Consider the following 112461-nt stretch of genomic DNA (forward strand, 5'->3'; position numbering starts at 1 on the left):
CACGGGGGTGGGCCTGGTCATGACCGAACTGGTCGAGGCGATCTCGGGCGGCAACCTCATGGTCATGCTGGTGCTGGTGGCCTTCATCAGCCTCATCCTGGGCATGGGCCTGCCCACCACGGCCAACTACATCGTCGTGTCCACGCTGATGGCGCCGGTGGTGGTGGAGCTTGGCGCACAGAGCGGCCTGATCGTGCCGCTGATCGCCGTGCACCTTTTCGTCTTCTACTTCGGCCTCATGGCCGATGTGACGCCGCCGGTGGGCCTGGCGTCCTTCGCGGCGGCTGCAGTGGCGCGCACCGATCCGATCAAGACGGGGGTGACGGCCTTCTACTACAGCATGCGCACGGCCATCCTGCCCTTCCTGTTCATCTTCAACACTCAGTTGCTGCTGATCGGCGTGGACACCACCTGGCACCTCGTGCTGACGTTTGCCAGTGCCACGGTGGCCATGCTGGTGTTTGCTGCCGCCACCCAGGGCTGGTTCCTGGTGCGCACCCGCTGGTACGAAACCCTGGCCTTGCTGCTGGTCACCTTCACGCTGTTCCGCCCGGGCTTCTGGTGGGACATGGTCTATCCGCCCTACAAGGAGGCGCCGGCTGCGGAGTTGCTGACGTTTGCCGAGACTGCACCTCGCAATGCGAACAAGCGCATCTGGATCGAAGGCGAGACGCTGGAGGGCCGCGAGGTGCGCAAGGGGGTGCTGCTGCCGCTGGGCGAGCCCGGACCCGCGCGCGAACGCCTGGCCAAGGCCGGCCTGCGTGTGGTGCCCATGGGCGATGAACTGCAGATCATCGCCGTGCAGTTCGGCAGCCAGGCCGCGCGGCTGGGCGTGGAGCAGGGCTGGCGCATCACCGGCATCGAGATGCCGGCCGACCGACCGGCCAAGGAGTGGATGTACCTCCCGGCCCTGGCGTTGCTGGGCCTGGTGGTCGTGCTGCAACGTCGCCGCGCCCGTCAGGAGCCTCCCCCGGCGCCGAAGGCGGCGTCTGCCGCAGCCTGATCGCTCAGGTCTTCCAGACCCGCGGCGGGCAGGCGGGCAGTCCCCAGCCCACCTCCCGCCAGGCGGCCCACACGGCAGCCAGCAGGGCCTGGGCCGGCTCGGTGCGTTCGGCCAGGGTGCGCAGCACCACCAGGCGTTCGTCCGCAGCGGTGACGCCGGCCTGGTCGCGCAGCGGCGAGGCTTCAATGCACTGCCGTGCCGCATCGAGCAGCGCTTCGCGCTGCGCCGGCGCCAGCGCCTCGCCGCTGCCCCACCACATCGTCGCCAGTACCCGACGACCGTTCCAACCCAGGGGGCTGTCGAGCAGACGGGCGGTGTGCGGGTCTTGCGCATCGAGGACACCCCGCTCCAGCCACACCCCCGGCAGCTCGATCTGCTGCTCGAAGCTACCCTGCACGAAGGGTTCGTTCGAGGCCGGCAGGCCCAGGGCGAGCAGGTCCCAGCCGATCATTTCGGCGCCGGGCGCGAGTTCGAAGCGCAGATGGTTGACCGAACGCGTACCGCTGTAGGCAATGGTTTCCAGTGGCAGCCACTCCAGGCGAGCCTGCGGCGACAGCCGGGCCACCAGGTGCTGCTCGGCGGTGTCGCCTGCGCTGCGGTAGAAGCGCGTGGCACCCGGCGTGGTGATCAGTGCGTGGGCCTGAGGCCCCACATGGACGGCGATGTCCAGCCGGTCGCCGCCGACGATGCCGCCCGGCGGGTGCACGAGCACGTGATGACAGACGCCAGGGCCTTCCGGGTGAAGGCTGGCCAGCACCCGCAGCGGGCCGTCGTGCCGGTCATGCACGACGGTGCGGGGAGCCTCATGGCGGTAGTTCAGGGTCAGATGGCCGTGCCAGCCCATGCTTCAGACACTCTGCGAGCCGCGGTGGGCCCATCCGGTGGTGCGCTTTTCGATCCACGAGAAGAACTCGTACATCAGCATCGCCATGATGCCCACGGCCACGAGGCCCGCGAAGGCCAGGCCCATCTGCATGGCCGAGCCGGCCGACACCAGCAGGTAGCCGATGCCTTCGTTCGAGGCCTGCATCTCCGACACCGTGGTGCCGACAAAGGCCAGTGTGATGGCCACCTTCAATGAAGCGAAGAAGTAGGGCATCGAGCGGGGCAGGCCGACCTTGATGAGCACGTCCCAGCGCCTGGCACCCAGCACGCGCAGCACGTCTTCCAGCTCGGGTTCCAGCGTGGCCAGGCCGGTAGCGATGTTCACTGTGATGGGGAAGAAGGAGATCAGGAAGGCGGTCAGGATGGCCGGGCCAATCCCAATGCCGAACCACACCACCAGGATGGGCACGAAGGCCGCCTTGGGCAGGGCGTTGAAGGCCGTCATGAGCGGGTACATCGCCGCGTAGGCCAGGCGCGAGCTGCCCACGATGAAACCCAGCAGCACTCCCACGGCGATGGCAATGCCGAAGCCGGCCAGCGTCACCCAGAAGGTGCGCCAGGAATGCTGCAGGATCACGCTGCGGAATTCCACCATCTGCTCCCAGATGCGCAAGGGGCTGGGGAAGATGAACTCCGAGATGGCAAAGCCCGTGCAGATGGCCTGCCACAGCACCAGGATGGCCACCAGCAGCAGCCAGGGCGCGAGGCGTTCGAGTTGCTTGCTCTTGTTCATGGGGCGCTCTTCAGCTGCGGCGGATGGCGCCGATGTGGGCGCGCAGTTCGTGGACGATGTGGGAGAAGGCCGGCGTGTAGGTGATCTCCAGGTCACGCGGGCGCGGGAGATCGATCTCGCGCCTGGCCAGGATGCGGCCCGGGCTCTTGCTCATCACATAGACGGTGTCGGCCAGATAGACGGCCTCGCGCAGGTCGTGGGTGACGAGGATGACGTTGAAGCGCTGCTCGGTCCACAGGTCGCGCAGGGTGTTCCACAGCTCCTCGCGGGTGAAGGCGTCGAGCGCGCCGAAGGGCTCGTCGAGCAGCAGCATGCGCGGCTCATGGATGAGCGCGCGGCAGATCGAGGCGCGCTGCTGCATGCCGCCAGAGAGCTGCCAGGGGTACTTGTCTTCATAGCCGCCGAGCCCCACGCTTTGGAGCAGGCGGCGCGCCTTGTCTTCGTATTCGCGACGCTTGGCCTTGAAGTTCGAGCGGTAGGGTTCGACGATCTCCAGCGGCAGCAGCACGTTGCTCACCGTGGTGCGCCAGGGCAGCAGCGAGGGGGCCTGGAAGGCCATGCCGGTGATCTTGAGCGGGCCGGTGACAGGCTCGCCGCCGATGAGGATGCTGCCCTTGGACGGGCGCTTGAGCCCTGTGGCCAGCTTCATGAACGTGGACTTGCCACAGCCCGAGGGGCCGACGATGGCGATGAACTCACCCTCGCGCACCTTGAGCGTGATGTCCTCGACGGCAAACTGGTTCTGGGCAAGCAGCTCGTCGTTGTAGGCGAGCCAGACGTTCTTGAAATCGACAAAAGCTTCCATGCGCGGGGCCCTGCCCGCACGCGGGAAGGGAATTCAGGAGGACAGGGAATGGAAGCCGGGGCGGTTCGCTGCGGCCGCCCCGGCCCGTGCATCACTTCTTGGCCGGGAAGATCGCGCGTTCGGCAGCGGCAGGCAGGAAGCTGCCGTTCCAGATGGCGTCCGGGTCCACCCGGGTCTTGGTGTTGAAAGCATCCCCCACCTGGCTGGCCATCAGCGCCAGGCGCGGCTTGCTCACGTCGCCGAAGCCTTCCGCGCGGGCGTCGTCGGTCACGATCGATGAAGCGATGGCCAGGCGCAATCGGCGCTCTTCCAGCGCGGTGTTGATGATGCCGTCACGCTCCTTGACCACGTCGATGGCGGTCTTGGGGTTGGCCAGGACTTCCTTGGCTGCCTTGGTGAAAGCGCGCAGGAAGGCCTTCACGGCTTCCGGGTTCTTCTTCAGGAACTCTTCGGAGGCGATGATGGCGTTGCCGTAGAGCTTCACGCCGTACTGAGGGTAGGGCATGACCGCGATGTCCTCGGCCTTCACTCCCCGGGCCTCCAGGTTGAGCAGCGAGGTGAAGTAGAAGCCGGTGATGGCGTCCACATCGCCGCGTGCCAGCATGGTTTCGCGCAGGGGCGGGTCCATGCTGATCCAGTTCACCTCACCGACCTGGTTGGCCTTCTGGAAGATCGGGAAGGCGCGGCGACCGGCATCGAACACGGGGGCGCCGAGCTTCTTCCCGGTGAGGTCGGCCGGGGTCTTGATGCCCGTCTTCTTCAGCGAGAACACGGCGGCTGGCGTGTTGTTGTAGACCATCATCACCGCCACCGGCTTGTTGGGCGCGGTGGGGTTGTTGGCATGGAACTCCATCAGGGCGGCAATGTCGGCGAAGCCCATGTCATAGGTGCCCGAGGCCACGCGATTGACCGCGTTGCCCGAACCGTTGCCGGCATCCACCGTCACGTTGAGCTTCTCGGCCTTGAAGTGCCCCTTGGCCACGGGCAGCAGGAAGAAGGCCGAGGGACCCTCGAAGCGCCAGTCGAGCTGGAACTTGATGTTGGTGTCCTGGGCCTGGGCCAGCGGAGCCGACAGGGCCAGGGTGAGCGCGGCGGCAACGCCGAGAAAGCGGCGCTTGGCGCGGGAGGGCAGGGCGTGTGTCATGGACAGGATCTCCGTCAGTCAGGGTTGCACGGTAGTAGCAATTTTCATGCACAGCTTAAGGATTGCGGCCTGCCGATGCATCGGGGCATCACCCGCTTGCGCAATGCAGACCTCGGGTTGCCTCATGACAACAGGTCCAGCAGACTTCGGGCCACCACCCGGGTCGCGCGGCGCAGGTCGTCGAGCACGAGGTGCTCATCGGCCCGTTTGGCGTTGGATTCGAGCACGGTGCGTGGGCCGGCACCGTAGATGACCGCTGGAATGCCCTGCTCGCAATAGAGCCTCACGTCGGTGTAGAGCGGCGTGCCCATCACCGGCGGGGTTTCGCCGAAGACGGCCTGTCCATGGCGCTGCAGGGCGGTCACCAGGGGCACATTCCCAGGCAGCGGCTTGAGCGGATGGGCCAGCAACAGGCGCTTCATTTCCACCTGGATGCCGGGCACGGTGGTCGCCGCGGATTCGATGACCTGTCGGATCTCGGCTTCCACCGTGGCGGGGTTCTCCTCGGGGATCATGCGACGGTCGAGCTTGAAGACCACCTTGCCGGGCACCACGTTGGTGTTGGTGCCGCCCTCGATGCGGCCCACGTTCAGGTAGGGGTGGCGGATGCCGGGCACCTCAGAGCTCACCCGGCGATAGCGTTCGTTGCAGGCATACAGCGCGTTGAGCAGGGTCACGGCCCCTTGCAGCGCATCGATGCCCGTGTGCGGGATGGCGGCATGGGCCATCTTGCCGTGGACCGTCACTTCCATCTGCAGGCAACCATTGTGGGCGGTCACCACCTCGTAGCTGAAGCCGGCAGCGATCAGGAGGTCGGGCTTCGTGAGGCCGTGCCTGAGCAGCCAGCCAGGGCCCAGCTCGCCGCCGAATTCTTCGTCATAGGTGAAGTGCAGTTCCACGCTGCCCTTGAGCGGTCGGCCCAGCGATTCGAGCGCACGCACGGCAAAGGTGTAGGTGGCGAAGTCGCTCTTGCTCACCGCGGCCGCGCGGCCGTAGAGGCGTCCGTCGACCACCTCGCCGCCGTAGGGGTCGTGGGTCCAGCCTTCTCCGGGCGGGACGACATCCCCGTGGGCGTTGAGGGCCACCGTGGGCCCGTCACCGTAGCGGCGGCGCACGATGAGGTTGATGATGGAAGCCATCCCGGCGGCCTGTACCTCGGCCTCGGGCACAGTGTGACGCTCTGCCTCGAAGCCGAAGCCCTGGAGCAGTTCGGCCGTGCGCAGCGCGTGGGGTGCGTTGTCCCCCGGCGGGGTGTCGGTGGGCACGCGCACGAGTTCCTGGAGGAAGCGCACCTCCTCGTCAAAGTGAGCCTCGATCCAGGCGTCGAGTCGTTCGTGGTCGGTCATGCGTGGTCCTTGGCGAGGTCTTCGAGCAGGTGCATGAAGGCCTCGACGCACAGCTGGGCGTCGTCGTTCGTGATGGTTTCCAGCGGGTTGTGGCTGATGCCGCCATTGCCGCCGCGCAGGAAGAGCATGGCCTGGGGCAGGAGCTCATGCAGCTTCATCGCGTCGTGGCCCGCCCCGCTGGGCATGCGGAAGATCGGCAGTCCCAGGCGGTCGACGGCGGCTTCCCAGCGGGCCTGCCACTGCGGGTGGCTGGGCGCCGCCGAGGCGCGCATGGTTTCCTCCAGCGTGTAGCCCAGGCCCCGGCGTTCGCACAGGGCGGCCAGCTCCGCTAGGACGTCGGCCACCAGCCGGTCGCGCTGTTCATTCGTGGGGGCACGCAGGTCCAGGCTGAAGCGGCATCGCCCCGGCACCACGTTGATCGAGCCATTGGGCACCTGGAGCTGCCCGATGGTGCCCACCGAATCGCCGTCGGCGGCAGCGCGGCGCTCCACGTAAAGCGCCAGCTCGGCAACGGCCACGGCCGCGTCGCGGCGGCGGTTCATCGGGGTGGTGCCCGCGTGGCTCGCCAGGCCGATCACCTCGCCCACGAAGCGCACGCCGCCGTTGATGGAGGTGACCACGCCCAGCGGCAGGTCCAGTTCGTGCAGCACCGGGCCTTGTTCGATGTGCACTTCGACGAAACCGAGGTAATCATCGGCCTTGCGGCGCACGGACGGGATGTTCTCGGGCCTGAGGCCGGCACGGGCCATGGCCTCGCGCATGGGAACCCCGTCGGCATCGCGCTGGTCGAGCCAGGCTGGATCGAACTGGCCGATCAGCGCGCCCGAGCCGAGGAAGGTGGCCTTGTAGCGTTGACCCTCCTCTTCCGAGAAGCCGACGACCTCGATCCCGTAAGGCAAGCGTCGGCCCTGGGCATGCAGCGCCTGCACGCAGGCCATGGGCACGAAGATGCCCAGGCGGCCGTCGTACTTGCCCCCGTTGCGCACGGTGTCGAAGTGGCTGCCGGTGAGCAAGGACCGCGCGCCGGGCACGGCCGCGTGGTAGCGGCCCACGACATTGCCCACCGCATCGACCTCCACCTTGTCGAAGCCGCACTCGCGCATCCAGGCCACCAGCTCTCGGCTGCAGGCTTGATGGGCCTCGGTGAGGTAGGTGACGGTCAGCTCACCCCTTTGTGCATACTCAGGCTCGGAATGACGGGCCAGCTGCTCGGCCCAGTCCCACACCTGATTGCCCAGTGTCGGCACGAACCCGAACTTGTCGTTCAACCGGATCTCGGCGATGCGGTCGATCTGGCGCAGGCACTCGGCGCGTTCGACATCGGGGGGGTGCTGCAGGCGACGCTCGAAGGTCGCAATGATCTCCTGCCGGGTCAGCCCCAGGCCGCGCGGGCCGCGCACGGCCAGGATGAAAGGCCAGCTGAAACGGGTTTTGTAGTCGGCGTTGAGCTGCTGCAGCTTGGCGAACTCTTCGGGCGTGCAGTGGGTGAGGCCGGCCCTGGACTGCTCGTTCGTCGATTCCGCCGTCAGCGTGCCGGCCATCGCCGCCTTGCCCGCCAGTTCGGGGTGGGCGCGGATCAGGCCGAGCTGGGCCTCGAGGCCGGCCTCACGCACGGCTTCGGTCAAGGCCCGCTTGAGGTGGGCCAGACTGCGGAAGGGGCGCTTCGTCCAGGCCGCTTCGGCGACCCAGGGCGAATGCTCGTAGATGCCGTCCAGCAGGGCCGTGAAGTCGGCACGGTTGGCCTGGTTCAGCTGATCGAGGCTCAGGCTCATGTGCGCTCCCAGATGAAGGCTGTGCGCGCATCGAAGGGGTGCACCTGTTTCCAGTGGCGCGCGATGTCGATGCGCCGCGTCACCCAGACGCGGTCGTGCTTCTCGAGGTGGTCGAGGAAGCGCTGCAAGGCCCTGAAGCGGCCGGGGCGGCCGAGCAGGCGGCAGTGCATGCCGATGCTCATCATGCGCGGCGTCTCGGCGCCTTCGGCATACAGCACGTCGAAGCTGTCGCGCAGGTAGCTGAAGAAGTCCTCCCCCTGGGCAAAACCCTGGGGCAGGGCGAAGCGCATGTCGTTGACATCGAGCGTGTAGGGCACGACGAGGTGGGGGGCGAGCGAGCCGTCGCTCTTGCGCACCTGCAGCCAGAAGGGCAGGTCGTCGCCGTAGTAGTCGCTGTCGTACTCGAAGCCGCCGAAGTCCGCCACCAGGCGGCGCGTGTTCGGGCTGTCGCGCCCGGTGTACCAGCCCAGTGGGCGCTCGCCAGTCAGGCGTTCGATGATCTGCATGCCGCGCGTCATGTGCTCGCGCTCGGTGGCCTCGTCCAGGCTCTGGTAGTGGATCCAGCGCCAGCCGTGGCAGGCGATCTCGTGGCCCAGCTCGACGAAGGCCTGGGTCAGCTCGGGATGGCGCTCCAGCGCCATCGACACACCGAAGACGGTCATCGGCAGACCGCGACGCTCGAACTCCTTCAGGAAGCGCCACACGCCCACGCGGGAGCCGTATTCGTAGATGCTTTCCATGCTGAGGTGCCGCGCCGGGTAAGCCGCCGGGTTGAACATCTCCGAGAGGAACTGCTCGCTGCCGGCATCGCCATGCAGCACCGAGTTTTCGCCGCCTTCCTCATAGTTGAGGACGAACTGAACGGCCACACGGGCCTGCCCCGGCCATTGGGCCTGCGGCGGATTGCGGCCATAGCCGACGAGGTCACGAGGGTAGGGGGGCGTGTTCATTTGGTGTCGATCGGGCGCAGCACGTCGGCCAGGTCGGCCACGCGCGGGTTCAGGCGAAGGTTGCGTTCCACGCTTTGCAGGTGGTCCATCAGCAGCCGGGTGGCGGCTCGGGCGTCGCGGCGTTCCAGGGCATCGACGATGGCCACGTGCTCGGCCTGCGACTGCTCGGCCGACAGGGAGGACTGGTACATCAGCGAGATCAGCGAGCTGCGCGAGACCAGGTCGCGCAGCATCTCGGCCAGCACCTCGTTGTCGAGCATGCGGGCCAACACCACGTGAAAGTCGGCCAGCAGGTGGGTGCGGCCGGGGACGTCGGTGCGCTGCACGGCCGCCTGTTCGGCGCGCAGGTGCTCGCGCAGCTCGGCCACCTGGGCCGGCGTGATGCTGGCGGCCAGGCGTTTGACCATGGCCGACTCCAGCATCTGTCGCACCTCGAAGACCTGGCGGGCTTCTTCCACGCTCGGCTGCGCGACAAAGGCACCGCGAGCAGGTTCCAGCGTGACGAGCTTGTCCCGGCTGAGCTGGTTCAGGGCCTGACGCACCACGGTGCGCGAGACCTTGAAGATGTCGGCAATCTTCTGTTCGGCCAGCTTGGTGCCAGGCATCAGCCGGCGCTCGACGATGGCGGTGGTGATGGCCGCCACGATGCGTTCGGTGGTGTTGCCGGGGCCGGCCGAGGCCTGCGCAGCCATGGTCGCCTTCACGCCGGCAGGGCGTGAGCGCCGGACGGGAGCGGCGGCGGGGGTGGGTAGGCGGCTCATGGTGTTTGCACTGTGCACGAAACTGTATACACTTTTTGGAACAACGCAAGCCGACCCCACGCTTCCACTTCCAGAGGACTCGCCCATGGGCAAGCTCACCACCCACGTCCTGGACACCATGCACGGTGGCCCGGCGGCCGGCATGGCCGTGCGCCTGTACCGTCGCCATGGCGAGGCCCTCGAGCCGATGCGCAGCCTGCAGCTCAATGACGACGGCCGGGCCGACGCTCCTTTGCTGGAAGGCGACACCCTGTCGCCCGGCACCTACCGACTGGTCTTCGGCGTGGCGGCCTATTTCCGGGCGCGCGGGGTGACCTTGCCGCAACCGGCCTTCCTCGACGAGGTGGTGCTCGACTTCGGCATTGCCGACGCGACCCAGCACTATCACGTGCCCTTGCTGGCCAGCCCCTGGGCCTATTCGACCTACCGCGGCAGCTGAAGCCCGCTCCCTCCGACCTCTTGCATCGACCGCATGGACGCCTACCTGCTCGACTGGGCCAACCTCCTGCTGCGCTGGGCGCATGTGATCACCGCGATCGCCTGGATCGGCTCCTCCTTCTACTTCGTCTTCCTTGACAGCAGCCTCACCCGGCCCACCGACCCGGACCTTCAGGCCAAGGGCGTCGACGGTGAGTTGTGGGCCGTGCATGGCGGCGGCTTCTACCATCCGCAGAAGTACCTGGTGGCGCCCCGGCAACTGCCCCAGAACCTGCACTGGTTCTACTGGGAGAGCTATTCGACCTGGCTCACGGGCTTTGCGCTCTTCACGGTGCTCTACCTCGTCAATGCCGGCACCTTCCTGATCGACAAGAGCGTGTTCGACTGGTCGCCGGCCGCGGCCATCAGCACGGCACTGGCCTTCCTCGTCGTGTTCTGGTTCGTCTACGACGCCATCTGCCGCGTCTTCGGCTTGCGCGAGAAGGGGGACCTCATCGTCGGCGTGCTGGTGTTCGTTGTCGTGGTCTTTGCCTCGTGGCTGGCCTGCCAGCTCTTCGCCGGGCGCGCCGCTTTCCTGCTGGTGGGGGCGATGATGGCCACGGCGATGAGCGCCAACGTCTTCGTCTGGATCATTCCCGGCCAGCGCAAGGTGATCGCGCAGATGAAGGCGGGCGAGCCGGTGGATCCGATCCATGGCAAGCGAGGCAAGCAGCGCAGCGTGCACAACACCTATTTCACGCTGCCGGTGCTGTTCACGATGATCAGCAACCACTATGCCTTTGCCTACACGCACGAGTACAACTGGCTGGTGCTGGTCGTGTTCATGCTGGCCGGCGCCTTGATCCGTCACAGCTTCGTGGCCCGTCACCGGGCCGCGGTGCTCGGCCAGCGCGCGCCCTGGGGCTATGCCGTGGCCGGCACGGTGATGCTGGCGGCGCTGGCGGCGGCGATCATGCCGGCGCGGGTGGTGCCCGATCCCGCGGCGGCCGCCCAGCCGGTGCGGTTCGAACAGGTACGCGCGGTGGTCGAGCAGCGCTGCGTCATGTGCCACAACGCCGCGCTGCAGAGCAAGAACGTGGCCTTGCACACCCCTGAACTGGTGAAGCAGCACGCCCAGGCGGTGTACCAGCAGACGGTGGTGCTCAGGCTCATGCCGATGAACAATGCCACACAGATCACCGAGACCGAGCGGGCCCTGATCGGTCGCTGGTTCCAGGCGGGCGCGCCGCTGGAGTAGTCAGTGAAGCAGGTGAGTTCAATCGTTATCGACAAGGACTACTTGCAGGGGGCGAGCGAGCAGAGCATCCGGGCGCTTCGGGCCAAATACAAGCTTGTTATGCCGGCTGCGCTCTTCTATGAACTCATCACCACAGACATCATCGCCAGGAGAAGGTGCTTCGCAAAACTGATCCCCGAAGAGAACCCAGTCGAGCTGGTCGATCATATCGGCGTGCTGCTGCGTGCAGAAGCTAGCACCGGTAGTCCCTCAGGACCGCCATCCGATCACGTCTACCAGATGCGATACCAGTTCAATCGCAGGTTGCTCGCAGAAGACTACGTCCTTCCTCACGAGGCACGCGAAGCCATTTCAGACATGGCTCAGTCCGTACGGGAAGACCTGAATCAATTGATCGAGTTGTCTGAGCAGACACCAAGCCTGTTTGCGGACCTTCTGAGCGGAAGCACCGAGGAACGAAAAACAGCATTGGAGAGAGCAAGGAACACCATTGCTAATACGTCTGAGGTTGCAGAGTTCTACAAGCAGCTGAGCGCACCCGAAGCGGCAGCGCACATGCCGGCGGTTTTGACGGATCCGGGGAGGTGGGCGCACGTTCGCTGGCTGCAAGTGTTGATGCTTTTTTCAACGGACTTGTTCGTGCGCTACCAAGGGCGCTTGCGTTCGACGCTGTCTCCGCGCGTCATGGAAACGCTGGAGCACGACGTTCATGATGCGCAGATGCTCGTCTTGGGAGTACTTGAAGGCGGGCTCGCGACCAAAGATAGAAAGCTCCGCACGTGGTTCAAGTTACTAAACCCTTCCGGGCACCTGGAGCCGCCTCAAACGCCGCATGAACTTATTGTGCCGCCTCAAGGATCTGGATGACTTCACTCAGCTCGCTGGACTGGTGTCTCGATTGAACGTCGAGGGCGTGCTCAAGGGGAGTCTTGCCGAGATAGTTCCTGATCGAGGGGTTTGCTCCAGCTTCGAGGAGCAGCCGGACCTCCTGAGGCCGGTTGCTGGTTACTGATATGTGCAGCGCCGTAGGCCCCGAGGCGCTGCGCTGATCCACGGCATTGATATCCAGCCCCGCATCGACGTAGTGCCTAAGTACGAGGCGCGCAAGCTCTTCACTCTCCATCGACGCAATGAAGTAAGCGCCGGCTTGCTGGTTTAAGCGGCGGAGTTCTTCAGGCCGGGGATGGACCCAAAAGAGGGCCTTGTAGCAGATCCACGACCGAAGAGGCAGCTCGGCCTCGACACAGGACACGAGCGATTCAGTAGATGCTTTGCTGCTGTACCAGAAGCCCCAGAGAACGAAGCCGGCGCTCAAGGCGAACAAGACGATGATCGTCGCAGCAATTCGTCGAACCACCTTCATACCCAGCATTGCATGGAATCGATGCCGACAACCAAGAGAGGGGACGGTTGCCGCATCGACTGCAGGCCGGCCAGCAAATCATCAAGCGACGTACGATATGAACGGGCTACTGTCCTCCGTACGGTTTCGTATACCTTTGCGTCCTGAAGATCCTTCTCGGTGGCGTGTCGCCACCACTGCTTCAGGAACCGGCCCGCCAGTTTCCTGCCCAGCGACCTGATGTCCAGTGAACCTCGACTGGCTACTGCTCGACCGAGTGCGTCGATGTATCCCATTGCATAGCTGGCATCTATCGCCGCAATCAAGCACTGCTGCGCGAAGCGCCGAACACCATTCGTGACCGTCAAGTCTTGGATGCGCCCAGAAAATTGCGGCCAAAAGAAGATCAGGATCTGGCGCGTTTCGATTTCATCAAAGAGAAGATCCCCATCCGATAGGGGGACCACATCAATCGCACTGCCACTCATGTCATTCACCTCCCTGGTGACTTGATTCACTGAATGCTTTTCGTCTTAGCAGCGCATCACGCGGTTGTGCGCACCATTCTGGGCGGGCACTGTAAGGCGCGCCGGTCGCGCAAACAAGACAGATCTTGTGTCTGAACGTAAGGCGACGACGCTCTGGCGCAAGGCAAGCGGACTTCAGCGCCGCATCAGCGTGGACTTGCCGAACAGGCTGGCGATCAGGTCCACCGCCACCTCGGCCGTCTGGTTGCGCACGTCCAGTGCGGGGTTGAGTTCCACCACGTCGAGCGACCCCAGCCGGCCGGTGTCGGCGATCATTTCCATGCACAGCTGCGCTTCGCGGTAGGTGGGGCCGCCGCGCACCGTGGTGCCCACGCCGGGGGCCACTTCGGCGTCCAGGAAGTCCACATCGAAGCTCACATGCAGGTGGGTCTGCGCGTCGAGCAGGGCCAGGGCCATTTCCATGGTGTGGCGCATGCCCATCTCGTCGATGTAGCGCATGTCGAAGACTTCGAGGTTCTCGGCATGCACGAGGCGCTTCTCGCCGGCATCCACGCTGCGGATGCCGATCTGACGCACCATCTGGGGCTTGATCGCCGGGTGATGGCCGCCCAGATGCGTGAGGGCCTGCGGGCCATGGCCGCACAGCACCGCCACCGGCATGCCGTGCACGTTGCCGGTGGGGGTGAGGGTGTTGGTGTTGAAGTCGGCATGAGCATCGAGCCACAGCACGCGCAGCTTCTTGCCCGTCTCGCGGCAATATCTGGCTACCGCGCTGATCGAGCCGATGCCCAGGCAGTGATCGCCGCCGAGCAGCAGCGGCAGGCGGCCTTGCTGCAGTTCAGCATGAACGGCCTCGTGGACGACCTGATTCCAGGCCACGACTTCGTCGAGGTGACGATAGCCATTGACGGGAGGCTGCCAGGGATTGGGCGGGCCCGACAGGTTGCCGCGATCGATCACGTCGCAGCCCTGGGCTTCCAGCGCCGGTTGCAGCTGGGCCACGCGCAGGGCTTCTGGGCCCATCGAGGCGCCGCGAACGCCGGCGCCGACATCGGTCGGGGCGCCGATCAGGCTGACACGGGGGGCAGAGCTCATCACGGTGATCTCAGATGTCATCGGCAAAAGCGCCGCTGGTGCTGGCCGGAGCGTCGAGGGCGTAGGCGTCGGCAATGACGGCCCAGGCTTCCTCGGCGGTCTCCACGTACTGGAAGAGATGCACGTCCTCGGGCGAGATCATGCCCTCTTCCACCAGCACGTCGAAGTTGATCAGGCGGGTCCAGAAGTCCTTGCCGAACAGCAGCACCGGGCGCTTGCGGCTCTTGCGCGTCTGCACGAGCGTCAGCACTTCGAAGAGCTCATCCATGGTGCCGAAGCCGCCGGGGAAGCACACCAGTGCGATCGAACGCATCAGGAAGTGCATCTTGCGCAGCCCGAAATAGTGGAACAGGAAGCACAGCTCGGGCGTGATGTAGGGGTTGGGCTCCTGTTCGTGCGGCAGCACGATGTTCAGGCCGATGCTCTTGCCACCGACCTCATGGGCCCCTCGGTTGCCCGCTTCCATGATGCCGGGCCCACCGCCCGTGACCACGTAGATCGGTGGGTCCAGGCGTCTGGAGGCCTCGGTGACCAGGGCGGCAAAGCGGCGTGCCTCTTCGTAGTAGCGCGACATGCGCACCTGAGTCTGGGCACGTGCCAGGGCCAGGGCATCACCGCTGCGTTGCGCGCGGTCCAAGGCTTGCTGCGCCACGTCGGCGGGCGGAATGCGGGCGCTGCCGAAGATCACGATGGTGGATTCGATGCCATGCTGGGCCTGCACCATCTCGGGTTTGAGCAGCTCCAGCTGCATGCGCACCGGGCGCAGTTCCTCGCGCAGCAGGAAGTCCTCGTCGGTGAAGGCCAGGCGGTAGGCGCTGTTGGGGCCGCCATAGCGGGGCAGGGCGGCCGCGGCGGCGGCGTCGTCCTGGGCGGTAGGGAAGTTGCGGGCCGTGAGTTCCTGACGCTTGTCGTCCATGCCGGGCTTTTCTTGTGGGAGAAGAAGGGCATCCAGCTTAGCGGATGCCGGGTGTGGCGGCCGGCAATGACCCCTGGGGCCGCGTGCGGCACACCGGGCAGTCGGGGCGGCGGGCAATGCGGATCTCGGTCCACTCCATGTGGCGTGCATCGAGCATCTGCAGCCGGCCGGCCAGCGAGCTGCCCACACCTGCCAGGAGCTTCAGCGCTTCAGCCGCCTGCATGCTGCCGATGATGCCCACCAGCGGCGCGAACACACCCATCGTGGCGCAGCGGACTTCCTCGAAGGCCTGGTCGGGCGGGAAGACACAGGCATAGCAGGGCGAGGCGGCATTGCGCGGGTCGTACACCGAGATCTGCCCATCGAAACGGATGGCGGCCCCGGCCACGAGCGGGCGGCCATGGGTCACGCACGCACGGTTCAGCGCCTGGCGGGTGGCGAAGTTGTCGGAGCAGTCGAGCACCACGTCGGCGGTGGCGACCAGTTCCAGAAGGCGCGCCTCGTCGGCACGTTCGCACAGGGCCTGCACCTGCACCTCGGGGTTGATGGCCGCGATGCTGCGCGCTGCGGATGCGGCCTTGGGCTGCCCCACGCGCGAGAGGTCGTGGATGATCTGGCGTTGCAGGTTGGTGAGGTCCACGCTGTCGTGATCCACGATGGTCAGGCGACCCACCCCGGCGGTGCCGAGGTAGTAGGCCACGGGAGAGCCCAGACCGCCCGCACCGATGATCAGGGCGTGGGCGTCGAGCAGGCGCTGCTGACCGTCCACGCCCAGTTCATCGAGCAGGATGTGGCGGCTGTAGCGCAGGAGCTGATCGTCGTTCATGCGCCCAGCATAAAACGAAAACGCCCGCACGATGCGGGCGTGGTGCAGGCCGGACCGAGAGGCGTCAGTTCGTCTTCGACTCGTCGGGCTTGCGCTCGGTGAGGGTCTTGGAGATCACCACCGGTTGGCCTTTCAGGCGGTTGAGCGCCTGCTGGAGCTGGAAGTCCTCGGCGCTGCCGAACTCGGGCAGGCTGCGGATCGGGGCCTGGCCCTGCTGCTGCCTGGCGGCTTCTTCCTCGAGCCGCTTGAGCGCCTCCTCGCGCGCCTTCACGCGAGCCGGATCCTTGTCGGCGTTGCCGTTCTCGAGGTGGCGCGTCAGGTCAGCCTCGCGGGTGCGCAAGGCGCCGAACACATTGCCCTCGGCGGTTTCGTCGAGCATGAGGTCGGGCACGATGCCGGTGGCCTGGATGGAGCGACCAGACGGCGTGTAGTAGCGCGCTGTCGTGAGCTTGAGGGCGGTGTCGGCGGTGAGCTGGCGAACGGTCTGCACCGATCCCTTGCCGAAGGTCTGAGAACCCATGATCACGGCGCGCTTGTGGTCCTGCAAGGCACCGGCCACGATTTCGCTGGCCGAGGCCGAGCCTTCGTTGACGAGCACCACCAGCGGCACCGTCTTCACCGCCTCGGGCAGGCGCCGCAGCGGGTCATTGCCGCCACGACGGATGTAGTACTCCGGGCTGGCCTTGAAGGTGGCCTTGGACTCGGGGATCTGCCCGTTGGTGGTGACCACGATGGCGTCACGCGGCAGGAAAGCCGCCGACACCGCCACGGCGCCCTCCAGCAGGCCGCCCGGGTCGTTGCGCAGATCGAGCACGAGGCCTTTCATGTTGGGCTCGGCCTTGAACAGCTCCTCGAGCTTGCGCGCGAAGTCGTCGATGGTGCGGTCCTGGAACTGGCTGATGCGCAGCCAGGCGTAGCCGGGCTCGACCACCCGCCCGCGCACACTCTGCACGCGGATCTCCTCACGTGTGATCGTCACCGGGAAGGTGCGGCTTTCGCTCTTGCGGAAGATGGTGAGGATGATCTTGGTGTTGGGCTCGCCACGGATGCGCTTGACGGCCTGGTCGATGCTCATGCCCTTGACGGGTGTGTCGTCGATGCGTGTGATCAGGTCGCCGGTCTTGACGCCGGCACGGAACGCCGGGGAGCCTTCGATGGGCGAGACGACGCGCACCAGGCCGTCCTCCATGCCGATCTCGATGCCCACCCCCACGAAGCGGCCGCTGGTGCCCTCGCGGAATTCACGGAAGCTCTTCCGGTCGAAGTACTGCGAATGCGGATCCAGCCCGGACACCATGCCACTGATGGCATCGGTGATCAGCTTCTTCTCGTCCACCGGCTCGACGTAGTCGGACTTGATCATGCCGAAGACGGCTGCCAGCTGCTGCATCTCCTCGAGGGGCAGCGGCGCAAGCGTGTTGCGGGCAGTGGCCTGCAATTGCAGGGTGGTGAGGGCACCGGCCAGGGCCCCGATGGCCACCCAGCCTGCGATCTTGAAATTGGCACCCATGACGTGCGTGATCCTTTCCGGCGAAACGGCGCCGACTGCAAGCAGACGTCACCAAAGCTCAGTATAGGGTGAGCTTGCTGGCTTCGATGCCGTCCGGGGCAGGAAAGTTGCAGGTGCGAAACCCTAGAGGAACCCTAGGATTCCCGGGGAAAAGTCACGACGTGGTCGACTTCGGGGCGGATGCCCACCCAGTCACCCACGGCGTGGTCGTGGTGGGAGGGCACGTGCGCCAGCACCTGTTCGCCGCTGGCCAGCCGGAGGGTGTAGAGGAATTCCGACCCCCGGAAGGCCTTGCGTTCGATGCGGGCCTTCACCGGCGCGTCGTCGTCGTGGACGATGTCATCGGCGCGCAGCAGCACGTCGCACTCGCCACCCGGATAGGCGCTGGGCAGCGGGCATTCCTCGACGTCGATGAGGTCTCCCAGGGCGGTGCGTACCACGGGCCCGCCGGGCTGCTCGACGATGCGCGCCGGGGTGAAGACGCCATGGCCGATGAAGTCGGCCACGAAGCGGGTGGCCGGCCGGTGGTAGAGCTGGTAGGCCGTGTCCCACTGGGCCAGCCGGCCCTGGTGCATCACGCCGATCAGGTCGGCCAGCGCGAAGGCCTCCATCTGGTCGTGTGTCACGAGCAGGGCCGTCGTGCCCGAGCGCTTCAGGATGCCCCGGACCTCCTGGGCCAGACGCTCGCGCAGGTCGATGTCCAGGTTGGAAAATGGCTCGTCCAGCAGCAGCAGGCGCGGCGCTGGCGCCAGCGCGCGGGCCAGGGCGATGCGCTGCTGCTGTCCACCCGACAGCTGGTGCGGGTAGCGCGCGGCCACCGCTGCGAGACCCACGAGGTCCAGCATCTCGGCCACGCGGGCCTCGCGCTCGCGGCGCGGCAGGCGTGCAATGCCGAAAGCGACGTTCTCGCCCACGCTCAGGTGGGGGAAAAGGGCGTAGTCCTGGAAGACCATGCCGATGCGACGGTGCTCGGGCGGCTGGTGCACCGCCGGGCGGCCCGGCTCGGCTGCACCCAGCACCTCGTCGCCGATGGCGATGCGCCCACCTGCCGCCCGCTCCAGGCCGGCGATGGCCCGCAGCAGCGAGGTCTTGCCACAGCCCGACGGGCCGATCAGGGCCCCGATCTCGCCTTGCCGCAAGGCCAGGCTGACGTCGCTGACGGCGGGAGGGGGCGTCGGAGTGCCCGGATAGCGCACGGACAGCTGCTGGATCTCGAGAAACATCGGGTCGGACGGGGGCGAAAGAGCGAAGCTCCTATCATAGAGGCTGCAACAACAAATGATTTCCTTTCGCATTCCGGCCTGGCGCAGCTCAGGACTTCCCGCCGCCTCGGAGCCGGGGGGGCGAGGTGCCGGCCTGCGTTGATTTGCCATGCGACTGCTGACTCTCGTGACCCTGGTGCTGGCCTTGCCGGTGCTGGCCATCTTCGCGTCCTGGTTCAGCTTCGATGCGGCGAGCCTGGCGGTGCTGCAGCATCAGGCGTCCACGGTGCTGCCCGGCTATGCCTGGACCTCGCTGTGGCTGTCGCTGGCCGTGGCCCTGGGGGTGGCCGTCGTGGGGGGGCTCACGGCGGCGGCGGTCACCCTGTTCGATTTCCCGGGGCGGCGGGTGTTCGAGTGGGCGCTCCTTTTGCCCCTGGCCATGCCGGCCTATGTGCTGGCCTATGCTTACACCGATTTCCTGCAATACAGCGGGCCGCTGGAAACCGCCTGGCGTTCATGGAGCGGCGCCACCACCCGCCTGTTGCCGGACGTGCGCAGTCTCTGGGGGGCCGTGGCCTTGTTCGTCGTCTGCCTCTACCCCTACGTCTATCTGCTCACCCGTGCGGCCCTGGCTGAGCGGGGTGTGCAGCTGATGGAAGCCGCCCGCCTGCTGGGCGCCGGCGTGGGCCGGCGCATCCGCACCGTGGCCCTGCCGCTGGCGCGCCCGGCCCTGGCCGCCGGCGTGGCCCTCGCCTTGATGGAGACCCTCGCGGATTTTGGTGTCGGCTCGTATTTCGGATTGAACACCTTCACCACCGGCATCTACCGGGCGTGGCTGTCGATGGACGACCGCATTGCGGCCGCGCAACTGGCCACGCTGCTGCTGCTGGCCGTGGGTGCCCTGCTCTGGATGGAACATCGCGCCCAGCGCAGGTTGCGCTTTGCCATCACGCGGCCTGGGGCGGCGCAGGGGCAGGAGGCGCGGCCGATCCTGCTGACCGGCGTCCAGGCGGTCGGCATGTGGATGCTGTGCGCGCTTCCCGTGGTGTTGGGCTTCTTTCTGCCCGTGGCTGTGCTGGGGCATCTGCTGTGGCAGGAAGCGCAGCATGCCGAGTTCGGTATTCCCTGGGCGCGTTTCGGCCAGTGGGCCTGGACGAGCTTCAAGCTGGCCGGCGTGGCGGCAGCGCTTGCGGTGGCCCTGGCCTTGAGCCTGGCCTTTGCGCTGCGGTCCCAGCCGCGCCCCGGATTGAAGCTGGCCGCGCGGGTGGTGTCGCTGGGCTATGCCGTCCCCGGGGCTGTGATCGCCGTGGGCATCCTGCTGCCCACGGGGTGGGTGCAGGCGCAGTGGCCCGGCACGGGGGCGACGGCGCTGATGACGGGCACCCTGCTGGGTCTGATCTATGCCTACCTGGTGCGCTTCTCGGCCGTGGCCCTTCAGTCGGTCGAGGCCGGCTATGCGCGCATTCCCGGCAGCTTTGACGAGTCGGCCCGCCTGCTGGGCGTGTCGCGCTGGCGGCTGCTCGGGCGGGTGCACCTGCCCCTGCTGCAGCGCTCGACGCTGGCGGCAGCGCTGCTGGTCTTCGTGGATGTGATGAAGGAACTGCCGGCCACCTATGTGTTGCGCCCATTCAACAGCGACACATTGGCCGTGGTGGCCTACCAGATGGCCAAGGACGAGCGTCTGGGCGAGGCCGCCTTGCCCTCGCTGGCCATTGTGCTGGTGGGCCTGGTCCCAGTGATCCTCCTGTCGCGCGCGATGCGCGGGCGCCACTGAGCGAAGGACATGTCGAGGGCCCACGGGGCGGCCCCGAGGCGCGCGAACACCGGCGCCACGGTAGCATGGGCGACCCGCCACGCCGCCACCCCCCATGGACCTTGCCTTGCCCCACCCACCCGACCGCCCGGTCTTCTACCGGCGACTGGCCGACGTGGTGCTGGTGCTGGGTCTGGCGGCGAGCGTGTACGGCTGGCATGTGAGTGCCGAGGCCTGGCGGCTGGAGCAGGACCGGCGCTTCGACGCCGTGGCCAACGAGAAGGTCGGCCGCATCGTTGAGTCCCTGGAACGGTATATGGACCTGGCGGGCAGCCTGGCGGCCTTGTTCGAAGCCAGCCGCGAGGTGAGCCGTCGCGAGTTTCACGAGCACTTCCGGTCACTGCGGGCGCTGGACCGCTACCCGGCCTTGCAGGCCGCACAGTACGCGCCCAGGGTGCCGGGGGGGCAGCGGGAACGTTTCGAGGCCTCGGTGCGATCCGACACCAGCCTGAGACCCCAGGGCTATCCGAACTTCCGCATCCATCCGCCGGGCGAGCGGGACGAGTACTACCCGGTGCTCTACAACGAGCCGATGGAAGGCAACGAGATGGCCTTCGGGCACGACCAGGCGGCCGATCCGATCCGGCGCCTGGCACTGGAGCGTGCGCGCGATACGGGGCGCCCTGCGCTGTCGCCGCCGCTGGTGTTGCTGCAGGGGGCCACGCCGACCCGGGGCTTTCTGATCCGTGCCGCACTGTTTGACAACGTCGAGCCCGGGGCCGAGCGTCCAAGCCCGGGCAACCACATCGGGCAGGTGAGCATCGTGCTGCGTGCGGCCGATCTGCTGCGCTATGCGCTGGCTGAGCACGATGCCAGCCGCTACCACGTGCGCATCACCGACATCGGCGACGATGCCTACCGAGCAGGGCAACCGCTGGAAGAACGCAGCGTGGTGCTGGAAGGCAACGAGGTGTGGTCCTACCCCTATCAGCTGCCTCCGGATGTGCGGTCTGAAGACCAGCGCACCAACGTCAAGGCGGTGGGCGGTCGCATGTGGGAGGTGGTGGTCACGCGCCGCCCCATCGATCATCGCAGCCAGGCCTATCCGCTGTCGGTGCTGCTGGGCGGGATGGCCGGCAGCATCGTCCTGTGGATGGCGCTGCGCGTCTTTGCAGGTCGCTACACCCGGGCGACCGCACTGGCCCGGCAACTCAGCCGGCAGGCACAGGAAAGCGAAGCGAGGCTGCGCAGCGTGATCGATGGCACGGTGGACGGCATCATCACGTTCGACCCGGCCAGTCGCATCGTGGATGTGAATGCGGCGGCCGCCCGCATGTTCGGTGCCAGCGAGGCCGAACTGCGTGGCACGAGCGTGAACGATTTGCTGCCTCCCTCCGATACGGCGCGTGACGGGGCGGGCACAGCCCTGGCCTGGACGCCGGGGCCTGGGCGGGAAGTGACAGGGCTGCGTCGTGACGGCCTGCTGTTCCCGCTCGAGCTGGCGGTGAGCGAGGTGATGCTGGACGGACAGCCGCATTGCGTGGCCATGCTGCGCGACGTCAGCGAGCGCCGCGCCACCGAGCTGGCCATCGAAGAATCGCAGCGTCAGCTGCGACGGGCCGACGCGCTGCGGCGCACGATCTATGACAGCGCGCCCTTTGCCATCGTCGCACTGGACCGGCGCGGCGTGATCCAGGCCATGAACCCTGCCGCCGAGATGCTGCTGGGCTACAGCGCCGACGAACTCGTGGGCCGCGCGACGCCGGCGGTCTATCACGATGCGCAGGAGATCGCGCTGCGTGCGTCGCAGCTCACCGCGGAGCTGGGCGAACCGGTGCCGGCCGGCGTGGAGGTCTTCATGGCCCGGGCCCGCCGGGGGCGGCCCGACGAGCGGGAGTGGACCTGCATCCGCAAGGATGGTCGGCGCACCCCGGTGATCCTGGTGATGACCACGCTGAGCACCGAGACCGGCGAGCCGGCCGGCTACCTGGGCATCTCCTACGACGTGACCGAGCGCAAGCGTGCCGAAGAGCACATCCGTCACATGGCGCATCACGACGCGCTGACCGGCCTGCCCAACCGGGTGCTGCTGCAGGAGCGCCTGAGCGCAGCCCTCACACGGGCCCGGCGAGAGAATGACTGTGTGGCGCTGATGTTCATCGACCTGGACCGCTTCAAGAACATCAACGACTCGCTGGGCCACCACGTGGGCGACGGCATCCTCAAGATCGTCTCCGAGCGGCTGCACGCCACGGTGCGCGCCTCGGACACGGTGGCACGCATGGGCGGTGACGAGTTCGTCGTGCTGCTGCCCAAGGTTTCGCACGTGGGCGACTGCGAACTGGTGGCGCGCAAGATGATCGCCGCCCTGGGCGATCCGATGCAGGTGGGGCCGCACATGCTGCGCGTGACACCGTCGATCGGCGTGGCCACCTTCCCCGAGGCGGGCAGCGATCCGGCCACGCTGATGCGTGCGGCCGATGCGGCGATGTACCACGCCAAGGCGGCGGGGCGGAACAACTTCAAGCTCTACGACGAGAGCATGACGCGCGATTCGGCCGACCGCCTGCGCATGGAAAACGACCTGCACGAGGCCATCGATCGTGGCGAGATGCGGGTGTACTACCAGCCCCAGTTCGACTGCGCCAGCGGCGTGCTGGTGGGCGCCGAGGCCCTGCTGCGCTGGCAGCGTCCGGGCCAGGGCCTGGTGCCGCCGGGCGAATTCGTGCTGCTGGCCGAAGACACCGGCCTGATCGTGCCCATCGGCGCGTGGGTGCTGCGCGAGGCCTGCATGCAGCTGCGCCGCTGGGAAGATGCCACCGGCGAGCGGCTGCGGGTGGCGGTGAACCTCTCGCCGCGCCAGCTCGAGGCCGATGACCTGCTGAGCACGGTCTCGCGGGCGCTGGAGGCTGCGGCACTGCCGGCGTCCCGCCTGGAACTGGAGATCACCGAAAACGCGATCGTGCGCGACACCCTGTCCACCGCGACCGTGCTGGCCCAGCTGCGGGCGCTGGGCATCGCGATCGCCATCGACGATTTCGGCGTGGGTTACTCCAGCCTGGCCTACCTGCGCGACCTGCCGGTGGACAAGTTCAAGATCGACCGTTCCTTCCTGAACGCGGTGCCGGGCTCGCCGAGTGACACGCGCCTGACGGCTGCACTCATCGCGATGGCACACACGCTGCAGGTGGGCCTGGTGGCCGAGGGCGTGGAGAGCCGTGAGCAGTTCGACTTCCTGCGCGAGCACGGTTGTCACGAAGCTCAGGGCTACTACCTGGGCCGACCCATGACGGCAGAAGAGTTCGAGGCGCTGATCCGGCAGGCGCGGCGGCCGCTCGTGCAACAGGCCTGATGGATCGATCGATGGCGCCTGGCCCCCCCGGCGGGAATCGAACCCACATCTAGCGCTTAGGAGGCGCTCGTTCTATCCATTGAACTACGGCGGGAAACCGGGGCGCATTGTCCCATGAACGCGGCAGGACTTCACCAGCGCCAGATCCAGATGAAGTCCAGGGCGTTCTCGTCGGCGCCGGCCTGTGCGCGCACGGTGAAGCGCTGGGCGACGCGGTAGATCAGCTGCCACTTGCCGCTGGTGGCATTGAGGGAACGCTCGTAGCCCACGTACCAGCGCTGCGAGATCTGCTTGCCCAGGCTCACGATGGTCTCGGCCACGCCGGCACTGTCTTCCTGGCGCACCGACAGCTCGTCCAGGCCGATCAGTCCGGTGAACTCACCGCCGGGCGTATCGCCTTCCCCCGCCACCAGGGCGAGCACGGCACGCTGCAGCAAGGCGGCTTCGGCGCGGGCCAGTTGCCCGCTGCCGCGGCCCAGCACCAGCCAGGACAGCTTGTCCGTCTCGCTCATCTCGGGCTCGGAGAACAGGCGTATGCGCGGGTTCTCGGCGGTGCCGGTGATGGCCACGCCCACGCGGATGTCGGTGTTCGGCCGGGTGGCCTCGATGTCCAGACGGGGGTTGCCCGGGTCGCCCACGAAGCTGATCACGCCCTTTTCGATGGTGAGCTTCTGGCCGTAGGCGGCGTAGAGGCCGTCCACGGCGCGGATGTCGCCATTCAGCGTGGGGCGCCCACCGGGTGTGGTCAGGCGCAGCGTGCCAGCCAGACGTGTGTCGAGTCCGCGCCCGCGCAGGCGCAACCGGTCGCCGGCATCGAGCTGCAGGTTGATGGCCACTGCCCGGCGCTGGGCCGTGGCGCGTGGGGGAGGCTCGTCCGTGGGCACGGCCGTGCGCCGCACCACGACGTCGTCCGACAGCGAGGGGGCATCGGCGCGGGAGATGTCGATCAGGCCTTCGTCGATGCGGAAGGCGCCGTTGGCCTGCAGGCGCTCGGTTTCCAGGACGAGGTTGGCATTTCCGCTGAGGATGATGCGCCGGTCGATGCGGGTGAGCAGCGCAAAGCGCTCGGCCTGCAGGCGCAGTTCGGCCCGAGGGGCTGCACCGAAGGTGGCACCACCGCTCAGGCGCACCTCACCGTCGCCGCCCCGGGCGCGCAGGGTTTCGATGCGGGCCGTCTTGCCCTGCAGCACCAGGTAGGCTTGCCCGTCCTGCAGGTGGACGCCCTGCAGCAGGTTGCGCGCGACCACATCGCGAGCGCGCACCTCGCCGGTGTATTCGGGCGCGCCGAGCCGGCCGCCCAGTTCGGCCTGCACCTGCATCTGCCCGCCCAGGCGCCAGCCGGCGGGCACCCATGCGGCCCAGGCGCCGAGGTTGTCGACGTCGGCTTGCAGGCGGCCACGCAGCGGGGCCATGGGCCCGGGCATCCAGTCCTGCGGCGAGGCCTGGGCGGTCTGCTCACCCCGCAGTCGGCCCAGGTTGGCACCCGCCATGTCCTGGGTGAAGCGCCACAGCCCGTCGCGGGCCTGCAGCGCGAGCCGCAGCTCGGTGAGCTGCAGGCGCTCCACCTGCCCCGCCTCCTCGACCTCGAGGTCACCGCGCACGCGGGCGATCTCCAGGTCGGCCTCGAACCGGGGCGCGGAGCGCACGCGCAGGCTGGCGCCGACTTCCAGGTCGCCCTTCCAGCCGAAGTCGGGCTGGAACTCACGCAGCAAGGGGGCCACGGGCACCGGGTCGAGTCGGGCCTGGGCCTGCAGGACCGCCGCCTGGTTGCCGCGGGCTGTCTGGTAGAGCACCTCGTCCCAGCGCAAGGTGGCTGTCTGACGGCCTGCGCGCAGTCGGGCCTGACCGGCGCCCAGCGAAAGCCGCTGAAGGGCACCGTCACCCCGATCCCAGCGCAAGGGCACGTTCGCCACCTGCACCCAGGGCTGCAACCCGCCGCTTGCAGGGCCCAGCACGAACTGATGCAGTTCGGCACGCCAGCCGGTCCAGGTGTCCGGTCGAACGACCCCGCTGCGCGGCAGTTCGGCCTGACCGTCGAGTTCCAGCTGCAATTGCACGGCCCGGGCCGTGCCCTCCGGTGTTGGCGTGCCCGCTTGCGCAGTAGGCGCAGCCCACGGAAGGACCACGTCGGAGCGGCCTTCCACGCGCAGCCGATGGGTGCGCACACTGCCATCGAGGCGAACGGTCGTGGTGTCGATGCGGCGGTCGCGCAGCTGCAGTCCCCGCAGATCAAGACTCAGGTCCTGGGCGGCGTCGGCCTCGGGGCTCAGGACCCAGCGACCCTGGGCCTCGTCGAGACGCCAGTCCCCCCAGCGCAGGCCTTGCCCGCTCACACGCCCCTCGACCCGCCGGGGCCAGGGGGTGTCCGTGCTCGCCCAGAAGAGGGTGCCGTCCAGCGCCAGCCGGCCTTCCAGGGCCGTGTCGATGCGCAGCGACTGCAGCACCGGGGCCAGACGGTCCAGGTGCCCGGCCTGCACGGTCAGCGCCAGGTCGGTGTCGGCGGTGGCCGCGCCGGGGGCAGGGAGCCTGCCCTGCCACGTCAGCCGGTTGTCGGCCAAGGCCAGCTCACCTTCGGTGGCGGGGGCCGTGGTGGCGTTGCGGCCTTGCCAGCGGGCCTGGGCCTGCAGAGGCTGGCCGGCGAGCAGGCTGTCCGTCAGGGCGAGACGGGCCTGGCCTTGCCAGCGTCCTGCCCAGGCCAGCACCGTCTCGCGCGGCGAACGTGGCGGCAGGGTCAGCTGCGCCGCGGCCTGCCCATTCAGGCGATGTCCACGGCCGGCCGCGGGTGCCGGCCCCAGTCCGGGCCACCACACCTGGGGATCGATGCCTTCCCACTGGCTTTCCAGGGTGGCCTGCACCGCCTGCCCGGACGGGTGGACCACCTCACCTTGCAGGCGCAGCTGGCCGTTGCCGGCGCGTGCAATGAAGGACCGGACCTGGCTGCGCACGCTCGAAAACTCGCCGGCGAGTTCCAGTCCCACGGTGCGTGGGCCGGGGCCCGCGGCCGTCTGCTGGCCGCCCAGACGGGCCTGCACCTGCACGGACGCCGGATCCCGTCCCGGCACGGAGGCCAGGGACACGGGCCCACTCAGGCGCATCGCCGGCGCGCGGGCGTCCAGGCCGGAGGGGTCGAGTGAGCCCAGTTCGAGGGTGGCGCGCCACTCGCCGGGCGCCCAGTGGCCTTCACCGCGCAGGCGTCCGGCGTCACGCTGGCTGCTGCCCAGCGACAGCTCGAAGGCCTCCAGCACGATCCCATCGTCGGGGTCGAGGCTCACGCTGCGGGCACGCAGTTCGGCTTGCCGCACGGGCAGTCGGCCGGCGTCCCATCGATCGGCCTGCGTGTTGGTCATCTGCAGGCTCAGCTCCACCGGCTGTGCACCGGCCGCCCCCCCACCCGCACCGCCACCCGCACCGCCACCCACACTCGTACCACGCAGCGCGGCCCGCGCGCTGCCGGTCAAGGCCGTGGAGGGGGCCGCGGATGCCAGCGCTGCAAGGTCCAGCGCTTCGAAGCGGGCGTCCAGCGTGTCCAGCGGCCAGGCCGCGAAGGGGGTCAAGGTGGCGCTGGCTTCCAGCGACTGGCCGGACGCCCGGAGCGTGGCCTGCACCGGCAGCTGCGCCAACGGTCCCTCGGCCTGCACCTGGGCCGACCAAACCGCACCGTCCACAGCACCCTCGGGAATCCTTTGGCCCAGGTCCACGGTAGCCTGCAGTGGCAGGTCACCCTGGGTGCCCAGCGTGGCGGCGCCGCTGAGGCGCAGCCGATCCCAGGCCAGCGACAGCGATTCGACGCGATGCATGCGGCCAGCGTCGGCGCCCAGGGCCACGGAAGCCTGCAGGTCCAGCACGGGGCTCGCGAGCCCGCCCACGTGCAACTCGCCCACCCGCAAGGCCGCCAGGTTGAGTTGCACGGGCAGCGACAGGCTCTTCGGGGGGCGGCGGGGCGATGCCGAGGTGGGTCCGGGGGGCATCTGCAGCACCAGCCGGTCGACCTCCAGCGCGTCCAGCTGCACGGCCAGCCAGGCCCCCGGGTCATCGGGGCGCGACCACCGCAGCCCTCGCCAGGCCAGACCCTCCAGCGTGATGCCGTCGTCCGCCCGGCCTGGGCTGGAGAGGTCCAGGTGGACCCGGCGAGCCGAGAAGTCTCCCAGCAGCGGCCCGCGGGGCTCGAGCACGGTCAGCCCGGGCACCCAGCGCAGCACCTGGGCCGTCCCCCGCTCGGTGGTCAGCGCCGACACGACGGCCGCCACCAGCGCGACCACCACGAGCAAGGGCAGGGCGAACACCAGCAGCCAGGACAGTGCGCCCCACCACGCGCGGCGCGGGCGCGGTGCCTCAGAGGCGGGCGGGCCTTGTGTGGCAGGTGGGGGGGTATCGGACGGGTCCATGGCTCAGTAGGCGATGCCCACGCTCAGATGCAGGCGCCAGCGGTTCGTTTCCTCGCCATAGGCGGCGTCGATCTTCAGCGGACCCACGGGGCTGCGCCAGCGGATGCCTGCCCCCGCGCCGACCTTGACTGCATAGTCCTGCCAGGAGTTGGTGGCGTCGCCGGCATCCATGAAAACGGCCCACCACCATTGCCGCAGGTCGCGGGTGTTGAAGGGCCGGGCCAGTTCCACACTGGCCGTGGCCAGCACCTTGCCGCCCACGGTGGTGCCGCCCTGCTGCGGGCCGATCGAGCGGTAGGGGTAGCCCCGCACCGACTCGTCACCCCCGGCGCGGAACAGCAGGGTGTCCGGCACGGAGACGTTGTTGCGGGTGAAGACCTCGGCGGCCTCCAGCCGGGCACTGCCATACCAGCCGCCGAGAGGCTGGTAGCCGCTCAGGCGACCGTAGAGGCGGGTGAACGGGCCGTTGCCGGTGTCGCTGCGGGCGTGACCGGCACCCACCTGTGCCGAAGCGGCGATGCCCCGGGTGGGCAGCAGGATGTTGTCCACATTGCGCCACACCCACTCGTAGTTGGCGGTGATGGCGCTGGCCCGCTGGCGCCCGAGGTCCGTGGTGACGATGGCGGTGGTGTATTCACCGTAGTAGAGCCGGTCGATCCTTTCGGTGTCCTGGGTGCGGCCGGCACGCACGCGGTAGCTGTCGGTGGGGGCACTGCTGGCGCTGCTGAACCGCTCGCCTGCGAATGCGAGCAGGTTGCGGTACTGGTCGGCCTTGGGGTGTGAGATCAGTTCGGACTTCAGCGCCTTCTGATCGCGACCGAGTTCCAGCTTGTTCTTGGACACCCAGTTCAGTCCGAAGGGGCGACGGTGCAGGTGCTCGATCGTGCCGCGCAGGCGGGCAACATCGCTGTAGCCCACACCCAGCGTGAGATCCTGCAAGGGCAGTTCACGCACAGTGATGGCCACCGGAGCCGCCTCGGCGGTGGCCGGGTCCGTATCGACGATCACCGAGGCCGACTCGAACAGCCCGCTGCGCTGCAGGCGCTCCTGCAGATCGAGCACCTGCTTTTCGGTGTAGCGCTGGCCCGGCCGGAAGGTCAGGAGATTGCTGACGGCCTCTTCGCGGTGCAATGACAGCCCCTCGATGCTTGTCGGGCCGAAGCGGTAGAGGGGACCGCTGTCGGCCACGGCGAACAGGCGCACCGTGTTGCGGGGCGCATCCACCTCGGCGGCCGTCCCGCTCCAGGCGGCGGCCGGGTAACCATCGGTGCGCAGCCGGCCGAGCAGTTCGGACTTCTCGCTGTTCCACCATCCCTGCGAAAAGGGCCGCCCCTCTCGCAGGCGCCAGCCCGCCTGGATCTCGGCAAGCAACTGGCGGTCCCGGACGTCGCCTTGCTCGGCGCGTTCCACGATGTCGCCCTGCACCTCCACCGTGGCGCGGCTCACGCGCGTGCGCTCCCCCGGTTCCACCTGCAGCGTGATCGTCGGGGGCGAGCCCTCGTCGGTGGTGATGCGGATCGAAGGGTTGAAGTAGCCCCGGGTTTCCAGCAGCGACTGGGCCTGGGCGGGCGTGGCCGCCACCAGGCGCCGGATCTCTGCTTCCGTCACGTCGGCCAGGGCCGGGTCGGTACGAAAGCGTGCCAGGTCCAGGTAGGTGCTCAGCAGGTCGTCGAGATCATCTGGCGCGGTGATGCGCAGCAGATAGGGGGTGCGAGGTGCAGGGGCTTCGGCGACCGACGGGGGGGGCACATCGTCGGCGCGTGCCCTGTCGGGCGTGAACGCCGCCAGCGCGACCAGCAGCGCTCCCAGGCAAGACCGGTGTGGCGCGCAGCGACGATCCGTCATTTGCTCAGCAGGCGCATGGCCCCTTCCAGCCCAGACAGCGTGAGCGGGAACATGCGCTGGTTCATGATCTGCTGGATGATGGCGATCGACTGCCGATACCCCCACACGCCCTGGGGCTCGGGGTTGATCCAGGCGTACTTGGGGAAGGCGTGCGTGAGGCGCTGCAGCCATTCGGCGCCAGGCTCCTCGTTGTTGTATTCCACACTGCCGCCCGGCTGAAGGATTTCGTAGGGGCTCATCGTGGCGTCACCCACGAAGATGAGCTTGTAGTCCTTGTTGTACTTGCGGATCACGTCCCAGGTCGGAAACTTCTCGCTGTAGCGGCGACGGTTGTTCTTCCACATGTAGTCATAGACGCAGTTGTGGAAGTAATAGAACTCCAGGTGCTTGAATTCAGACTTCGCTGCGCTGAAAAGTTCCTCGACGCGATGGATGTGCTCGTCCATCGTGCCGCCCACGTCCATCAGCAGCAGCACCTTCACCTGGTTGTGGCGCTCGGGCACCATCTTGAGGTCCAGCCAGCCCGCATTGGCCGCGGTGGAGCGGATGGTGTCGTCCAGGTCGAGTTCCAGCTCCGATCCCTCGCGCGCGAAGCGGCGCAGCCGGCGCAGGGCGACCTTGATGTTGCGCGTGCCCAGCTCCAGCGTGTCGTCGTAGTCCTTGTACTGGCGCTGGTCCCACACCTTCACCGCGCTCTTGTTGCGTCCCTTCTCCTGGCCGATGCGGATGCCTTCGGGGTTGTAGCCATAGGCGCCGTAGGGTGACGTGCCGCCGGTGCCGATGAAGCGGTTGCCGCCCTCGTGGCGTTCCTTCTGCTTCTCGAAGAGCTCCTGCAGGCGCTTCATCAGCTCGTCCCAGCCGAGCTTCTCGATCTGGGCCTTCTCTTCCGGTGACAGCTCCAGCTCCAGGCGCTTTTGCAGCCATTCGAGCGGGATCTCCTTGGAAAAATCAGTGAGCAGCTCCACGCCCTTGAAATAGGCGCCGAAGGCCCGGTCGAACTTGTCGAAATGGGCCTCGTCCTTCACCAGGGCCGTGCGTGCCAGGTAGTAGAACTTGTCCACGGTGGGGCCGGCATCGTCGTCGATGACGCCGCTCCTGATGGCTTCAAGCAGCATCAGGAATTCCTTGATCGACACCGGCAGCTTGGCGGCGCGCAGGGTGAAGAAGAAGTCGATCAGCATGAAATGCCTCGCAGGCGTGGCAGGGTCAGCGCGGTCGTTCGAGTTGCCACTGCAGATGCGTGCGCACCGTCGGCCATTCGGGGGCCGTGATGCTGTAGACGCAGGTGTCGCGCAAGCTGCCGTCCGGGGTGCGCTGGTGATGGCGCAGGATGCCGTCGAGCCTGGCGCCCAGGCGCTCGATGCCGCGACGGCTGGCCTGGTTGAGGGCGTGCGTGCGGAACTCGACCGCGATGCACTGCAGCGTCTCGAAGGCGTGGGTGAGCAGCAGCAGCTTGGCCTCGGTGTTCAAGGCCGTGCGCTGCACGCGCCGCGCATACCAGGTGGCACCGATCTCCACCCGGCGGTGCACGTTGTCGATGTGGAGGTAGTTGGTCATGCCCGCCAGTCGTCCGGTCGCGCGCTCGCGCACGGCAAAGGGGAGCCAGGCACCCGACTCGCGCAGCGTCAGGCGGCGTTCGATCTCGCCCGGCATCTGCTCGGGAGACGGGATGCTCGTGTACCAGAGCTTCCACAGTTCGCCGTCACGCACGGCGTCGGCCAGGCCGCCGGCATGCTCGGGCGCCAGCGGCTCCAGCACCACGTGGGTGCCGGTGAGCGTGACGGGCTGGGCGAGGGAGGTCATGGTCTCAGCGGTTGTGCCGCTGCATGAAGACCAGCTTCTCGAAGAGCGAAAGGTCCTGCTCGTTCTTCAGCAGGGCTCCCACCAGCGGCGGGATGGCGACCTTGTCGTCCTTGCTCTGCAGGGCTTCGGCCGGCATGTCCTCGGCCACCAGCAGCTTGAGCCAGTCCAGCAGCTCGGAGGTGCTCGGTTTCTTCTTCAGCCCCGGCAGGTTGCGCACGTCGTAGAAGTTCTTCAGCGCAGCCGACAGCAGTTCCTTCTTCAGGCCCGGGAAGTGCACCTCCACGATGCTCTTCATCGTCTCGGCATCGGGGAACTTGATGTAGTGGAAGAAGCAGCGGCGCAGGAAGGCGTCGGGCAGTTCCTTCTCGTTGTTCGAGGTGATGAACACCAGCGGACGATGCTTGGCGCGGATCATCTGCCGCGTCTCATACACGTAGAACTCCATGCGGTCGAGTTCGCGCAACAGGTCGTTGGGGAATTCGATGTCGGCTTTGTCGATCTCGTCGATCAGCAGGGCCACGGGCTGTTCGGCTTCGAAGGCCTGCCAGAGCACGCCCTTGACGATGTAGTTGTGGATGTCCTTCACGCGTGCGTCGCCCAGCTGGCTGTCGCGCAGGCGGCTCACTGCGTCGTACTCGTACAGGCCCTGCTGGGCCTTGGTGGTGGACTTCACATGCCATTGCAGCAGGGGCATGCCCAGCGAGCTTGCCACCTCCTCGGCCAGCATGGTCTTGCCGGTGCCCGGCTCACCTTTCACCAGCAGCGGCCGCTTCAGGGTGATGGCAGCATTCACCGCCAGGCGCAGGTCGTCGGTGGCGACGTAGTTCTCGGAGCCCAGAAACTTCATGGAAGGGTGTGCCAGATCAAGCGTGGATGGGTGTCAGGGCAGTATAAGCGGGCCCGCTATAATCGTCGGTTGATCCCAAACACTGACCCGAGATCTCAACACTCGACGCGCCCATGAAGAAAGTCAAATCCACGATGACCGCGCTGGCCGCAGTGGCCGGTTTGAGCGCCTTCTTTGCGGGCGCGGCCGTTGCCCAGGACGTGAAGGCCGGTGAAGGCAAGGTGGCCATGTGCATCGGCTGTCATGGCATTCCCGGCTACCAGGCGAGTTTTCCCGAGATCCACAAGGTTCCGATGATCTCCGGCCAGAACGCGAAGTTCATCGTGGCCTCACTGGAAGCCTACAAGAAGGGTGACCGCAAGCACCCGACCATGCGCGGCATTGCCGAGTCGCTGTCCGAGCAGGACATGGCTGACATCGCCGCCTTCTACGAACAGCAGGTGCCGCCGGCCAACGTGCCGGAAACCCCGGCCCGCCAGCCGCGAGCCGAAGTGGCCTCGCTGCTGGAAAAAGGCGGCTGCGTGGCCTGCCACGGTGCCAACTTCAACAAGCCCATCGACGGCAGCTACCCCAAGATTGCCGGCCAGCATGCCGATTACCTCTACGTCGCGCTGAAGTCCTACAAGACCGAAGGCAACCCGATCATCGGTCGCAACAACGCCATCATGGCTGGTCAGGTCAAGCAGTTCACTGATGCGGAGCTGCGGGCCATGTCCAACTACATCGCCTCGCTGCCCGGCGACCTGCGCGTGGTGCCGCAATCGCGCTTTCGCACCAGTGCTGCGCGCTGATCGCGCAAGGCGCATGGAAAGGCCGCTGGTTCCAGCGGCCTTTTTCTTTGGGGTCAGCGAAAACGTGTGTCGGGCACGTGGCAGTGCGCGGGGGCTGACTCGGCGGCGAGGTCGTCCAGGATGGGGCAGTCGGGCCGATCGTCGCCATGGCAGTGGGTGGCCAGCTGCTCCAGGGTGCGCTTCATGGCCCGCATCTCCTCGATGCGCCGCTGCAGGTCGGCCGCGTGCTCCAGTGCAACGCGCTTGACCTCGCTGCTGGCACGCTGGCGGTTGCGCCACAGCTGCAGCAGCGTGCGGATTTCCTCGATGCCAAAGCCCAGGTCGCGTGACCGGCGGATGAAGCGCAGGGTGTGCACGGCCGTGTCGTCATACTGCCGGTAGCCCGATTCGGTGCGGGCGATCGGCGGCAGCAGCCCCAGGCTTTCGTAGTGGCGGATCATCTTGGCGCTCACCCCCGAGGCATGCGCGGCCTGACCGATGTTCATGACGAGCTCCTCGCCGAGGGCTTCCAGCGCTTGAGCAGCAGCGCGTTGCTGATCACGCTCACGCTGGACAGCGCCATGGCTGCACCGGCGATCACCGGGCTCAGCAATCCGAGGGCCGCCAGCGGGAGGCCCACCACGTTGTAGATGAAGGCCCAGAAGAGGTTCTGGCGGATCTTGCGGGTGGTGCGACGCGACACCTCGATGGCATCGGCCACCAGGCGCGGGTCGCCGCGCATCAGCGTGATGCCGGCGGCATGCATGGCCACATCGGTGCCCGTGCCCATGGCCAGGCCCACGTCGGCCGCGGCCAGGGCCGGGGCGTCGTTCAGCCCATCACCCACCATGGCCACGCGGCGCGCCCGCGCGCCCTCGCCGGGTGTCTTGAGTTCAGCGATGACCCGCGCCTTGTCCTCGGGCAGCACCTCGGCACGCACGTCACTCATGCCCAGCGCGGCCGCGGCGGCCAGCGCACTGCCACGGTTGTCCCCGCTGACCAGCACGGTGCGGATGCCCTGGGCGTGCAGCCGGCCGATGGCCTCGCGCGCCTGGGGCTTGAGGTGGTCGCCAAAGGCCAGCAGGCCCAGCAGGCGTGGCGCCGGGGCGGTTTCGGCCAGCCAGGACACGGTGCGGCCCTGGGTCTGCAAGGCCTGGGCGGGGCCCGCCAGGGGCGCGGGGTCCAGGCCCATCTCCTGCAGGCCGCGGGCGTTGGCCAGCACCAGATCGCGTCCGTCCACGCGCCCTGCCACGCCCCGGCCGGGCAGGGCGCGCACGCCTTCTGCGGCCGGTGCGGCGAGCGCACGCTGTGTGGCCGCCTCGAGCACGGCATGGGCCAGCGGATGTTCGCTGCCGGACTGCAGCGCCGCGGCCCAGGCCAGCAGCGTGTCGTCGCTGAGGCCAGGTGTGGCCTGCATCGCCACGAGCGCCGGCCGGCCCTCGGTGAGCGTGCCTGTCTTGTCGAAGGCCACCGTGTCGATGCCGTGCGCCACCTCCAGGGCCTGCGCGTCCTTGATGAGGATGCCGTGGCGCGCGGCGATGCCCGTGCCCACCATCAGCGCCGCCGGCGTGGCCAGCCCCAGGGCGCAAGGGCAGGCGATCACCAGCACCGACACGGCGTTGATCGTGGCGGTGGACCAGTCCCCCGTGGCGAGGCCCCAGCCCAGCACGGTGACGAGCGCGAGGCCCACCACCGCCGGGACGAAGACCGCGCTGACCTGATCGACCAGGCGCTGGATCGGCGCCTTGTGGCCCTGGGCCGATTCCACCAGGCGCACGATGCGCGCCAGCGCGGTTTCGGCCCCCACGGCCACGGTGCGCAGCACCACGCGGCCCTCGGCATTGATCGACCCGCCGGTGACGCGCTCGCCCGGCCCCTTGCTGACGGGCAGGCTCTCGCCGGTCAGCAAGGATTCATCGAAATGGCTGTGGCCTTCGAGCACTTCGCCGTCCACGGGCACCCGCTCGCCGGGGCGCACCACCACGATATCGCCCACCACCACCTCGGCCAGGGGCAACTCCACTTCCTCGTCTCCACGGCGCACGCGGGCGGTTTCCGGGGCCAGGGCCTGCAGGGCGCGGATGGCTTCGGTGGTCTGGCGCTTGGCGCGCGCTTCCAGCCACTTGCCCAGCAGCACGAGCGTGATCACCACGGCAGCCGACTCGAAATAGAGGTGCGGCATGCCGCTGTCATCGGAGAGCATCCGGTAAACGCTCAGCCCGTAGGCCGCGCTGGTGCCCAGGGCCACCAGCAGGTCCATGTTGCCGGTGCCGGCGCGCAGGGCCTTCCAGGCCGCGCGATAGAAGCGCGCCCCGAGCCAGAACTGCACCGGTGTGGCCAGCGCCCATTGCAGCCAGCCGTTGAGCATCCAGTGCTGCCCGAAGAGGTCGCCCACCATCGGCCCGGCCAGCGGCAGCGACAGCAGGGCCGCCAGCACCACCGCCTGGCCTTCGCTCACGCCGCGCCGTGCCGGGGCGGCGGGCGCGGCGGTGGTGCCGGGCAGGTGGGCGGTGTAGCCGGCGTCGCGCACGGCACCCAGCAGGGCGGCGTCGCTGACGCCCTGCAAGGCCGTGACGGTGGCTGTTTCCGTGGCCAGGTTGACGCTGGCCTCCATCACGCCCGGCACCCGCTTGAGGGCTTTCTCGACCCGGCTCACGCAACTGGCGCAGGTCATGCCTTCAATGCGCAGTTGCTGTTCGCGCCGCGGCACATCGTAGCCGGCGGCCTGGACCGTGCTCACGAGCTCAGGCAGCGGGCACTGCGCCTGCACGGTGGCCGATTCGGTGGCCAGATTGACGCAGGCACTTTCCACACCGGGCAGGCGCTTCAGGGCCCGCTCGACCCGACTCACGCAGGAGGCGCAGGTCATGCCGTCGATCGGCAAGGTATAGGTGGTCATGGCAAGGCTTGGAGAAGTGAACAATGACGTCAGCGTAGACCTTTACCTGATGGCAAGGTCAAGCGCGAACTTCGGGCTTGACCTTGCCATGATGGCAAAGTCTAAAGTGAAGGCATTTCCACCACCGACAAGGCCTTGCCATGATCGAACTGACCCTGAAGGACATGACCTGCGGCCATTGCGTGCGCACCGTCACGCAGACCGTTCAGAAGCTGGACCCGCAGGCACGCATCGAGATCGACCTGCCCGCTCAGCGGGTGAAGATCGAGACGCAGCAGCCGCCCGAGGCCGTGCGCCAGGCACTGGCCGAGGAAGGCTACCCGGCGAGCTGAACCGGCACGGTCCGGAGACTCAGCGCGTGGCGCGCCGGCGCACGCAGTCGATGTAGGCCTCGCCATCGGGCGGCAGGCCGCTGCGCTGCGAGGTCCACAGCATCTGGCCCAGGCATTCCATCACCTCGTGATGGGCCTCGTGCAGCGAGCCCAGTCGGCGCGACAGCAGATCGGTGGCCTGGCGGATGCCACGCGGCTGGTCCACGCCGGTCTGCTCGCTGATCGACAGGTGCATGGCCAGGTGCAGGAAGGGGTTGGTGCGGCCCTCCTCCACCTCGAAGCTGGCCGCCACGGCCGCCTCGGCATCGGCCAGGTCGCCGTGGTATTCGGGGTGCTGGCTGATCCAGTCCGAAGCGATGGCTTCCAGGGGCGTCAGCGGTTCGCCGGCACGTTCCTTGCGGAAGGTCTCGCAGAAGAATCGCCGCACATCGTGTTGGGTTGGGGCAAACATCCGACAATTCTGCTCCTTTGCCGTTGACTGGAAAAGAACACCATGCAGATCACCACTGAACAGCTGTTCGACCACGCCCGCACCCACAACGTCTGGCTCGATAGGCCGGTGTCCGAGGACACCCTGCGCCAGCTCTACGACATGATGAAGTTCGGCCCCACCTCCGCCAACTGCAGCCCGCTGCGCATCCAGTTCGTCACCAGCGTGCAGGGCAAGGCGCGCCTCGTGCCGCTGATGGACGCCGGCAACCAGGCCAAGACGGCCAAGGCGCCGGTCACCGCCATCCTGGGCATGGACCTGGCCTTCTACGAGCACATGGGGGAGCTGTTCCCGCACAACCCCGGCGCGAGGGGGTGGTTCGAAGGCCAGCCGGCCAAGATCGAGGCCACGGCCTTCCGCAACTCCAGCCTGCAAGGCGGCTATTTCATCCTGGCGGCACGGGCCCTGGGCCTGGACTGCGGGCCGATGAGCGGCTTCGATGCGGCCAAGGTGGACGCAGAGTTCTGGGCCGGCACCCAGGTGAAGACCAACTTCATCTGCAACCTGGGCCACGGCGACGCCAGCCAGCTCTTTCCCCGCAGCCCCCGGCTGAGCTTCGAGCAGGCCTGCCGCATTGTCTGAGGCCGCGTCAGACGCGCCAGCGCGGCAGCGTCCACTGCCGCGCCAGGGCCAGCAGGCGCACCGCGGCGATGGCCACCACGGTGATCACCAGGGCCCAGTCTGCGCCCACAGCCAGGCGCTCCAGGCCCACGTACAGCCAGCCGCCGATGAAGGCCACCACGGCATAGGGTCGGTGGTCTCGGAAGGCATTGGGGATTTCATTGCAGACGACGTCGCGCAGCACGCCGCCGAACACCCCGGTCACCACCCCCATGAGCACCGCAATGAGCGGGGGGTGTCCAAGGCCCAGGGCCATGTCGGTCCCGGCGGCGGCGAACAGACCCAGGCCCAGCGCGTCGGGGATGAGGATCGCGCGCTCGGTGAGGGCCAGATGGCGGGCGCGCAGCACGATCATCGCCAGCACACTGAGCACCAGCACCGCCCACACGTACTCGACATGACGCACCCAGAAGAAGGGGCGCTGGTCGAGCAGCAGGTCGCGCAGCGTGCCACCGCCGAAGGCGGCCAGAAAGGCCACCACGCAGGCGCCCACGGCATCGAGCTTGCGGCGCGCCGCTTCAAGCAGGCCCGACAGGGCAAAGGCCAGCGTGGCGGCCACTTCGATGACAAGGCGCAGGCCTTCGATGCGGGACGGATCCATGGGCCGCATGTTACCCAGGGGGCCGCATGGCCGAGCTGACCCGCTGGCTCATCACCGACCCCTGGTTCTATGCCGCAGCCATTCCGGCCGTGCTGCTGATGGGGCTGTCCAAGAGCGGCTTCGGCTCGGGCTTCGGCTCGCTGGCCGTGCCCATCATGGCGCTCACGATCTCGGTGCCCCAGGCCGCGGCCATCATGCTGCCCCTGCTGGCGGTGATGGACGTGCTGGGCGTGACGGCCTACCGACGCCACGTCGATCTGAAGCTCATCCGCCTGCTCCTGCCGGCGGGTCTGGTCGGGACCGTGGTGGGCATGCTGCTGTTCGGGGTCCTCTCTCCCACGACGGTGGCTGCCGTGGTGGGGGGGCTCACGCTTGCCTTCCTGGCGCAGCGGCTCTTTTTCCCGCCGCGCGCCGATGCGCCTCCACCGCCGTTGTGGCTGGGCCGCCTGCTCGCCGTGGCCTCGGGCTTCACGAGCTTCGTCGCCCACGCGGGTGGGCCGCCCATCAACGCCTACGTGCTGCCGCTGCGCCTGTCGCCCGTGGTGTTCTCGGCCACGATGGCGGTGTTCTTCGCGGCGGTGAATGCCTCGAAGTGGATCCCCTACGCCTGGCTGGGCCTGATCGACTGGCGCAACATGATCACGGCCCTGGCCCTGATGCCCTTTGCACCGATGGGCGTGTGGCTGGGCGTGCGCCTGGTGCACCGTGTACGCCAGGACTGGTTCTACCGGCTCGTGTACGCCGGCATGTTCCTCACCGGCTGCAAGCTGCTCTGGGACGGCTTGCGCTGATCACTCCCCCCAGCCCTCGCGGCGGCGCTCTTCCGGGCTCTGGCGTTCCTGCGCGAACAGGGTTTCGAGCTGCTGGCGGCCTTGCTTGGCGATCGCGATCAGGCGGGCCTGGTCCTTGTAGTGGGGCAGCTGCTGCTCGAGCTGGTCGATGGTGTGGCGCCGGAAGCGCAAGGCCAGCTCGCGCGCGTGGTGCGGTTCCCAGCCCATCTTCTCCAGCACGGTGCGCGCGCTCATCAGGGCCGAATCCAGGGTCTCGCGTTCGATGTGGGTGACGCCGCGCTGGCGCAGCTCATACCAGTGCGTCACGTTGCGGGCGCGCGCCACCACCTGCAGGTGGGGGAAGTGGTCCCGGGCCAGGTCGGCGATGGCCAGGCTCTGCTCGATGTCATCCACCGCGATCACCAGCACCCGGGCCGTTCCGGCGCCGGCCGTGCGCAGCAGGTCGAGCCGGGTGGCGTCGCCATAGTGCACCCGCCAGCCGAAGCGGCGCACGACCTCCACCTGTTCGGGGTCGTGGTCGAGCACGGTGGCGTTCACGCCGTTGGCGAACAGCAGCCGGCCGATGATCTGCCCGTAGCGGCCGAAGCCGGCGAGGATGACCGGCGCCTCCTGGGGGTCGCTCAGTTCGGGCAGGTCGGGGCGTGTCGTACCTTGCGTGGGCATCCAGCGTTCGGCCAGGCGCAACAGCAGCGGCGTGAGCAGCATGGACAGCGCCACCGTGGCCACGAGCACCGAGTGCGCCGCCGCGTCGAGCACGCCCACCTGGGCGCCGGCCTGGAAGACCACGAAGCCGAATTCGCCGCCCTGCGCCAGCAACAGCATGAAGACGGCGCGCTCGGGCTTGGGGATGGGCATCCAGCGCGCGATGGCCCACATCACCACCAGCTTGATGAGCAGGAAGCCCGCCAGCAGCAGGGCGATCCACCCGGGCCGCGCGGCCACCACCCCGAAGTCGATGCCCAGGCCCACGGCAATGAAGAACAGGCCCATCAGCAGGCCGCGGAAGGGTTCGAGGTCGGTTTGCAGTTCGCGCCGGTATTCGCTGTCGGCCAGCAGCACACCGGCCAGGAAGGCGCCCAGCGCCATCGACAGCCCGATGGACTGCATCAGCGCCGCGATGGCCACCACCAGCAGCAGCGAGGCGGCGGTGAAGATCTCGCGCGAATCGCTGCGCGCGATCCAGCGCAGCACGGGGCGCAGCAGCAGCCGCCCCCCGAAGATCACGCCGGCCACGGCCACCACGGCCTTCAGGGCCGTGCTGCCCCCGCCGGGATCGGCGCCGGTGACCGCCACCGCCCCCAGCAGCGGCACCAGGGCCAGGAAGGGGATGGACGCCACGTCCTGGAAGAGCGACACCGACAGCACCGCCCGGCCGGATTCGCGTGCCAGCAGGTGGCGTTCGCCCAGCACGCCCAGCGCGATGGCGGTGGACGACATGGCCAGGCCGAAGGCGGCCACCAGGCTGAGCTGCCACGACGTCCCGGCCAGCAGACCGGCACCCATCATGAGCAGGGTGCATCCCACGAGTTGCACGCTGCCCCAGCCGAAGATGGGCACGCGCAGGGCCCACAGGCGGCGCGGTTCCAGGTCCAGCCCCACGAGGAAGAGCATCAGCACCACGCCGAACTCCGAGAAGCTCAGGATCTGTGCACCATCGCGCACCAGCCCCAGCCCCCAGGGGCCGATGGCCATGCCGGCCACGAGATAGCCCATCACCGAGCCCAGGCCCAGGGCCTTGGCGATGGGCACGGCCAGCACGGCCGCGGCGAGGAAGATCAGCGAGCCGGTGAGCCAGGTGGAGGCATCCATGGGTCAGGGGGTGTGAGAGGAGGAGAGGGAGGGGCGGTCGCCGGCCGGCACGTCGCAGCCGGGGCACGCCGACAGCTCGGCCAGTTCGGGCCAGTCGGGGTACTGGCGCAGCCGCTGCGCGTAGGTGTGCGCGTGGGCGTCGAGGGCGGCAGGCTCGACACGGTGGGCGCCATGCAACACCAGCGGCGGCAGGAAGCGCATGCCGCACAGCGTGGCCGTCTGCTCGTAGGGTGGCAGGAAAGCGTCGAAGAAGTAGCGGTTGTAGCCGCTCGGGTGGTAGGCGGCCTCGCCGCCGCCGGTGGACGTGACCAGCCACAGGTCCTTGCCCCGCAGGGCCTGGCCGCCGCGACCATAGGCCCAGCCCAGGGTCAGCACCTCGTCCACCCATAGCTTCATCAGCGGCGGCATGCTGTACCAGCGGATGGGGTGGAGCCACACCACCAGGCGCGCGGCGGCCAGGGCCTGTTGTTCTTGCGCGACATCGATGAGGTAGTCGGGGTAGAGCGCATAGAGGTCGCGCACCGCCACCGAGGACCCCGCTTGCGAGCGGGAGGCGTCGATCAGGCGACGCGTCACCTGCGAGAGCTGCAGCCGCGGATGCGCAGCCAGGACGAGGATCGAGGACATGGCCGCTAACATAGCCGAATAGCAACCCGAAGACGGAGAGCGCGATGCCGGTGATCGTGGTGGCCAATCCCAAGGGCGGCGTGGGCAAGTCCACGATCGCCACCAACCTTGCCGGCTGCATCGCCTCGCGCGGGCATGCGGTGATGCTCGGCGACGTCGACCGGCAGCAGTCGGCGCGCACCTGGCTCTCCCTGCGGCCCGCATCGGCCTGGCCCATCGCCGGCTGGGACGTGGCCCACGACAACATCGTCAAGCCGCCCAAGGGCACCACCCACGTGGTGCTCGACACCCCGGCGGGCCTGCACGGCAGGCGCTTCGACGAGGTGATGAAGCTGGCCGACCAGATCATCGTGCCGCTGCAGCCCAGCATCTTCGACATCTACGCCACACGCGACTTCCTCAACCAGGTGCTGGCGCACCGCAAGTCGGCCCAGGTGCAGGTGGGCGTGGTGGGCATGCGCGTGCGCGAGCACACCATCGCGGCCGACCAGCTCAAGGCCTTCGTGGCCCAGCTCGAGGTGCCGGTGGTGGGCTACCTGCGCGACACGCAGAACTACATCCAGCTGGCCGCTCGCGGCCTGACGCTGTGGGACGTGGCCCCCGGCCGGGTCGAGCGCGACCTGCAGCAGTGGGAGCCGCTGATCGAATGGCTGCAACTCTGAACATCAACCCCTGAGCACCCCCGCATGAGAAGTTTCGAGACCCTGGAAGAACTGCGCCCCCTGGTGGGCCAGGCCATCGGCACCAGCGACTGGGTCCACATCGACCAGGAACGCATCAACCTCTTTGCCGAGGCCACCGGCGACCACCAATGGATCCATGTCGATCCCGAGCGTGCCGCGGCCGGCCCCTTTGGCGCCCCGATCGCGCATGGCTTCCTCACCCTCAGCCTGCTGCCGCTTTTCTTTGCCACGGGTTTCGAGGTGCGCCAGACCCGCATGGGCGTGAACTACGGGCTCAACAAGGTGCGCTTCCCGGCGCCGGTGCCGGTCGGCAGCCGCCTGCGGGCCCACTTCAAGTTGCTGGCCTTCGAGCCCATCGACAACGGCGGAGTGCAGCTCACGGTGGAGGCCACCATCGAGCGAGAGGGCTCGTCCAAGCCGGTGTGTGTGGCTGAATCGATCAGTCGGCGCTATCCCTGAGCGCGCGGGGTGCGCACCACACCCCCCTTTGGGGGTGCCAGCAGATGGCGAGCGTCCACTAGCATTGCGGCCTGACGCGGATCAATAATCAAGAACCGCTGCGGCTTGTCGGGGCGGCCAGGGCGCCGTTGAGAGGGAATATGGGCATGCGAGTACTGCTGGTCGACGACCATCCGCTGATCCTGTCGGCGCTGCAAACGGTCATCCAGGGCCTGGGCGACGATGTCGAGGTGCAGGGCGTCGGCAGTGGCCGGGCTGCACGCGAAGCCCTGAAGCAGGACGCCAACTACGACCTGGTCATGCTCGACCTGGCCCTCGGTGATGCCAGCGGCTTCGACCTGCTGACCGAGTTCCGCAATGCCTACCCCGCGCTGCCGGTGGTGGTGGTCTCCGCGTCCGATCGCACCTCCGACGTCATCCGGGCCATCGACCTGGGCGCCATGGGCTTCGTGCCCAAGCGGGCCTCCAACGACACCCTTTTCGAGGCCCTGCGCGTCGTGATGTCTGGCGGCATCTACGTGCCCCCCATGACCATGGGCCGCAACGCGGAAGCGGCGCCTGTCGCCGATGCCGACACCGAACCCGGTGGCTACCTGCGCACCGTCAGTGGCGAGGCCGAACGCAGCGGCTACCAGACGGCGCCCTCGCTGGCCTCGCTCGGGCTCACGCCGCGCCAGACCGATGTGCTGGCCCTGTTGTTGCAAGGCCAGCCCAACAAGCTCATCGCCCGCGAACTGGGCCTGTCGGTCGAAACGGTGAAGGATCACGTGGCGGCCGTGTTGCGGGCGCTGGGCGTGAGCTCACGCACGCAGGCCGTGCTGGCCGTCAGCCAGATGACCCAGCAGCACGGCAGCTTCCAGGCTTGGCGCGCCTCGCAGCATTGAACGCACCCCTGTAGCAGGCAGGTGCGTTCCATGCGGGTCGCCATCATCTCCGTCTTCACCGACTACCACCGGAAGGGGCAGCACCACCGCGGGGGACTGCAGCCCCAGATCGGCCCGCTGATCGCCGGCCTGTTGCCCGACTGGTGTGATGTCGAGATCGTCAACGACACCTGGGACGATCCGGACTGGTCCAAGTCCTACGACCTGGTGTTCCTTTCCTGCGTGCACGCTGACTGGGACCGGGCGCGGCAGATCAGTCACTACTACCGCCGACGCGGGGCCCGTACGGTGTTAGGCGGGGGCATGGCGGGCACCTATGCGCACCTGTGCGCCCCCTACTTCGATGCCGTCGTGATCGGTGATCCCGAGGACACCGTGCAGCGGGTGGTGGAGGATGCCCGTGACAACCGGCTGCAGCCGGTGTATCGCTCTGCGGGGTACTTTGCCGACCTGGTGCCGGTGCCGCGCATTGCGCCGGTGGCGCGCAAGCAGGTCTTCCCGCTGTCGGTGGAGGCCACGCGCGGCTGCCCCTATGCCTGCGACTTCTGCGCGCTGACCGCGGTGGGCACCCGCCATGCGCTGCGCCCCGTACACACCGTCGTGCGCGACATCCTGGCGGGTCAGGCTGCTCTGCGAGACGCCAAGGTCGCGGGCTGGAAGCAGCGCCTCATTGTTTTCTACGACAACAACCTGGCGGGCAACCTGAAGTGGTTTCGGGAGCTGTGCCTGGCACTCAAGCCCCTGGGGGTGCTGTGGGGGGCCTGCCTCACTTTCAACGTCATCGCCAACCGCGAACTGCTCAAGCTGATGTACGACTGCGGCTGCCGGGCCGTGTTCGTCGGTCTGGAGACTTTCAATCCGGCCACGCTGGCGGACATCACCAAGCCCCAGAACAACATCGGCAAGATCGCCCAGGCCATCGCCCAGAGCCGCGACGAGGGCATTCTGGTGATCGCCGGCCTCATTGTCAGCCCGATCCACGACGACGAGGCCTATATCCGCTCGTTGCCCGATCACCTCGACGCATGCGGCCTGCACGTGCCGAGCTTCGTGTCTTTCGAGACCCCCATCCCGGGCACACCGTTCTTCGACCGCATGGCTGGGAGCGAGCGGCCCATGTTCCTGCCCAACGCAAACCTCTACGACTTCAGTGCCTACACCCTGGTGCTGCAGCCCCAGAAGGCGCCGCTCGATCGTTTCCTGAAGGCCTATGACGAGACGATGCGCCACATCTACGCACCCTCGCATCGGCTGGCCAAGCTCGCGGACGACCTGCCGCGCCTGCTGCGCCGCGGGTCCTGGACCGCCGCCGCCCTGGATGTGGGCGACATGTGGGCAACGCGCTTCGATCCGGTGCCGGGCCGCACCTTCATGGCCGGCACCGACACGCCTCCTCCAGAGACGGTGCCGTTTTCCCGCGACGACTTCGATTGCGAAGCACAGCAGCTTGATCTGTGCAGCCCCACCCTGGTCACCGACGAGGACGGACGAGTGCTACCCGGCTGGCGCCACCACGACAAGGTGTTCAACGTGAACACGCTGCGCAAGACGACCGTGATTGCCTGACATGAGCACCACCACGATGCAAACGCCCCCCGGAACATCACCTCATGCGATGACCTCGCACGATCCGGACCTGCCCGATCACGTTCGAAATCTCTACACCTACACACCATCCAGTCTGGCCGGCAATCTGATCGGCGCTGTGGTGATCGTGTTGCTCTATGCGGGCTTTGCTTCGCTGCTTTCGTTGTCGCTGTGGTGCGTGGCCTTCACGGTCGTGTGGGTGTACCGGGCGTGGATCGCGGCCCGGTTCAAGCGCATCGAACTGAATCCCGACACCGACTTTCCTCGCTGGCGCAGGCTGTGGAATGCGGGCGTGCTTGCATCGGGTGCCCTGTGGGGGGCTGCGGTCTGGATGTTCTATGGGGCTGGCGACAGCATCCAGCAGATCGGGCTGATCATCACGGTTTACAGCTATTGCGTGGCCTCGGTCCCGGTGTTGGCTGACCAACGCCGGGCGTTTCTCGCCTTCCTCGGCTTTTGCTTCGTCCCCACGATCACTCGGATCGCCTTGGAGGGCTCGCTCTACAGCTACGAACTCGCGGGGGTGCTGCTGCTGGCGATGGCCATGACAGCGCTGCTCGGGCGCAACTACCGACAGGCCATGGAACGCGTGATCGAGCTCAAGCTGCGAACCGAGCATCTGCTGGAGCAGCTTCGCAAGGAGAAGGCAGCGGCTGACCTTGCGCGACAGGAAGCGGAAGTGGCCAACCGCGCAAAGACGCAGTTCTTTGCTGCGGCCAGCCATGATCTGCGCCAACCTCTGCACGCGGTGGGCCTGTTCGCCGAAGCCTTGCGCAACAAGAGCCGCGATGAGGAGGTCATCCAGCTGGTCAACAGCATCAACAGCTCCGTTGACGCGCTGGAGGGGCTCTTCTCCGAGCTGCTGGACATCACCAAGATCGACACCGGCGCGGTCGAGGTGAATCCTCAGCATTTCAAGCTCAAGGATCTGTTTGCCCGCCTTCGCCTGCATTACGAGCCCACCGCCTTCGAAAAGGGGCTGATGCTGAAGTTCCGGGGTGAACAGCACCACGCCTACGCGGACCCCGTGCTGGTCGACCGCATCCTGCGCAACCTCATCTCCAATGCCATCCGCTATACCGAAGACGGTGGCATCCTCGTGACATGCCGCCCGCGCGGCGACCGGCTGCTGATCCAGGTCTGGGACACGGGCATCGGCATCCGAGCATCGGAGCAGGACCGGATCTTCGAAGAGTTCTACCAGGTCGAGGCCGACCGTCCCTTGCCCGCGCATCATCGCAAGGGCCTGGGCCTGGGCCTGTCGATCGTCAGGCGCCTTGCCAACCTCATGGGAGCGTCGCTGACGCTGAAGTCCCGACCTGGCCATGGGACGGTCTTCTCGCTGGTCATTCCGCTGGGGAAGGCTCAGCGCTCGCTCGAGCCGCTGCCGGGGCGCGCACCGCTGGGCCTCACCCTGGAGCGTAAGCTGATCGCTGTGGTGGAGGATGAACCCTCGGTTCGTGACGGGCTCGAGGTGTTGCTCAAGGGCTGGGGCGCCACCGTGGCGGCCTTCGACACCGTCGAAGGCTGCCGCCAATGGGCCGAACAGGCTCACCATCAGGGCCAGCGGCCAGACCTCGCCATCGTCGACTACCGCATTGACCATCAGCACACCGGGATCGACGCGATCCAGGTCCTGCGCAAGGTGTTCGGGCCCGAGTTGCCTGCCATCGTCGTGACCGGCAGCACCACCGCGGGGCTGGAGGAAGAAGCTCAGCGCCATGACTTCCATCTGCTGATCAAACCCGTCGTGCCCAACAAGCTGCGGGCCATGATTGCCTTCAAGCTGGGCGTCCGCTCGCACTGAGGAGAACCTCATGTCCGAGGTGCATCTGCAGCTCTCGATCGACGACCAGGACGATCGTCCGACGCGGCGCCGCAAGCCACTGATCGAACGGGTCGAAGGCCGTATCACGGCCATCGACGTGCTGGACCGGTTCCGCACCCTGCGACAGGTGTGGTACTCCGATGAGCTGGCCCCTTTCGTGGAGGGCATCGAACGTCAGCTTGTGGAAGAGGCACGCTTGAGCGAGGCGTGCGACGGCCTGCCGGGCTGCGATCACCCCGACCTCTGTTCCAGCTCCGCCTGTGTGAAACCCAGTGCCGACCCGACCACACGTCGTCTGCATCTGTGGCATCCAGAGGTCTGGTGGCTTTCGCCCCTGGTGCGTCGGCGTGACACACCGCTCAACATGCGCGTGCCCCTGGCAGACTGCGAGCAGGCGCTGGCGCAGGCGTTTGCCGAGCATCTGCCCGAGGCCTGGCGCAAGCAGCACGTGAAGGTGCAGCTCGAGGTCGAGACGCACATCTACTGGGGTGGGTGCGGGTTGCTCGACCCCGATGGTGATGGACCGCAGATCTGGTCACCTTGCAGCTTCCGCGGCGATGGTGTGGGGGCCTCGGACAATCTCCTGGAGTTCAAGCGCGGACGACCCCGCTGGCTGGTGCCGACCAACGAGGCGCAGGCGCCGTTGATCCGCCGCACCTTGCGTCCCGGGGTCGGCCTGCTGGTGGCCGTACCGGTGGTGAGTTTCGAGTTGCAGGAAGGCGCCACGGGCTGGCTGATGCGCCAGGCCCGACGTGCCTTGCGGTGGTTCGGCTGGAAGCAGCCGATGGTCGACCGCGACCCGACCTTCGAAGGACGCCTGCGCACGGACGAGGCGTGGTGGTCCCAGGCGCTGGGCCTGCCGCCACTGGCGGATGCCGATCTGGCACGACACGTCAAGCAGGGTGCCCGGCTGGCGCCGGCCTCCCGTCCTGCGGCCGTCCACCAGCCAGGGGCCGATGCCGACGCCGTCCTGTCGCATGTGCTGCTGCTCCACGGGGGGCTGACCTCCGCGCGCAGCGGCTGGTCGGCCTGGCTGGCCCGCGATGCCGCCGAGGCCTCGACACGGCCCGGTCCGTGGGAGGGGTTGCCCCTGCTCGATGCACAGCGGGTCTGGCGGTTCGAGCACGACACCTTCCTGCGCGTGGACCGCAATATCAACCAGCTCATCGACCAGCTGGAACGCCAGGTCATCGGCCGCGCAGAGCGGGGCACGCTCGTGCTGCTGGCCCATTCGCGGGGAGGGAACGTGGCGCGTTTCGCCTTGCCGAGGCTGCGCAAGCGCTGGCCTCACTGGGATTTCCACGCGTTGACGGCGGGCAGCCCGCACCTGGGGACCAAGGTCTTCCGACAGATCGGTCGCCGCTGGGCAGGCCTGAGCATGCTGGTGGGGGCCTTCCGCGACGTGGCTTCCGGCGTGCTGGACAAGCAGCAGATGACCGAGCTGCTGATTCTGGAGCGGGCGCTGGCGTACGACATTCCGCCGGGCTTTCAGGACGTGGAGCCTGCCGGCGTGGCCCGTATGGCCAAGGGGCAGCCGCTGCCCGAAGAGCTCACGGCCTGGGGATCTGAATGGGCTCCGCCACGCGGGCGCCCCGTGGAGGACCGTGTGTGGCACCGCGTGATCGAGGATTTTGCCGGTCTGGAAGCCGACGGCGACGGCATCGTGCCACTGCACTCGTCCAAGCCCGAGGGACTGCCTCGGGCACACGACGCCTCACCGGTGTTCCACACCGGCTACTTCGCGCACCCTCCGACGGTTGCGCAGATCCGGCAGGCGCTGGAGCAACATCTGCTCCGGGTGGCTTAGACCTCCAGGTTGTCGATCAACCGCGTCGTACCGAGTCGGGCGGCGGCCAGCACCACCAGGGGGTCGCCTGCGGCCAGCTGCTCGGCGGTGGGTGGCCGCAGATCGGTGCGACGGCGCACGCTCACGTAGTCGGGCTGCCAGTTGCGCCCGCGCAGGTGGGCCATCGCGGCACCTTCGATCGCCGGCAGGTCGCGTTCACCGCGGCGCAGCTTCAGCTGCACGTCCTTGAGCGTCATCGACAGCTGCACGGCTTCGGCGCGCTCGGCCTCGCTCAGGTAGCCGTTGCGCGAGGACAGCGCCAGCCCGTCTTCGGCGCGGGCGGTTTCGGCACCGATCACATCGATGGGCAGGGCGAGCTGCTGCACCATGCGGCGCACCACCATGAGCTGCTGGTAGTCCTTCTTGCCGAAGACCGCCACGCGGGGCTGCACGCAGTTGAAGAGCTTGAGCACCACCGTGCACACGCCGGTGAAGAAGCCGGGGCGGAACTCGCCTTCGAGCAGGCCGGCCAATTCGGCGGGCGGCTGCACGGTGTAGGCCTGGGGTTCGGGGTAAAGCTCGGCTTCGCTGGGTGCAAAGACCAGGTTGCAGCCCACGCTGCGCAGCAGTTCGCAGTCGCGCTCCAGGGTGCGGGGGTAGGTGTCGAAGTCTTCGTGCGGCGCGAATTGCAGGCGGTTGACGAAGATGCTGGCCACGACCGGCCCGCCATGCTCCTTGGCCAGGCGCACCAGCGAGAGATGCCCCTCGTGCAGATTGCCCATGGTGGGCACGAAGGCGGTGCGGGTGCTGCCGGCCAGGGCCTGCCGCAGCTCGGCGATGGTGTGGACGATGCGCATGGCGTTGGGCCCTTCGGTGGGGCTCAGTAGCTGTGATGTTCGGGGTGGGGGAAGCGGCCGGCCTTGACCTCGGACACGTACAGCCGCACGGCGGCCTCCACGTCATGGGCCTCGGCCATGAAGTTGCGCACGAAGCGCGGCAGCTTGCCGCGCGTGATGCCCAGCATGTCGTGCAGCACCAGCACCTGGCCGGCGCAGGCCGTGCCCGCGCCGATGCCGATGGTGAGGAGCTGGGGGTTCTCGGTACTCACCCTTGCGGCGAGGGGGGCGGGCACCAGTTCGAGCACCAGCATCGCGGCGCCGGCATCGGCCAGTTCCCGGGCCTGGGCCCGCAGCTTGGCGGCCCCTTCATCGCTGCGACCCTGCACGCGGTAGCCGCCCAGGGCGAACACGCTTTGCGGCGTGAGCCCCAGGTGGGCACACACGGGGATGCCCCGCTCGGTGAGGAAGCGTACCGTCTCGGCCGTCCAGCCGCCGCCTTCGAGCTTGACCATCTGGGCACCGGCCTGCATGAGCGCCACGCTGGACGCCAGGGCCTGCTCGCGGTTGGCCTGGTAGCTGCCGAAGGGCAGGTCGGCGATCAGCCAGGCTGTGCGGTTGCCACGGGCCACACAACGGGTGTGATAGGCCACCTCGTCCAGCGTGACCGGCACGGTGCTGGCCTGGCCCTGCAGCACCATGCCCAGGGAATCTCCCACCAGCAGGCAGTCCACACCGGCCTCATCGAGCACGCGCGCAAAGCTCGCGTCATAGCAGGTGAGCATGGCGATCTTCTCGCCCGAGGCCTGCATCTCGCGCAGGCGGAACAGGCTCAGCGGCTTGCGCGCGCGGGTGGAAGAATCGTCGGCAGGGGACGCATGGCTGCTCATCGCGGACACCGGCTCCGTGAGAAAGTGCGCGGATTCTAGCGAGGCGTGTGCGATCTTCGCTGCAGCGCACCAAATGGTGTCGCTATGGCATCAGGCTGGCTGATAGGCGAGCCGGACGTAGATGGGCGCAAAGGCCTCGGCCTGGGTGATTTCGAGCAGGCGTTCCCGGGCCAGTTCCAGCATGGCGATGAAAGTCACCACCAGCACCTGGGGGCCACGGCTGGGCTCGAACAGTTCATGAAATTCCATGAACCGGCGGCCCTGGAGGGTGCGCAGCACGATGCTCATGTGCTCGCGCACCGACAGCTGCTCGCGGCTGATCTTGTGGTGCTGCACGAGCCTGGCGCGCTTGAGGATGTCGAGCCAGGCCTCGCGCAATTCGTTGACGCTGACGTCGGGGAAGCGGGGCTGCAGCGACTGCTCGATGTAGACCTGGGCGCGCAGGAAGTCGCGGCCTAGCACGGGCAACTGGTCGAGCTTGGCTGCCGCCAGCTTGATCTGCTCGTACTCGAGCAGGCGGCGCACCAGTTCGGCGCGCGGATCCTCGGGTTCCTGGCCTTCCTCGGTCTTCTTCGGCGGCAGCAGCATGCGCGACTTGATCTCGATCAGCATGGCCGCCATCAGCAGGTATTCGGAGGCCAGCTCGAGGTTGCGGTTGCGGATCTGCTCGACGTAGCTGAGGTACTGGCGTGTGACGTCGGCCAGCGGGATGTCGAGGATGTTGAAGTTCTGCTTGCGGATCAGGTAGAGCAGCAGGTCCAGCGGGCCTTCGAAGGCCTCGAGGAAGACCTCCAGCGCATCGGGCGGGATGTAGAGGTCCTGAGGCAGCTGGAAGAGCGGGGCACCATAGAGCTTGGCCACCGCGGCCACGCTGTCGACGACCTCGGGCAGGCCGTCGTCGCCCGGCGCCAGCGTCGGGTGCTGTGGATCGGCCTCGGGGGCCAAAACCTGGTCGCTCACCGGGGCCGTTCAGAGAGATGGTGAGCGTGGGCTCACTCGCCCAGTCCCTTGGTCTGATACACGTAGGGCTGTTGGGGCACCCGGGCCTTCTGGTAGTCGCTCTGTGCCTGGCGATCGATGTCGCGGTCCCACAGCAGGGCGCGGCCGCGGCGCTGCTCGTCCTCGAGGCTGGGCTTCCTCGCCTTGAGTTCCTCGATGAAGTTCGTGACGTCGGACTTGTAGGGCTTCCAGAAGAGCGGCATGGTTCACAGGCGGCACGAGCCGCTAAAGTCAGGCTTGGCATTTTACCGGGGTGGCGAGATGGCTCGATGGTGGGCGGCGGTGACGGGCGCCATGGCGGCGCTGGGGCTGCTGGTGGGCTGCGATTCGCAGCGCATCGCCCAGCTGGAAGTGGGTGTGTCCACCGAGGCCGACGTGCGTGCCCAGTTCGGCGAGCCGGCGGCGGTGCACCCGGAGCCCGATGGCAGCAAGACGCTGGAGTACCCGCGCCAGCCCGAGGGCCAGGTCAACTACATGATCACCCTGGGCCCGGACGGGCGGCTGCGTCGGATCGACCAGGTGCTGCGCGAGGAGGTGTTTGCCCAGCTCACGCCCGGCCTGGACAAGGCCCAGGTGCGCCGCCTGCTCGGACGGCCCGCCACGACCCAGTTCTACGTGCTCAAGAACGAGGAATTGTGGGAATGGCGCTACCTGAACGGACCGGAGAGCCGGGTCTTCCATGCCAGCTTCGACCCCGAAGGCCGCCTGCTGCACACGGCGTCGCAGCTCGACCCGCGCGAGGCGATGCCGGGCGGGAAATGAGCACCGACCTTCCTGGGACCCCCATGCAGGAATTCGAGATCAAGTACCAGGTGCCACCGCAGCGGCGTGCGGCCCTGGAGACGGCCTTGCAGCAGCGCGCCACCACCCAGCGCATCCACCTGCAGGCGGCGTATTTCGATACGCCGGGACGCGATCTCGCGCGGGCGGGCATGGCGCTGAGGCTGCGCAAGGAAGGGCGGCGCTGGGTGCAGACGCTCAAGGCCGGGGGCGCTGATGCGCTGACGCGCTTCGAGCACAACGTCGCGCTGGGCGCGGGCCGGCCGCAGGTCGATCCGGTGCGCCACGCCGGGACGGCGCCGGGGGACCGGCTGCTGGCCCTGGTGCAAGCCGGTGGGGGCCTGGTCGAGACTTACCGCACCGATGTGTGGCGCCGCCTGCGTCGCCTCAGGCATCGGCTGGGCACGGTGGAGATGGCACTCGATGTGGGGGAGATCCTCAGTGGCGATCGGCGCCTGCCTGTGTGCGAGTTCGAAGTGGAACTGGTCGAGGGCCAAGCGCAGGCGGTGCTGGCGGTGGCCGAGCGCTGGATGAATCGCTTCGGCCTGTGGCTGGACGTGCGGTCCAAGGCCGAGCGGGGCGATCGCCTGGCACAGGGCGTGACCAGCGTGCCCGCCACGCGGGCCTCGGCCATCGAGCTGCCGGCAGGCGTGGGCACGGGGGCGGCATGGCGGCAGGTGCTGGCGGCCGCCATGGCTCACCTGCTGCCCAATGTCTGCGAGCTGTGCGAGGCGGGGGTGCAGGCCCCGGAGGCAGACGTTCACCGCGTGGAGCAGGTGCATCAGGCGCGTGTGGCCCTGCGCCGCCTGCGTACGGCCCTGCGCTTCTTCCGGGGGTGGCCGGGGGTGCCTGATGCCACCGAGGCCGAGGTGGGGATCCGGGAGGTCTTTGCCCACCTGGGCCAGGCCCGGGACAGAGATGTCGTGGCGGCCCTGCTGGACCCGGTCTGGCAGGCCCACGGCCTGCCGCCCGTGGCGTGGAAGACCGGGGAGGGGCGCGACGAGGTCGATCCGGCGGCGATGCTGCGAGGGCCTGTGGCCCAGACCTTGCTGCTGCGGCTGCTGCGCTGGCAGATCGAGGCCCTGGAGCCCGGGTGCCAGGACCCCGCCTTCGCTGCCCGCGCCCGAAAGCGGATCAAGGCCTGGCATCGCGCGGTGGCGCGACATGCCGAGGACTTTCTCGCCATGGAAGATCCGCAGCGCCACGATCTGCGCAAGCGCATCAAGCGGCTGCGCTATGCGGTCGATTTTGCCGGCGGGCTGTTCGAGCGGCGACGCGTGAAGGCGTATCTGCGCGCCCTGGCTGCGGCGCAGGAGCGCTTTGGCGAATTCAACGATCTGGCCGTGGCCCAGGCCCTGCTGCAGGGGTACGAGGGGCCGTCGGCCTGGTTTGCGCAAGGCTGGCTCAGGGGCCGTCGCGACATGGCCCTGCCGGCCTGCCAGGGCGCACTTCAGGCCCTGGCCCAGGCGCCGCGTTTCTGGAAGAAGGCGGGGCGTGCATGAGCGACCACCTGGACTGGTGGGGTGCCCCGCGGCTGCGGCCTGTTAGGCTCCCGCCCTGATCCCGATCTTGTCGCCCCTGCATGCCAGACCACCCCCTGTCCGACAGCCCGTCCACCGGCGAGCCCCCGCGTGCCAGCACCCGTGCGCTGGCGGCCGGTATGCGCTGGGCCGAGTTCGAGATCGAGCGCGTGCTGTGCGAGACGGCCACCAGCGTGGTGTATCTCGCCACCGACCATGCGCTGGAGGTGCAGGTCGCGGTGAAGGAGTACATGCCGCTGCAACTCGCCTGGCGTGATGCCGCCGGGCAGGTGCGTCCCGCTGCGGGGCGCCCGACGGATGCCTGGGATGCGGGGCTGCGAGCCTTTGTCGGGGAGGCCCGCCTGCTGGCGCGCATGGACCATCCCGCGTTGGTGCGTGTGCTCAGGCTGTGGGAGGCCCACGGGACGGCGTGTTGCGCCATGCCCTACCTCCCGGGCAAGCGACTGTCCGAAGCGCGCGAGTCGCCGGAATGGCTACCTACGGAATCCCAGGTGCTGCAGATGCTCGATGCCCTGCTGGGGGCTCTGGCCAACTTCCACGCGGTGGCCGGGACCGCGCACGGGGGCGTGCGTCCGTCCAACATCCTCCTGCGCCCAGGGGGCATGCCCATGCTGCTGGGACCGGGTCGGGCGAGCCGGGCCACGGCCAGCGACCTGGTCGAATCACTGATGGCCCGGCTCGAGCCTTCGTTCGCGCCGCCCGAGCTGAGCGTGTCGATTGGCGATCACGCACCGGGGCCCTGGAGTGATCTCTATGCGCTGGCGGCCGTGCTGCGTTGGTGGATGACCGGTGCCGCCCCGCCGTCGGCGGCCCAGGTGGCCTCCGGCCGGCGCCTGGAGCCCATGGGGGAGTTGATGCGCCGCCTCTATGGCGCCTGGCCGCAGCGGCCCTACGCCTCGGCCCTGCTGGAGGCCCTGGATGCGGCCTTGCTGCCGCTGCCACGCGAACGGCCTCGCAGCGTGGCCGAGTTCCGCGAGCGCCTGGGGCCCTTGTTGCCGGAGCGGTGGCTGTGGTTCGATGCTGCACCGGTACCGGCGGCGTCACCGGCGCGGCCCGTCGAACGGGCTGAGACGCTGACGGCCATGGCGCAGCAGGCCCTCGATGCCCCGGCAGCGTCCCAGTCCGCTCCCGAGCGTTCGCCGCAGCCCAGGACGTCCAAGCCGATGCCGCTGGATCCTCTGGCGCATCGCAGCGGGCCGGTGCCGCTGGATGAAGCCGCCGCGACGCCAGCGTCGATGGATGCGGCCCTGGAGCGTCTGCGTGCCGCTCGCCAGGCGCAGCCCGAGCCCGGGTGGCGAGGGTGGTGGGCCCGTTGGCAGCAGCCTGTGGTGGGTGCAGGTCTCCTGGCCTTGTTCGCGAGCGTGTGGTTCATGGAGCCTCCCGCGCCGTCGGTCACGCTGCCGCCGCCCACGCTGTCGCGCGAGTCGCCGGCCGACGACGCCGGGCAGGCGCAGACCGGCGCGCAGCCAGCCACCGCTGCGCCGTCCGAGTCGGCTGCCTCGGCGCCTGCCGCGCGGGTGCCCGGCCCCGCTGCGGCGGCGTCACGCTGACCCGCAGGCCTCGACGAAGGTTGGCGCCCGGGGCGTGCGGCCGTCGAGTTCGCCGAACAGGTCGATCACCGTCTCGCGCAGCCAGCGGTTGCCCGGGTCATTGTGGAAGCGGTGGCTCCAGTGCAGGGCCACGGTGAAGACCGGCAGACCCATCTCGGGTTCGACCACGCCCAGCGTGCCGTCGCGCGCGAAGGTGAGCGCCGTGCGGCGCGGCAGGATCACGGCCAGGTCCGTCTCGCGCACGATGGACGGGATCACCATGAAGTGCGGAATGCTCAGGCGGATGTTGTCCTGCAACGCCAGGGTGTGCAGCACGCGTGCAGTTTCGGTGTGCTGGCGCACGACGATGTAGTCCAGCCGCGCGAGCCAGTCGCGCGTGGGGGGCTCGCGCAGCAACGGATGATCGGCCCGGGCCAGCACCACGTACTTCTCGTGGAGCAGCGCGCAGCGTTCGGTGGCATCCACCCCCGGCAGGTAGCCGAAGGCCAGGTCGATCTTGCCGGTGTCCAGCGCGTCCTGGATCTGACCATGTTCGAGCTGATGGGTCTCGATGCGCACGCCCGGCGCAACCCGCCGCACGGCATGCATGAGCGCCGGCAGGAAGACGCCCTCGCCGATGTCGCTCATGTGGATGCGGAAGGTCTTGCGCGCCCGTGCCGGATCGAAGCCCCCGGTGGCGTGCAGGGCCTCTTCGATGAGGTGCAGCGCCTGTGCGACGGCATCGGCCAGGGCATCGGCCTTGGCCGTGGGGGCCACGCCGCCGGCCATGCGCACGAACAGGGCGTCACCCAGCAGCAGGCGCAAGCGCGTGAGACCGTGGCTCACGGCCGGCTGTGACAGGCCCAGCACCTCGGCCGCACGGCTCACACTGCGCTGCTGGTGAACGGCATCGAAGATGCGCAGCAGGTTGAGGTCGAGGTCGCGCAGGTCCATGCCGTCAGCCTGCCACGGGCCGGCCTCAGTTGAGCGAGGCGCCGCTGGCCTTCACCACCTTCTCGTACTTTGCGAGCTCGGCCTTCACGAAGTCGCCGAACTGGGCCGGCGTGGTGGGCGAGGGCTCGGCCATCAGCTGCGCGAAGCGCGCCTTCACGTCGGGCTCCTGCAGCGCCTTCACGAACACGTCGTTGAGACGCTGCACCACATCGGCCGGGGTGCCGCCCGGCGCGAAGAGGCCGAACCACGTGTCGATCGCAAAGCCGGGCAGGCCCGATTCGGCGATGGTGGGCAGCTCGGGCATCACGCTCGAACGCTGGGCCGTGGTGACGGCCAGCGCCTTCAGTCGGCCGGTGCGGATGTTGCCGGAGGCCGCGGCGAGGTTGTCGAAGTTCAGGTCCACCTGGCCGGCCAGCAGGCCGAGCTGGGCCGGCGCCGCGCCCGCATAGGGGATGTGCACCATGCTCACCTTGGCCTGGCCCTTGAACATCTCGCCGGCCAGGTGCCCGGCGCTGCCATTGCCGCCCGAGCCGTAGTTCAGGCGGCCCGGGTTGGCGCGCGCATAGGCGATCAGGTCGGCGACCGAGCTGATCTTCAGGCGCTGGGTGGTCTCGACGTTCATCACCAGCACGTTGGGTACGCGCGCCACCAGCGTGATGGGCGCGAAGTCGCGGATGGGGTCGTAGGGGATGCGTGCGTACAGCCAGGGGTTGATGGCGTGCGTGGCCACCGCACCCATCACGATGGTGTTGCCATCCGGCGCGGCCTTGGCCACATGGTCGGCGCCGAGGTTGCCGCCCGCGCCGGCACGGTTCTCGACGATGACGGTGCCCAGACTGTCCTTGGCCTTCTCGGCCAGCAGCCGCGCAATGGTGTCGAGCGGGCCACCGGCCGGGTAGGGCACCACCAGGCGCACCGTGCGGGCCTGCGCGCTGGCCAGGCCGGGCAGGGCGAGGGAGGTGGCCAGGGCGGTGTGGGCCAGCAGCCAGTCGCGGCGTTTCATGGGCGTCTCCTTGTGCTCGTGCGGGGGGTCAGTGCTTGTCGGCCTCGGAGGTGAACGAGTCCGCGTAGAAGGCCTCGGCCGGCAGGCCGCAGCGTTCGACGAAGTCGCGCTGGGCCGATTCCACCATGACCGGCGCGCCGCACGCATAGACCTCGTGACCGGACAGATCGGGCAGGTCGGCCATCACGGCCTGGTGCACGAAGCCGGTGCGGCCGCTCCAGGCGTCCTCGGCCTTGGGCTCGGACAGCACGGGCACATAGGTGAGCCACGGCAGCCGGTCGGCGGCCGCCTGGGCCCAGTCGTGCAGGTAGAGGTCGGCGCGGCTGCGGCAGCCCCAGTAGAGCACCGCGGGGCGGGTGATGCCCTTGTACTCCAGGTGCTCGATCAGGGCCTTGATGGGCGCAAAGCCGGTGCCCGAGGCCAGCAGCACCATGGGCTTGTCGGTGCCGTCGCGCAGGAAGAAGCTGCCGAAGGGACCTTCCATGCGCAGGATTTCCTTCTCCTTCATCGCGCCGAAGACGTGGTCGGTGAACTTGCCGCCGGGCATGTGGCGGATGTGCAGTTCGATGCCGGGCTGGGCCTCCTGCGTGTGCGGCGCATTGGCCATCGAGTAGCTGCGGCGCGAACCGTCGCGCAGGATGAACTCGACGTACTGGCCCGCGTGGTACTGCAGGCGGTCGTTGGCGGGCAGCTGCAGCTTGAGCACGGCCACGTCGGGCGCGGGCTTGTCGATGCTGCTCACGCGGCAGGGCATCTTCTTGATCGGGAACTGGCCGGCGCCCACCACCTCGCGCGATTCGATCACGAGGTCGGTCTGTGGCGTTGCACAGCAAGTGAGCACGAAGCCGGCTTCTTCCTCGGCCGGGCTCAGGGCCTTGAGCTGGTGGGCCCCATGGATGACGCGGCCGTCGAGCAGGCGGCTCTTGCACGAGCCGCAGGCCCCGTCCTTGCAGCCGTAGGGCAGGCCGACGCCCTGGCGGATGGCCGCGGGCAGCACGGCTTCGTCGCGCTCGACGGTGAAGGTGTGGCCGCTGGGCTGCACGGTCACGGTGAAGGTCATGGCGGGGCCTCTTAAACTGCGAAACCTCGTATTTTGCCCGCTGGAGCAAAACCCTCCTGCTGCCCGCCGTGTACCAGCCTGCCCCTGCTCCCACCCGCCTGCCACGCCGTCCCCGATTGCTCATCGTGGGTTGCGGTGATGTGGGCCTGCGCGTGGCCCGCCTGCTGGTGCCGCGCTGGCGGGTGCTGGCGCTCACCTCGCAGCCTGCGCGCGTGGCGGAGTTGCGTGCCGCCGGCATCGTGCCGCTCGTGGGCAACCTCGACGAGCCGGCCACGCTGGCGCGCCTGGCGGGTCTGGCCGATGCGGTGCTGCATCTGGCACCGCCGCCGGGCCAGGGCGACACCGATCTGCGCACCGCAGCTCTGCTGCACGCGCTGTCACGCAAGCCGGCGATCCGTTGCCTGGTGTATGGCAGCACCACTGGGGTCTATGGCGATGCCGGCGGCGCGCGCTTCGACGAGACCCGCCCGGTCGCACCGCGGTCCGACCGCGCGCGGCGGCGTGTGGACGCCGAAGCGCGCGTGCGCTGGTTCGGCCGTGCCTTCGGCGTGCGTGTGACCGTCCTGCGCATTCCCGGCATCTATGCGGGCGACCGCCCTGGCGGACACCCGCGCGAACGCCTGGCGCGCGGCACGCCGGTGCTGCGCGACGAGGACGACGTCTACACCAACCACATCCATGCCGACGACCTCGCTCGTGCCTGTGTGGCCGCCCTGCTGCGCGGCAAGCCCCAGCGCGTGGTGCATGCCAGCGACGACACCGAGCTGAAGATGGGCGAGTACTTCGACCTGGCGGCCGACCTGTGCGGCCTGCCGCGCCCGCCGCGCATCAGCCGGGCGCAGGCGCGCGAGCAGTTGTCGCCCCTGCTGCTGTCCTTCATGAGCGAATCGCGCCGGCTGAAGAACGACCGGCTGGTGCGCGAGCTGCGGCTGCGGCTGCGCTACCCCACGGTGCGTGAGGGGCTGCTGGCGTCGTCGTGAGAGGTCAGATCCCCTGTGCCCCGCGCAGGTGCTTCATGCGGTCCATGGACTGGACCTTGACCGTGCGCACCACGGGGCCACGGGCCACCTCCAGGGTCACTTCGCGCTCGGGCGGGCCGCCTTCCCACAGGCGCTTGTAGAGGCCTTCGAGGTTCTGCACCGCGGTGCCGTCGATGCTGAGGATGCGGTCGCCGGGTGCCAGGCCGGCTTCCTCGGCGGGGCTCTCCTCGGTGACGCGCATCACCTGCACCGCGCCGCCGGCTTCCACGCAGTTCAGGCCCAGCCAGGCCCGTGTGCTCTGGCGCGAGGCACCGCGTTCGCGCAGCTCGGCCATCACGGGCTTGAGCAGGTCCACCGGCACGAACATGTTGCCCGGCCGGCGGGTGCCGGCACCGGTGTCGGACAGGAGGAGAGAACCGATGCCGACCAGCTCGCCGCGGGCATTGAACAGGGCGGCGCCGCTGTGGTCGGTGCGTGGTGGCGAGGTGAAGAGGGCGCCTTCGATGTGATATTCCCAATAGCCGGAGAAGGCGCGTTGCGAGACGAGTTGTGCCAGGCTGATGCCGCCGTCATCGCCGCCGCTGACGATCATGTAGGGCTCATCCGCAGGCGTGCCGGTCGATCGTCCCAGCGGCGCGGCCGTCACGCCCAGGGGGACCAGCGGCTGCACCAGGCCGAAGCCGGTGGCGAGGTCATAGGCCAGGACACGGGCCGGCAGTGTGCGCCCGGCACCAGTGCGCACATCCACGCGTTCGGCTTCCAGCACCAGGTAGCCGATGGTCAGCACGAGGTCGTCATTGCCGATGACCACGCCCGAGCCTTCACGTACCGTGCCCAGGCTTGCGGCCGAGCGTGCGTCGCGCGCCACGCGGATGCGCAGGCCGACCACGGCATCACGCGCCCGCTCCAGTGCCGCAATCTGTGCGGGGCTTCCGGCCACGCTGGCAGCTTCTGCGTTGGGGGGCGTCTGAGCACGGGTTGCCGTGGCCAGTGCCAGCAGGGTTGCAGCAGCAAGTGTCAGCCCCCAAAGGCTGGGACGGGGCAGGGCACGCATGGCAGACCTCCACGCCGAGGCGGTGTCGAGGGCCACAGCATCGCGCTTTCGCGCGACCCTGCTGAGCCCAGGGGCTTTGGCCCCGGGCTGGTGCGCATCAGAAGCGGCGGCGCCCCTGGAAGGGCGGCTTGCCGCGCCAGTACTGGATCATCAGGAAGCCGCCCAGCATGCCGCCCAGGTGGGCGAAGTGGGCGATGCCCGAGGCCGTGCCCGACATGCCGAAGAAGAGCTCCAGCGCCCCAAAGACGGCCACGAAGTACTTGGCCTTCATCGGGATGGGCGGGAAGAGCGGCACGATGATGCGGTTGGGAAACAGCATGCCGAAGGCCAGCAGCAGGCCGAAGAGGCCGCCCGAGGCACCGACGGTGGGGTAGCGTGCCCCGGTGAGGTAGGTGACGAGGAGCTGCAACGCGGCTGCCGCCAGGATGCTCGCGGCCAGGAATTGCAGGTAGCGGCGCTGGCCCCACAGGCGCTCCAGCTCGCTGCCGAACATCCACAGGCCCAGCATGTTGAAGAACAGGTGGCCGATGCCACCGTGCAGGAAGGCATAGCTCACCACCTGCCAGGGCATGAAAAGATCGCTGGTGACGGGCCACAGCGCGAAGTAGCGCGTCAGCGCCAGGCCCAGCAGCATGTCGATCGAGAAGGCGGCCACGTTGATCAGCAACAGGGCCTTGGTGACGGGTGGCAGTGGCGGCATGAGGCTCGGGCGGTTGGAATGCAGTGCCCGGGATCATAGCGGCCACGCCCACGAGGCCCGCAGGTGCGGGCTTTCAGCCATCCTCAGTCGATGCGAAAGCCCGTGGCCTTGGCCACCGCGGACCAGCGTTGCGCTTCGGCTTCCAGCATGCGCTGGGTGTCGGCGCGCGAGGTGCCCCGCACGGTGAAGCCGGTGTCTTCGAGCTGCTTCTTCACGTTCGGGGACTGCAAGGCAGCCACCACTTCCCGGTTGAGCACATCGAGGGCGGACACCGGCGTGCCGGCCGGTGCAAACACCGCAAACCAGGCCGAGAAGTTCACGTTCGGGTGGCCCGCTTCGGTGAAGGTGGGCACCTCGGGCAGCAGGGCCGAACGTTGCGCTGCCGTGGTGGCCAGGGCGCGCAGCTTGCCGCCCTTCACCTGCGGGGCAGCCAGCGCGGTGCTGACGAAGGCTGCCTGCACGCTGCCGTTGATGAGCGCGGTCATCGCGTCACCGGTGGCGCGGAAGTGCACGGGTTCGATCTTGAAGCCGGCCTCCGTGGCGAACATCTCGGCGCCGAAGTGGCCGGGCGTGCCCGCACCGAAGGTGCCGAAGTTGAACTTGTCCTTGTCGGCGCGCGCAGCGGCCACGAGGGCCTTCACGTCGGTGTGCGCGGAGGTGGCGGGCACCACCAGTACGAAGTCGGCGCGCACCACTTCCGACACCGGCACCAGCTCGCGCGCCGGGTTGTAGGGCAGCTTGGCGTGGGTGGCCGGCGCGATGCTGATCGAGCCCACCTCGCCCAGCAGCAGGGTGTGGCCGTCCGGGGTGCCCTTGGCCACCTGCTGCGCGGCGATCTGGCCGCCGGCGCCGGCCACGTTGTCCACGATCAGGGTCTGCTTGAGGCGTTCCCCGAGCTGCTGACCGAGCGTGCGGGCGACCACGTCGGGGCCGGTGCCGGGCGGGAAGCCGACCACCAGGCGCAGGTTGCGCTGGGGGAAGTCCTGGGCGGCCGCCATCTGGGGAGCCAGGAGAAGGGGGGGCACGAGAAGAGGGGCCAGCATCGAGGCCCGGAGCAGGGTGCGGCGCAGCATGACGGTCGTCTCCGTTGGGGTTCTTCGGTGCCGCCAGTCTGGAGTGGGCCTGTGGTCGGCCCTGTCATCCCAGAGGACGACAGCGACGGCGCCGCTCAGGGCAGGAAGGCCGCAAAGAGTTCGCTCTTGAAATGCAGTCCCAGGCGCGCGAAGGCCCGCGCGCGGTAGGTCTTGACGCTGGCCACCGACAGGCCGAGGTCAGCGGCGATACCGTCGTAGCTCAGCCCTTGCAGCAATCGCTCCAGCACGTCGAGCTCGCGCGTGGTGAGCGCGGCACAGCGTGCGAGCAGGCGCTCGCGCACCGCGGTGGCGGGCGCCTGCGCCTGCCACTGCAGCTGGCGCGTCACACAGGCCAGCAGCAAAGGTGCCAGCGCGGCAAAGCGCTCCACCTCGGCCGGGTCGAAGCAGCCCTGGTGCTGGTGGTGGTAGAGGTTCACCGCCATCAGCGAGCCGTCGGCTTCCAGGCGCGCCACCGACAGGCGCTCCAGCATGCCGTGGCGCAGGTAGATGGCCTCACGGTGGTCGGCGCTGGGCGCATCGTTGGCGTGCATGCGCAGCACCATGGCGTGGCCGGGCCGCTTCGACGCGCGCACAGCCTCGAAGCTGCGGTCGCGGCGGTACAGGCCCTGGTCACGGTAGATCGCGAAGCAGTCGTGGGTGACGTCCGGGCCCAGCCGGCAGGCCGAGAGGTGCATCACCGGTGCGCGATCGGGCCAGACCTGGTACACGGCCCAGGAGCCGGCGGCCACGCTGTGGTTGACGGCTTCCAGCGCCTCGCCCGCAAAACCGGGCCGGCCCAGGGCGGCCACCATCCTTGCGGTGGTGTCGGGCGAGGGCGCCGTGGCGGGCAGGGACCACGCGTTCATGGGCATCCTTTCGTCATCCTCAGGGATGACCGCAGTGGGCGGGCTCGCGCCGTATGGTCCATGCACCGTCCTTGGCTGCCTGCACCATGAACCGATCCGAATTCGACCTTGCACCCGCCCCCGTCCTGCAACCCATGGCCCGCATCCACTGCGAGGTCGGCCCGCTGGTGAGCCTGGGGCCAGCCCCGCTGGGCGAACGCCGCTACGTGCCCCTGGGGGGCGGCACGGTGAGCGGGCCCGAGCTGAACGGCACCCTGGTGGAAGGCGGCGTGGACTGGCAGGTTGCGCGCACCGATGGCGTGCTCGAGATTGCGGCCCACTACGTGCTGCGCCTGGACGATGGTGCGCTCGTGGAGGTGCGCAGTGAAGGCCTGCGGCACGGGCCGGCCGCGGTGATGGCGCGACTGGCGCGTGGCGAGGCGGTCGACCCGGGCGAATACTTTTTCCGCACGATGATGCGTTTCACCACTGGCGCGCCCGCCTGGGCGTACCTGAACCGGGTGATGGCCGTGGCCAGTGGGCGTCGTGAAGCGCATCGGGTGGTGCTGGAGGTGTACCGGCTGACCTGAGCCGCGGGCGGCCTTCTGGATCCTGGATAGTTATGTTATTGAACTAATTGCTGCCATTCATCCATGGAATCCCCGACCGCCGCCGTTGCGCGCGGCCGTGATCAGGGTTTGTGCTGGCACACATCTCGCTTGGGCACTGCAGAGTTGACCAATTGGTCAAGTTTGGCTCCTGGAGTGCACCATGTCGGCCCACATCGTCCTGACCTCCCATCCCCGCCGTGATGCGACGGTGCCCGAGGTGCGTTGGGGTGCGCCCACCCCGGAGGAACGCGGGCCGCTCGTGGCCAGCCTCACCAACCCGGCCGCCCGCAACGTCATCGGCTCGCACTCTGGAGCCTATGCGGTCTACCGTGCCCTGGCGGTGGCCTCCGGCGCCCTGCAGCGCGACCACCGTCCCGACCTCACCAACACCGCGCCGGCCGAGGCCATCGGCCCCCATCCGCAATGGGCCGATCCCGACAAGATCGTCTCGCTCGATCCCTGGGGGCACCTGGTGTCCACGGCCTTTGCGGACCGCATCGCCGCCGGCCTGGACGTGCGACCGACCATCGCCATCACCAAGGCCCACATCAACATGCCCGAGCTGCAGGCAGCCGTCACGGCCGGCCGCCTGCAGCCCGATGGGGCGATCCTTTCGCCCAATGGCGACGTGCGCGTCACCAAGGCGGCCATCGACCCGGTGTGGTACCTGCCGGGCCTGGCCAAGCGCTTCGGCATCAAGGAAAGCACGCTGCGCCGCAACCTCTTCGAGCAGACGGCGGGCATGTTCCCGGAGCTCGTCACGCGCAACGACCTCAAGGTCTTCCTGCCGCCCATCGGGGGCATGACGCTCTACTTCTTCGGCGACGTGGCCAAGCTCGGCCGGCCCGAGACGAAGGTGGCCTGCCGGCTGCATGACGAATGCAATGGCTCGGACGTGTTCGGCTCCGACATCTGCACCTGCCGCCCCTATCTGGCGCATGGCATCGAGGTGTGCATCGAGATGGCGCAACAAGGCGGCGTGGGCCTGGTGGTCTACAACCGCAAAGAGGGCCGCGCGCTCGGTGAAGTCACCAAGTTCCTCGTCTACAACGCCCGCAAGCGCCAGACCGGCGGCGACCGGGCCGAGACCTATTTCGAGCGCACCGAATGTGTGGCCGGGGTGCAGGACATGCGCTTCCAGGAACTGACACCCGACGTCTTCCACTGGCTGGGCATCACCCGCATCGACCGCTGGGCCTCGATGAGCAACATGAAGCACGGCGCGCTGACGGCCGCGGGCATCGAGGTGGTCGAGCGTGTGCCCATCCCCGACGAACTCATCCCCGCCGATGCGCGGGTCGAGATGGATGCGAAGAAGGCCGCGGGCTATTTTTCGCACTACACGCCGGATGCCAACGAACTGGCCGTGCCCAAGGGTCGCGGCCTGCAGGAGTGAGGCCATGAGCCTTGCGCCTTTCACCCTGTCGCACGGCCCGGGCTGGCACACGCCCGTGCCCGAGGACCACCCGGCCGCCAGGCTGCTCACGGCCGAGGCCGTTCGCAGCCATTGCGCCGCGGTGATGCAGCCCGTGGAGGAGGGTGCCTCGCCTCACTTCACCTGGCATGCCGACCGCCTGGAGGTGGTGGCGGCCTACGTGGCCGAGACCATCCGCCAGCGCTACCCCGACCTGGCCGTGCCGTATCACAGCCGCTGGCGCCATTTCGAGGCCGGCGGCATCGACCGCTGGGCCGACCTGGCCCGACGGGCCCGCCTGGACGACCCGCTGGAGCGCGCCCGGGTGCGCATCGACCTCGTCATCCCCAGCGTGCTGCTCGACGCCGGCGCCGGGCCCGACTGGCGCTACGTGGACGAAGCGCGTGGGCAGACGCTGTCACGCTCTGAAGGCCTGGGCGTGGCGAGCTTCGACCTGTTCGAATCGGGCGCGTTTTCGTCACGCGGCGACGATCACCCGCTGCACAGCGATGCCACGGCTTTGGCGCATCTGACGCCCGAGCGCCTGGCCGAGGGCTTCCAGGTGCGCGCCGACAACCCGCTGGTGGGGCTGGACGGCCGCGCCGCGCTGCTGCGCCGCCTGGGCGAGGTGATGCATGCCACGCCGGCGGTGTTCGGCCACCCGGCCCGCCTGGGGCATCTGCTCGATTTCCTGCTGGCGCATGCGCGCGACGGGCGCATCGCCGCCAGCTTCGTGCTCGCCACGCTGCTGCGCGCGCTCGGCCCCGTGTGGCCCGGGCGCATCGCGCTGGACGGCGTTTCGCTGGGTGACTGCTGGCGCCACCCCGCGCCGGCCGATGGTCTGGTGCCCTTTCACAAGCTCACGCAGTGGCTCACCTATTCGCTGCTGGAGCCGCTGGAAGACGCCGGCCTGTCCGTGACCGGCCTGGACGAACTCACCGGCCTGCCTGAATACCGCAACGGCGGCTTGCTGCTCGACCACGGCCTGCTGCGCCCGCGCGACCCGGCCTTCTTCGAGCGCGAGCTGACGGTGGACGAGCCGGCCGTCGTCGAGTGGCGAGCCGTCACCGTGATGGCGCTGGACCGCATTGCCGAGGCCGTGCGTGCCCAACTGGGCCTGACGGCGGCGCAGTTCCCGCTGGCCCGCGTGCTGGAAGGCGGCACCTGGGCGGCCGGGCGGCGCATCGCCAACGCACGCCGGGGCGGGCTGCCGCCGGTGCACCTCGCCAGCGATGGCACCGTCTTCTGAACAGCCAACACCCACGAGGGAGCACCCACCATGAGCGTCATTGTCGTCAACCATCCGCTGCTGCAGCACAAGCTCACCTATGTGCGCAGCGAAGACACCACCACCGACAACTTCCGCCGCCTGGTGCGCGAGATCGCCTCCATGCTGGCCTATGAAGTCACGCGCGACCTGCCCACCGAGCTCATCGACATCAAGACGCCGGTGGCCTCGTGCAAGTCGCCCGTGATCAGCGGCAAGAAGCTGTGCCTGGTGTCCATCCTGCGCGCGGGCAACGGCATGCTCGACGGCATGATCGACCTGCTGCCCGGCGCGCGCGTGGGCCACATCGGCCTGTACCGCGACCCCGAGACGCTGGAGCCGGTGGAGTACTACTTCAAGGTGCCTGAGGACATCCGCGACCGCCTGGTGATCGTGGTCGATCCGATGCTGGCCACCGGCAACTCGGCCATCGCCGCGCTCAGCCGGCTCAAGGAGGTGGGGGTGAGCAGCCTCAAGCTCGTGAACCTGCTGGCCTCACCCGAGGGCATCCGCGCCGTGCAGGCTGCCCACCCCGACGTGCCCATCACCCTGGCGGCCATCGACGAGCGGCTCAACGAGCACGGCTACATCGTGCCCGGCCTGGGCGACGCCGGCGACCGCATCTTCGGCACCAAGTGAACACGCTGGCGGCCGATCGGGCAGGGTCGCGCTCGCGCGTGGGGCGCGAGCATGCCGCCACCATCGTGCGCGCGGCCGAGGCCGTGTTCGCACGCCATGGCTTCCAGGGCGCCACGATGGCCGAGATCGCCGAGCGCGCCGGCCTGCCCAAGGCCAACCTGCACTACTACTTCCGCACCAAGCAGGCCGTGTATCGCGCCGTGCTGGACGACATCCTCGCCACCTGGCTGGTGGGCACCGAGGCCCTGGTGCCCGAGGCCGACCCGGCGCAGGCGCTGTCGGCCTACATCCGCCACAAGATGCGCCTGAGCGCCGAACGGCCCGATGCCTCGCGCGTGTTCGCCAACGAACTCATCCACGGCGCGGCCCAGCTGCGCGAGGTGCTGCGCAGCGACCTGCGTGCCCTGGTGCGCGAGAAGGCGGCGGTCATCGACGGCTGGATCGCTGCCGGCCGCATGGCGCCGGTGGACAGCACCCATCTCTTCTTCACGATCTGGGCCGCCACCCAGACCTATGCCGACTTCGAGCCCCAGGTGTGCGCGGTGCTGGGCGTCGAGCGCCTGCGCGCGCGCGACCTCGACCGTGCCACCGAGCACGTGCTGAACCTGGTGCTGCGCGGCTGCGGCCTCGTGGCCCACGGACCCTGACTGCCTGATCAAGCTTCTTCCCGCCCCCTGATCCCTGCACCGAAAGGAACTGCCATGACCCTGTCCCGTCGTCTCCTGCTCGGCACCAGCCTCGCGCTGTCGGCCGGCCTGTTGCACCTGCCAGCCTTGGCCCAGGCCAAGCTCAAGGTGGCCGGCATCTATACCGTGCCGGTCGAGCAGCAATGGGTGTCGCGCATCCACAAGGCGCTCAATGCCGCCAAGGACCGTGGCGAGATCGAGTATGTGTTTTCAGAGAACGTCGCCAATGCCGATTACGAGCGCGTGATGCGCCAGTACTCCGAAGCCGGCCACCAGCTCATCATCGGCGAGGTCTTCGGCGTCGAGGCCGCCGCCCGCCGCGTGGCGCGGGACTACCCCAAGACCGCCTACCTGATGGGCTCGTCGGGCAAGCCGCAGGCGCCCAACTTCTCGGTCTTCGACAACTACATCCAGGAGCCCGCCTACCTCACCGGCATGATCGCCGGCGGCATGACCAAGACGAACCAGATCGGCATGGTGGGTGGCTACCCCATCCCCGAGGTGAACCGCCTGATGCACGCCTTCATGGACGGCGCGCGCGAGATCAACCCCAAGGTGCAGTTCACCGTCACCTTCATCGGCTCGTGGTTCGACCCGCCCAAGGCCAAGGAAGCGGCCTTCGCGATGATCGACAAGGGCGCCGACATCCTCTATGCCGAACGCTTCGGCGTGAGCGATGCGGCCAAGGAACGCGGCAAGCTCGCCATCGGCAACGTGATCGACACCCAGCCGCAGTACCCCGACACCGTCATCGCCTCGGCGCTGTGGAACATGGAGCCCACGGTGGATCGCGCCATCGCCCAGGTCAAGGCCGGCAAGTTCACTGCGGAAGACTATGGCCAATACTCGATGATGAAGTACAAGGGCTCCGAGCTGTCCAAGCTCGGCACCTTTGAATCCAAGGTGCCGGCCGACCTGATGGCCAAGGTGCGCGCCAAGGAGAAAGCCATCCTCGACGGCAAGTTCACGGTGAAGGTGAACGACTCCGAGCCGAAATCCACGCGTTGATCGATGGCTGACACAGTCCTGCGCCTGTCGGGCATCACCAAGCGCTTCGGCGCGCTGGTGGCCAACGACAACATCTCGCTCGAGCTGGCACGCGGCGAGGTGCTCGCCCTGCTGGGCGAAAACGGGGCCGGCAAGAGCACGCTGGTGTCCATCCTCTTCGGGCACTACCTGGCCGATGCCGGCCACATCGAGGCCTTCGGCCAGCCGCTGCCGCCGGGGGCGCCCAAGGCGGCGCTGGCGGCCGGCATCGGCATGGTGCACCAGCACTTCACGCTGGCCGACAACCTCAGCGTGCTCGACAACGTGCTGCTGGGCACCGAGCCGCTGTGGCAGCCCTGGTCGCGCGCGCGGGCCATGCGGGAGCGGCTGCTGGCCACGGCGCAGCGCTTCGGCCTGAAGGTGGACCCGGACGCCCGCGTGGGCGATCTTTCGGTGGGCGAGCGCCAGCGTGTCGAGATCCTCAAGGCCCTGGTGCGCGGCGCCCGCATCCTCATCCTGGACGAGCCCACCGCCGTGCTCACGCCGCAGGAAAGCGAGTCGCTGTTCGCCACCCTGCGCCAGCTCGTGGCCGAGGGCCTGTCCATCGTCTTCATCAGCCACAAGCTCGACGAGGTACTGCGGGTGTCCGACCGCATCGCCGTGCTGCGTGGCGGCCGCCTCGTGGCCACGCGCGAGGCGGCACAGGCCACGCGCGCCGAGCTGGCCGAGCTGATGGTGGGCCGGGTGGTGACCCTGCCCGAGCGGGCGCGGCGTAACGTGGGCCCCGAGGTGCTGCGCCTCGATGCCGTGGAGGTGCGCGATGCCCGCGGCCGCACGCTGCTGAGAGAACTCGACCTCACCGTGCACAGCGGCGAGGTGGTGGGCATCGCGGGCGTGTCGGGCAACGGCCAGGCGGCCCTGGCCGACCTGCTGTGCGGCCTGCTCAGTGCCCATCGCGGCCAGGTGGCCTTGTCGGGCCGCGTGATGCGCGCCCGGGCGCGCGACTGGGTCGATGCCGGCGTGGCCCGCGTGCCCGAAGACCGCCATGCCGTGGGTGCGGTGGGCGACCTGCCCTTGTGGGAAAACGCCGTGGCCGAACGCCTGCACCAGCCCGGCTTCTCGCGCCACGGCCTCGTGCGCGAGCAGGCCGCGCGGGCCTACACCACCGAGTTGCTGCGCCGCTTCGACGTGCGCGGCGGCGGCCCCGAGGTGCCGGCGCGCCGGCTCTCGGGCGGCAACCTGCAAAAGCTCATCCTCGGCCGGGCCCTGGGCGTGCGCGGCCAGGCGGCGCCCGTGCTGGTGGTGGCCAACCAGCCCACCTGGGGCCTCGACGTTGGAGCCGTGGCCTATGTGCACCAATGCCTGCTCGATGCCGCGGCGCAGGGCGCGGCCGTGCTGCTCATCTCCGAAGACCTGGACGAACTCTTTGCGCTGGCCGACCGCATCGGCGTGATGACCCACGGTCGTTTGGTTGCACCTCGCCCCACCGAGGATTGGGACCTGCGTGCCATCGGCCTGGCGATGGCGGGGACGACGGAAGCAGGCACGACCGACGAGGGCGCCCATGCGGCTTGAAGCGCGCGTCGAGCTGTCGCGCGCCTGGCTCATCGGCGCCCCCTTTGCGGCCATCGCGTTCACGCTGCTGGCCTGTGCGGGCCTCGTGGCCTGGGCGGGCGCGCCCGTGGGGCTGGCCTATGTGCGCCTCTTCGAAGGCGCCTGGGGCTCGCGCTTTGCGCTCACCGAAACCCTCACCCGCGCCACGCCGCTCATCCTCACCGGCCTGGCCGTGGCGGTGGCCTTCCGTGCGCGGCTGTTCAACATCGGCGCCGAAGGCCAGCTCTACCTGGGTGCCCTGGCGGCCGTGGCCATCGGTGGCGACCATGCCGGGGGCGCGCTGGGCCTGCCGCTGCCGCTGCTCTTTGCCACGATGATGCTGGCCGGCGCCGTGGCGGGGGCCTTGCTGCTGCTGGGCCCCGCCTGGCTGAAGATGCGCCTGGGCGTGGACGAGGTGGTCACCACGCTGCTGCTCAACTTCATCGCGCTGCTCTTCGTGTCGATGATGCTCGACGGCCCCATGAAAGACCCGCTGGCCCTGGGCTGGCCGCAAAGCGTGGCCCTGCTGCCCGAGCTGGAATTCTCCCGCCTGATCGAACGCACCCGCGTGCACTCCGGCCTGCTGCTGGCGCTGGGCCTGGCCGTGGCGGTGTGGGCGCTGCAGCGCTACACACGCTTTGGCCTGTCGATGCGGGCGGTGGGCGCCAACGCCCGCGCGGCGGCCTTTGCGGGCCTGCCTGTCACGCGCGTGGTGCTGGGCACGGCGCTGCTGTCGGGGGCGCTGGCGGGCCTGGCCGGCGTGGGCGAGGTGGCAGGGCGTGCGGGCTACCTCACGCTCGACATGTCGCCCGGCTACGGCTACTCGGGCATCGTGATCGCCATGCTCGCCGGGCTGCACCCGCTGGGCGTGGTGCTCTCGGCGTTTTTCGTGGCCAGCGTGCTCGTGGGCGCCGACAGCATGAGCCGCGCGATGGCCGTGCCCACCTACCTGGCCGACGTCATCGTCGCCGTGTCGCTGGTGTCCATGCTGGTGGCCGCGCTCTTTGCACGCTACCGCATCCGGTGGGGAAGGGCATGAGCGACCTCCTCGACATCCTCACCTCGGCGCCGTTCTGGATCGCCACCCTGCGCGTGGCCACGCCGCTCATCCTCGGCACCATGGGCGTGCTGCTGTGCGAACGCGCGGGCGTGCTCAACCTGGGCATCGAAGGCATCATGGTGGCCGGCGCCTTCGTGGGCTGGCTGGCGGTGTACCAGGGGGCCTCGCTGTGGGGCGGCGTGGCCGCGGCGGGCCTGGCCGGCATGGTGTTCGGCGCGCTGCATGCCTTCCTCACGGTGAACCTGGCACTGTCGCAGCACGTGTCGGGCCTGGGCGTGACGATGCTGGCCACCAGCCTGGCCTACTACGCCTACCGCGTGAGCTTCCCCACCGTGTCCACCCCGCCCACCATCACGCCCTTTGCGCCGCTGGCGGGGCTGCAGGGGGTGCCGATCCTCGGCCCCGTGCTGGCCGCGCAGACCGCCTTCACGCTGCTGGCCCTGGGGCTGGTGCCGCTGGTGGCCTATGCGCTGTACCGCACGCCCCTGGGCCTGGCCGTGCGCATGGTGGGCGAAAACCCGCAGGCCGCCGAAGGGCAGGGCATCCGCGTGGGGGCGGTGCGCTTTGGGGCGGTGGTGGTGGGCTCGGGCCTGATGGGGCTGGCGGGGGCCTTCCTCACGCTGTCGGCCTTCAATTCCTTCTTCCTCAACATGATCAACGGCCGCGGCTGGATCTGCGTGGCGCTGGTGGTGTTTGCCTCCTGGCGTCCGGGCAAGGCCCTGCTGGGCGCCGTGCTCTTTGCCGCCTTCGATGCGCTGCAACTGCGTCTGCAGCAAGGGGGCGGGGGCGGCCTGCCGTATCAGCTGTACCTGATGCTGCCCTACGCGCTGTCCATCCTGGCCCTGGTGATCATGGCGCGGCGCGCGGCCTATCCTCAGGCCCTGATGAAGCCCTACCGCAAGGGAGAACGCTGACCATGCTCGACCTCGTCATCCGCCACTGCAGCCTGCCCGACGGCCGCCGCGGGCAGGACATCGGCATCCAGGCCGGCCACATCGTGGCCGTGCAGCCCGCGCTGGCGGCCAGCGCCCCACAAGAAATCGATGCTGCCGGCCAGCTCGTCTCGCCGCCCTTCGTCGATGCCCATTTCCACATGGACTCCACGCTCAGCTACGGCCTGCCACGCGTGAACCAGTCGGGCACCTTGCTCGAAGGCATCGCGCTGTGGGGCGAGCTCAAGCCCCAGCTCACGCAGGAGGCCATCGTCGAACGCGCGCTGGCCTACTGCGACTGGGCCGTGGCCCGCGGGCTGCTGGCCATCCGCTCGCACGTGGACGTGTGCGACCCCCGCCTGCTGGCCGTGGAAGCCCTGCTGCACGTGAAGCAGCGCGTGAAGCCCTACCTCGACCTGCAGCTCGTCGCCTTCCCGCAAGACGGCGTGCTGCGCTCACCCGGCGCGCTGGCCCAGCTCGAACGGGCGCTCGACATGGGCGTGGACGTGGTGGGCGGCATCCCCCACTTCGAGCGCACCATGGCCGACGGGGCTGAATCCGTGCGCCTGCTGTGCGAGATCGCGGCCAAGCGTGGCCTGCGTGTGGACATGCACTGCGACGAAACCGACGACCCGATGAGCCGCCACATCGAGACCCTGGCCTACCACGCCCAGCGCCTGGGCCTGCACGGCCGTGTCACCGGCTCGCACCTCACGTCCATGCATTCCATGGACAACTACTACGTCTCCAAGCTCATCCCGCTCATTGCCGAAGCGGGCGTGTCCGCCGTGGCCAACCCGCTCATCAACATCACCCTGCAAGGCCGCCACGACACCTACCCCAAGCGCCGCGGCATGACCCGCGTGCCCGAGCTGCTCGCCGCCGGCGTGCCCGTGGCCTTCGGCCACGACTGCGTGATGGACCCCTGGTACGGCCTGGGCAGCGCCGACATGCTCGACGTGGCCCACATGGGCCTGCACGTGGCGCAGATGACCAGCCAGGCGGCCATGCGCCAATGCTTCGAGGCCATCACCACCACCCCAGCCCAGATCCTCGGCCTCGACGCCTACGGCCTCGCCCCCGGCTGCCGCGCCGACCTCGTGCTGCTCCAAGCCCACGACCCCGTCGAAGCCATCCGCCTGCGCGCCACACGGCTGGCGGTCATCCGCCACGGCGAGGTGATCGCGCGCACCCCGGCGGCCACGGCGAGCCTGAACCTGCCGGGGCGGCCGGCGGGGGTGGATTTCAGGCGGGGGTAGTGGAGGCCAGGGCACCTGCCGTAGCCTAAGCAGCAGCTTTCGCGAGGCCCTCGTCGGTGAAGGCGACACTCTTCGTCCGACTCACGGGGTCAGAGATGAGTCTCTTCTCGTGAAGGCGCGCCATCGCGTTCCAGTCGAAACACTCCAGGCGCGTTGGCCGTCATGCAGGCCGAGGTACAGCAGCGCGAGGGTCGCGTCGTCGATTCGGTCGGTGTCCAGCGTAGAAGTGAGCGGACTGGGCGGCTTTTCGCGCAGGTCCGGTGGAACGATGGGTTGGGACTATGCTGAACGTAGCCACCGAACGGCCCCGATGGATTTGAACTTGGAGATACCCAAAGCTCCCCGTTCGTTTCGTGACTTGGAACCCGGCGCCATGAGAGCAGCAATTACGGCCTGACGCGGTGCCTCGTAAATGGCGGTGGCCTCCAAGTTCCCGTCGAGAAGAACAAGCAGGACAGCATCGAATTCCTTTCGTATGTCGATGGAGCCCATGCGCTGGCCGGGCTTGCTGCCTTCGAGCACACACCTACCTTTGATTTGAAGTCGAACGGTTTGACCATCACGAGTTTCGATTGCGTCATAGCCAGCTTGTCTCGCGGGAGTGAGTTCAACGCCAAGAATGCGAGCAGCTTCATACTCCGCAACCTCTCCGGTGATGCCCAATGGCTTGCCAGTATGGGCACGGTATCGCCGTGCGAGAGTCTTCGCCTCAGCCAATATTTCGAGTACCGTATCAGCGCTCATTGATAGGCCCAGACAAGATGGCTTCGCGAACTCGGGTAGCCCGCCCCCTGTGACGCCGTAGGTTGCGAGCACGAGGCCTGTAGAGCGACACCAATGCACCCGGCGGACGGGCTGCCGGGGCGTTGCAAGTTTGCGAGGAGTCGGGCCATGGAGAGCAAATCTAGCATCTTGGTTGTCGCAAATTGGCGCAGCGTTCGCAAGGTGCACTTTGCCTGATCCGCGGGTGGCCCGGCACCCGCCCCTAAGATCACGAGCCCCCAATCCTCACCCCACCTGCATCGGTTGCTTATGGTCCTTCCATGCTTCGAAAAGGAACCGTTTTGGTTATCACGTGGGCTTCGCCATGCCGGTCTCCCTCACCCTGAAGAACATCCCCGACGCCGTGTACGAGCGGCTGAAGGCGGCGGCCGAACTGCACCGCCGCAGCTTGAACAGCGAGGCCATCGTGTGTCTGGAGTCGGTGCTGCTTCCCAGCCGGGTGACGCCGAGCGACCGCCTGGCGCGCGCCCGTGAACTCAGGGCCGGCTTGCCGCCAGGGCAGTTCACGGCCAAGGACATTGATGCGGCCAAGCGGGCGGGGCGCAAGTGATTGTTGTGGACACCAACATCCTGGCCTACCTGTACCTGCCTGGCGAGTTCACGGCCGCCGCTGAGGCCTTGCTCGAGCGAGAACCGGCGTGGGCTGCGCCACCGCTGTGGCGCAGCGAGTTGCGGAACATCCTCTTGGGCTACGTGCGCCGCAGCATGCTGAGTTTCGAACAGGCCTGCAGCCTTCAGGCCGAGGCTGAATCCCTGATGGAGGGATTCGAGTTCGACGTGCATTCGCGCGACGTGATGGCGTTGGCGCGTGAGAGTGATTGTTCTGCCCACGATTGCGAATTCGTCGCGCTGGCGGAACGCTTGGACGCAAGACTGGTGACCATGGACAAGAAGGTGCTCAAGGCCTTTCCGAAGCGCGCTGTTGCCCTGGTGTCATAGCGAAGATTCACCTGTCGCGCGCAGACGGTGCAGTCCCACCTGCCGTTCGGTGGTCTGGCACATGGTCAGGCCTGCGTCAGATGCCTTGCGGCCGCGGCCCATGGCGCAGCGTGACCAGGGTGCCCAGCGCCACGGCCACCATGGCAAAGGCCGGGCCGCCCAGGGCGCCGATGTGGTCCACCAGCAGGCCACCACCGATGGCGCCGCTGGCAATGGCGATCTGGAAGGCGGCCACCAGCAGGCCGCTGGCGCCTTCGGTGTGGTCGGGCGCGGCGCGCACGATCCAGGTCTGGAAGCCCACCGGGAAGGCGCCGAAGGCAAAGCCCCACAGCGCCACGGCCACGGCGGTGGCGGCGGGCGACTGGCCGGCCAGCAGCAAGGTGGCGGCCAGCAGGGCGATGAGCGTGCCGCCGCTGACGATGGCCAGGCGCTCGCTGCGCTCGGCCAGGAAGCCGCCGGCGAAGTTGCCGAAGAAGCCGCCCACGCCGTAGCCCAGCAGCACGGCCGTGATGGCGCCCACCGACAACTGCGTGACCTGCTCCATCAGCGGGCGGATGTAGGTGAAACCTGCAAAGTGGCCCGAGATCACCAGCAGCACCGCCAGCAGGGCCACGCGCACCGCGGGGCGGGTGAGCAGCCGGCCCAGCACGCGCAGGTCGGGGTTGTCGCGCGGCGGCAGGGCGGGCACGGTGAGCAGTTGCGCGGCCAGCGTGAGGAGGCTCACCACGCCGGCGGCCACGAAGGCGCTGCGCCAGCCCCACAGGTCGCCCATCCAGGCGCCGATGGGGGCGGCGCACACGGTGGCCACCGACACGCCGGTGAGGATCACCGCCATCGCCCGTGCAAACAAGCGCTCGGGCACCAGCCGCATCGCCAGCGCCGCGGCCATGGCCCAGAAGCCGCCCAGGGCCACGCCCAGCATCACGCGGGCCACCAGCAACAGCGACAGGCTGTCGGCAGTGGCCGCCATCACGTTTGACGCCACCAGCAACGCGGTGAGCACCAGCAGCACCGTGCGGCGGTCGAAGCGGCGGGTGAGCAGCGGCAGCGTGGGCGCGGCCACGGCCCCCACCAGCGCCGTGGCCGTCACGGCCTGGCCCGCGGCGCCGTCCGAGACACCCAGGTCCGCCGCCATGGGCGTGAGCAGGCTCGCGGGCAGGAATTCGGCCGTCACCAGCCCGAAGACGCCCAGGGCCAGCGAGGCAATGGCGGGCCAGCGGGCGCGGTCGGAAGAGGCAGGAGGGGGAAGGCAAGGGGCGCCGGAGGCAGAGCCCAGGCAGCCGGCAGAGGAGGGAGTGGCAGACACGATGGCAGGGGCAAAGTGGTGGAACGAGCTGGCAGCTTAGGGATAAGATGCCGGCGTTTCCATGCCAAAAAAGCCGAAATGCTTGACGATTCCTCCGAAGAGCTGGCCGCCCCCGACAGCCCCGATCTGCTGACCCAGATCCTCGTGGGCCTGCGCCTGGATGGCCTGGAATACGGCCGCTGCGAACTGCACGCCCCCTGGGCCGTGGCCTTCCCGGCGCAGCGTTTTGCGCGCTTTCACTTCGTGGCCCGCGGTGGCGCCTGGCTGCGCACTGCCACCACCGACTGGAAACGCCTGAACCCCGGCGACGCCGTGCTGCTGCCGCGCGGCAGCTTCCATGTGCTGGCCAGTGCGCCCGAGGTGCCGGCCGTCGACATCCACACCCTGTCGCGCGTGGCCGTGTCCGACAACATCTACCTCGTGGGCGGCCCGCCGAACGCCGCGGCTGCGGCCCCAAGCGATGACGGCCCCTTGCCCGACGTGATGTTCTGCGGCACCCTGCGCTTCAACCTCGACCCGCTGCACCCCCTCGTGGCCATGATGCCCGAGGTGATGCACGCCGGCGACCTGGCCCAGCGCGACCCCACCGTGCCGGCCCTGCTGGAAGCCATGGAGCGCGAAGTGAGCCTGCAGCGCATAGGCGCCTGCGGCATCATGGCCCGCATGGCCGACGTGCTGGCCGCCAGCATCATCCGCGCCTGGGTCGAATGCGGCTGCAACGACCCCACCGGCTGGATCGCCGCCGTGCGCTGCCCCCGCATCGGCAAGGTCATCGCCGCCATCCACGCGAACCCCGAACACGACTGGACCGTGCCCGAACTCGCCCGCCTGATGGGCGCCTCACGCTCCAGCTTTGCCGAGGCCTTCACCCGCACGCTGGGCGAAACCCCGGCCAAGTACGTGGCCAAGGTGAAGATGTTCCAGGCCCGTCGCTGGATCACCCACGACGGCATGCGCATCGCCGTGGCCGCCCACCGCCTGGGCTACGACTCCGAAGCCTCCTTCAGCCGCGCCTTCAAGCGCATCGTGGGGCATGCACCGAGCGTGGGGCGGGGTGGTGCAGGCGGCATCCCGACCAGTCAGCGACCGTCCCTTCCGGAGGGGCGTGAATTGCGCTGACTGACACAGCGACCAACGAGAGCGACCCACGCCAAGACCCTGCGAGCGACGGCCGCGATCCAGGTTGATGAATCTATATCGACGATATACTATAGGTATATCAACGATATAGGGCTGAGCATGGACGCAAGAATGGTTCTCATCACCGGCGGTTCCGGATTCGTCGGGGGACGCCTGATTCAACACATGAAGGCGCTCGGATGGCATGTGCGCGCGCTGGCACGCTCACCGCAGGCAGAGCGGCGCGTGGCTTCCCTTGGCGCCGAGGCCGTCCCGGGGGACCTGGACGACCTGACCGCCTTGAAGCAAGCCGTCCAAGGCTGCGAGGCGGTGCTGCACGTGGCTGCCGTGTTCAAGCTCTGGGGAACGCGGGAGGAGTTCGAGCACGCCAACGTCGATGGCACAAGAAACCTGCTCGCCGCCGCGGCCGCCTCAACGGTGAAGCGGTTCGTCCAGGTTGGCGCAGCGGCTGTCGTGATGGGCGACATGCAGCCCATGCTGGGCGCGACTGAGTCGCTGCCGCGCCAGGAACGCGAGTGGGCGCCCTACAGCGCCTCCAAAGCCCAGGCGGAGACTCTTGTGCTCGCGGCCAACGTCCCCGGCCGGTTCGAGACCATTGTCCTGAGGCCTCCGATGATCTGGGGGCGCGGCATGCCGACACTGGACCACATGATCGACAACGTCCGCGCGGGACAATTCCGCTGGGTCGGTGATGGGTCGCAGGCCATGTCCACGGCCCATGTGGACAACGTATGCCACGCGGCAGCGCTTGCGCTCGTTCGTGGACACGGCGGCGAGGCCTACTTCGTGAGCGACGGCCGCGACGGCACCCTTCGGGAGGTGATTTCGGCGCTGTTGCGTACGCGGGGGGTCGAGCCTCCGAAGACGTCAGCACCGCTCCCCGTCGCCTGGATGCTCGCCCGCGTGATGGAATGGGTGTGGCGCACCTTCCGCCGCGCCGGCGAACCGCCCATCACCCGCCAGATGCTGCGGCTGATCGGACAACCCTTCACGGTGGACATCACCAAGGCCAAGCGCGACCTGGGCTACAGCCCCGTCGTCACCTGGGAGCAGGGTTTGACAGCGATGAGGGCTGCCTGAGCCTGGCAACAACGGCCTCGAACAGCATCTCACTCGTCGCTTCGATCTCGCGCCGCGTGAGGCCTGAGCCCATCAAGGCCAGAACACCGTTGCAGCCCGCCCACACCATTCGTGTGGCCTGCTCGAGGCCGACCTTGAACACACCTCGGTCCACCAGGCGCTGAACGCGCGCCCGCGTCAGTTCGTAGGCAGGGTCTGCGAGCTGCGGCTGGGTACGCAGCTGCTCGGCGTACAGCGCGTACAGCGCCGGTCGCTCGAGTGCGAATTCGACGGTTTGATCCCAACCAGAGCGCAGCAGCAGCATCGGGTCGTCTGTGTCCGGGCGCGCCCGCTTGCGCCCCATGAACTCGGCCAGCCCGCGCCGAACCAGAGCCGCCGCGAGTCCATCCTTGTCGCCGAAGTGATGGTAGAGGGTCGGTGACTTCACCCCAGCTGCCTCGCAGACGGCGCGTGTCGTCAGACCAGCAGGGCCACCACGCTCCAATACCTCGGCAGCGGCACGCAAGATCTCCTCTTCTGTGCCGGAAGTCACCATGTGTTGTCAGCGCGCTGTCGCGTTCAGTGAGGTCAGCTGTCAACTATATCGCCGGTACAACGCCTGAGGACGGCCATGGCATCTCCCCTGGCGGTGCACTCAAGCCTGAATCGCCCCGGGTTTCCTAGACACCCGTGAGCCGCTGGGAATGGCGGTGGTCCTCCCCGCTCCAGCCCAACGCTGCAAAGGCCTCGCTCTCAAGCCAGTCCAGCGACCCAGTTCTCCGTCAGCAGCCCGGGCACCCGCTCGAATTCACTGAGGTTGTTGGTCACCAGGGTCAAGCCTTCGCTGCGGGCGTGGGCCGCGATGTGCAGGTCATTGACGCCGATGGGCCGCCCCGCCTTTTCCAGTGCAAAACGGATGGCGCCATAGTGCGCGGCGGCCTTGGCGGTGTAGGGCAGCACGTCGAGCAGGCTGGCGAATTCCTCCACCACGGCCAGGTTCTGGGCCACCTTGGCACTCTTCTCGGCCCCATGGTAGAGATCGCTCAGTGTGATGGCCGAGATGGCCATGCGGCCGGCGTTTTCGTTGAAGACGCCCATCACCTCGATGGGCCGCCGCTTGATCACGTAGATGACGATGTTCGTGTCGAGAAGGTACTTGAGCATGCCGGCGCCGACGTCAGAAACCTTCGCGTTCGGCCTGCTGCTGGCTCGCCCGCTCGGCCATGAAGTCCTCGGATGCCTGCGGTCCGTTCAGGAAGAACTCGTCCCAGGTGTGCCCCACGGGCGAGATGATGCGGTCCACGCCGCGGGCGCGCACCTGCACCTTCTTCACGCCTTCGGGCAGACGCACGTCCGCAGGCAAGCGCACGGCCTGGGATCGGTTGTTGGTGAAGACGGAGGTGATGCTCATGGCGGAACTGCGGGTGGGATATGGCAACAGTATATGCCATTCCCGAGCCTCCGGCCGGCCCTGGCGCAGTGACCTCAAGCCGCGGCCCGCGCCACCACCGCCACATCTCACCTCGGTGCGCAGCACGAACCCCAGGGTTTCATACCGTGTGACGGCCGCGCGATTGCTGTGCCGGGCGTGCAGGAAGGGCCGTTCGCCGCGGGCTTCGATCTGCGTGGCCACGGCGGTCGAGGGGGTGCATCGCAAGATCCTGCGATCCGGGGGCCGTGAGCGTGTGCCGGCCTGGAGAGGATGGTGCCCGGGGCCGGAATCGAACCGGCACGGTGTTGCCACCGGCAGATTTTGAGTCTGCTGCGTCTACCAGTTTCGCCACCCGGGCGGGGTGCTGGACAGAGGGGGCGATTATGTCACGTGCGGTACGGGCATGGCCGGCCTGCCACAATGACGGCAGGAGAGACCTGCCATGCCCACCTACAAGACCCTGGAAGACGCGATCGGCCGCACGCCGCTGGTGAGACTGCAGCGCCTGCCCGGCGCCGACAACGAGCGTCGCGGCAACGTGATCCTCGGCAAGCTCGAAGGCAACAACCCGGCCGGCTCGGTGAAGGACCGTCCGGCCATCAGCATGATCCGCCGCGCCGAGGAGCGCGGCCAGATCAAGCCGGGCGACACCCTGATCGAGGCCACCTCGGGCAACACCGGCATCGCGCTGGCGATGGCGGCGGCCATCCGCGGCTACCGCATGCTGCTGATCATGCCCGAGGACCTGTCCATCGAGCGGGCGCAGACGATGAAGGCTTTCGGGGCCGAGCTCATCCTCACGCCCAAGGCCGGCGGCATGGAATACGCCCGCGACCTGGCCGAGCAGATGCAGCGCGAAGGCAAAGGCGTGGTGCTCGACCAGTTCGCCAACGCCGACAACCCGCGCATCCACTACGAGACCACCGGCCCCGAACTCTGGGAAGACACCGAGGGCCGCATCACCCACTTCGTGAGCGCCATGGGCACCACCGGCACCATCACCGGCGTGTCGCGCTATCTGAAGGAGAGGAACCCGGCGGTTCGCATCGTCGGCGCCCAGCCCAGCGAGGGCTCGCGCATCCCGGGCATCCGCAAGTGGCCGCAGGAATACCTGCCCAAGATCTACGAGCCTTCGGCGGTGGACGAGCTGGTCTATGTGACCCAGGCCGATGCCGAGGACATGGCCCGGCGCCTGGCGCGCGAGGAAGGCCTGTTCGCCGGCATCTCGGCGGCGGGCGCCTGCTGGGTGGCCCTGCAGATCGCGCAGCGGGTAGAGAATGCCACCATCGCCTTCATCGTGTGCGACCGGGGCGATCGCTACCTCTCCACCGGCGTCTTCCCCGCCTGAGCGGGCGGTGCCCGATGACGACGCAGGCCTACAAGTTCTGCCCGCAGTGCGCCACGCCGCTGGAGTGGCTGACGCAGCTGGAAGACGGTGGCGAGAAGTCGCGCCTGCGCTGCGTGGCCTGCGGCTTCACGCACTGGAACAACCCCACACCGGTGCTGGCGGCGGTGATCGAGCTGGCCGATCGGGGCGGGCAGCTGCTGCTGGCCCGCAATGCCGCCTGGCCGGGCCGCTTCTTCGGGCTGGTGACCGGGTTCATGGAGGCCGGCGAGACGCCCCAGGAGGGGGTGGCCCGCGAGGTGGCCGAGGAAACCGGCCTGACGGTGACGCAGCTGTCCATCATCGGCGCCTACGACTTTCAGCGCATGAACCAGGTCATCATCGCCTACCATGCGGTGGCCCAGGGCGAGATCGTGCTGTCCCCCGAACTGGCCGAATACAAGCTGTTGCCGCCAGAAGCGGTGAAATGCTGGCCGGCCGGCACCGGCCAGGCCCTGGCCGACTGGCTGCGCTCCCGGGGGCATGCGGTGCAGTGGCTGGATGCCGGCAAGTCGTAGATGTTCGCTAGGCGATCACCTCTTCGGTGTCCGATCCTGCGTAAAATTGTCGGATTCGATCGACTGGATACACCATGGAAGTTCACAAGGAACTCGACACCCGCGGCCTGAACTGCCCGCTGCCCATCCTCAAGGCCAAGAAGGCCCTGACGGAGATGCACAGCGGTGAGCTGCTGAAAGTGGTGGCCACCGACCCGGGCTCGCTGCGCGATTTCCAGGCCTTTGCCAAGCAGACCGGCAATGAGCTGGTGGAGCAGCAGACCCTCGACAAGGAATTCGTGCACGTGCTGCGCCGCCGCTGACGCACCGCACTGCCATCACGCAAAAAGGGCTGCCGCTGGCAGCCCTTTGTCATGCAGGGGCAGCGTGCCTCAGAGCTCCAGGCCCTGGAGGTAGGTGCGGAAGCTCGCGCCCAGTTCGGGGTGCTGCAGGGCCAGCTCGACGGTGGCCTGCAGGAAGCCTTCCTTGCTGCCACAGTCGTAGCGGATGCCTTCGTAGCGGTAGGCAAAGACCTTCTCGCGGCGCAGCAGGCCGCTGATGCCATCGGTGAGCTGGATCTCGCCACCCACGCCGCGCGGCTGGCGGCGGATTTCCTCGAAGATGCCCGGCGTGAGGATGTAGCGGCCGGCCACACCCAGGCGCGAGGGTGCGTCTTCAGGGGCGGGTTTCTCGACGATCTGGGTCAGGTCCATCAGCCGATCGTTCACCGGCGTGCCGGCGCAGATGCCGTAGCGGCGCGTCTGCTCGGAGGGCACTTCCTGCACGGCCAGGATGGAGGCGCGCCATTCGGTGAAGATCTCGACCATCTGGCGCGTGATGCCCTTCTCGCCCACCATCAGGTCGTCGGCCAGCAGCACGGCAAACGGGTCGTTGCCCACCAGGCGCTCGGCGCACAGCACGGCATGGCCCAGGCCCAGCATCTTGGGCTGGCGCACGAACACGCACTCCATGTCGTCCGGCTTGATGGACTGCACCACCTTGAGCAGCTCGTGCTTGCCGGCGGCTTCGAGCTCGGTTTCCAGCTCGTAGGCCATGTCGAAGTGATCTTCGATCGGGCGCTTGGTGCGGCCGGTGACGAAGATCATCTCGCGGATGCCGGCGTCGTAGGCCTCTTCGACGGCGTACTGGATGAGCGGCTTGTCCACCACGGGCAGCATTTCCTTGGGCTGCGCTTTGGTGGCGGGCAGGAAGCGGGTGCCGAGGCCGGCAACGGGGAAAACGGCTTTGGTGATCATGGGCGTGTTTGTACCTGTTTCCTCTGACCGCTGTCTGTCAGCCTCCCGCGGACAGGGGGCCCCTGAACAAGGGGCCTTTGTGCATCAACCCAGGCGGGCGAGCTGGTCGCGCAGCTTGGTCAGTGTGGCGCCGAAGTCGGCCAGGCGCTGCTTTTCCTGTTCCACCACGGCGGCCGGCGCGCGGGCCACGAAGCTCTCGTTGCCCAGCTTGGCGTTGGCCTTGGCGATCTCGCCTTCCAGTCGCTTGACTTCCTTGCCCAGGCGCTCGCGCTCGGCGGCCACGTCGATCTCCACGTGCAAGGCCAGGTGGGCCTCGCCCAGCACCGACACCGGGGCCATCTTCGTGGCGTCGGCAAACGCCGTGGCGTCGGCAAACACCTTCACGTCGCTGAGCTTGGCCAGGGCCTTGAGCACCGGGGCTGCGGCCTCGATGAAGGCGGCATCGCCCTGGGCATAGAGCGGCACGCGCTCGGCCGGCGACAGGCCCATCTCGCCGCGCAGGTTGCGGCACACGCCCACCAGGGCCTTGAGCTTGTCCATCCAGGCGTCGGCCTGGGCGTCGATGCGCTCGGGCTGGGCCACGGGGTAGGGGGCGCGCACGATGGCATCGTCCGAGCCCGCGACCTTGCGGCCGGCCACCGGCGCCACCTTCTGCCACAGCTCTTCGGTGATGAAGGGCGTGATGGGGTGCATCAGGCGCAGGACGGTCTCCAGCACGCGGATCAGGGTGCGGCGGGTGGCGCGCTGCTGGGCGGCGTCGCCCGTCTGGATCTGCACCTTGGCGATCTCCAGGTACCAGTCGCAGTACTGGTCCCACACGAACTGGTAGATCGCGTTGGCCACGTTGTCCAGGCGGTAGTCGGCAAAGCCCTGGGCCACGGCGGCTTCCACGCGCTGCAGCTCGCTGGTGATCCAGCGGTCGGCCTGGGAGAAATCCAGGTAGCCGCCGGGCACGCATTCCTGCGCACCGTGTTCGGCCAGGCCGCAGTCCTGGCCTTCGCAGTTCATCAGCACGAAGCGGGTGGCATTCCACAGCTTGTTGCAGAAGTTGCGGTAGCCCTCGCAGCGCTTGCTGTCGAAATTGATGTTGCGGCCCAGGCTGGCCAGCGCGGCAAAGGTGAAGCGCAGCGCGTCGGCGCCGTATCCGGGGATGCCCTCGGGGAACTCCTTCTTGGTGGATTCGCGCACCTTGGGGGCGGTCTCAGGGCGGCGCAGGCCGGTGGTGCGCTTCTCGAGCAGGGGTTCGAGCGCGATGCCGTCGATCAGGTCCACCGGGTCGAGCACATTGCCTTCGGACTTGCTCATCTTCTTGCCGTGGGCGTCGCGCACCAGGCCGTGGATGTAGACATGGTGGAAGGGCACCTGGCCGGTGAAGTGCACCGTCATCATGATCATCCGGGCCACCCAGAAGAAGATGATGTCGAAGCCGGTCACCAGCACCGATGAAGGCAGGAAGAGGTCGAGCTCCTTCGTCTTCTCGGGCCAGCCCAGCGAGGAGAAGGGCACCAGGGCCGAGGAATACCAGGTGTCGAGCACGTCCTCGTCGCGCGTGAGCGGCCCGGAGTAGCCGGCCTGCTTCGCCTTGGCGTGGGCTTCCTCTTCACTGCGGGCCACGAAGAGCTCGCCGTTCGTGCCGTACCAGGCGGGGATCTGGTGGCCCCACCAGAGCTGGCGCGAGATGCACCAGTCCTGGATGTTCTTCATCCACTGGTGGTAGGTGTTCACCCACTGCTCGGGGAAGAACTTCACCGAGCCGTTGTCGACCACCTCGATGGCCTTCTGCGCGATGCTCTTGCCGTCACGGCCGGGCTTGCTCACGGCCACGAACCACTGGTCGGTGAGCATGGGCTCCACGATCTGGCCGGTGCGCTCGCAGCGCGGCACCATGAGCTTGTGCTTCTTCACCTCCACCAGCAGACCCTGGGCTTCGAGATCAGCCACCACCTTCTTCCGGGCCTCGAAGCGGTCGATGCCGCGGTAGGCGGCGGGCACTTCGTCGTTGGTCCTGGCGTCGAGCGTGAAGATGGTGAGGCTCGGCAGGCCATGGCGCTGGCCCACGGCGTAGTCATTGAAGTCGTGCGCCGGCGTGACCTTCACCACGCCGGTGCCGAATTCGCGGTCCACGTACTCGTCGGTGATCACGGGGATGGTGCGGCCGGTCAGCGGCAGCCTCACCTGCTTGCCGTGGAAGGCGGTGTAGCGCTCGTCCTCGGGGTGCACCATCACGGCCGTGTCGCCCAGCAGGGTCTCGGGGCGGGTGGTGGCCACGACCAGGTCCCCCGAACCATCGGCCAGAGGGTAGCGGATGTGCCAGAGGTGACCGTCCTCTTCTTCGCTGGTGACCTCCAGGTCGGACACGGCGGACTTGAGCACCGGGTCCCAGTTCACCAGGCGCTTGCCGCGGTAGATGAGGCCGTCCTCGTACAGCCGTACGAAGGTTTCCGTCACCACCTTGGACAGCTTCTCGTCCATCGTGAAGTACTCGTGAGCCCAGCTCACCGAGTCGCCCATGCGACGCATCTGGCGGGTGATGGTGGAGCCCGACTCCTCCTTCCATTCCCACACCTTGGCCACGAAGTTCTTGCGGCCCAGGTCGTGGCGCGTCTGGCCGGTCTTGGCCTGGAGCTGGCGCTCCACCACGATCTGCGTGGCGATGCCGGCGTGGTCGGTGCCGGGCACCCACAGGGTGTTGTGGCCGCGCATGCGGTGGTAGCGCGTGAGCGCGTCCATGATCGTCTGGTTGAAGGCGTGGCCCATGTGCAGCGTGCCGGTGACGTTGGGCGGCGGCAGCTGGATGGCAAACGAGGGCTTGGCCGGATCGAGCGTGGGCGCGTACAGGCCGCGCTGCTCCCACAGCGGGCCCCAGTGGGCTTCGATGGCGGCGGGCTCGAAGGACTTGGCAAGTTCGGACATGGGCCGGGGCTTATCGGGAAGAAGGAAAAACGAAAGCGGCGCCCCGCAGGACGCCGCCCAACCTGGGTTTGCCGCAATTTTAGGCGTTGCGGCCGTCAGGCCTACATGAAGAGGTGTTCGCCGGCGTTCTCGCCGCCAAGGATCACGTAGTTGACCTTGCGCAGGTCGGCCAGGGTGCGGCCACCGGCATAGCTGATGGAGCTTTGCAGGTCTTCGCGCATTTCGCGCAGGGTGTCGGCCAGCCGGCCCTTGATGGGCTCGAGGATGCGTTTGCCTTCCACGTGCTTGTACTCGCCCTTGTTGAAGTCGCTGGCCGAGCCGTAGTACTCCTTGTAGAGCTTGCCGTCCACCTCGACCGTGGTGCCCGGCGATTCCTCGTGGCCGGCGAAGAGCGAACCGATCATCACCATGGCCGCGCCGAAGCGCACGCTCTTGGCGATGTCGCCGTGGTGGCGGATGCCCCCGTCGGCGATGATGGGCTTGGTGGCCACACGGGCGCACCACTTCAGCGCCGAGAGCTGCCAGCCGCCAGTGCCGAAGCCCGTCTTGAGCCGGGTGATGCAGACCTTGCCGGGGCCGATGCCCACCTTGGTGGCATCCGCCCCCCAGTTCTCCAGGTCGATCACGCCCTCAGGCGTGCCCACGTTGCCGGCGATCACGAAGGCCTGCGGCAGCTTGTGCTTGATGTGCTCGATCATCTTGCGCACGCTTTCGGCATGGCCGTGCGCGATGTCGATGGTGATGTAGTCGGCGCCCACCCCTTCGGCGGCCAGGCGGTCGATCACGGCGTAGTCGGCGGCCTTCACACCCGAGCTGATCGAGACGAACAAGCCCTTGTCGCGCATGCTCTTGGCGTAGGCGACGTTGTCCAGGTCGAAGCGGTGCATCACGTAGAAGTAGCCGTTGGCGGCCAGGTATTCGCTGATGCGCTCGTCCAGCACCGTCTTCATGTTGGCCGGCACCACCGGCAGCTTGAAGCGGCGGCCGCCGAATTCCACCGAGGGGTCGCATTCGCTGCGGCTTTCCACGCGGCATTTGCGCGGCAGCAGCAGGATGTTGTCGTAGTCGAAGATTTCCATGGTCAAGGCTCCGGGTTGCAGTGGGGCGGGCGGCGCGTTGAGGCAGTGCGCGGCCCAATGGCTGCGAGCGCTTGATTTGGAGCCGGTCGGGTCCGAAACCGTCAGCGGGGGCGGTGGACACAAAAAACCGGGCTCCAACATTTGGGCCCGGTAGCGCATTCTACGCGCAAGGGCGGGCTGCGCCATGCCCCTCCTAGAATGAGCCCATGAGCCTGTTTCCTTCCGATTCCGAGCCCGCCGCGGCGCCTCCCACGGCCCCGGCCGGCCTGCTGCAGCATCTCAACCCCGAGCAGTACGCGGCGGTGACGCTGCCGCCGCGCCACGTGCTGGTGCTGGCCGGCGCGGGTTCGGGCAAGACCAGGGTGCTCACCACCCGCATCGCCTGGCTGATCCAGACCGGCCAGGTGGGGCCGGGCGGGGTGATGGCCGTCACCTTCACGAACAAGGCGGCCAAGGAGATGCTCACGCGCCTGAGCGCGATGCTGCCCATCCCCGTGCGCGGCATGTGGATCGGCACCTTCCACGGCCTGTGCAACCGCTTCCTGCGCGCGCACTGGAAGCTGGCCGGCCTGCCGCAGAGCTTCCAGATCCTCGACTCGCAGGACCAGCTTTCGGCCGTCAAGCGGGTGATCAAGGCGATGAACCTCGACGAGGAACGCTTCGTGCCCAAGCAGGTGACGTGGTTCATTGCCGGCTGCAAGGAAGACGGCCAGCGGCCCAAGGACGTGGAGGTGCGCGACGAGCACACGCGCAAGCTCATCGAGGTCTACCAGGCCTACGAAGACCAGTGCCAGCGCGAAGGCGTGGTCGACTTCGGCGAGCTGATGCTGCGCACCTATGAGCTGATGCGCGACAACGCGGCGCTGCGCGAACACTACAACCGGCGCTTCCGCCACATCCTGGTGGACGAGTTCCAGGACACCAACAAGCTGCAGTACGCGTGGCTCAAGATGTTCGCCGGCCCCGAAAGCGCCGTGATGGCCGTGGGCGACGACGACCAGAGCATCTATGCGTTCCGCGGCGCGCAGGTGGGCAACATGGCCGACTTCGAGCGCGAGTTCCGCGTGGACCAGGTCATCAAGCTCGAACGCAACTACCGCAGCTTCGGCAACATCCTCGATGCGGCCAATGCCCTCATCTCGCACAACACGCGGCGCCTGGGCAAGAACCTGCACACCGAGGCAGGCCCGGGCGAGCCGGTGCGGGTGTACGAGTCGAACAGCGACTTTGCCGAGGCGCAGTGGCTGATCGAGGAGGCGCAGCAGTTGCACCGCGACGGCGTGGCGCGCAGTGAAACAGCGGTGCTCTACCGCAGCAACGCCCAGTCGCGCGTGCTGGAAAGCGCCCTCTTCAATGCCGGCATCCCCTACCGTGTGTATGGCGGGCTGCGCTTCTTCGAGCGGGCCGAGATCAAGCATGCGCTGGCCTACCTGCGCCTGATCGAGAACCCCAACGACGACACCAGCTTCCTGCGCGTGGTGAACTTCCCCACCCGCGGCATCGGCGCACGCACGATCGAGCAGTTGCAGGACGCCGCCCGCGCGAGCGGCCGCAGCCTGCACCAGAGCGTGGGCGCCGTGGCGGGCAAGGGCGGGGCCAACCTCGCGGCCTTCGTGGCGCTGGTGGATGCGATGCGCGAGGCCACGCAGGGCCTCACGCTGCGCGAGATCATCGAGCACGTGATCGAGGCCTCGGGCCTGGCCGACTTCTACCGCACCGAAAAGGAAGGCCGGGAGCGGCTGGAGAACCTGGACGAACTGGTCAATGCCGCCGAGGCCTTCGTGACGCAGGAGGGCTTCGGCAAGGACGCCGTGGCCCTGCCGGTGGACGAGCAGGCCGGCGCCATCGCCGAAGGCAGCCCCCCGGCCGTGGCTGCGGTGGACCTGGCGCCGGACGCTGAAACCGGCGAGATCGTCTCGCCGCTGGCCGCCTTCCTGACCCACGCGGCGCTGGAGGCCGGGGACAACCAGGCCCAGGCCGGTCAGGATGCGCTGCAGCTGATGACCGTGCACGCGGCCAAGGGCCTGGAGTTCGACGTGGTCTTCATCACCGGCCTGGAAGAGGGCCTCTTCCCGCACGAAAACTCGCTGTCGGATGCCGACGGGCTGGAAGAGGAGCGCCGGCTCATGTATGTGGCCATCACCCGCGCGCGCAAGCGCCTGTACCTCAGCCACAGCCAGACGCGCATGCTGCATGGCCAGACACGCTACAACGTCAAGAGCCGCTTCTTCGACGAACTGCCCGAAAGCGCGCTGAAGTGGATCACGCCACGCCACCAGGGCTTCGGCTCGGGCTTCGAGCGCGACTACCGCGCCGCCTGGCAGCGTGGTTCGGGCCTGGGCGGCATCGTGGGCGCCGGCCGCCAGCCCGACACCCCGCCGGCCTGGGCCGCACCCAAGGCCACCACCAGCGAGGGCCAGGCCTTGCGTGCCGGCCAGGGTGTGTTCCACAACAAGTTCGGCGAGGGCGTGATCCTCACCATCGAAGGCAGCGGGGCCGATGCACGCGCCCAGATCAATTTCGGCCGCCATGGCATGAAGTGGCTGGCCCTGAGCGTGGCCAAGCTCACCCCCGTGGAGAGCTGATCAGCACGCCGTGGTGATTCTGCATTGCAGAATGAAGAACTGAGAAGCAGAATCGGCTCTATCATCTGGCGGCCCGGTACCTGACCAGGCGCGGAGAGGAGCCTTTGCCTTGAGTTCAACAGACACCTTCAGCCTCGACGCTGCGGAAGACCTGCGGCCGCAACGCCTGCACCACTGGCTCGACCACTGGGCGCAGCGGCAGCCCGATGCGCCTGCGCTGCAGGACGAGCGCGCTGCCCTGAGCTACGGCGCCCTGGCGGCGGCCGTGGATGGGGTGGTGCAGGGTCTGCGCGAGGCGGGTGTGCAGGCAGGCGACCGCGTGCTGGTGGTGGGCGAGAACTGCAATGCGGCCGCCCTGCTGGTGCTGGCCTGCAGCCGGCTCGACGCCTGGGTCTCGCTGGTCAATGCACGTCTGTCCGAGCGCGAGATCGACACCTTCATCGACCATTCCCGGGCCCGCGTGGTGATCGGCCTGGCCGAGGCCTCGACCGAGGCGGTGCGTCATCTGCAGCGCCTGGCCGGCCAGCCGCGGCGCTGGCCCGGCGCGGGGGACGTGCTGCTCGCCGCCGGCCACCCCGAGGCCTCGCCCGAACCGGTGAGCGAGGCGGCGGCCGAACAGGTCGCCGCACTGATCTACACCTCGGGCACCTCCGGCGCCCCCAAGGGTGTGATGCTCACCCACGCCAACCTGCTCTTCATCGCGGCGAACAGCCGCCGCCAGCGCCGTCTCTCGAGCACGGACCGCGTCTATGGCGTGCTGCCGCTGTCACATGTGTATGGCCTGACCGCCGTGCTGCTGGCCACGCTCTCGGCCGGCGCCAGCCTGGTGCTGGCCGCCCGCTTCGCCCCCGAGGCCATGGCCCGGGCGCTGGCGGACGAAGGCATCACCGTGCTGCACGGCGTGCCGGCCATGTACGCCAAGCTGCTGGCGTGGGGCGATCGGCCTGGCAACACCCTGCGCGCGCCCGCGTTGCGGGTGGCGCAGTCGGGTGGCGCGCCGCTGGACCAGGCGCTGAAGGACCGCTTCGAGCAGCACTTCGGCCTCACTTTGCAGAACGGCTACGGCATGACTGAAGCGTCGCCCTCCATCTGCCAGACCCGCCTGGATGCGCCGCGGCGCGACTGCTCGGTGGGCCCACCCATACCCGGCATCGAGGTGCGGGTGGTGCATCTGGCCACGCGGGCGCCCGTACCGGTGGGTGAGACGGGCGAACTCTGGCTGCGCGGGCCCAACGTCATGAAGGGCTACTACCGCAACCCGGCGCTCACGGCCGAGACGGTGGATGCCGAGGGCTGGCTCAACACCGGTGACCTCGCCCGCGTGGAAACCGACGGCACGCTCACCATCGTGGGCCGCTCGAAGGAGCTCATCATCCGCTCGGGCTTCAACGTCTACCCGGTGGAAGTGGAAGACGTGCTCAACGCCCATCCCGATGTGGTGCTGTCGGCCGTGGTGGGCCGCCCGGTCCCGGGCAACGAGGAGGTGGTGGCCTTCGTCGAACCCGTGCCCGGCCGCAGCCTCGACACCGACGCCCTGATGGCCTGGCTGCGCGAGCGGCTGTCGCCCTACAAGCTGCCGGCGCAGATCATCGTCATGCCTCAGTTGCCGGCGTCGGCCACGGGCAAGCTCTACAAGCAGCGCCTGCGCGAACAGGCGCTGCAGCTTTCTTCACCCAAGGAGGCCTGACCGCATGGACCACCCGATCTCCTCTGACGTCATGAACGAGCCCTCCGCCGGCGCGACCGGCCGCATCAAGGAAGACCGGCACTTCGTCACGGCCCTGGCGCGCGGCCTGGAGGTGCTGGCCTGCTTCCGCTCGGGCGACCGCATGCTGGGCAACCAGGAACTGGCGCGGCGCTGCAAGCTGCCCAAGTCCACCATCTCGCGCCTGACCTACACGCTGACCAAGCTGGGCTACCTGGAATATGTGGAAGACACCGGCCGCTACCGCCTGGGCAGTGCCACGTTGTCGCTGGGCAGTACCATGCTGGCCCGCATGGATGCCCGCCAGATTGCACGCCCGCTGATGCAGGAGCTGGCTGATTTCTCGCAGGCCATGGTGTCGCTGGGCACGCGCGACCGCCTGAGCATGATCTATGTCGAGAACTGCCGCAGCCCGGCGGCTCTCACACTGAGCCTTGACGTGGGATCGCGCATCCCGCTCGCCACCACGGCCATGGGCCGCGCCTACCTGGCGATGTGCGCAGACGGCGAACGCCATGACCTGATGGACCGCATCCGCGAACTGGACGAAGTGGCCTGGCCGCGCATCCGTCAGGGCATCGAGCAGGCGGTGCAGCAGTACCGAGAGTTCGGGGTGTGTGCGTCTTTCGGCGACTGGCAGAAGGACGTGAACGCCATCGCGATTGCGTTCCGGCCCGCAGGCAGCCGCTCGCTGATGGCCATCAATTGTGGTGGCCCGGCCTTTGCACTGAGCCCGGACTTCCTGATGAACGAGGTGCGGCCCCGCCTGATGGCACTGGGCGCGCGACTGGAGCATGCGGGGCATTGAGGCACGCTGCGTTCCAATGTAAATCGGGCCCCTGAGGGCCCGATTTGCATGACGGATGGTCGGCGATCAGGTGCCGATCACGCCGCCGTCTTCCTTCCACACCACCACGGTGGCCGAGCGCGGACGGCCACCCGCGGCTTCTGGCCACTGCGAGAAGGCCAGGGCATCGTCCTTCGGGTCGATGCTGGGGCGGTTGGGATGGCTGCCGTACTCACCCGGGTGTTGCACGTTGATGAACATGGTGCGCTTGTCCGGCGTCCAGGTGATGCCGGTGATCTCACAACCCGAGGGGCCCACCAGGAAGCGGCGGATCTCGCGGGTCTGCGGATCGGCCACCAGCATCTGGTTGTTGCCCATGCCCGCGAAGTTGCCCACGTTCGAGAAGTTGCCGTCGGTCTGGATCCACAGGCGGCCGTCCGCATCGAAGGCGAGGCCGTCGGGGCTGTTGAAGAGGTTGTCGGCCGTCACGTTCGACGAGCCGGCCCGCAGGTCGCCGGCGGTCGTGTGAACAGTGGGGTTGCCAGCCAGCACGAAGATGTCCCATTCGAAGGTGGTGGCAGCGGCATCGTTGCCAGCTTCGCGCCAGCGCAGGATCTGCCCATACACGTTGCTGGCGCGTGGGTTGGCCTCGTCGGCCGTGGTGCGTCCGCTGTTGTTGGTCATCGTGATGTACACCTCCCCGTTGGTGGGGTGCACGGTGACCCATTCCGGGCGGTCCATGCGCGTGGCGCCCACGGCGTCGGCGGCCAGGCGGGTATTCACCAGCAGCTCGCCCATGTCGGCGTACAGGTCACCCAGGGTCTGGCCGGCGGTCGTGGTCGGCGTCGTCAGCACCAGCGGGATCCACACGCCCGAGCCCATCATGTCGTTGGTCGTGGCACCGGCGTCGAAGCGCGCCACGTAGAGCGTGCCCGAATCAAGCAGGTCGCGGTTGAGCTGCGGGGTGCTGGCGTTGTAGGTGCCGCTGGAGACGAACTTGTACACGTAGTCGTTCGCCTGGTCGTCGCCCATGTAGACGACCACCCGGTTGTTGGCCGACAGCGTCATGGCTGCGTTCTCGTGCTTGATGCGGCCCAGCGCGGTGCGCTTCTTGGGGGTGGAGGTCGGGTCGAACGGGTCGATCTCGACCATCCAGCCGAAACGGTTGGGTTCGTTGCGCTCGGTGGAGTAATCGAAGCGCGGATCATGATCAGCCCAGCGGTAGCCGGAGTTGCCGGTGGGCAGCCCGTAGCGAGCCTCGTTGGGGGTGCGGGTCACGCCGCCGAGGTTGCTGAAGTAGCCGTTGAAGTTCTCTTCGCAGGTGAGGTAGGTGCCCCACAGCGTCGTACCGTTGCCGCAGTTGTTCAGCGTGCCCAGCACGACTTCACCTTCGGGGTCTGCGCTGGTGCGCATCAGCGCATGGCCGCGGGCGGGGCCGGTGATCGCCATGGCGGTGAGCCCGTGGATGCGGCGGTTGTACTGCGAAGGGATCACCACTTCCCAGTTGCCGTTGACCCGCCGGACATGCACCACCGATACGCCGTGGGCGTACTGACCCTTGCGCACCTGCTCCAGGCTCCAGCCGGTGCCACCGGGTGTCACGCTGGCAGGGTAGAAGTATTCGTCGTTGAGGTACTCGTGGTTCATCACGAGCAGGCCTTCGGTGCTGCTTCCGTTGATGGGGAAGAAGTGCATGCCGTCGTGGTTGTCGCCGATCTGCCGGCGCTGAGATTCGGCGGTGTTGGTGGCATCGGGCCGCCAGGCCGGGGAGTCCGGGAACAGCGGGTCGCCCCAGCGGCAGAACACGGCCGAGCGGTAGCCGGTGGGCACGGTGACGGTGTCCAGCGAGTTGGCGGACACTGCCGTGAAGCCCAGCATCACGGGGGCGGGCGGGGTGTCGTCATCGTTGTCGCTGCCGCCACCGCAGCCGCTCAGGCCGGCGCCCAGGAAGCTCACGGCGCCCACGGCCAGGCCGGCCTTGAGGAAGCCGCGACGCGAACGCGCGGCTTCGACGATCTCGTTGAAGTGGGGCTGAGAAGCGGGGCTGGTGGGGATGTCTTCGGTGTCAATGACGCTCATCGCGGTTTCCTGCTCGTGGGTTGGACAACCTGGGCGTGACGTGGGTCACGCCTCAGCGAGCGCGATGATGGTGAAGCGCAGTGACGAAGCCGTGACGCCTTCGTGACGCGGCTGTCACATGCCCGCCGTTCGCACGCGTGTGGCCCGGGCTCAGGACGCGTCGGGAGGCGCCGCGAGCGAGGCGGGTTCTGCCTCGGGCGGCTCGTCGGCGAAGCAGTCGGCGTAGGTGAAGTACAGCGATGCGTAGAACGCTGTCACGAACATCAGCGTGGCGGGGAAGGCCACCAGGGCCATGAGCTGCGGGGCCGACAGCAAGGAGAAGATGAGGGTGGCCACGACACCGAAAACCAGCACCGCCGCGGCCCAGGTGAGAAAGTACACCACGAAGGCACCCAGGTTGCGCCAGCAGGCCACCACGCTGAAGAAGACCGACTGCAGCGCGCCCTTGCCGCCCCAGTGCACCAGGGCCGGGGCATGCCAGAACAGCAGGCTCAAGGGCACGGTGAGCAACAGGCGTGTCACGAGGGCACCTTGAATGGACGGGTCATCCATCATCTCGGCCGTGGCGTCACCCGTGGCCATGGCGCCCTGCAGCGCATCGACCTTGCCACCATCCATGACGTCGGCCAGCCACATCGTGGCCATCGACAGCACGGCGTAGGCCAAACCGATCTGCAGCAGTGCCGCGGTCTGGCGGCGCGAGCCTCGCAGCGGCTCGATGAACAGCGAGGGCAGCGGGAACTCCCCGCCCAAGGCCTTGCGGGTGGCCAGCATGAAGCCCAGCGACACCAGAGGCATGAGCACCAGCACGGTGAGCGCGCCCAGCTGCCGCATCGTGATGACCAGCATGAAGGCGGCGAACAGAAAGGCAAAGAACAGCGCCGTGTAGGCCAGCGGCTGGCGCAGGAAGACCTGGAAGCCGCGTCGCACCCAGACGATGCCTTGCAGCGGCTTGACGTGTTGCAGCTTCATGGTTCGGGGTGCCAGGGCGTCTCCACGCGCTGGCGCAGGATGCGTTCGAAGTGACCAGGGTCGTGGGGCTTGAGCATGTGGGCGTCGCGCGGCAGATGGAAATCCCACAGGCGCGAGATCCAGAAGCGCAGCGCGCCGGCGCGCAGCAGGGCCGGCATCAGGCGAACCTCGTCATGGGTCAGCGGGCGCACCGATTGGTAGGCGGCCACGAAGACTTGCGCACGCCCCTCATCCAGCCGACCGGAGTCGAGATCGGTGCACCAATCGTTCAGACACACGGCAACATCGAAAAGGAAAGTGTCGACACCGGCAAAGTAGAAGTCGAAGAAGCCCGTGAGCGTGTCGCCCTCGAACATCACGTTGTCACGGAACAGGTCGGCGTGGATGGGGCCGCGTGGCAGCGCGAGGTAGGCGGGTGACTGGGCGTGCGAGCGCTGGAAGGCCAGCTCGTCTTCCAGGAGCTGTCTCTGCGCCCCGTCGAGGTGGGGCAGGATGGAGGGCACGGTCTCGACCCACCAGGGGAGCCCGCGCAGGTTGGGCTGGACGCGCGGATAGTCCTGCCCGGCCAGGTGCATGCGCGCGAGCATGGCGCCCACCTGATGGCAGTGAACGTTGCTGGGGGCCAGCTGGTGGCTGCCACGCAACTTGTCCACCAGGGCCGCTGGTTTGCCGCACACCGCGTGCAAGATCTCACCCGATGCGTCGGCTTTCGGGTCGGGCACCGGGATGCCGCGGCCCGCCAGGTGCTTCATCAGGTGCAGGTAGAACGGCAGTTGCTCGAAGCCCAGTCGTTCGAACAGCGTGAGCACGTATTCAGTGCGCCGGCCCTCGCGTTCAGCGGTGACGAAGTAGTTGGTGTTCTCGATCCCGGACGTGATGCCGCGCAGGTCCACCAGGGTGCCCAGCTGCAGGCGCTGGACCAGGGCGGAGGCTTCCTCGGGCGAAACGGTCGTGAATACGGCCATGGACAGGCGGTTGCCGGGCGGGCCCGGCCTCAGAAAGTCAGGAAGCGCCAGACACGCTGGCCCGTGGCGCCGCTGGCGCCCTGCTGCGACGGATCACGCCCGCTGTCAGGGGGGACCACTTCGTAGGCTCGGCCACCCTTCTTGGGCTGCACGCTGATGTGACGCGTTTCCCCGCGCACGCGCAGCTCGTCGATGCGGGTGGATTCGTCCTCAATGCGAATGACCTGGACCGCCGGCTCCGGCGGCCCGCTCGACGGCGCAGGCGAGGGTGCCTGAGCCCAGGAGGGCCCGGACAGCATCCCCAGCAGGATGGCGAGGCAGGTGCGGTACGGCATGCGGCCATTGTAGGCGCAGCCCCTCCCGGCAGCGCCCGATGCCCGACAATGCCGCCCATGGACGAACACACCCCCAGTGCCGCGCCGCTCCTGCTGCTGGTTGACGGCTCCAGCTATCTCTACCGTGCCTATCATGCGCTGCCCGACCTGCGCGGGCCGGAAGGCCAGCCGACCGGCGCCGTGCACGGCCTGATCGCCATGCTCAAGCGCCTGCGCGACCAGTTCCCGGCCGAACATGCCGCCTGCGTCTTCGATGCCAAGGGCCCCACCTTCCGTGACGAGTGGTACCCCGAATACAAAGCGCAGCGTGCGCCCATGCCCGAGGATCTGGCAGCCCAGATCGGGCCCATCCACGAGGTGGTGAAGCTGCTGGGCTGGCCGGTGCTGGAGGTCCCGGGCATCGAGGCCGACGACGTGATCGGCACGCTGGCCCGCGTGGCGCGAGAGTCCGGTCACCGGGTTGTCATTTCCACGGGCGACAAGGACCTGGCCCAGCTGGTCAACGAGGACGTCACGCTCATCAACACGATGAGCAACGAGTCGCTGGACGTGGACGGAGTGAAGGCCAAGTTCGGCGTGCCCCCTGAGCGCATCGTCGACTACCTCACCCTCATCGGCGATGCGGTGGACAACGTGCCCGGCGTGGACAAGGTCGGCCCCAAGACGGCTGCCAAGTGGATCGCCGAGCACGGCTCGCTCGACGGCGTGATCGCTGCGGCCGAAACCATCAAGGGCGTGGCGGGCGAGAACCTGCGCAAGGCGCTGGACTGGCTGCCGCTTGGCAGACGCCTCATCACGGTGGTGACCGATTGTGATCTGTCGGCGCATGTACCGATGTGGCCCCGTCTGGATGCCTTGGCGATGCGCGAGATCGACACGGCGGCCCTGCTGGACTTCTATACGCGCAACGGCTTCAAGACCTGGAAGCGTGAACTGGAGTCACGCGCTGCCGTCACGAGCCCGGCGGCTTCCCCGCCCGGCGCCACCAGCGACCTGTTCGCCGACCCGCCACCCGCGCCGTCGGCACCCGTCGATCGGCACTACGAGACCGTGCTGGACTGGGCACGCCTGGATGCATGGATCACCCGGCTGAAGCAGGCCCCCCTGGTGGCACTGGACACGGAAACCGACTCCCTGGAGGCGATGCGCGCGCGCATCGTCGGCATTTCCTTTGCGGTCCAGCCGGGAGAGGCCGCCTATGTGCCCACCGGCCATACCTATGCCGATGCCCCCGCGCAGCTGCCGCTGGACGAGGTGCTCGCGCGCCTGAAGCCCTGGCTGGAGGATGCACGCTGCAAGAAGCTCGGCCAGCACGTCAAGTACGACCTGCATGTGTTCGCCAACCACGGCATCACCGTGCGCGGTTACGTGCACGACACCATGCTGCAGAGCTATGTGCTCGAAGCCCACAGGCCTCACAACCTGGGCAGCCTGGGCGATCGCCATCTGGGCCGTCGCGGCATCGAGTACGAAGACCTGTGTGGCAAGGGAGCGCACCAGATCCCGTTTGCCCAGGTCGATGTGCAGCGGGCCACCGAGTATTCCGGTGAAGACAGCGAGATGTGCCTGCAGGTGCACGAGGTGCTGTGGCCGCAGATCGAGGCCGCGCCGGGCCTGCGCTACGTGTATGAATCCATCGAGATGCCCACCTCGGCGCTGCTCGCACGCATCGAGCGCAACGGCGTGATGGTCGATGCCCAGGTGCTCGAGCGGCAGAGCCAGGAACTGGCCCAGCGCATCCTGACCCTGGAGACCGAGGCCCATGAACTGGCCGGCCAGCCCTTCAACCTGGGCAGCCCCAAGCAGATCGGCGAGATCCTCTTCGGCAAGCTGGGGCTGCCGGTGGTGAAGAAGACGGCCAGCGGGGCTGCCTCCACCGACGAGGAGGTGCTGGAAAAGCTCGCCGCCGACTATCCGCTGCCGGCGCGCATCCTGGAGCACCGCAGCCTGTCCAAGCTCAAGGGCACCTACACCGACAAGCTGCCGCTGATGGTCAACCCCCACACCGGCCGCATCCACACCAACTACGCCCAGGCCGTGGCGGTGACGGGGCGGCTGTCGAGCAACGACCCCAACCTGCAGAACATCCCCATCCGCACACCGGAAGGCCGGCGCATCCGTGAGGCCTTCGTGGCGCCGCCTGGGCGGGTCATCGTCTCGGCCGACTACTCGCAGATCGAACTGCGCATCATGGCCCACATCTCGGGCGACGCCACGCTGCGCCGCGCCTTCGCCGAAGGCATGGATGTGCACCGCGCCACCGCGGCCGAGATCTTCGGCGTGGGGCCTGCCGAGGTGAGCAGCGAGCAGCGCCGCTACGCCAAGACCATCAACTTCGGCCTGATCTACGGCATGGGCGCCTTCGGTCTGGCCGCCAGCCTGGGCATCGAGCAGAAGGCGGCCAAGGACTACATCGACCGCTACTTCCAGCGCTACCCCGACGTGAAGCGCTACATGGACACCACCAAGGCACGCGCGGCCGAGCTGGGCTATGTGGAAACGCTCTTCGGTCGCCGCATCGTGCTGCCCGAGATCCGCGGCGGCAACGGGCCCAGACGCAGCGCGGCCGAGCGTCAGGCCATCAACGCGCCCATGCAGGGCACGGCGGCCGACCTCATCAAGCTCGCGATGATCGCGGTGCAGGCCGCGCTCGACGAACACCATCGAGAGACGCTGATGGTGATGCAGGTGCACGACGAACTCGTCTTCGAGGTGCCCGAGGCCGAGCTCGACTGGGTGAAGGCCGAGGTGCCGCGCATCATGGCCTCGGTGGCCGAACTCTCGGTGCCCCTGGTGGCCGAGGTGGGCGTCGGCCCCAACTGGGACCAGGCCCACTGAGTCCGCGGCACCTCAGCGCCGCGACGACACCACGATGCCGGCGGCAATCAGCACGAAGGCCGCGCCGTGGAACCAGCGCGGCAGGTCGCCCAGGAGGGCGACCGACATCAGCGCGGCGAACACCGGCGTGAGGTTGCCGAAGAAGGCGGCGATCGTGGGGCCCACGGCCGCCACACCCACGCCCCAGCAGCGGTAGGCAATGAGCGACGGGCCGATGGCGACGTAGGCCAGCAGCACCAGCACCCAGCCGTTCCATTCGAGGTGGGCGGCGCCCACGGCCCACTCGCCCACCGCGGCCCCACCGGCCCACACCAGGCCGAAGGCCATCTGCGCCATCAGGAACTCGGCCCAGGGCCAGGCGCGTTCGCCGGGCGCGGGGCGCGCCAGCATCCAGCTGTAGAAGGCCCAGGAGATCGTCGCGGCCACCATGTACAGGTCGCCCGGCACCAGGCGCACCTGCATCAGCGTGTGCCAGTCGCCGCGCGAGAGCACCAGCAGCACGCCGGCCAGCGACAGCACGGCGCCCAGCAGCTGCGCGCGCCGCACCCGCTCGCCGAAGAAAAGCGCGCCCACGCACAGCATCCACACCGGCATGCTGGCCGCAATCAGCGTCACGTTGATCGGGCTGGAGGTGGTGAGCGCCAGGTATTGCAGCGCGTTGTAGCTGCCCATGCCCAGCAGGCCCAGAACGGTGAATCGCTTCCAGCGGGGCCACAGAGGGCCCTGGGCCTTCAGGATGCGCCAGCCCAGGGGCAGCAGGATGAGCGCCGCAATGGCCCAGCGCACGGCATTGAGCAGCAGCGGCGAGACCGAGCCCACCGCCAGGCGGCCGGCCACGGCATTGCCAGCCCACAGCAGGGGCGGCAGCACGAGCCACAGCAGGGTCAGGGGAGGGAGACGCGTCACGGAGGCGGCATGTTAGCGCCACACTGCCAGCATTGCTCGAAGGGCCCATCGATGCGCTCTGCGCACGCGGGGCAGGTCCAGTGCAGCTCGCGTGGGTGTTGCAAGGCCTCCAGCAGCTCGCGGGCACGCGTCCATTGCTCGGCATGCTTCACCCACACCTCGGGCAGGCCCTGGTCGGGGGGAATTTCGCCCGCGATGCCGCCGGCGAAATAGCGCTGCACGCTGGCTTCGATGCCGGCGTGGGTCAGCCAGTCGGCCCACAGCGTGGCGACGGTGACGTTGGGGGCCTGTGCGAGGCGTTTCATGCCGGCATCATGCCCCTGGTCGTGCAAACTCGTCCAGGCGGGCTTATCGTGGCGCCTGAGAACCCCCAACCATCGAGGAGAACGACATGCCCAAGGCCATCCAGATCCAGCAGTTCGGCGGGCCCGAGCAGCTCCAGCTCGTGGACGTGAACGTCGGCGAGCCCGGCCCCGGCGAGGTGCGCATCCGCCACCATGCCTGTGGCCTGAACTACATCGACATCTACCAGCGCACCGGCCTGTACCAGGGCGCCCTGCCGTTGACGCTGGGCATGGAGGCTGCCGGGGTGGTCGAGGCCATCGGGGAGGGGGTGACGCACCTGGCGCCCGGCATGCGCGTGGCCTACGCCAGCCAGCCGCCCGGCGCCTACTGCGAAGTGCGCGTGATGCCGGCGCGCTGTGTGGTGCAACTGCCCGACGGCATCGACTTCGAGACCGGCGCGGCCATGATGCTCAAGGGCCTGACGGTGCAGTACCTGCTGCGCAAGACCCAGCCCCAGGGGGGGCTGCAGCCGGGCGACCCTGTGCTCTTCCATGCCGCGGCCGGTGGCGTGGGCCTGATCGCCTGCCAGTGGGCCCGCTCGATGGGTCTGCAACTCATCGGCACGGCCGGCAGCGACGAGAAGTGTGCGCTGGCCCGTGAGATGGGTGCCGCCCACGTCATCAACTACAAGACCGAGGACATCGTGGCCCGGGTGAAGGAGATCACCGGCGGGCGTGGCGTGAAGGTGGTCTATGACTCCATCGGCAAGGACACCTGGGAGGCCTCGCTCGACTGCCTGCGCCCCCTGGGTCTGATGGTCACCTACGGCAATGCCTCGGGGCCCGTGCCGCCCTTCAGCGTGGGCACCCTGGCGGCCAAGGGCTCGCTCTACGTGACCCGACCCACGCTCTTCACCCATCTGGCCACTCGCGAATCCACCCAGGCCATGGCCGATGATCTCTTTGGCATGGTGACGAGTGGGCAGGTGAAGATCCGCATCGACCAGCGCTACCCGCTGGCCGATGTGGCCCAGGCCCATCGCGACCTGGAAGCGCGCAAGACCACCGGCTCCACGGTGCTGCTGCCCTGATCAGGCGCCTGGGGCGGGGGTGTCCTGCCCCGGGTGATGGCCCACCGCACCACGGTAGGCATGCCAGCTGGCATGGCCCAGCACCGGGCCGATGACCAGCAGGCCCAGAAAGGCCGGCAGCAGCGCCAGCACCACCAGCGCCGTGATCAGGAAGCCCCACCACAGCATCACGCCGGTCTGCGTGAGGCACAGGCGCAGGCTGGTGAGGGCCGCCGAGATCGCATCGGTCTGCCGGTCGAGGATCATGGGCAGGCTCACCACGCTCACAGCGAAGATCAACGCGGCGAACACACCGCCCACGGCCAGGTAGGCGAGGATGAAGTTCAGATTCTCCGGCGCGAGCAGCTTCCACAGCGAGCCCTGGAAGTCGGGCACCTGGTCGAAGCTCACGGCAAACACCACCAGCGAGGCGCGGCCCCAGAGCATCTCGAGGATGAGCAGCACGCCGCCGAAGATGGCCATGGTGCCCACCTTGGCTTCCCAGGCCAGCAGCGAACTGCCCAGGTCCGGCCGCTGGCCTTGCTCCAGTCGGCGGCTGGCCTCGTACAGGCCCAGGCACAGGAAGGGACCCATCAGCAGGAAGCCTGCGCTCAGCGCCAGCGTGTAGGCGGGGGCATGCTCATACACGGCCAGCAGCAGCCAGCCCATCACGGCGAAGCAGGCCCCGAAAAAGAGCCCCAGGCCGGGACAGCGGATGAAGTCTTTCCAGCCACGGGCCAGCCAGCGCAGCGGGTCGGCAAAGCCCAGCGGGTGCAGGGGCAGATCGAAGACAGTGGGGGGTGGGGGCGAGACCTCGGGGGCGTTCATGGCAGAACCGTCGGCAGCGGATGCCGACGATTCTGCAAGCCGGCGCCCCCGGCAGTGCTCAGGACTTCCCCGGGACGCCTGCGCTGGCGCGCGCGCGCCGCATGCGGCGGATCTCGTCGAGGATCAGCAGGATCGCCCCCAGTGTGATCGCGCTGTCGGCCAGGTTGAAGGCCGGGAAGTGACGTCCTCCGGCGTGGAAATCGAAGAAGTCCACCACATAGCCGTGCCACACACGGTCGATCACGTTGCCGATCGCGCCGCCCAGGATGAGCGCAAGCGCCCAGGCGAACATCCTCTCGTGTCCATGACGGTGCAGCAGCCAGGTGATGAAGATCGAGGCGGCGATGCCCAGCACGATGAAGAACCAGCGCTGCCAGCCCGAGGCCCAGGCCAGGAAAGAGAAGGCCGCACCGGGGTTGTGTACGCGCACGATGTTGAAGAACGACGTGATGGGCGTGCTGTCTCCGAGCTGGTAGTGGTGCACGATCAGCGCCTTGGTGAGCTGGTCCAGCACGATGATGGCCAGGGCGATACCGAGCCAGCGGCCCAGGTGAGGGGTGGGTGCCGTCTTGACGTTCATCAAGCCACCTCGCGGGTCTCGCCGGCACCGAAGAGATTGCTCACGCAACGGCCGCACAGTGTGGGGTGCTGGCTGTCGGCGCCCACGTCGTCGCGGTAATGCCAGCAGCGTTCGCACTTCGTGGCCGTGCTGGGCGTGACCTGTACGGTCAGCTCGGTGCCATCGACCACGGTGGCGGCCGAGGTGATGAGCACGAAGCGCAAGTCCTCGCCCAGACTTTCGAGCAGGGCGCGGTCCTCAGGGCCGGCCGTGATGCGCACGGTGGCCTGCAGCGAGGCGCCCACCTGCCCCGTGGAACGCACCGCCTCGATCTCCTTGTTGACCACGTCACGAATCTCGCGGATGCGCGACCACTTGGCCAGCAGTGCCTCGTCACCGGCGGCCGGAAAGCCCCAGAAAGTCTCGATGAAGATCGACGCAGAAGCACCGGGGGCGAACACCTTCCAGGCCTCCTCGGCGGTGAAGCTCAGGAAGGGGGCCATCCAGCGCAGCATGCCGTGGGTGATGTGCCACAGCGCGGTCTGGGCCGAGCGGCGCGCGCGCGAGCCCGGCGCGGTCGTGTAGAGCCGGTCCTTCAGCACGTCCAGGTAGAAGGCGCCCAGGTCTTCCGAACAGTACACCTGCAGCTTGGCCACCACCGGGTGGAACTCGTACACGTCGTAGTGGGCCAGGATCTCGGCTTGCAGCTGGGCGGCGCGCGCCAGCGCGTAGCGGTCCACCTCCAGCATGTGCTCGACCGGCACGGCGTCCTTCGCCGGGTTGAAGTCGCTGGTGTTGGCCAGCAGGAAGCGCAGGGTGTTGCGGATGCGGCGGTAGGCGTCCACCACGCGGGCCAGGATCTTGTCGTCGATGCCCAGGTCGCCGGAATAATCGGTGGAGGCCACCCACAGGCGGATGATCTCGGCGCCCAGCTTGTCGCTCACCTCCTGCGGCACGACGGTGTTGCCCAGCGACTTGCTCATCTTGCGGCCCTGGCCATCCACGGTGAAGCCATGGGTGAGCAGGCCGCGGTAGGGGGCGCGGCCGTACATTGCGCAGGCCGTCAGCAGCGAGGAATGGAACCAGCCGCGGTGCTGGTCATGGCCTTCCAGGTACAGGTCGGCCTCGGGCCCGCTGTCGTGGCCGGCACCCGCATGGCTGCCCTTGAGCACCGTGGTGTGCGTGGTCCCCGAGTCGAACCACACCTCCAGGATGTCGGTGCTTTTGGTGTACTGCGCCGGGTCGGTCGCGTCGCCGATGCGCTGCAGGATCTCGGCCGTGGTGAGCTTGCTCCAGGCTTCGATGCCGCCGGCCTCCACCACCTGGGCGGCCAGGTCGATGATCTCGGGTGTGCGCGGGTGCGGCTCGCCGCTGTCCACGTGCAGCAGGAAGGGCAGGGGCACGCCCCAGCTGCGCTGGCGGCTGATGCACCAGTCGGGCCGGTTGGCGATCATGTCGCGCAACCGGGCGCGGCCGTTCTCGGGATAGAACTGCGTGTGGTCGATGGCCTCCAGCGCCATCTGGCGCAGGGTCCTGGGGGCCTTGTCGGTGGTGAAGATGCCCTCGCCCTCGTCCATGCGCACGAACCACTGGGCGGCTGCGCGGTAGATCACCGGCGTCTTGTGGCGCCAGCAGTGCGGGTAGCTGTGGGTGATGGTCTCGGTGGCGAAGAGCCGGTCATGCTCGCGCAGCGTCTCGATGATCGCCGGGCAGGCCTTCCAGATGTTCTGACCGCCGAACAGCGGCAGCGCGGCCTCGTACTGGCCGTTGCCCTGCACGGGGTTGAGGATCTGGTCGTAGGCCAGACCATGGGCGACGCAGGAGTTGAAGTCCTCCACGCCGTAGGCGGGCGCCGAGTGCACGATGCCGGTGCCGTCATCAGCGGTGGCGTAGTCGGCCAGGTAGACGGGCGAGAGCCGGTCGTAGCCCGGGTGCACATGGGCCAGCGGGTGGTGGAAATGGATCTTCTCCAGCGCACGGCCCTGGGTGGTGGCCAGCACGCGCCCCTCCAGGCCGTAGCGCTTCAGGCAGGCCTCCACCAGCGACTCGGCCAGCACCAGCAGGCCGCGCGAGGTTTCCACCAGCGCGTAGACGATCTCGGGGTTGAGGTTGAGTGCCTGGTTGGCGGGGATGGTCCAGGCGGTGGTGGTCCAGATCACCGCATACATCGGCCGGCCTTCCAGGCCCTCGGGGCTGCCATGGGGCAGGCCGGTTTCGCGGAAGAAGGCCTGCAGCAGCTTGGCCGGTTCTGCGCACAGGAAGCCCACGTCCAGCGTCTGGCTCTTCTTGTCCTGGTATTCGATCTCGAACTCGGCGAGCGACGAGCCGCAGTCGAAGCACCAGTACACGGGCTTCAAGCCGCGGTAAACGAAGCCGCGCTCCATCACACGCTTGAAGGCGCGGATCTCGTTGGCCTCGGTCACGAAGTCCATCGTGCGATAGGGCCGGTCCCACTGGCCCAGCACGCCCAGGCGCTTGAAGTCAGCCATTTGCTGGGCGATCTGCTCGGTGGCAAATGCCCGGGCTTTGGCCTGCATCTCGTCGCGGCTCAGGCCCCGGCCATGGAGTTTTTCGATGGCGTTTTCGATCGGCAGGCCATGGCAGTCCCAGCCAGGGATGTACTGCGCGTCGAAGCCGGCGAGCTGGCGCGCCTTGACGATCATGTCCTTGAGCACCTTGTTGACGGCATGCCCGATGTGGATCTTGCCGTTGGCATAGGGCGGGCCGTCGTGCAGGATGAACTTGGGCTTGCCGCAGCGGGCATCACGCAGCTGCTTGTAGATCCCCTGCTCGTCCCAGGCCTGGGCCCAGCCCGGCTCGCGCTTGGGCAGATCGCCGCGCATGGGGAAGGGCGTGTCGGGCAGATTCAGGGTGGCTCGGTAGTCTTTGGCGTCGCTCATGGTCGTGGGGCGCGCGCAAGGCGCTTCAGGGTCTCGGGCCCCAAAGGGGCGGGGCAGGCGGGGGCCCGGTGTCGCCGCTCAGGGCAGCGTCAAATTCGGTCGCGCGTGGTCTGGCGGCGCGTCTGGCCGTGCAGCGAGGCGAAGTAGGCGCGCGCGTTGGCCACGTCACGGTCGATGGCGGCCTTCAGGGCCTCCAGCGTGTCGTAGCGGGCTTCGTCGCGCAGTTTGTGCAGCAGTTCCACCCGGGCGATTTTACCGTAGCCCCCCTCCAGCCCCAGGTGGGCAGGCCAGTCCAGGCAATAGACCTCCAGCAGCACCCGGCCGCTGTGGTCCACGGTCGGGCGCAGTCCCAGGCTGGCCACGCCGTCCAGCGCCTCGTCGGTCAGCCCGTAGGTGCGCACGGCAAAGATGCCCTGGGCGGCCGCCTTGGGGTGGGGAAAGCGCAGGTTGAGGGTGCGGAATCCCAGGTCGCGGCCCAGCTTGCGGCCATGCACGATGTGACCGCTCAGGCTGTAGGGGCGGCCCAGCAGGCTGGTCACGCGGTCCATGTCGCCGGCGGCCAGGGCCTCGCGCACGGCCGAGCTCGACACGCGCAGGCCATGCACCTCGTAGCTCATCATGCGCGCCACGTCGAAGCCGCGCTGGTCGCCCAGCCGGTCGAGCAGGGCATAGTCGCCGGCCCGCTTGGCGCCAAAGCGAAAGTCATCACCCACCAGCACGTACTTGGCGCCCAGGCCATGCACCAGCACCTCGTCGATGAAGGCCTCGGGCGCGAGGCTGGCCAGCCGCTGGTCGAAGGGCAGAACCACCACCTGGTCGATGCCGCAGCGCTGCAGTTCGGTGAGCTTGTCGCGCAGCGGAGCGATGCGGGCCGGGGCCATCTCAGGCTTGCCCAGCGCCTGGGCGAAGTAGTCCCGCGGATGGGGTTCGAAGGTGAGCACACAACTGGGCAGACCGCGATGCTGGGCTTCGTTGCGCAGCAGGGCCAGCATGGCCTGGTGGCCGCGGTGCACGCCGTCGAAGTTGCCGATGGTCAACGCACAGGCGGGCGCCAGACCTTGGTGATGAAAGCCGCGGAAGACACGCATGGGCGCCGATTATCCGCCGCCCGGCCCCAGGATGTCCTGCGGCCCCGCAAGCCAGCGCCACTGGCCCGGGGCGAGGTCGGCCGGGAGCGGCAGTGCACCGAACTGGCTGCGGTGCAGGTGTGCCACATGGTTGCCGGTGGCCGCCACCATGCGCTTGACCTGGTGGTACTTGCCCTCGGTCAGCGTGAGGCGCAGCGAGCGCTCGCCGGTGGCTTCGCAGGCCGCCGCACGCACGGGCCTGGGGTCGTCATGCAGCACCACGCCGCCGAGCAACTGGGCCACCTGCCCGGGCGTCACCGGGTCGGCGGTGAGGGCCTCATAGACCTTGGGCACATGCTTCTTCGGCGAGGTGAGGCGGTGGATCAGCGCGCCGTCATCGGTGAGCAGCAGCAGGCCGGTGGTGTCCTGGTCGAGCCGGCCCACGGCCTGCACGCCGCGGGTGCGCAAAGGGCCGGGCAGCAAGGTCATCACGCTGGGCCAGGCCGAGGGTTTCTGAGAACACTCGTAGCCGGCCGGCTTGTGCAGCATCACCAGCGCCTTGGCATGGAAGGGCCAGTCCTGGCCTTCCAGGTTGAACACCAGGCCTTGTGTGTCGACCGCTTCGCCCGGGTCATCGCAGACCTGCCCCGCGATGCGGACCTCACCCGAGAGGATGAGGGCGTCGCAATGCCGGCGGGTCCCGAAACCCTGGCTGAAGAGCACGTCGCGCAATCGCATGATGAGAGGAATGCTGGAAACAGGACAGCCGCCCGTAGGCGGCTGGCCGGTGCCCAGTGTAGCCTCGCGATCAGGCGAACACGCCGGCGGTGTCTTGCATGCGCTCGGACACCTCGCCCAGATGGTGCAGGGTGTCGCCGAAGCTCAGCTCCAGGCAGGTGAGGTGCTTGAAGTAGTGGCCCGCGATGTATTCGTCGGTCACGCCGATGCCACCGTGCAGCTGGATGGACTGCTGGCCCACGTAGCGCATCGACTGGCCGAGTTGCACCTTCGCCTGCGAGATGGCACGGCGACGCAACTCATGGGGCTCGCCCAGCTTGAGCGTGGCGTAGTAGCTCATCGAGCGCGCGAGTTCCAGCTGCATCTTCATGTCGGCCACGCGGTGGCGCAGGGCCTGGAAGGTGCCGATGGGCACGCCAAACTGCTTGCGGGTGTTGAGGTAGTCCACCGTGATCGCAAAGAGCTGGTCCATCGCCCCCACGGCCTGGGCGCACTGGGCGGCGATGGCCACATCGACCATGGCTTCCAGGGCCTTGAGACCGTCGGCCGGGCCAGCCAGCAAGGTGGCTGGCGAGTCGGAGAAGCTGACCTCGGCAGCGCGGCTGCCATCCTGGAGTGCGTAGCCGCGGGTGGCCACGCCGGCGGCGCCGCGTTCCACCAGGAAGAGCGCAATGCCCTGGGCCTCGTCGTCGGCACCCGAGACGCGGGCGGGCACGAGGAAGGCGTCAGCCTGGTCGCCCACCGGCACCACGCTCTTGGCACCATTCACGCGCCATTGGCCCTTCGACTCGGTCGCGCGCGTCTTCACATGGCGCAGCACATGGCGGGCCTCGCGTTCCTGGTGGGCCAGCACCACGAGGGCCGAGCCTTCGGCGATGCGCGGCAGCCAGGCCGACTGCACCTCGGCACTGCCATAGGCCGCCAGGCCGCTCGTGGCGACCAGCGAGACGGCCGCGTAAGGCTCGAGCACGATGCCGCGCCCCAGCTCCTCCATCACCACCATGGCTTCCACCGGGCCGAAACCCATGCCGCCGTGCGCCTCAGGGACCGCCAGTCCCATCAGACCCAGCTCGGCCATCTCGCCCCAGGCGTCGCGGGAGAAGCCCCCCGACTTGACGATGTTGCGGCGGCGCTCGAAATCGTAAGCCTTGGACACCCACTTCTTGACGGCATCGCGCAGCTGTTCCTGGTCGTCGGAAAAATCGAAGTCCATCTCACACCCCCAGGGTCATCTGCGCCACGATGTTGCGCTGCACTTCGTTGGAGCCGCCGTAGATCGTGGTCTTGCGCATGTTGAAGTAGGTCGAGGCCAGCGGCGCGCAGTGCATCGCGCCGACGTAGTCACCCTGCCAGCCGGCTTCCATGGCCTCGTAGATGAAGGGCAGGGCGTAGGGGCCTGCGGCGAGCATCATCAGCTCGGTGTAGCGCTGCTGGATCTCGGAGCCGCGGATCTTCAGCAGCGCCGCCACGTCCAGCGCCTTCTTGCCGCCGCGCTCGGCCGACAGCACGCGCAGCACCATCATCTCGAGAGCGACGATGTCCACCTCGAGCTGGGCGATCTGGTCGCGGAAGCGCAGGTCGTCGATGAGCGGGCGGCCACCGGAGCGCTCGGCCTTGGCGATGCGTTTGAGCCGCTCCAGCTCACGCTTGGCGCGGTTGACGTCGGCGATGTTGGTGCGCTCATGGGCCAGGAGGTACTTGGCATAGGTCCAGCCTTTGTTCTCCTCGCCCACGAGGTTTTCGGCCGGCACCTCGACGTTGTCGAAGAAGACCTCGTTGACCTCGTGCTCGCCATCCAGGGTGATGATGGGGCGCACGGTGATGCCAGGCGACTTCATGTCGATCAGCAGGAAGCTGATGCCCGTCTGCGGCTTGCCCGAGGTGTCGGTGCGCACCAGGCAGAAGATCCAGTCGCCATACTGGCCGAGGGTGGTCCAGGTCTTCTGGCCGTTGACGATGTATTTGTCGCCCTTGCGCTCGGCGCGGGTCTTCAGCGAGGCCAGGTCCGAGCCGGAGCCGGGCTCCGAATAGCCCTGGCTCCACCACACCTCGCCGCTCATGATGCCGGGCAGGAAGCGCCGATGCTGCTCGGGAGTGCCGAAAGCCATGATCACGGGAGCCACCATCACCGGGCCGAAGGGCACGATGCGCGGTGCGCCGGCCAGGGCGCACTCTTCTTCAAAGAGATGCTTCTGGACGGCATTCCAGCCGGGGCCACCGAACTCCTTGGGCCAGCCATAGCCGTGCCAGCCCTTTTTGCCGAGGATGCGGGCCCAGCGCTGCAAATCGTCTTTGGTGAGCCGCAGGTCGTTGTGGACCTTGTGGGCGATGTCCTGGGGCAGGTGGGCCCGCACCCAGGTTCTCACCTCGTCGCGGAAGGCGAGCTCTTCCGCCGTGAAGTTCAAATCCATGGCTGTCTCCTGAAGGCGCTGCCCGCGGCAACGCGTATCGTGCCAGACAGTTTACGCACGATCGTTCGAGGCCTGCTGTCCCAGGAGCGACATCAGGGGGCGCCGACAGGGTCATTCCGCAGCGCGGGCGGACCTCAGTAGCGACGGTCGAGGACGAGCAGGTCGTTTTCCCGCTTCATCTGGAAGCGGTTCAGGAAACTGTTGCCCAGCAAGACATAGGGCATGTCGTGCGGCACGACCAGGGCCTCAACGCCGTGGACTTCCACTTCGGCGATGCGCACCGATGAGAGCGTGATGCGGTGAGCCTGGGTCGTGCCGTTGGCGGTCTGCACGCGAACGGGGCTCGCGGCACTGAGGTCCAGCCCCATGCGCTGGGCTTCGGCACGCCCCAGCGCGACCGACGTGGCTCCCGTGTCCACCAGAAACTGCGTGGCACGACCATTGATCGACCCTTGGGCGCGGAAATGCCCGCCTGAACTGACGCTCAAGACGATCCGTGAGCCACCGGACGAAGCTCCAGTCCCTCCCAGGTTCACCGGCGAAGCCCCCAGCGCCACGGTGCGCCGCTGCCCCGCCACCTCCACCACGGTGTGTGTCGGTGACACGCTCAGCACCTTGACGCCTTGCACCGTGCTGCCCGCGCCGACCGCACGTGGCGATCCTCCGTCGATCACCAGCAGGGCCTTCGAGCCCATGCTGCCGGTCATGGCGACGTTCTGGCCCCAGGCAGCCGAGGCGCTCAGGGTGGCGGCCAGCGCCGGCAGGAGGAGAGCGGCGCGGCCCATGCAGGTCAATCCCGGAAGTTGTTGAAGCTCAGGGGCACTTCGGTCACGTCCTTGCGCAGCAGGGCGATGGCCGCCTGCAGGTCGTCGCGCTTGGCACCGGTCACCCGCACCGTATCGCCCTGGATGGCGGCCTGCACCTTGAGCTTGCTGCCCTTGATGATCTGCTGGATCTTCTTGGCCAGGTCCGACTCGATGCCGGCCTTCACCTTCACCACTTGCTTGACCTTGTCGCCGCCGATCTTTTCGATCTTGGCGCTGGTGTCGAGGAAGCGCACGTCCACATTGCGCTTGGCCAGCTTGCTGGTGAGGATGTCCATCACCTGACCGATCTGGAAGTCGCTGTCGCCGAAGAGGGTGATCTCCTTGTCCTTCAGCTCGACTTTTGCGCTGGTGCCCTTGAAGTCGAAGCGCGTGCCAATTTCCTTGGCCGACTGGTCCACGGCATTGCGGACTTCCACGAAATCGGGCTCGAGAACGGTGTCGAAACTGGGCATGGTGGGGAAGCGGCGTGCAAAGGGTGGCAATCGGGGAAAATTCTGCCATGCAAATCGAGACCGGCGTCAGCCTGAAGCCCTACAACACCTTCGCCTTGCCGGCACTGGCGCACACTTTGGTGCGCATTGCCGGCGATGCCGATGTGCGCGCCGTGCTGGACCATCCCCGCCTGGGGCCCGCCCCGAAGTTCGTCCTGGGAGGCGGCAGCAACATCGTGCTGACGCGTGATCTCACGGCGGTGGTGCTCAAGGTCGAAGTGCGTGGCCTGCGCCTGGTGCAGGAGCGCTCCGACGCCTGGATCGTCGAGGCGGGGGCGGGGGAGTCCTGGCACGACCTGGTCGCCTGGACCCTGGACCAGGGCCTGCCGGGCCTGGAAAATATGGCGCTGATCCCCGGCACGGTGGGCGCGGCGCCCGTGCAGAACATCGGCGCCTATGGCCTGGAGCTCAAGGATCGGTTCGAGTCGCTCGACGCGGTGGACCTGGTGACCGGACGCAGCGTGCGGCTCGATGCCACGATGTGCCGTTTTGGCTACCGAGACAGCATCTTCAAGCAGGCGCTGGCCGGCAAGAGCGTGATCACGCGCGTGCGACTGCGCCTGCCCCGCCCGTGGCAGCCGGTGCTGGGCTATCTCGACCTGGAGCGGCGCATGGCCGAGACCGGGATCACGTCCCCCGATGCGCGCCAGATCTTTGAGTGGGTCTGTGAGATCCGCCGCGCCAAACTCCCCGACCCGGCGGTCATCGGCAATGCGGGCAGTTTCTTCAAGAACCCGGTGGTCACCGCCGAGCAATGCCGCGACATCATCGGCCGCGACCCGGCCATCGTGCACTACCCCATGCCCGATGGCAGCTTCAAGCTGGCTGCCGGCTGGCTCATCGACGCCTGCGGCTGGAAGGGCAAGACCGTGGGCCGCGCCGGTGTCTACGAAAAGCAGGCCCTGGTGCTGGTGAACCGCGGGGGTGCCCGAGGCGCCGAGGTCGTGACCTTGGCGCGGGCCATCCAGGAAAGCGTCTACGGGCGCTTTGGCATCCGCCTGGAGCCGGAGCCGGTGGTGGTATGAGGTC

At 68.2% G+C, this 112461-nt stretch carries 104 protein-coding genes and 2 tRNA genes (1 of these 106 cut by a window edge); 43 read left to right on the forward strand and 63 right to left on the reverse strand.

Features of this window, described 5'->3' with window-relative positions:
* On the forward strand, positions 1-1003 hold the final stretch of the coding sequence (locus C1704_RS00540) for a TRAP transporter permease (protein WP_104299929.1). 1607 nt of this gene lie to the left of the window's left edge; the window shows 1003 of its 2610 coding nt (coding positions 1608-2610); its start codon lies off the left edge, out of view; its stop codon occupies positions 1001-1003.
* 4 nt (positions 1004-1007) lie between these two features.
* Here C1704_RS00540 and C1704_RS00545 read toward each other — a convergent pair whose 3' ends face one another.
* From C1704_RS00545 to C1704_RS00580, 8 genes are all read right to left on the reverse strand, one after another.
* On the reverse strand, positions 1008-1847 hold the full coding sequence (locus C1704_RS00545; protein WP_104299931.1) for an urease accessory protein UreD: 840 nt from the start codon (positions 1845-1847) through the stop codon (positions 1008-1010).
* 3 nt (positions 1848-1850) lie between these two features.
* Positions 1851-2621: an ABC transporter permease gene (locus tag C1704_RS00550; protein ID WP_104299933.1), complete on the reverse strand. Its 771-nt coding sequence runs from the start codon at positions 2619-2621 to the stop codon at positions 1851-1853.
* 10 nt (positions 2622-2631) lie between these two features.
* Positions 2632-3426, reverse strand: a complete 795-nt coding sequence (locus C1704_RS00555; protein WP_104299934.1) for an ABC transporter ATP-binding protein — start codon at positions 3424-3426, stop codon at positions 2632-2634.
* A gap of 91 nt (positions 3427-3517) precedes the next feature.
* Positions 3518-4570, reverse strand: coding sequence for an ABC transporter substrate-binding protein (locus C1704_RS00560; protein WP_104299936.1), 1053 nt, complete (start codon positions 4568-4570; stop codon positions 3518-3520).
* 122 nt (positions 4571-4692) lie between these two features.
* Positions 4693-5916, reverse strand: coding sequence for a M20 family metallopeptidase (locus C1704_RS00565; protein ID WP_104299938.1), 1224 nt, complete (start codon positions 5914-5916; stop codon positions 4693-4695).
* Positions 5913-7688, reverse strand: a complete 1776-nt coding sequence (uraD, locus tag C1704_RS00570; RefSeq protein WP_104299940.1) for a 2-oxo-4-hydroxy-4-carboxy-5-ureidoimidazoline decarboxylase — start codon at positions 7686-7688, stop codon at positions 5913-5915. The genes C1704_RS00565 and uraD overlap by 4 nt, the downstream gene beginning before the upstream one ends.
* Positions 7685-8638: an allantoinase PuuE gene (gene puuE, locus C1704_RS00575; RefSeq protein ID WP_104299942.1), complete on the reverse strand. Its 954-nt coding sequence runs from the start codon at positions 8636-8638 to the stop codon at positions 7685-7687. Before puuE ends, uraD begins: the two co-directional genes overlap by 4 nt.
* Positions 8635-9330, reverse strand: coding sequence for a GntR family transcriptional regulator (locus tag C1704_RS00580; protein WP_104299944.1), 696 nt, complete (start codon positions 9328-9330; stop codon positions 8635-8637). Before C1704_RS00580 ends, puuE begins: the two co-directional genes overlap by 4 nt.
* Before the next feature lie 154 nt (positions 9331-9484).
* Between C1704_RS00580 and uraH the strand changes: the two genes are divergently transcribed.
* The 3 genes from uraH to C1704_RS00595 are packed head-to-tail and all read left to right on the forward strand — an operon-like array spanning position 9485 to position 11941.
* Positions 9485-9838, forward strand: coding sequence for a hydroxyisourate hydrolase (uraH, locus tag C1704_RS00585; RefSeq protein ID WP_104299946.1), 354 nt, complete (start codon positions 9485-9487; stop codon positions 9836-9838).
* A gap of 33 nt (positions 9839-9871) precedes the next feature.
* A complete protein-coding gene (locus tag C1704_RS00590) occupies positions 9872-11074 on the forward strand; it encodes a urate hydroxylase PuuD (RefSeq protein WP_104299947.1) in 1203 nt (400 codons plus the stop codon).
* 3 nt (positions 11075-11077) lie between these two features.
* Positions 11078-11941: a hypothetical protein gene (locus C1704_RS00595; protein WP_104299949.1), complete on the forward strand. Its 864-nt coding sequence runs from the start codon at positions 11078-11080 to the stop codon at positions 11939-11941.
* On the opposite strand, the gene C1704_RS00600 is transcribed toward C1704_RS00595, so the two are convergent.
* The 7 genes from C1704_RS00600 to C1704_RS00630 all read right to left on the reverse strand — a co-directional run bounded on the left by C1704_RS00600 (position 11913) and on the right by C1704_RS00630 (position 18474).
* The gene (locus C1704_RS00600) at positions 11913-12446 is read right to left on the reverse strand and encodes an ankyrin repeat domain-containing protein (protein WP_146076012.1); all 534 of its coding nucleotides are present in this window, start codon (positions 12444-12446) and stop codon (positions 11913-11915) included. The two genes, C1704_RS00595 and C1704_RS00600, sit on opposite strands and share 29 nt — an antisense overlap.
* On the reverse strand, positions 12434-12934 hold the full coding sequence (locus tag C1704_RS00605) for a hypothetical protein (RefSeq protein ID WP_146076013.1): 501 nt from the start codon (positions 12932-12934) through the stop codon (positions 12434-12436). The genes C1704_RS00600 and C1704_RS00605 overlap by 13 nt, the downstream gene beginning before the upstream one ends.
* A gap of 144 nt (positions 12935-13078) precedes the next feature.
* Positions 13079-13999: an arginase gene (gene rocF / locus C1704_RS00610; RefSeq protein ID WP_104299955.1), complete on the reverse strand. Its 921-nt coding sequence runs from the start codon at positions 13997-13999 to the stop codon at positions 13079-13081.
* Positions 14000-14009: 10 nt separating this feature from the next.
* Positions 14010-14915, reverse strand: a complete 906-nt coding sequence (locus C1704_RS00615; RefSeq protein WP_104299957.1) for an LOG family protein — start codon at positions 14913-14915, stop codon at positions 14010-14012.
* Between the two features lie 37 nt (positions 14916-14952).
* A complete protein-coding gene (locus tag C1704_RS00620) occupies positions 14953-15741 on the reverse strand; it encodes a HesA/MoeB/ThiF family protein (protein ID WP_104299959.1) in 789 nt (262 codons plus the stop codon).
* A 64-nt stretch (positions 15742-15805) separates the two neighbouring features.
* The gene (locus tag C1704_RS00625; RefSeq protein WP_104299961.1) at positions 15806-17251 is read right to left on the reverse strand and encodes a S41 family peptidase; all 1446 of its coding nucleotides are present in this window, start codon (positions 17249-17251) and stop codon (positions 15806-15808) included.
* Positions 17252-17385: 134 nt separating this feature from the next.
* On the reverse strand, positions 17386-18474 hold the full coding sequence (locus tag C1704_RS00630) for an ABC transporter ATP-binding protein (protein WP_104299963.1): 1089 nt from the start codon (positions 18472-18474) through the stop codon (positions 17386-17388).
* 148 nt (positions 18475-18622) lie between these two features.
* Here C1704_RS00630 and C1704_RS00635 point away from each other — a divergent pair, with 148 nt between their 5' ends.
* The gene (locus C1704_RS00635) at positions 18623-20227 is read left to right on the forward strand and encodes an ABC transporter permease (protein WP_104299965.1); all 1605 of its coding nucleotides are present in this window, start codon (positions 18623-18625) and stop codon (positions 20225-20227) included.
* Positions 20228-20321: 94 nt separating this feature from the next.
* Entirely contained in the window at positions 20322-23558 is a 3237-nt protein-coding gene (locus C1704_RS00640; protein WP_104299967.1) for a bifunctional diguanylate cyclase/phosphodiesterase, read from the forward strand.
* Between the two features lie 19 nt (positions 23559-23577).
* On the opposite strand, the gene C1704_RS00645 is transcribed toward C1704_RS00640, so the two are convergent.
* The 6 genes from C1704_RS00645 to C1704_RS00670 form a co-directional block, all read right to left on the reverse strand.
* Positions 23578-23652 (reverse strand) — tRNA-Arg (locus C1704_RS00645).
* A 37-nt stretch (positions 23653-23689) separates the two neighbouring features.
* The gene (locus C1704_RS00650) at positions 23690-27943 is read right to left on the reverse strand and encodes a translocation/assembly module TamB domain-containing protein (protein WP_104299968.1); all 4254 of its coding nucleotides are present in this window, start codon (positions 27941-27943) and stop codon (positions 23690-23692) included.
* Between the two features lie 3 nt (positions 27944-27946).
* Complete coding sequence (locus tag C1704_RS00655; RefSeq protein ID WP_104299970.1) at positions 27947-29788, reverse strand: autotransporter assembly complex protein TamA; 1842 nt, start codon at positions 29786-29788, stop codon at positions 27947-27949.
* Positions 29785-30969, reverse strand: a complete 1185-nt coding sequence (locus C1704_RS00660) for a vWA domain-containing protein (protein ID WP_104299972.1) — start codon at positions 30967-30969, stop codon at positions 29785-29787. The genes C1704_RS00655 and C1704_RS00660 overlap by 4 nt, the downstream gene beginning before the upstream one ends.
* Before the next feature lie 25 nt (positions 30970-30994).
* Entirely contained in the window at positions 30995-31591 is a 597-nt protein-coding gene (locus C1704_RS00665; RefSeq protein WP_104299974.1) for a GNAT family N-acetyltransferase, read from the reverse strand.
* Positions 31592-31595: 4 nt separating this feature from the next.
* Positions 31596-32438, reverse strand: coding sequence for an AAA family ATPase (locus tag C1704_RS00670; protein ID WP_104299976.1), 843 nt, complete (start codon positions 32436-32438; stop codon positions 31596-31598).
* 113 nt (positions 32439-32551) lie between these two features.
* Between C1704_RS00670 and C1704_RS00675 the strand changes: the two genes are divergently transcribed.
* Positions 32552-33229: a c-type cytochrome gene (locus tag C1704_RS00675; RefSeq protein WP_104299978.1), complete on the forward strand. Its 678-nt coding sequence runs from the start codon at positions 32552-32554 to the stop codon at positions 33227-33229.
* Between the two features lie 53 nt (positions 33230-33282).
* On the opposite strand, the gene cueR is transcribed toward C1704_RS00675, so the two are convergent.
* Positions 33283-33714: a Cu(I)-responsive transcriptional regulator gene (gene cueR / locus C1704_RS00680; protein ID WP_104299979.1), complete on the reverse strand. Its 432-nt coding sequence runs from the start codon at positions 33712-33714 to the stop codon at positions 33283-33285.
* Positions 33711-36107, reverse strand: a complete 2397-nt coding sequence (locus C1704_RS00685) for a heavy metal translocating P-type ATPase (RefSeq protein ID WP_104299981.1) — start codon at positions 36105-36107, stop codon at positions 33711-33713. The genes cueR and C1704_RS00685 overlap by 4 nt, the downstream gene beginning before the upstream one ends.
* A gap of 140 nt (positions 36108-36247) precedes the next feature.
* On the opposite strand from C1704_RS00685, the gene C1704_RS00690 reads away from it, so the two are divergent.
* Positions 36248-36439: a heavy-metal-associated domain-containing protein gene (locus tag C1704_RS00690; RefSeq protein ID WP_104299983.1), complete on the forward strand. Its 192-nt coding sequence runs from the start codon at positions 36248-36250 to the stop codon at positions 36437-36439.
* Positions 36440-36458: 19 nt separating this feature from the next.
* Here the strand turns inward: C1704_RS00690 and C1704_RS00695 are convergent, their stop codons facing one another.
* Positions 36459-36890, reverse strand: coding sequence for a DUF1841 family protein (locus C1704_RS00695; protein ID WP_104299985.1), 432 nt, complete (start codon positions 36888-36890; stop codon positions 36459-36461).
* Positions 36891-36932: 42 nt separating this feature from the next.
* On the opposite strand from C1704_RS00695, the gene C1704_RS00700 reads away from it, so the two are divergent.
* The gene (locus C1704_RS00700; RefSeq protein ID WP_104299987.1) at positions 36933-37511 is read left to right on the forward strand and encodes a malonic semialdehyde reductase; all 579 of its coding nucleotides are present in this window, start codon (positions 36933-36935) and stop codon (positions 37509-37511) included.
* A 7-nt stretch (positions 37512-37518) separates the two neighbouring features.
* Here C1704_RS00700 and C1704_RS00705 read toward each other — a convergent pair whose 3' ends face one another.
* Positions 37519-38160 carry a trimeric intracellular cation channel family protein gene (locus C1704_RS00705; RefSeq protein ID WP_104299989.1) on the reverse strand — a complete coding sequence of 214 codons (642 nt, stop codon included), beginning with the start codon at positions 38158-38160 and terminating at the stop codon, positions 37519-37521.
* Between the two features lie 17 nt (positions 38161-38177).
* On the opposite strand from C1704_RS00705, the gene C1704_RS00710 reads away from it, so the two are divergent.
* Positions 38178-38942, forward strand: a complete 765-nt coding sequence (locus C1704_RS00710; protein ID WP_104299991.1) for a sulfite exporter TauE/SafE family protein — start codon at positions 38178-38180, stop codon at positions 38940-38942.
* Here C1704_RS00710 and kefC read toward each other — a convergent pair whose 3' ends face one another.
* Together kefC and kefF are read right to left on the reverse strand one after the other, a co-directional pair.
* On the reverse strand, positions 38943-40751 hold the full coding sequence (gene kefC / locus C1704_RS00715; protein ID WP_104299993.1) for a glutathione-regulated potassium-efflux system protein KefC: 1809 nt from the start codon (positions 40749-40751) through the stop codon (positions 38943-38945).
* Between the two features lie 3 nt (positions 40752-40754).
* Positions 40755-41378, reverse strand: coding sequence for a glutathione-regulated potassium-efflux system oxidoreductase KefF (gene kefF / locus C1704_RS00720; protein WP_104299995.1), 624 nt, complete (start codon positions 41376-41378; stop codon positions 40755-40757).
* A gap of 44 nt (positions 41379-41422) precedes the next feature.
* Here kefF and C1704_RS00725 point away from each other — a divergent pair, with 44 nt between their 5' ends.
* From C1704_RS00725 to C1704_RS00750, 6 genes are all read left to right on the forward strand, one after another.
* Positions 41423-42040, forward strand: a complete 618-nt coding sequence (locus C1704_RS00725) for a ParA family protein (protein WP_104299997.1) — start codon at positions 41423-41425, stop codon at positions 42038-42040.
* Between the two features lie 24 nt (positions 42041-42064).
* Positions 42065-42520: a MaoC family dehydratase gene (locus C1704_RS00730; RefSeq protein ID WP_104299999.1), complete on the forward strand. Its 456-nt coding sequence runs from the start codon at positions 42065-42067 to the stop codon at positions 42518-42520.
* Positions 42521-42666: 146 nt separating this feature from the next.
* A complete protein-coding gene (locus C1704_RS00735; protein WP_104300341.1) occupies positions 42667-43404 on the forward strand; it encodes a response regulator in 738 nt (245 codons plus the stop codon).
* Positions 43405-43434: 30 nt separating this feature from the next.
* A complete protein-coding gene (locus C1704_RS00740) occupies positions 43435-44970 on the forward strand; it encodes a B12-binding domain-containing radical SAM protein (protein ID WP_104300001.1) in 1536 nt (511 codons plus the stop codon).
* Between the two features lie 49 nt (positions 44971-45019).
* A complete protein-coding gene (locus C1704_RS00745) occupies positions 45020-46798 on the forward strand; it encodes an ATP-binding protein (RefSeq protein WP_245876339.1) in 1779 nt (592 codons plus the stop codon).
* Between the two features lie 10 nt (positions 46799-46808).
* Positions 46809-48626, forward strand: a complete 1818-nt coding sequence (locus C1704_RS00750; RefSeq protein ID WP_104300005.1) for a lipase family protein — start codon at positions 46809-46811, stop codon at positions 48624-48626.
* Here C1704_RS00750 and panC read toward each other — a convergent pair.
* The 4 genes from panC to C1704_RS00770 form a co-directional block, all read right to left on the reverse strand.
* Complete coding sequence (gene panC / locus C1704_RS00755) at positions 48623-49462, reverse strand: pantoate--beta-alanine ligase (RefSeq protein ID WP_104300007.1); 840 nt, start codon at positions 49460-49462, stop codon at positions 48623-48625. The two genes, C1704_RS00750 and panC, sit on opposite strands and share 4 nt — an antisense overlap.
* A gap of 23 nt (positions 49463-49485) precedes the next feature.
* Complete coding sequence (gene panB, locus C1704_RS00760) at positions 49486-50331, reverse strand: 3-methyl-2-oxobutanoate hydroxymethyltransferase (RefSeq protein ID WP_104300009.1); 846 nt, start codon at positions 50329-50331, stop codon at positions 49486-49488.
* A gap of 90 nt (positions 50332-50421) precedes the next feature.
* Complete coding sequence (locus C1704_RS00765) at positions 50422-51276, reverse strand: segregation and condensation protein A (protein WP_104300343.1); 855 nt, start codon at positions 51274-51276, stop codon at positions 50422-50424.
* 47 nt (positions 51277-51323) lie between these two features.
* Positions 51324-51533 (reverse strand): DUF3460 family protein, encoded by a 210-nt coding sequence (locus C1704_RS00770; RefSeq protein ID WP_104300011.1) that lies wholly within the window; start codon positions 51531-51533, stop codon positions 51324-51326.
* Positions 51534-51591: 58 nt separating this feature from the next.
* On the opposite strand from C1704_RS00770, the gene bamE reads away from it, so the two are divergent.
* From bamE to C1704_RS00785, 3 genes are all read left to right on the forward strand, one after another.
* A complete protein-coding gene (bamE, locus tag C1704_RS00775) occupies positions 51592-52092 on the forward strand; it encodes an outer membrane protein assembly factor BamE domain-containing protein (protein ID WP_104300345.1) in 501 nt (166 codons plus the stop codon).
* Positions 52089-53612, forward strand: coding sequence for a CYTH and CHAD domain-containing protein (locus C1704_RS00780; protein WP_170064592.1), 1524 nt, complete (start codon positions 52089-52091; stop codon positions 53610-53612). The genes bamE and C1704_RS00780 overlap by 4 nt, the downstream gene beginning before the upstream one ends.
* A gap of 80 nt (positions 53613-53692) precedes the next feature.
* On the forward strand, positions 53693-55201 hold the full coding sequence (locus C1704_RS00785; RefSeq protein ID WP_104300015.1) for a serine/threonine protein kinase: 1509 nt from the start codon (positions 53693-53695) through the stop codon (positions 55199-55201).
* Here C1704_RS00785 and C1704_RS00790 read toward each other — a convergent pair.
* The 3 genes from C1704_RS00790 to C1704_RS00800 are packed head-to-tail and all read right to left on the reverse strand — an operon-like array spanning position 55193 to position 58197.
* Entirely contained in the window at positions 55193-56134 is a 942-nt protein-coding gene (locus C1704_RS00790; RefSeq protein WP_104300017.1) for a LysR family transcriptional regulator, read from the reverse strand. The two genes, C1704_RS00785 and C1704_RS00790, sit on opposite strands and share 9 nt — an antisense overlap.
* 25 nt (positions 56135-56159) lie before the next feature.
* Entirely contained in the window at positions 56160-57137 is a 978-nt protein-coding gene (locus C1704_RS00795; protein ID WP_104300019.1) for a Bug family tripartite tricarboxylate transporter substrate binding protein, read from the reverse strand.
* Positions 57138-57165: 28 nt separating this feature from the next.
* On the reverse strand, positions 57166-58197 hold the full coding sequence (locus C1704_RS00800) for a CDP-6-deoxy-delta-3,4-glucoseen reductase (RefSeq protein ID WP_104300021.1): 1032 nt from the start codon (positions 58195-58197) through the stop codon (positions 57166-57168).
* A 59-nt stretch (positions 58198-58256) separates the two neighbouring features.
* Here C1704_RS00800 and C1704_RS00805 point away from each other — a divergent pair, with 59 nt between their 5' ends.
* Positions 58257-59177 carry an SDR family oxidoreductase gene (locus C1704_RS00805; RefSeq protein ID WP_104300023.1) on the forward strand — a complete coding sequence of 307 codons (921 nt, stop codon included), beginning with the start codon at positions 58257-58259 and terminating at the stop codon, positions 59175-59177.
* Between the two features lie 4 nt (positions 59178-59181).
* Here the strand turns inward: C1704_RS00805 and C1704_RS00810 are convergent, their stop codons facing one another.
* The 4 genes from C1704_RS00810 to C1704_RS00825 all read right to left on the reverse strand — a co-directional run bounded on the left by C1704_RS00810 (position 59182) and on the right by C1704_RS00825 (position 62870).
* Positions 59182-60231: a S1C family serine protease gene (locus tag C1704_RS00810; RefSeq protein WP_104300025.1), complete on the reverse strand. Its 1050-nt coding sequence runs from the start codon at positions 60229-60231 to the stop codon at positions 59182-59184.
* A 97-nt stretch (positions 60232-60328) separates the two neighbouring features.
* Positions 60329-60931, reverse strand: coding sequence for a rhomboid family intramembrane serine protease (locus C1704_RS00815; protein ID WP_104300027.1), 603 nt, complete (start codon positions 60929-60931; stop codon positions 60329-60331).
* 83 nt (positions 60932-61014) lie between these two features.
* Positions 61015-62004 carry a Bug family tripartite tricarboxylate transporter substrate binding protein gene (locus tag C1704_RS00820; RefSeq protein WP_104300029.1) on the reverse strand — a complete coding sequence of 330 codons (990 nt, stop codon included), beginning with the start codon at positions 62002-62004 and terminating at the stop codon, positions 61015-61017.
* A 95-nt stretch (positions 62005-62099) separates the two neighbouring features.
* Positions 62100-62870, reverse strand: a complete 771-nt coding sequence (locus tag C1704_RS00825; RefSeq protein WP_146076014.1) for a helix-turn-helix transcriptional regulator — start codon at positions 62868-62870, stop codon at positions 62100-62102.
* An 86-nt stretch (positions 62871-62956) separates the two neighbouring features.
* On the opposite strand from C1704_RS00825, the gene C1704_RS00830 reads away from it, so the two are divergent.
* The 10 genes from C1704_RS00830 (at position 62957) to C1704_RS00875 (ending at position 73297) form a co-directional block, all read left to right on the forward strand.
* Positions 62957-63439, forward strand: coding sequence for a DUF3237 domain-containing protein (locus tag C1704_RS00830; RefSeq protein ID WP_104300347.1), 483 nt, complete (start codon positions 62957-62959; stop codon positions 63437-63439).
* A 181-nt stretch (positions 63440-63620) separates the two neighbouring features.
* On the forward strand, positions 63621-64856 hold the full coding sequence (locus tag C1704_RS00835) for a GTP cyclohydrolase II (protein ID WP_104300033.1): 1236 nt from the start codon (positions 63621-63623) through the stop codon (positions 64854-64856).
* A gap of 4 nt (positions 64857-64860) precedes the next feature.
* Positions 64861-66123 (forward strand): URC4/urg3 family protein, encoded by a 1263-nt coding sequence (locus C1704_RS00840; protein WP_104300035.1) that lies wholly within the window; start codon positions 64861-64863, stop codon positions 66121-66123.
* A gap of 30 nt (positions 66124-66153) precedes the next feature.
* Complete coding sequence (upp, locus tag C1704_RS00845; protein WP_104300037.1) at positions 66154-66780, forward strand: uracil phosphoribosyltransferase; 627 nt, start codon at positions 66154-66156, stop codon at positions 66778-66780.
* Positions 66777-67427: a TetR/AcrR family transcriptional regulator gene (locus tag C1704_RS00850; RefSeq protein ID WP_104300039.1), complete on the forward strand. Its 651-nt coding sequence runs from the start codon at positions 66777-66779 to the stop codon at positions 67425-67427. Before upp ends, C1704_RS00850 begins: the two co-directional genes overlap by 4 nt.
* Positions 67428-67481: 54 nt before the next feature.
* Entirely contained in the window at positions 67482-68474 is a 993-nt protein-coding gene (locus C1704_RS00855) for a BMP family protein (RefSeq protein WP_104300041.1), read from the forward strand.
* 3 nt (positions 68475-68477) lie between these two features.
* Positions 68478-70028 (forward strand): ABC transporter ATP-binding protein, encoded by a 1551-nt coding sequence (locus C1704_RS00860; RefSeq protein ID WP_104300044.1) that lies wholly within the window; start codon positions 68478-68480, stop codon positions 70026-70028.
* A complete protein-coding gene (locus C1704_RS00865; protein ID WP_104300046.1) occupies positions 70018-71085 on the forward strand; it encodes an ABC transporter permease in 1068 nt (355 codons plus the stop codon). The genes C1704_RS00860 and C1704_RS00865 overlap by 11 nt, the downstream gene beginning before the upstream one ends.
* The gene (locus C1704_RS00870) at positions 71082-72020 is read left to right on the forward strand and encodes an ABC transporter permease (protein ID WP_104300048.1); all 939 of its coding nucleotides are present in this window, start codon (positions 71082-71084) and stop codon (positions 72018-72020) included. The genes C1704_RS00865 and C1704_RS00870 overlap by 4 nt, the downstream gene beginning before the upstream one ends.
* A gap of 2 nt (positions 72021-72022) precedes the next feature.
* Positions 72023-73297 (forward strand): amidohydrolase family protein, encoded by a 1275-nt coding sequence (locus C1704_RS00875; RefSeq protein ID WP_104300050.1) that lies wholly within the window; start codon positions 72023-72025, stop codon positions 73295-73297.
* Positions 73298-73322: 25 nt separating this feature from the next.
* Here C1704_RS00875 and C1704_RS17960 read toward each other — a convergent pair whose 3' ends face one another.
* On the reverse strand, positions 73323-73421 hold the full coding sequence (locus C1704_RS17960) for a DUF6429 family protein (protein ID WP_419186768.1): 99 nt from the start codon (positions 73419-73421) through the stop codon (positions 73323-73325).
* Between the two features lie 155 nt (positions 73422-73576).
* A complete protein-coding gene (locus C1704_RS00885) occupies positions 73577-74041 on the reverse strand; it encodes a DUF6998 domain-containing protein (protein WP_104300052.1) in 465 nt (154 codons plus the stop codon).
* Positions 74042-74384: 343 nt separating this feature from the next.
* Between C1704_RS00885 and C1704_RS00890 the strand changes: the two genes are divergently transcribed.
* Together C1704_RS00890 and C1704_RS00895 are read left to right on the forward strand one after the other, a co-directional pair.
* Complete coding sequence (locus C1704_RS00890) at positions 74385-74630, forward strand: FitA-like ribbon-helix-helix domain-containing protein (RefSeq protein ID WP_104300349.1); 246 nt, start codon at positions 74385-74387, stop codon at positions 74628-74630.
* A gap of 5 nt (positions 74631-74635) precedes the next feature.
* Positions 74636-75019, forward strand: a complete 384-nt coding sequence (locus C1704_RS00895) for a type II toxin-antitoxin system VapC family toxin (RefSeq protein ID WP_211286779.1) — start codon at positions 74636-74638, stop codon at positions 75017-75019.
* A 76-nt stretch (positions 75020-75095) separates the two neighbouring features.
* On the opposite strand, the gene C1704_RS00900 is transcribed toward C1704_RS00895, so the two are convergent.
* Positions 75096-76295, reverse strand: coding sequence for an MFS transporter (locus tag C1704_RS00900; protein WP_245876347.1), 1200 nt, complete (start codon positions 76293-76295; stop codon positions 75096-75098).
* A gap of 108 nt (positions 76296-76403) precedes the next feature.
* On the opposite strand from C1704_RS00900, the gene C1704_RS00905 reads away from it, so the two are divergent.
* Positions 76404-77444 carry an AraC family transcriptional regulator gene (locus tag C1704_RS00905; RefSeq protein ID WP_104300057.1) on the forward strand — a complete coding sequence of 347 codons (1041 nt, stop codon included), beginning with the start codon at positions 76404-76406 and terminating at the stop codon, positions 77442-77444.
* A 132-nt stretch (positions 77445-77576) separates the two neighbouring features.
* Positions 77577-78545 (forward strand): NAD-dependent epimerase/dehydratase family protein, encoded by a 969-nt coding sequence (locus C1704_RS00910; protein ID WP_104300059.1) that lies wholly within the window; start codon positions 77577-77579, stop codon positions 78543-78545.
* Here C1704_RS00910 and C1704_RS00915 read toward each other — a convergent pair.
* The 4 genes from C1704_RS00915 to C1704_RS00930 all read right to left on the reverse strand — a co-directional run bounded on the left by C1704_RS00915 (position 78505) and on the right by C1704_RS00930 (position 80314).
* Positions 78505-79080 (reverse strand): TetR/AcrR family transcriptional regulator, encoded by a 576-nt coding sequence (locus C1704_RS00915; protein ID WP_104300061.1) that lies wholly within the window; start codon positions 79078-79080, stop codon positions 78505-78507. The two genes, C1704_RS00910 and C1704_RS00915, sit on opposite strands and share 41 nt — an antisense overlap.
* 197 nt (positions 79081-79277) lie before the next feature.
* Complete coding sequence (gene vapC, locus C1704_RS00920) at positions 79278-79688, reverse strand: type II toxin-antitoxin system tRNA(fMet)-specific endonuclease VapC (protein WP_104300063.1); 411 nt, start codon at positions 79686-79688, stop codon at positions 79278-79280.
* 13 nt (positions 79689-79701) lie between these two features.
* Positions 79702-79935 (reverse strand): type II toxin-antitoxin system VapB family antitoxin, encoded by a 234-nt coding sequence (gene vapB, locus C1704_RS00925; RefSeq protein WP_104300065.1) that lies wholly within the window; start codon positions 79933-79935, stop codon positions 79702-79704.
* A 292-nt stretch (positions 79936-80227) separates the two neighbouring features.
* Positions 80228-80314: transfer RNA gene (locus tag C1704_RS00930), tRNA-Leu, on the reverse strand.
* An 84-nt stretch (positions 80315-80398) separates the two neighbouring features.
* Between C1704_RS00930 and cysM the strand changes: the two genes are divergently transcribed.
* From cysM to C1704_RS00945, 3 genes are all read left to right on the forward strand, one after another.
* Positions 80399-81304: a cysteine synthase CysM gene (gene cysM / locus C1704_RS00935; protein WP_104300066.1), complete on the forward strand. Its 906-nt coding sequence runs from the start codon at positions 80399-80401 to the stop codon at positions 81302-81304.
* A gap of 14 nt (positions 81305-81318) precedes the next feature.
* Positions 81319-81858: an NUDIX hydrolase gene (locus tag C1704_RS00940; protein WP_104300068.1), complete on the forward strand. Its 540-nt coding sequence runs from the start codon at positions 81319-81321 to the stop codon at positions 81856-81858.
* A gap of 74 nt (positions 81859-81932) precedes the next feature.
* Positions 81933-82160, forward strand: coding sequence for a sulfurtransferase TusA family protein (locus tag C1704_RS00945; RefSeq protein WP_104300070.1), 228 nt, complete (start codon positions 81933-81935; stop codon positions 82158-82160).
* A 69-nt stretch (positions 82161-82229) separates the two neighbouring features.
* On the opposite strand, the gene galU is transcribed toward C1704_RS00945, so the two are convergent.
* The 3 genes from galU to C1704_RS00960 form a co-directional block, all read right to left on the reverse strand.
* Complete coding sequence (galU, locus tag C1704_RS00950) at positions 82230-83093, reverse strand: UTP--glucose-1-phosphate uridylyltransferase GalU (RefSeq protein ID WP_104300072.1); 864 nt, start codon at positions 83091-83093, stop codon at positions 82230-82232.
* Between the two features lie 84 nt (positions 83094-83177).
* Complete coding sequence (locus C1704_RS00955) at positions 83178-86006, reverse strand: valine--tRNA ligase (protein ID WP_104300074.1); 2829 nt, start codon at positions 86004-86006, stop codon at positions 83178-83180.
* Between the two features lie 101 nt (positions 86007-86107).
* Positions 86108-87085 (reverse strand): GMP reductase, encoded by a 978-nt coding sequence (locus tag C1704_RS00960; protein ID WP_104300076.1) that lies wholly within the window; start codon positions 87083-87085, stop codon positions 86108-86110.
* A gap of 206 nt (positions 87086-87291) precedes the next feature.
* Here C1704_RS00960 and C1704_RS00965 point away from each other — a divergent pair, with 206 nt between their 5' ends.
* The 3 genes from C1704_RS00965 to C1704_RS00975 all read left to right on the forward strand — a co-directional run bounded on the left by C1704_RS00965 (position 87292) and on the right by C1704_RS00975 (position 92183).
* A complete protein-coding gene (locus C1704_RS00965; RefSeq protein ID WP_104300078.1) occupies positions 87292-89670 on the forward strand; it encodes a UvrD-helicase domain-containing protein in 2379 nt (792 codons plus the stop codon).
* A 109-nt stretch (positions 89671-89779) separates the two neighbouring features.
* Complete coding sequence (locus C1704_RS00970; RefSeq protein WP_104300080.1) at positions 89780-91357, forward strand: class I adenylate-forming enzyme family protein; 1578 nt, start codon at positions 89780-89782, stop codon at positions 91355-91357.
* 31 nt (positions 91358-91388) lie between these two features.
* Positions 91389-92183 (forward strand): IclR family transcriptional regulator, encoded by a 795-nt coding sequence (locus C1704_RS00975; protein ID WP_104300351.1) that lies wholly within the window; start codon positions 91389-91391, stop codon positions 92181-92183.
* A 66-nt stretch (positions 92184-92249) separates the two neighbouring features.
* On the opposite strand, the gene C1704_RS00980 is transcribed toward C1704_RS00975, so the two are convergent.
* The 4 genes from C1704_RS00980 to C1704_RS00995 form a co-directional block, all read right to left on the reverse strand.
* Positions 92250-94241: a PhoX family protein gene (locus C1704_RS00980; RefSeq protein WP_104300082.1), complete on the reverse strand. Its 1992-nt coding sequence runs from the start codon at positions 94239-94241 to the stop codon at positions 92250-92252.
* Positions 94242-94391: 150 nt separating this feature from the next.
* Positions 94392-95213 carry a BPSS1780 family membrane protein gene (locus C1704_RS00985; protein WP_104300084.1) on the reverse strand — a complete coding sequence of 274 codons (822 nt, stop codon included), beginning with the start codon at positions 95211-95213 and terminating at the stop codon, positions 94392-94394.
* Positions 95210-96178 (reverse strand): homoserine kinase, encoded by a 969-nt coding sequence (locus C1704_RS00990; protein WP_104300086.1) that lies wholly within the window; start codon positions 96176-96178, stop codon positions 95210-95212. Before C1704_RS00990 ends, C1704_RS00985 begins: the two co-directional genes overlap by 4 nt.
* Positions 96179-96207: 29 nt before the next feature.
* Entirely contained in the window at positions 96208-96513 is a 306-nt protein-coding gene (locus C1704_RS00995; protein WP_104300087.1) for a hypothetical protein, read from the reverse strand.
* Positions 96514-96570: 57 nt separating this feature from the next.
* Between C1704_RS00995 and polA the strand changes: the two genes are divergently transcribed.
* A complete protein-coding gene (gene polA / locus C1704_RS01000) occupies positions 96571-99351 on the forward strand; it encodes a DNA polymerase I (protein ID WP_104300089.1) in 2781 nt (926 codons plus the stop codon).
* Positions 99352-99363: 12 nt separating this feature from the next.
* On the opposite strand, the gene C1704_RS01005 is transcribed toward polA, so the two are convergent.
* Both C1704_RS01005 and C1704_RS01010 read right to left on the reverse strand, forming a co-directional pair.
* Positions 99364-100257, reverse strand: a complete 894-nt coding sequence (locus C1704_RS01005) for a DMT family transporter (RefSeq protein ID WP_104300091.1) — start codon at positions 100255-100257, stop codon at positions 99364-99366.
* Positions 100254-100562, reverse strand: coding sequence for a putative signal transducing protein (locus C1704_RS01010; protein WP_104300093.1), 309 nt, complete (start codon positions 100560-100562; stop codon positions 100254-100256). Before C1704_RS01010 ends, C1704_RS01005 begins: the two co-directional genes overlap by 4 nt.
* A gap of 86 nt (positions 100563-100648) precedes the next feature.
* On the opposite strand from C1704_RS01010, the gene C1704_RS01015 reads away from it, so the two are divergent.
* Positions 100649-101632, forward strand: a complete 984-nt coding sequence (locus tag C1704_RS01015) for a quinone oxidoreductase family protein (RefSeq protein ID WP_104300095.1) — start codon at positions 100649-100651, stop codon at positions 101630-101632.
* Here C1704_RS01015 and C1704_RS01020 read toward each other — a convergent pair whose 3' ends face one another.
* From C1704_RS01020 to C1704_RS01060, 9 genes are all read right to left on the reverse strand, one after another.
* Complete coding sequence (locus C1704_RS01020; protein ID WP_104300097.1) at positions 101633-102439, reverse strand: DUF2189 domain-containing protein; 807 nt, start codon at positions 102437-102439, stop codon at positions 101633-101635.
* Between the two features lie 58 nt (positions 102440-102497).
* Entirely contained in the window at positions 102498-103019 is a 522-nt protein-coding gene (lspA, locus tag C1704_RS01025) for a signal peptidase II (protein ID WP_104300099.1), read from the reverse strand.
* On the reverse strand, positions 103019-105898 hold the full coding sequence (gene ileS / locus C1704_RS01030; RefSeq protein WP_104300101.1) for an isoleucine--tRNA ligase: 2880 nt from the start codon (positions 105896-105898) through the stop codon (positions 103019-103021). The genes lspA and ileS overlap by 1 nt, the downstream gene beginning before the upstream one ends.
* A gap of 89 nt (positions 105899-105987) precedes the next feature.
* Positions 105988-106986, reverse strand: coding sequence for a bifunctional riboflavin kinase/FAD synthetase (locus tag C1704_RS01035; protein WP_104300102.1), 999 nt, complete (start codon positions 106984-106986; stop codon positions 105988-105990).
* A 9-nt stretch (positions 106987-106995) separates the two neighbouring features.
* Positions 106996-107703, reverse strand: a complete 708-nt coding sequence (locus tag C1704_RS01040) for a 16S rRNA pseudouridine(516) synthase (RefSeq protein WP_104300104.1) — start codon at positions 107701-107703, stop codon at positions 106996-106998.
* Positions 107704-107773: 70 nt separating this feature from the next.
* Positions 107774-108916 carry an acyl-CoA dehydrogenase family protein gene (locus C1704_RS01045; protein ID WP_104300106.1) on the reverse strand — a complete coding sequence of 381 codons (1143 nt, stop codon included), beginning with the start codon at positions 108914-108916 and terminating at the stop codon, positions 107774-107776.
* A gap of 1 nt (position 108917) precedes the next feature.
* A complete protein-coding gene (locus tag C1704_RS01050; protein ID WP_104300108.1) occupies positions 108918-110114 on the reverse strand; it encodes an acyl-CoA dehydrogenase family protein in 1197 nt (398 codons plus the stop codon).
* Between the two features lie 134 nt (positions 110115-110248).
* Positions 110249-110899 carry a retropepsin-like aspartic protease family protein gene (locus C1704_RS01055; protein WP_104300110.1) on the reverse strand — a complete coding sequence of 217 codons (651 nt, stop codon included), beginning with the start codon at positions 110897-110899 and terminating at the stop codon, positions 110249-110251.
* 5 nt (positions 110900-110904) lie between these two features.
* Positions 110905-111393 (reverse strand): YajQ family cyclic di-GMP-binding protein, encoded by a 489-nt coding sequence (locus C1704_RS01060; protein ID WP_104300112.1) that lies wholly within the window; start codon positions 111391-111393, stop codon positions 110905-110907.
* Positions 111394-111440: 47 nt separating this feature from the next.
* Between C1704_RS01060 and murB the strand changes: the two genes are divergently transcribed.
* A complete protein-coding gene (gene murB / locus C1704_RS01065) occupies positions 111441-112457 on the forward strand; it encodes a UDP-N-acetylmuramate dehydrogenase (protein WP_104300114.1) in 1017 nt (338 codons plus the stop codon).
* Positions 112458-112461: the final 4 nt, after the last annotated feature.

Source organism: Caldimonas caldifontis, assembly GCF_002930615.1.
Taxonomy (GTDB): Bacteria; Pseudomonadota; Gammaproteobacteria; order Burkholderiales; family Burkholderiaceae_C; genus Caldimonas; species Caldimonas caldifontis.

What these genes read in the sequence shown, in the direction of transcription:
- C1704_RS01010 (WP_104300093.1), bottom strand. Translation starts at nt 100,562, where the DNA reads ATGAAACGCCTCGCACAGGCCCCCAACGTCACCGTCGCCACGCTGTGG.
- C1704_RS00985 (WP_104300084.1), bottom strand. Translation starts at nt 95,213, where the DNA reads ATGAAGCTGCAACACGTCAAGCCGCTGCAAGGCATCGTCTGGGTGCGA.
- C1704_RS00580 (WP_104299944.1), bottom strand. Translation starts at nt 9,330, where the DNA reads ATGGCTGCGCAGGCCTCGGCCGGCCCCGGCAACACCACCGAACGCATC.
- C1704_RS00635 (WP_104299965.1), top strand. Translation starts at nt 18,623, where the DNA reads ATGCGACTGCTGACTCTCGTGACCCTGGTGCTGGCCTTGCCGGTGCTG.
- C1704_RS00700 (WP_104299987.1), top strand. Translation starts at nt 36,933, where the DNA reads ATGCAGATCACCACTGAACAGCTGTTCGACCACGCCCGCACCCACAAC.
- murB (WP_104300114.1), top strand. Translation starts at nt 111,441, where the DNA reads ATGCAAATCGAGACCGGCGTCAGCCTGAAGCCCTACAACACCTTCGCC.
- C1704_RS00800 (WP_104300021.1), bottom strand. Translation starts at nt 58,197, where the DNA reads ATGACCTTCACCGTGACCGTGCAGCCCAGCGGCCACACCTTCACCGTC.
- C1704_RS00620 (WP_104299959.1), bottom strand. Translation starts at nt 15,741, where the DNA reads ATGAACGACGATCAGCTCCTGCGCTACAGCCGCCACATCCTGCTCGAT.
- C1704_RS00785 (WP_104300015.1), top strand. Translation starts at nt 53,693, where the DNA reads ATGCCAGACCACCCCCTGTCCGACAGCCCGTCCACCGGCGAGCCCCCG.
- C1704_RS00885 (WP_104300052.1), bottom strand. Translation starts at nt 74,041, where the DNA reads ATGAGCGCTGATACGGTACTCGAAATATTGGCTGAGGCGAAGACTCTC.
- C1704_RS00810 (WP_104300025.1), bottom strand. Translation starts at nt 60,231, where the DNA reads ATGCGTGCCCTGCCCCGTCCCAGCCTTTGGGGGCTGACACTTGCTGCT.
- cysM (WP_104300066.1), top strand. Translation starts at nt 80,399, where the DNA reads ATGCCCACCTACAAGACCCTGGAAGACGCGATCGGCCGCACGCCGCTG.
- C1704_RS00725 (WP_104299997.1), top strand. Translation starts at nt 41,423, where the DNA reads ATGCCGGTGATCGTGGTGGCCAATCCCAAGGGCGGCGTGGGCAAGTCC.
- C1704_RS00675 (WP_104299978.1), top strand. Translation starts at nt 32,552, where the DNA reads ATGAAGAAAGTCAAATCCACGATGACCGCGCTGGCCGCAGTGGCCGGT.
- C1704_RS00710 (WP_104299991.1), top strand. Translation starts at nt 38,178, where the DNA reads ATGGCCGAGCTGACCCGCTGGCTCATCACCGACCCCTGGTTCTATGCC.
- C1704_RS00625 (WP_104299961.1), bottom strand. Translation starts at nt 17,251, where the DNA reads ATGGGTGCCAATTTCAAGATCGCAGGCTGGGTGGCCATCGGGGCCCTG.
- C1704_RS01040 (WP_104300104.1), bottom strand. Translation starts at nt 107,703, where the DNA reads ATGCGATTGCGCGACGTGCTCTTCAGCCAGGGTTTCGGGACCCGCCGG.
- C1704_RS00545 (WP_104299931.1), bottom strand. Translation starts at nt 1,847, where the DNA reads ATGGGCTGGCACGGCCATCTGACCCTGAACTACCGCCATGAGGCTCCC.
- C1704_RS17960 (WP_419186768.1), bottom strand. Translation starts at nt 73,421, where the DNA reads ATGGCGCGCCTTCACGAGAAGAGACTCATCTCTGACCCCGTGAGTCGG.
- uraD (WP_104299940.1), bottom strand. Translation starts at nt 7,688, where the DNA reads ATGAGCCTGAGCCTCGATCAGCTGAACCAGGCCAACCGTGCCGACTTC.
- C1704_RS00865 (WP_104300046.1), top strand. Translation starts at nt 70,018, where the DNA reads ATGCGGCTTGAAGCGCGCGTCGAGCTGTCGCGCGCCTGGCTCATCGGC.
- galU (WP_104300072.1), bottom strand. Translation starts at nt 83,093, where the DNA reads ATGATCACCAAAGCCGTTTTCCCCGTTGCCGGCCTCGGCACCCGCTTC.
- C1704_RS00915 (WP_104300061.1), bottom strand. Translation starts at nt 79,080, where the DNA reads ATGGTGACTTCCGGCACAGAAGAGGAGATCTTGCGTGCCGCTGCCGAG.
- C1704_RS00660 (WP_104299972.1), bottom strand. Translation starts at nt 30,969, where the DNA reads ATGCTGATCGACTTCTTCTTCACCCTGCGCGCCGCCAAGCTGCCGGTG.
- C1704_RS00965 (WP_104300078.1), top strand. Translation starts at nt 87,292, where the DNA reads ATGAGCCTGTTTCCTTCCGATTCCGAGCCCGCCGCGGCGCCTCCCACG.
- C1704_RS01020 (WP_104300097.1), bottom strand. Translation starts at nt 102,439, where the DNA reads ATGAACGCCCCCGAGGTCTCGCCCCCACCCCCCACTGTCTTCGATCTG.
- C1704_RS00670 (WP_104299976.1), bottom strand. Translation starts at nt 32,438, where the DNA reads ATGAAGTTTCTGGGCTCCGAGAACTACGTCGCCACCGACGACCTGCGC.
- vapB (WP_104300065.1), bottom strand. Translation starts at nt 79,935, where the DNA reads ATGAGCATCACCTCCGTCTTCACCAACAACCGATCCCAGGCCGTGCGC.
- C1704_RS00995 (WP_104300087.1), bottom strand. Translation starts at nt 96,513, where the DNA reads ATGCCGTACCGCACCTGCCTCGCCATCCTGCTGGGGATGCTGTCCGGG.
- C1704_RS00960 (WP_104300076.1), bottom strand. Translation starts at nt 87,085, where the DNA reads ATGGAAATCTTCGACTACGACAACATCCTGCTGCTGCCGCGCAAATGC.
- C1704_RS00600 (WP_146076012.1), bottom strand. Translation starts at nt 12,446, where the DNA reads ATGCTGGGTATGAAGGTGGTTCGACGAATTGCTGCGACGATCATCGTC.
- C1704_RS00770 (WP_104300011.1), bottom strand. Translation starts at nt 51,533, where the DNA reads ATGCCGCTCTTCTGGAAGCCCTACAAGTCCGACGTCACGAACTTCATC.
- C1704_RS00820 (WP_104300029.1), bottom strand. Translation starts at nt 62,004, where the DNA reads ATGCTGCGCCGCACCCTGCTCCGGGCCTCGATGCTGGCCCCTCTTCTC.
- C1704_RS00780 (WP_170064592.1), top strand. Translation starts at nt 52,089, where the DNA reads ATGAGCACCGACCTTCCTGGGACCCCCATGCAGGAATTCGAGATCAAG.
- upp (WP_104300037.1), top strand. Translation starts at nt 66,154, where the DNA reads ATGAGCGTCATTGTCGTCAACCATCCGCTGCTGCAGCACAAGCTCACC.
- C1704_RS00975 (WP_104300351.1), top strand. Translation starts at nt 91,389, where the DNA reads ATGAACGAGCCCTCCGCCGGCGCGACCGGCCGCATCAAGGAAGACCGG.
- C1704_RS00690 (WP_104299983.1), top strand. Translation starts at nt 36,248, where the DNA reads ATGATCGAACTGACCCTGAAGGACATGACCTGCGGCCATTGCGTGCGC.
- cueR (WP_104299979.1), bottom strand. Translation starts at nt 33,714, where the DNA reads ATGAACATCGGTCAGGCCGCGCATGCCTCGGGGGTGAGCGCCAAGATG.
- polA (WP_104300089.1), top strand. Translation starts at nt 96,571, where the DNA reads ATGGACGAACACACCCCCAGTGCCGCGCCGCTCCTGCTGCTGGTTGAC.
- C1704_RS00870 (WP_104300048.1), top strand. Translation starts at nt 71,082, where the DNA reads ATGAGCGACCTCCTCGACATCCTCACCTCGGCGCCGTTCTGGATCGCC.
- C1704_RS00955 (WP_104300074.1), bottom strand. Translation starts at nt 86,006, where the DNA reads ATGTCCGAACTTGCCAAGTCCTTCGAGCCCGCCGCCATCGAAGCCCAC.
- kefC (WP_104299993.1), bottom strand. Translation starts at nt 40,751, where the DNA reads ATGGATGCCTCCACCTGGCTCACCGGCTCGCTGATCTTCCTCGCCGCG.
- C1704_RS00565 (WP_104299938.1), bottom strand. Translation starts at nt 5,916, where the DNA reads ATGACCGACCACGAACGACTCGACGCCTGGATCGAGGCTCACTTTGAC.
- C1704_RS00830 (WP_104300347.1), top strand. Translation starts at nt 62,957, where the DNA reads ATGAACCGATCCGAATTCGACCTTGCACCCGCCCCCGTCCTGCAACCC.
- kefF (WP_104299995.1), bottom strand. Translation starts at nt 41,378, where the DNA reads ATGTCCTCGATCCTCGTCCTGGCTGCGCATCCGCGGCTGCAGCTCTCG.
- ileS (WP_104300101.1), bottom strand. Translation starts at nt 105,898, where the DNA reads ATGAGCGACGCCAAAGACTACCGAGCCACCCTGAATCTGCCCGACACG.
- vapC (WP_104300063.1), bottom strand. Translation starts at nt 79,688, where the DNA reads ATGCTCAAGTACCTTCTCGACACGAACATCGTCATCTACGTGATCAAG.
- C1704_RS00905 (WP_104300057.1), top strand. Translation starts at nt 76,404, where the DNA reads ATGCTTGACGATTCCTCCGAAGAGCTGGCCGCCCCCGACAGCCCCGAT.
- panB (WP_104300009.1), bottom strand. Translation starts at nt 50,331, where the DNA reads ATGAGCAGCCATGCGTCCCCTGCCGACGATTCTTCCACCCGCGCGCGC.
- puuE (WP_104299942.1), bottom strand. Translation starts at nt 8,638, where the DNA reads ATGAACACGCCCCCCTACCCTCGTGACCTCGTCGGCTATGGCCGCAAT.
- C1704_RS00745 (WP_245876339.1), top strand. Translation starts at nt 45,020, where the DNA reads ATGACCTCGCACGATCCGGACCTGCCCGATCACGTTCGAAATCTCTAC.
- C1704_RS00665 (WP_104299974.1), bottom strand. Translation starts at nt 31,591, where the DNA reads ATGACCTCCCTCGCCCAGCCCGTCACGCTCACCGGCACCCACGTGGTG.
- C1704_RS00980 (WP_104300082.1), bottom strand. Translation starts at nt 94,241, where the DNA reads ATGAGCGTCATTGACACCGAAGACATCCCCACCAGCCCCGCTTCTCAG.
- C1704_RS00875 (WP_104300050.1), top strand. Translation starts at nt 72,023, where the DNA reads ATGCTCGACCTCGTCATCCGCCACTGCAGCCTGCCCGACGGCCGCCGC.
- C1704_RS00555 (WP_104299934.1), bottom strand. Translation starts at nt 3,426, where the DNA reads ATGGAAGCTTTTGTCGATTTCAAGAACGTCTGGCTCGCCTACAACGAC.
- rocF (WP_104299955.1), bottom strand. Translation starts at nt 13,999, where the DNA reads ATGAGCTCTGCCCCCCGTGTCAGCCTGATCGGCGCCCCGACCGATGTC.
- C1704_RS00640 (WP_104299967.1), top strand. Translation starts at nt 20,322, where the DNA reads ATGGACCTTGCCTTGCCCCACCCACCCGACCGCCCGGTCTTCTACCGG.
- C1704_RS00590 (WP_104299947.1), top strand. Translation starts at nt 9,872, where the DNA reads ATGGACGCCTACCTGCTCGACTGGGCCAACCTCCTGCTGCGCTGGGCG.
- bamE (WP_104300345.1), top strand. Translation starts at nt 51,592, where the DNA reads ATGGCTCGATGGTGGGCGGCGGTGACGGGCGCCATGGCGGCGCTGGGG.
- C1704_RS00615 (WP_104299957.1), bottom strand. Translation starts at nt 14,915, where the DNA reads ATGGACGACAAGCGTCAGGAACTCACGGCCCGCAACTTCCCTACCGCC.
- C1704_RS00815 (WP_104300027.1), bottom strand. Translation starts at nt 60,931, where the DNA reads ATGCCGCCACTGCCACCCGTCACCAAGGCCCTGTTGCTGATCAACGTG.
- C1704_RS01055 (WP_104300110.1), bottom strand. Translation starts at nt 110,899, where the DNA reads ATGGGCCGCGCCGCTCTCCTCCTGCCGGCGCTGGCCGCCACCCTGAGC.
- C1704_RS00835 (WP_104300033.1), top strand. Translation starts at nt 63,621, where the DNA reads ATGTCGGCCCACATCGTCCTGACCTCCCATCCCCGCCGTGATGCGACG.
- C1704_RS00695 (WP_104299985.1), bottom strand. Translation starts at nt 36,890, where the DNA reads ATGTTTGCCCCAACCCAACACGATGTGCGGCGATTCTTCTGCGAGACC.
- C1704_RS00910 (WP_104300059.1), top strand. Translation starts at nt 77,577, where the DNA reads ATGGTTCTCATCACCGGCGGTTCCGGATTCGTCGGGGGACGCCTGATT.
- panC (WP_104300007.1), bottom strand. Translation starts at nt 49,462, where the DNA reads ATGCGCATCGTCCACACCATCGCCGAGCTGCGGCAGGCCCTGGCCGGC.
- C1704_RS00945 (WP_104300070.1), top strand. Translation starts at nt 81,933, where the DNA reads ATGGAAGTTCACAAGGAACTCGACACCCGCGGCCTGAACTGCCCGCTG.
- C1704_RS01050 (WP_104300108.1), bottom strand. Translation starts at nt 110,114, where the DNA reads ATGGATTTGAACTTCACGGCGGAAGAGCTCGCCTTCCGCGACGAGGTG.
- C1704_RS00650 (WP_104299968.1), bottom strand. Translation starts at nt 27,943, where the DNA reads ATGGACCCGTCCGATACCCCCCCACCTGCCACACAAGGCCCGCCCGCC.
- C1704_RS00790 (WP_104300017.1), bottom strand. Translation starts at nt 56,134, where the DNA reads ATGGACCTGCGCGACCTCGACCTCAACCTGCTGCGCATCTTCGATGCC.
- C1704_RS00550 (WP_104299933.1), bottom strand. Translation starts at nt 2,621, where the DNA reads ATGAACAAGAGCAAGCAACTCGAACGCCTCGCGCCCTGGCTGCTGCTG.
- C1704_RS00740 (WP_104300001.1), top strand. Translation starts at nt 43,435, where the DNA reads ATGCGGGTCGCCATCATCTCCGTCTTCACCGACTACCACCGGAAGGGG.
- C1704_RS01015 (WP_104300095.1), top strand. Translation starts at nt 100,649, where the DNA reads ATGCCCAAGGCCATCCAGATCCAGCAGTTCGGCGGGCCCGAGCAGCTC.
- C1704_RS00890 (WP_104300349.1), top strand. Translation starts at nt 74,385, where the DNA reads ATGCCGGTCTCCCTCACCCTGAAGAACATCCCCGACGCCGTGTACGAG.
- C1704_RS00655 (WP_104299970.1), bottom strand. Translation starts at nt 29,788, where the DNA reads ATGACGGATCGTCGCTGCGCGCCACACCGGTCTTGCCTGGGAGCGCTG.
- lspA (WP_104300099.1), bottom strand. Translation starts at nt 103,019, where the DNA reads ATGAACGTCAAGACGGCACCCACCCCTCACCTGGGCCGCTGGCTCGGT.
- C1704_RS00750 (WP_104300005.1), top strand. Translation starts at nt 46,809, where the DNA reads ATGTCCGAGGTGCATCTGCAGCTCTCGATCGACGACCAGGACGATCGT.
- C1704_RS00685 (WP_104299981.1), bottom strand. Translation starts at nt 36,107, where the DNA reads ATGACCACCTATACCTTGCCGATCGACGGCATGACCTGCGCCTCCTGC.
- C1704_RS00825 (WP_146076014.1), bottom strand. Translation starts at nt 62,870, where the DNA reads ATGAACGCGTGGTCCCTGCCCGCCACGGCGCCCTCGCCCGACACCACC.
- C1704_RS00990 (WP_104300086.1), bottom strand. Translation starts at nt 96,178, where the DNA reads ATGGCCGTATTCACGACCGTTTCGCCCGAGGAAGCCTCCGCCCTGGTC.
- uraH (WP_104299946.1), top strand. Translation starts at nt 9,485, where the DNA reads ATGGGCAAGCTCACCACCCACGTCCTGGACACCATGCACGGTGGCCCG.
- C1704_RS00730 (WP_104299999.1), top strand. Translation starts at nt 42,065, where the DNA reads ATGAGAAGTTTCGAGACCCTGGAAGAACTGCGCCCCCTGGTGGGCCAG.
- C1704_RS00840 (WP_104300035.1), top strand. Translation starts at nt 64,861, where the DNA reads ATGAGCCTTGCGCCTTTCACCCTGTCGCACGGCCCGGGCTGGCACACG.
- C1704_RS00795 (WP_104300019.1), bottom strand. Translation starts at nt 57,137, where the DNA reads ATGAAACGCCGCGACTGGCTGCTGGCCCACACCGCCCTGGCCACCTCC.
- C1704_RS01035 (WP_104300102.1), bottom strand. Translation starts at nt 106,986, where the DNA reads ATGCGTGTCTTCCGCGGCTTTCATCACCAAGGTCTGGCGCCCGCCTGT.
- C1704_RS00735 (WP_104300341.1), top strand. Translation starts at nt 42,667, where the DNA reads ATGCGAGTACTGCTGGTCGACGACCATCCGCTGATCCTGTCGGCGCTG.
- C1704_RS00940 (WP_104300068.1), top strand. Translation starts at nt 81,319, where the DNA reads ATGACGACGCAGGCCTACAAGTTCTGCCCGCAGTGCGCCACGCCGCTG.
- C1704_RS00860 (WP_104300044.1), top strand. Translation starts at nt 68,478, where the DNA reads ATGGCTGACACAGTCCTGCGCCTGTCGGGCATCACCAAGCGCTTCGGC.
- C1704_RS00705 (WP_104299989.1), bottom strand. Translation starts at nt 38,160, where the DNA reads ATGCGGCCCATGGATCCGTCCCGCATCGAAGGCCTGCGCCTTGTCATC.
- C1704_RS01060 (WP_104300112.1), bottom strand. Translation starts at nt 111,393, where the DNA reads ATGCCCAGTTTCGACACCGTTCTCGAGCCCGATTTCGTGGAAGTCCGC.
- C1704_RS00630 (WP_104299963.1), bottom strand. Translation starts at nt 18,474, where the DNA reads ATGTTTCTCGAGATCCAGCAGCTGTCCGTGCGCTATCCGGGCACTCCG.
- C1704_RS01045 (WP_104300106.1), bottom strand. Translation starts at nt 108,916, where the DNA reads ATGGACTTCGATTTTTCCGACGACCAGGAACAGCTGCGCGATGCCGTC.
- C1704_RS00560 (WP_104299936.1), bottom strand. Translation starts at nt 4,570, where the DNA reads ATGACACACGCCCTGCCCTCCCGCGCCAAGCGCCGCTTTCTCGGCGTT.
- C1704_RS00855 (WP_104300041.1), top strand. Translation starts at nt 67,482, where the DNA reads ATGACCCTGTCCCGTCGTCTCCTGCTCGGCACCAGCCTCGCGCTGTCG.